At 34.3% G+C, this 111,243-nt stretch carries 88 protein-coding genes, 1 tRNA gene, 1 other RNA gene and 5 pseudogenes; 47 read left to right on the top strand and 48 right to left on the bottom strand.

Annotated elements, in window-relative coordinates:
* Positions 1-285: 285 nt before the first annotated feature.
* From J3U19_RS00465 to J3U19_RS00440, 6 genes are all read left to right on the top strand, one after another.
* On the top strand, positions 286-657 hold the full coding sequence (locus J3U19_RS00465) for a hypothetical protein (RefSeq protein WP_267345162.1): 372 nt from the start codon (positions 286-288) through the stop codon (positions 655-657).
* 133 nt (positions 658-790) lie between these two features.
* Positions 791-2,344 carry a multicopper oxidase family protein gene (locus tag J3U19_RS00460; RefSeq protein ID WP_267345161.1) on the top strand — a complete coding sequence of 518 codons (1,554 nt, stop codon included), beginning with the start codon at positions 791-793 and terminating at the stop codon, positions 2,342-2,344.
* A 314-nt stretch (positions 2,345-2,658) separates the two neighbouring features.
* Positions 2,659-3,003, top strand: coding sequence for a hypothetical protein (locus J3U19_RS00455; protein ID WP_267339601.1), 345 nt, complete (start codon positions 2,659-2,661; stop codon positions 3,001-3,003).
* 82 nt (positions 3,004-3,085) lie between these two features.
* A complete protein-coding gene (secA, locus tag J3U19_RS00450) occupies positions 3,086-5,818 on the top strand; it encodes a preprotein translocase subunit SecA (protein WP_267345160.1) in 2,733 nt (910 codons plus the stop codon).
* A gap of 117 nt (positions 5,819-5,935) precedes the next feature.
* On the top strand, positions 5,936-6,340 hold the full coding sequence (mutT, locus tag J3U19_RS00445) for an 8-oxo-dGTP diphosphatase MutT (RefSeq protein WP_267339603.1): 405 nt from the start codon (positions 5,936-5,938) through the stop codon (positions 6,338-6,340).
* Between the two features lie 436 nt (positions 6,341-6,776).
* Complete coding sequence (locus J3U19_RS00440; protein WP_416380281.1) at positions 6,777-6,929, top strand: DUF4177 domain-containing protein; 153 nt, start codon at positions 6,777-6,779, stop codon at positions 6,927-6,929.
* 155 nt (positions 6,930-7,084) lie between these two features.
* Here J3U19_RS00440 and J3U19_RS00435 read toward each other — a convergent pair whose 3' ends face one another.
* Genes J3U19_RS00435 through J3U19_RS00415 form a run of 5 tightly spaced genes read right to left on the bottom strand, consistent with a single transcriptional unit; the run spans position 7,085 to position 9,001 of the window.
* Positions 7,085-7,468, bottom strand: coding sequence for a DMT family transporter (locus tag J3U19_RS00435; protein WP_267339604.1), 384 nt, complete (start codon positions 7,466-7,468; stop codon positions 7,085-7,087).
* The gene (locus tag J3U19_RS00430; protein ID WP_267339605.1) at positions 7,468-7,824 is read right to left on the bottom strand and encodes an EamA family transporter; all 357 of its coding nucleotides are present in this window, start codon (positions 7,822-7,824) and stop codon (positions 7,468-7,470) included. The genes J3U19_RS00435 and J3U19_RS00430 overlap by 1 nt, the downstream gene beginning before the upstream one ends.
* The gene (gene zur / locus J3U19_RS00425; RefSeq protein ID WP_267339606.1) at positions 7,812-8,246 is read right to left on the bottom strand and encodes a zinc uptake transcriptional repressor Zur; all 435 of its coding nucleotides are present in this window, start codon (positions 8,244-8,246) and stop codon (positions 7,812-7,814) included. The genes J3U19_RS00430 and zur overlap by 13 nt, the downstream gene beginning before the upstream one ends.
* A gap of 22 nt (positions 8,247-8,268) precedes the next feature.
* On the bottom strand, positions 8,269-8,538 hold the full coding sequence (locus tag J3U19_RS00420; protein WP_267345159.1) for an RnfH family protein: 270 nt from the start codon (positions 8,536-8,538) through the stop codon (positions 8,269-8,271).
* A 1-nt stretch (position 8,539) separates the two neighbouring features.
* Positions 8,540-9,001 (bottom strand): type II toxin-antitoxin system RatA family toxin, encoded by a 462-nt coding sequence (locus J3U19_RS00415; protein WP_267339609.1) that lies wholly within the window; start codon positions 8,999-9,001, stop codon positions 8,540-8,542.
* A gap of 33 nt (positions 9,002-9,034) precedes the next feature.
* Between J3U19_RS00415 and smpB the strand changes: the two genes are divergently transcribed.
* Positions 9,035-9,517 (top strand): SsrA-binding protein SmpB, encoded by a 483-nt coding sequence (gene smpB, locus J3U19_RS00410; RefSeq protein ID WP_267345157.1) that lies wholly within the window; start codon positions 9,035-9,037, stop codon positions 9,515-9,517.
* Between the two features lie 31 nt (positions 9,518-9,548).
* Here smpB and J3U19_RS00405 read toward each other — a convergent pair whose 3' ends face one another.
* The 8 genes from J3U19_RS00405 to J3U19_RS00370 all read right to left on the bottom strand — a co-directional run bounded on the left by J3U19_RS00405 (position 9,549) and on the right by J3U19_RS00370 (position 20,780).
* Complete coding sequence (locus J3U19_RS00405; protein WP_267339613.1) at positions 9,549-10,547, bottom strand: substrate-binding domain-containing protein; 999 nt, start codon at positions 10,545-10,547, stop codon at positions 9,549-9,551.
* Positions 10,548-10,562: 15 nt separating this feature from the next.
* On the bottom strand, positions 10,563-11,681 hold the full coding sequence (locus J3U19_RS00400) for a glycoside hydrolase family 172 protein (RefSeq protein WP_267339614.1): 1,119 nt from the start codon (positions 11,679-11,681) through the stop codon (positions 10,563-10,565).
* A gap of 58 nt (positions 11,682-11,739) precedes the next feature.
* Complete coding sequence (locus J3U19_RS00395; RefSeq protein ID WP_267339615.1) at positions 11,740-12,990, bottom strand: oligosaccharide MFS transporter; 1,251 nt, start codon at positions 12,988-12,990, stop codon at positions 11,740-11,742.
* A gap of 618 nt (positions 12,991-13,608) precedes the next feature.
* Positions 13,609-14,925: a glycoside hydrolase family 28 protein gene (locus J3U19_RS00390; RefSeq protein ID WP_416380282.1), complete on the bottom strand. Its 1,317-nt coding sequence runs from the start codon at positions 14,923-14,925 to the stop codon at positions 13,609-13,611.
* 110 nt (positions 14,926-15,035) lie between these two features.
* Positions 15,036-16,535, bottom strand: coding sequence for a UxaA family hydrolase (locus tag J3U19_RS00385; protein WP_267345284.1), 1,500 nt, complete (start codon positions 16,533-16,535; stop codon positions 15,036-15,038).
* 13 nt (positions 16,536-16,548) lie between these two features.
* Positions 16,549-18,012, bottom strand: coding sequence for a tagaturonate reductase (locus J3U19_RS00380; protein ID WP_267345155.1), 1,464 nt, complete (start codon positions 18,010-18,012; stop codon positions 16,549-16,551).
* Positions 18,013-18,030: 18 nt separating this feature from the next.
* Positions 18,031-19,443: a glucuronate isomerase gene (uxaC, locus tag J3U19_RS00375; protein ID WP_267345154.1), complete on the bottom strand. Its 1,413-nt coding sequence runs from the start codon at positions 19,441-19,443 to the stop codon at positions 18,031-18,033.
* A gap of 68 nt (positions 19,444-19,511) precedes the next feature.
* Positions 19,512-20,780, bottom strand: a complete 1,269-nt coding sequence (locus tag J3U19_RS00370) for an MFS transporter (protein WP_267339619.1) — start codon at positions 20,778-20,780, stop codon at positions 19,512-19,514.
* Positions 20,781-21,022: 242 nt separating this feature from the next.
* On the opposite strand from J3U19_RS00370, the gene exuR reads away from it, so the two are divergent.
* Positions 21,023-21,805: a transcriptional regulator ExuR gene (exuR, locus tag J3U19_RS00365; RefSeq protein ID WP_416380283.1), complete on the top strand. Its 783-nt coding sequence runs from the start codon at positions 21,023-21,025 to the stop codon at positions 21,803-21,805.
* A 556-nt stretch (positions 21,806-22,361) separates the two neighbouring features.
* Here the strand turns inward: exuR and lolA are convergent.
* Positions 22,362-22,955 (bottom strand): outer membrane lipoprotein chaperone LolA, encoded by a 594-nt coding sequence (lolA, locus tag J3U19_RS00360; protein ID WP_267339622.1) that lies wholly within the window; start codon positions 22,953-22,955, stop codon positions 22,362-22,364.
* 175 nt (positions 22,956-23,130) lie between these two features.
* On the opposite strand from lolA, the gene J3U19_RS00355 reads away from it, so the two are divergent.
* From J3U19_RS00355 to J3U19_RS00325, 7 genes are all read left to right on the top strand, one after another.
* Positions 23,131-24,471: a replication-associated recombination protein A gene (locus J3U19_RS00355; RefSeq protein ID WP_267339623.1), complete on the top strand. Its 1,341-nt coding sequence runs from the start codon at positions 23,131-23,133 to the stop codon at positions 24,469-24,471.
* 706 nt (positions 24,472-25,177) lie between these two features.
* The gene (locus tag J3U19_RS00350) at positions 25,178-26,566 is read left to right on the top strand and encodes a hypothetical protein (RefSeq protein WP_267339624.1); all 1,389 of its coding nucleotides are present in this window, start codon (positions 25,178-25,180) and stop codon (positions 26,564-26,566) included.
* Positions 26,567-27,272: 706 nt separating this feature from the next.
* On the top strand, positions 27,273-28,670 hold the full coding sequence (locus J3U19_RS00345) for a hypothetical protein (RefSeq protein ID WP_267339625.1): 1,398 nt from the start codon (positions 27,273-27,275) through the stop codon (positions 28,668-28,670).
* 321 nt (positions 28,671-28,991) lie between these two features.
* Positions 28,992-31,277, top strand: a complete 2,286-nt coding sequence (nrdA, locus tag J3U19_RS00340; protein ID WP_267339626.1) for a class 1a ribonucleoside-diphosphate reductase subunit alpha — start codon at positions 28,992-28,994, stop codon at positions 31,275-31,277.
* 142 nt (positions 31,278-31,419) lie between these two features.
* Complete coding sequence (gene nrdB / locus J3U19_RS00335) at positions 31,420-32,550, top strand: class Ia ribonucleoside-diphosphate reductase subunit beta (RefSeq protein WP_416380284.1); 1,131 nt, start codon at positions 31,420-31,422, stop codon at positions 32,548-32,550.
* Between the two features lie 322 nt (positions 32,551-32,872).
* On the top strand, positions 32,873-35,527 hold the full coding sequence (gene glnD, locus J3U19_RS00330; RefSeq protein ID WP_267345153.1) for a bifunctional uridylyltransferase/uridylyl-removing protein GlnD: 2,655 nt from the start codon (positions 32,873-32,875) through the stop codon (positions 35,525-35,527).
* Between the two features lie 24 nt (positions 35,528-35,551).
* Positions 35,552-36,475, top strand: a complete 924-nt coding sequence (locus J3U19_RS00325; RefSeq protein ID WP_267345151.1) for an AEC family transporter — start codon at positions 35,552-35,554, stop codon at positions 36,473-36,475.
* A 141-nt stretch (positions 36,476-36,616) separates the two neighbouring features.
* On the opposite strand, the gene J3U19_RS00320 is transcribed toward J3U19_RS00325, so the two are convergent.
* Entirely contained in the window at positions 36,617-37,297 is a 681-nt protein-coding gene (locus J3U19_RS00320) for an HD domain-containing protein (RefSeq protein WP_267339631.1), read from the bottom strand.
* A 373-nt stretch (positions 37,298-37,670) separates the two neighbouring features.
* Here J3U19_RS00320 and mprF point away from each other — a divergent pair, with 373 nt between their 5' ends.
* The gene (mprF, locus tag J3U19_RS00315; protein WP_267345149.1) at positions 37,671-40,271 is read left to right on the top strand and encodes a bifunctional lysylphosphatidylglycerol flippase/synthetase MprF; all 2,601 of its coding nucleotides are present in this window, start codon (positions 37,671-37,673) and stop codon (positions 40,269-40,271) included.
* Positions 40,272-40,275: 4 nt separating this feature from the next.
* The gene (locus J3U19_RS00310) at positions 40,276-41,556 is read left to right on the top strand and encodes a virulence factor family protein (protein WP_267345148.1); all 1,281 of its coding nucleotides are present in this window, start codon (positions 40,276-40,278) and stop codon (positions 41,554-41,556) included.
* 58 nt (positions 41,557-41,614) lie between these two features.
* Here J3U19_RS00310 and J3U19_RS00305 read toward each other — a convergent pair whose 3' ends face one another.
* Positions 41,615-42,511 (bottom strand): DMT family transporter, encoded by an 897-nt coding sequence (locus J3U19_RS00305; protein WP_267339635.1) that lies wholly within the window; start codon positions 42,509-42,511, stop codon positions 41,615-41,617.
* Positions 42,512-43,736: 1,225 nt separating this feature from the next.
* Here J3U19_RS00305 and ssrA point away from each other — a divergent pair.
* The 4 genes from ssrA (at position 43,737) to J3U19_RS00285 (ending at position 47,358) form a co-directional block, all read left to right on the top strand.
* Positions 43,737-44,101, top strand: a transfer-messenger RNA (tmRNA) gene (gene ssrA / locus J3U19_RS00300).
* Positions 44,102-44,560: 459 nt separating this feature from the next.
* Positions 44,561-44,707, top strand: coding sequence for a hypothetical protein (locus J3U19_RS00295; RefSeq protein WP_267345146.1), 147 nt, complete (start codon positions 44,561-44,563; stop codon positions 44,705-44,707).
* A 447-nt stretch (positions 44,708-45,154) separates the two neighbouring features.
* Positions 45,155-46,576, top strand: coding sequence for a HEPN domain-containing protein (locus J3U19_RS00290; RefSeq protein ID WP_267345145.1), 1,422 nt, complete (start codon positions 45,155-45,157; stop codon positions 46,574-46,576).
* A 395-nt stretch (positions 46,577-46,971) separates the two neighbouring features.
* A complete protein-coding gene (locus J3U19_RS00285) occupies positions 46,972-47,358 on the top strand; it encodes a hypothetical protein (protein WP_267339638.1) in 387 nt (128 codons plus the stop codon).
* 145 nt (positions 47,359-47,503) lie between these two features.
* Here J3U19_RS00285 and J3U19_RS00280 read toward each other — a convergent pair.
* From J3U19_RS00280 to J3U19_RS00270, 3 genes and pseudogenes are all read right to left on the bottom strand, one after another.
* Positions 47,504-47,685 (bottom strand): annotated as a pseudogene (locus J3U19_RS00280) (IS256 family transposase); the annotation flags it as partial.
* A gap of 297 nt (positions 47,686-47,982) precedes the next feature.
* A complete protein-coding gene (locus J3U19_RS00275; RefSeq protein ID WP_267345143.1) occupies positions 47,983-48,216 on the bottom strand; it encodes a hypothetical protein in 234 nt (77 codons plus the stop codon).
* Positions 48,217-48,368: 152 nt separating this feature from the next.
* Positions 48,369-48,656, bottom strand: a complete 288-nt coding sequence (locus J3U19_RS00270) for a helix-turn-helix domain-containing protein (RefSeq protein ID WP_065563680.1) — start codon at positions 48,654-48,656, stop codon at positions 48,369-48,371.
* Between the two features lie 174 nt (positions 48,657-48,830).
* Between J3U19_RS00270 and J3U19_RS00265 the strand changes: the two genes are divergently transcribed.
* The 3 genes from J3U19_RS00265 to J3U19_RS00255 all read left to right on the top strand — a co-directional run bounded on the left by J3U19_RS00265 (position 48,831) and on the right by J3U19_RS00255 (position 53,928).
* Positions 48,831-49,076 carry a helix-turn-helix domain-containing protein gene (locus tag J3U19_RS00265; RefSeq protein ID WP_267345141.1) on the top strand — a complete coding sequence of 82 codons (246 nt, stop codon included), beginning with the start codon at positions 48,831-48,833 and terminating at the stop codon, positions 49,074-49,076.
* A 357-nt stretch (positions 49,077-49,433) separates the two neighbouring features.
* The gene (locus J3U19_RS00260) at positions 49,434-50,090 is read left to right on the top strand and encodes a hypothetical protein (RefSeq protein WP_267339644.1); all 657 of its coding nucleotides are present in this window, start codon (positions 49,434-49,436) and stop codon (positions 50,088-50,090) included.
* A 91-nt stretch (positions 50,091-50,181) separates the two neighbouring features.
* On the top strand, positions 50,182-53,928 hold the full coding sequence (locus J3U19_RS00255) for a hypothetical protein (RefSeq protein WP_267345139.1): 3,747 nt from the start codon (positions 50,182-50,184) through the stop codon (positions 53,926-53,928).
* A 263-nt stretch (positions 53,929-54,191) separates the two neighbouring features.
* Here J3U19_RS00255 and J3U19_RS00250 read toward each other — a convergent pair whose 3' ends face one another.
* The 3 genes from J3U19_RS00250 to J3U19_RS00240 form a co-directional block, all read right to left on the bottom strand.
* A complete protein-coding gene (locus J3U19_RS00250) occupies positions 54,192-54,929 on the bottom strand; it encodes a carbonic anhydrase (RefSeq protein WP_267339646.1) in 738 nt (245 codons plus the stop codon).
* Between the two features lie 374 nt (positions 54,930-55,303).
* Positions 55,304-56,032, bottom strand: coding sequence for an outer membrane protein (locus J3U19_RS00245; RefSeq protein WP_267339647.1), 729 nt, complete (start codon positions 56,030-56,032; stop codon positions 55,304-55,306).
* Between the two features lie 182 nt (positions 56,033-56,214).
* Positions 56,215-56,290 (bottom strand) — tRNA-Asn (locus J3U19_RS00240).
* A 145-nt stretch (positions 56,291-56,435) separates the two neighbouring features.
* On the opposite strand from J3U19_RS00240, the gene J3U19_RS00235 reads away from it, so the two are divergent.
* Positions 56,436-57,011, top strand: a complete 576-nt coding sequence (locus J3U19_RS00235) for a TIGR00730 family Rossman fold protein (RefSeq protein ID WP_267345137.1) — start codon at positions 56,436-56,438, stop codon at positions 57,009-57,011.
* Positions 57,012-57,065: 54 nt separating this feature from the next.
* On the opposite strand, the gene fruA is transcribed toward J3U19_RS00235, so the two are convergent.
* From fruA to glnA, 11 genes are all read right to left on the bottom strand, one after another.
* Positions 57,066-58,763, bottom strand: coding sequence for a PTS fructose transporter subunit IIBC (gene fruA, locus J3U19_RS00230; protein ID WP_267345136.1), 1,698 nt, complete (start codon positions 58,761-58,763; stop codon positions 57,066-57,068).
* An 8-nt stretch (positions 58,764-58,771) separates the two neighbouring features.
* Complete coding sequence (gene fruK / locus J3U19_RS00225; protein ID WP_267345134.1) at positions 58,772-59,707, bottom strand: 1-phosphofructokinase; 936 nt, start codon at positions 59,705-59,707, stop codon at positions 58,772-58,774.
* Between the two features lie 2 nt (positions 59,708-59,709).
* Positions 59,710-60,906, bottom strand: coding sequence for a fused PTS fructose transporter subunit IIA/HPr protein (gene fruB / locus J3U19_RS00220; RefSeq protein ID WP_267345132.1), 1,197 nt, complete (start codon positions 60,904-60,906; stop codon positions 59,710-59,712).
* A 173-nt stretch (positions 60,907-61,079) separates the two neighbouring features.
* The gene (gene cra / locus J3U19_RS00215) at positions 61,080-62,144 is read right to left on the bottom strand and encodes a catabolite repressor/activator (RefSeq protein ID WP_267345130.1); all 1,065 of its coding nucleotides are present in this window, start codon (positions 62,142-62,144) and stop codon (positions 61,080-61,082) included.
* A 121-nt stretch (positions 62,145-62,265) separates the two neighbouring features.
* Positions 62,266-63,021 carry an ABC transporter ATP-binding protein gene (locus J3U19_RS00210; RefSeq protein WP_267339656.1) on the bottom strand — a complete coding sequence of 252 codons (756 nt, stop codon included), beginning with the start codon at positions 63,019-63,021 and terminating at the stop codon, positions 62,266-62,268.
* A complete protein-coding gene (locus J3U19_RS00205) occupies positions 63,018-63,989 on the bottom strand; it encodes an iron chelate uptake ABC transporter family permease subunit (protein WP_267339658.1) in 972 nt (323 codons plus the stop codon). Before J3U19_RS00205 ends, J3U19_RS00210 begins: the two co-directional genes overlap by 4 nt.
* Positions 63,979-64,938, bottom strand: a complete 960-nt coding sequence (locus J3U19_RS00200) for an ABC transporter permease (protein WP_267339660.1) — start codon at positions 64,936-64,938, stop codon at positions 63,979-63,981. Before J3U19_RS00200 ends, J3U19_RS00205 begins: the two co-directional genes overlap by 11 nt.
* A gap of 7 nt (positions 64,939-64,945) precedes the next feature.
* Positions 64,946-65,902 (bottom strand): siderophore ABC transporter substrate-binding protein, encoded by a 957-nt coding sequence (locus J3U19_RS00195; RefSeq protein ID WP_267345129.1) that lies wholly within the window; start codon positions 65,900-65,902, stop codon positions 64,946-64,948.
* A 167-nt stretch (positions 65,903-66,069) separates the two neighbouring features.
* On the bottom strand, positions 66,070-67,509 hold the full coding sequence (gene glnG, locus J3U19_RS00190; RefSeq protein ID WP_267339662.1) for a nitrogen regulation protein NR(I): 1,440 nt from the start codon (positions 67,507-67,509) through the stop codon (positions 66,070-66,072).
* Between the two features lie 14 nt (positions 67,510-67,523).
* Positions 67,524-68,570 (bottom strand): nitrogen regulation protein NR(II), encoded by a 1,047-nt coding sequence (glnL, locus tag J3U19_RS00185; protein ID WP_267339663.1) that lies wholly within the window; start codon positions 68,568-68,570, stop codon positions 67,524-67,526.
* Between the two features lie 67 nt (positions 68,571-68,637).
* Positions 68,638-70,047 carry a glutamate--ammonia ligase gene (gene glnA, locus J3U19_RS00180; RefSeq protein WP_267339664.1) on the bottom strand — a complete coding sequence of 470 codons (1,410 nt, stop codon included), beginning with the start codon at positions 70,045-70,047 and terminating at the stop codon, positions 68,638-68,640.
* A gap of 555 nt (positions 70,048-70,602) precedes the next feature.
* Here glnA and J3U19_RS00175 point away from each other — a divergent pair.
* The 3 genes from J3U19_RS00175 to gpsA are packed head-to-tail and all read left to right on the top strand — an operon-like array spanning position 70,603 to position 72,595.
* Positions 70,603-71,043, top strand: coding sequence for a rhodanese-like domain-containing protein (locus J3U19_RS00175; protein WP_267339666.1), 441 nt, complete (start codon positions 70,603-70,605; stop codon positions 71,041-71,043).
* Positions 71,044-71,068: 25 nt separating this feature from the next.
* On the top strand, positions 71,069-71,542 hold the full coding sequence (gene secB / locus J3U19_RS00170) for a protein-export chaperone SecB (RefSeq protein WP_267339668.1): 474 nt from the start codon (positions 71,069-71,071) through the stop codon (positions 71,540-71,542).
* A 39-nt stretch (positions 71,543-71,581) separates the two neighbouring features.
* A complete protein-coding gene (gene gpsA, locus J3U19_RS00165) occupies positions 71,582-72,595 on the top strand; it encodes an NAD(P)H-dependent glycerol-3-phosphate dehydrogenase (protein ID WP_267345128.1) in 1,014 nt (337 codons plus the stop codon).
* 56 nt (positions 72,596-72,651) lie between these two features.
* Here gpsA and J3U19_RS00160 read toward each other — a convergent pair whose 3' ends face one another.
* Positions 72,652-73,626 carry a hypothetical protein gene (locus tag J3U19_RS00160; protein WP_267339671.1) on the bottom strand — a complete coding sequence of 325 codons (975 nt, stop codon included), beginning with the start codon at positions 73,624-73,626 and terminating at the stop codon, positions 72,652-72,654.
* Positions 73,627-73,824: 198 nt separating this feature from the next.
* Between J3U19_RS00160 and aas the strand changes: the two genes are divergently transcribed.
* The 14 genes and pseudogenes from aas to J3U19_RS00095 all read left to right on the top strand — a co-directional run bounded on the left by aas (position 73,825) and on the right by J3U19_RS00095 (position 86,720).
* Entirely contained in the window at positions 73,825-75,966 is a 2,142-nt protein-coding gene (gene aas, locus J3U19_RS00155) for a bifunctional acyl-ACP--phospholipid O-acyltransferase/long-chain-fatty-acid--ACP ligase (RefSeq protein WP_267345126.1), read from the top strand.
* A gap of 14 nt (positions 75,967-75,980) precedes the next feature.
* The gene (lplT, locus tag J3U19_RS00150; RefSeq protein WP_267345125.1) at positions 75,981-77,168 is read left to right on the top strand and encodes a lysophospholipid transporter LplT; all 1,188 of its coding nucleotides are present in this window, start codon (positions 75,981-75,983) and stop codon (positions 77,166-77,168) included.
* Positions 77,155-78,066, top strand: coding sequence for an N-acetylmuramic acid 6-phosphate etherase (gene murQ, locus J3U19_RS00145; protein ID WP_267345124.1), 912 nt, complete (start codon positions 77,155-77,157; stop codon positions 78,064-78,066). The genes lplT and murQ overlap by 14 nt, the downstream gene beginning before the upstream one ends.
* Positions 78,067-78,266: 200 nt before the next feature.
* Entirely contained in the window at positions 78,267-80,018 is a 1,752-nt protein-coding gene (locus tag J3U19_RS00140; RefSeq protein WP_267339676.1) for a carboxylesterase family protein, read from the top strand.
* Positions 80,019-80,517: 499 nt separating this feature from the next.
* Positions 80,518-80,898, top strand: a pseudogene (locus J3U19_RS11490) (PTS sugar transporter subunit IIA); the annotation flags it as partial.
* 51 nt (positions 80,899-80,949) lie between these two features.
* Positions 80,950-81,492 (top strand): annotated as a pseudogene (locus J3U19_RS11485) (PTS system mannose/fructose/N-acetylgalactosamine-transporter subunit IIB); the annotation flags it as partial.
* 23 nt (positions 81,493-81,515) lie between these two features.
* Positions 81,516-82,316, top strand: a complete 801-nt coding sequence (locus J3U19_RS00130; RefSeq protein WP_267339680.1) for a PTS mannose/fructose/sorbose transporter subunit IIC — start codon at positions 81,516-81,518, stop codon at positions 82,314-82,316.
* 16 nt (positions 82,317-82,332) lie between these two features.
* A complete protein-coding gene (locus tag J3U19_RS00125) occupies positions 82,333-83,244 on the top strand; it encodes a PTS system mannose/fructose/sorbose family transporter subunit IID (protein ID WP_267339682.1) in 912 nt (303 codons plus the stop codon).
* Between the two features lie 167 nt (positions 83,245-83,411).
* A complete protein-coding gene (locus J3U19_RS00120) occupies positions 83,412-83,786 on the top strand; it encodes a DUF956 family protein (protein WP_267339683.1) in 375 nt (124 codons plus the stop codon).
* 221 nt (positions 83,787-84,007) lie between these two features.
* Positions 84,008-84,256 (top strand): 30S ribosomal protein S16, encoded by a 249-nt coding sequence (rpsP, locus tag J3U19_RS00115; protein ID WP_034900786.1) that lies wholly within the window; start codon positions 84,008-84,010, stop codon positions 84,254-84,256.
* Between the two features lie 23 nt (positions 84,257-84,279).
* Positions 84,280-84,810 carry a ribosome maturation factor RimM gene (rimM, locus tag J3U19_RS00110; protein WP_267339692.1) on the top strand — a complete coding sequence of 177 codons (531 nt, stop codon included), beginning with the start codon at positions 84,280-84,282 and terminating at the stop codon, positions 84,808-84,810.
* Positions 84,811-84,826: 16 nt separating this feature from the next.
* Entirely contained in the window at positions 84,827-85,579 is a 753-nt protein-coding gene (gene trmD, locus J3U19_RS00105) for a tRNA (guanosine(37)-N1)-methyltransferase TrmD (RefSeq protein WP_267339693.1), read from the top strand.
* A 31-nt stretch (positions 85,580-85,610) separates the two neighbouring features.
* Positions 85,611-85,961: a 50S ribosomal protein L19 gene (gene rplS / locus J3U19_RS00100; protein WP_025314641.1), complete on the top strand. Its 351-nt coding sequence runs from the start codon at positions 85,611-85,613 to the stop codon at positions 85,959-85,961.
* A 156-nt stretch (positions 85,962-86,117) separates the two neighbouring features.
* Positions 86,118-86,720, top strand: coding sequence for a MarC family protein (locus J3U19_RS00095; protein WP_267345121.1), 603 nt, complete (start codon positions 86,118-86,120; stop codon positions 86,718-86,720).
* A gap of 125 nt (positions 86,721-86,845) precedes the next feature.
* Here J3U19_RS00095 and J3U19_RS00090 read toward each other — a convergent pair whose 3' ends face one another.
* From J3U19_RS00090 to lysA, 4 genes are read right to left on the bottom strand one after another with little or no spacing between them, the layout of a single operon-like run.
* Entirely contained in the window at positions 86,846-88,231 is a 1,386-nt protein-coding gene (locus J3U19_RS00090; RefSeq protein WP_267345120.1) for an amino acid permease, read from the bottom strand.
* 56 nt (positions 88,232-88,287) lie between these two features.
* Positions 88,288-89,394: an alanine/ornithine racemase family PLP-dependent enzyme gene (locus J3U19_RS00085; RefSeq protein ID WP_267345118.1), complete on the bottom strand. Its 1,107-nt coding sequence runs from the start codon at positions 89,392-89,394 to the stop codon at positions 88,288-88,290.
* A gap of 19 nt (positions 89,395-89,413) precedes the next feature.
* Positions 89,414-90,826, bottom strand: coding sequence for an APC family permease (locus tag J3U19_RS00080; protein ID WP_267339699.1), 1,413 nt, complete (start codon positions 90,824-90,826; stop codon positions 89,414-89,416).
* A gap of 53 nt (positions 90,827-90,879) precedes the next feature.
* A complete protein-coding gene (lysA, locus tag J3U19_RS00075; RefSeq protein WP_267339701.1) occupies positions 90,880-92,277 on the bottom strand; it encodes a diaminopimelate decarboxylase in 1,398 nt (465 codons plus the stop codon).
* A gap of 262 nt (positions 92,278-92,539) precedes the next feature.
* On the opposite strand from lysA, the gene J3U19_RS00070 reads away from it, so the two are divergent.
* The gene (locus J3U19_RS00070; protein ID WP_416380278.1) at positions 92,540-93,979 is read left to right on the top strand and encodes a sigma-54 interaction domain-containing protein; all 1,440 of its coding nucleotides are present in this window, start codon (positions 92,540-92,542) and stop codon (positions 93,977-93,979) included.
* A gap of 6 nt (positions 93,980-93,985) precedes the next feature.
* Here J3U19_RS00070 and J3U19_RS00065 read toward each other — a convergent pair whose 3' ends face one another.
* On the bottom strand, positions 93,986-95,167 hold the full coding sequence (locus J3U19_RS00065) for an NAD(P)/FAD-dependent oxidoreductase (RefSeq protein ID WP_267339703.1): 1,182 nt from the start codon (positions 95,165-95,167) through the stop codon (positions 93,986-93,988).
* A gap of 670 nt (positions 95,168-95,837) precedes the next feature.
* Here J3U19_RS00065 and gltB point away from each other — a divergent pair.
* Together gltB and J3U19_RS00055 are read left to right on the top strand one after the other, a co-directional pair.
* Positions 95,838-100,295: a glutamate synthase large subunit gene (gene gltB / locus J3U19_RS00060; protein ID WP_267345116.1), complete on the top strand. Its 4,458-nt coding sequence runs from the start codon at positions 95,838-95,840 to the stop codon at positions 100,293-100,295.
* Positions 100,296-100,308: 13 nt separating this feature from the next.
* Entirely contained in the window at positions 100,309-101,721 is a 1,413-nt protein-coding gene (locus J3U19_RS00055; protein WP_267345114.1) for an FAD-dependent oxidoreductase, read from the top strand.
* A gap of 80 nt (positions 101,722-101,801) precedes the next feature.
* On the opposite strand, the gene J3U19_RS00050 is transcribed toward J3U19_RS00055, so the two are convergent.
* The 3 genes from J3U19_RS00050 to mazG form a co-directional block, all read right to left on the bottom strand.
* The gene (locus J3U19_RS00050) at positions 101,802-102,428 is read right to left on the bottom strand and encodes a glutathione S-transferase N-terminal domain-containing protein (protein ID WP_416380276.1); all 627 of its coding nucleotides are present in this window, start codon (positions 102,426-102,428) and stop codon (positions 101,802-101,804) included.
* Between the two features lie 162 nt (positions 102,429-102,590).
* Positions 102,591-103,031, bottom strand: a complete 441-nt coding sequence (locus tag J3U19_RS00045) for a hypothetical protein (protein WP_267345112.1) — start codon at positions 103,029-103,031, stop codon at positions 102,591-102,593.
* A gap of 6 nt (positions 103,032-103,037) precedes the next feature.
* On the bottom strand, positions 103,038-103,826 hold the full coding sequence (gene mazG, locus J3U19_RS00040; RefSeq protein WP_267339712.1) for a nucleoside triphosphate pyrophosphohydrolase: 789 nt from the start codon (positions 103,824-103,826) through the stop codon (positions 103,038-103,040).
* Between the two features lie 231 nt (positions 103,827-104,057).
* On the opposite strand from mazG, the gene J3U19_RS00035 reads away from it, so the two are divergent.
* Entirely contained in the window at positions 104,058-106,061 is a 2,004-nt protein-coding gene (locus tag J3U19_RS00035; RefSeq protein WP_267339714.1) for an OPT family oligopeptide transporter, read from the top strand.
* A 48-nt stretch (positions 106,062-106,109) separates the two neighbouring features.
* Here J3U19_RS00035 and J3U19_RS00030 read toward each other — a convergent pair whose 3' ends face one another.
* The 3 genes and pseudogenes from J3U19_RS00030 to J3U19_RS11475 all read right to left on the bottom strand — a co-directional run bounded on the left by J3U19_RS00030 (position 106,110) and on the right by J3U19_RS11475 (position 107,813).
* Positions 106,110-107,258: a glycerate kinase gene (locus J3U19_RS00030; protein ID WP_267345111.1), complete on the bottom strand. Its 1,149-nt coding sequence runs from the start codon at positions 107,256-107,258 to the stop codon at positions 106,110-106,112.
* A 63-nt stretch (positions 107,259-107,321) separates the two neighbouring features.
* Positions 107,322-107,635 (bottom strand): annotated as a pseudogene (locus tag J3U19_RS11480) (NAD-binding protein); the annotation flags it as partial.
* Positions 107,625-107,813, bottom strand: a complete 189-nt coding sequence (locus J3U19_RS11475) for a sugar diacid recognition domain-containing protein (RefSeq protein WP_416380277.1) — start codon at positions 107,811-107,813, stop codon at positions 107,625-107,627. The pseudogene J3U19_RS11480 and the gene J3U19_RS11475, both read right to left, overlap by 11 nt.
* Before the next feature lie 201 nt (positions 107,814-108,014).
* On the opposite strand from J3U19_RS11475, the gene J3U19_RS00020 reads away from it, so the two are divergent.
* Complete coding sequence (locus tag J3U19_RS00020) at positions 108,015-109,958, top strand: ABC transporter ATP-binding protein (protein ID WP_267339717.1); 1,944 nt, start codon at positions 108,015-108,017, stop codon at positions 109,956-109,958.
* A 118-nt stretch (positions 109,959-110,076) separates the two neighbouring features.
* Here the strand turns inward: J3U19_RS00020 and nusG are convergent, their stop codons facing one another.
* From nusG to J3U19_RS00005, 3 genes and pseudogenes are all read right to left on the bottom strand, one after another.
* Positions 110,077-110,622 (bottom strand): transcription termination/antitermination protein NusG, encoded by a 546-nt coding sequence (gene nusG, locus J3U19_RS00015; protein WP_065602493.1) that lies wholly within the window; start codon positions 110,620-110,622, stop codon positions 110,077-110,079.
* Position 110,623: 1 nt separating this feature from the next.
* Complete coding sequence (secE, locus tag J3U19_RS00010; RefSeq protein WP_267339719.1) at positions 110,624-111,025, bottom strand: preprotein translocase subunit SecE; 402 nt, start codon at positions 111,023-111,025, stop codon at positions 110,624-110,626.
* A gap of 134 nt (positions 111,026-111,159) precedes the next feature.
* Positions 111,160-111,243, bottom strand: a pseudogene (locus J3U19_RS00005) (elongation factor Tu); the annotation flags it as partial.

The raw sequence follows: 111,243 nt of genomic DNA, 5'->3' as shown, positions 1-111,243 counted from the left end.
CGAAGATCAGCTGATGGTCATTTGGCGTGACATTACCGATAGTATCAGGATCAGAGAGAGTGCTTTTGACGATGAATAAAAAATACTCTAAAATATCAATTTAGATGAATAGGTTAATGAAAAAATAAGTGGCTATTTAGGTCGTTAACTTAAACTGTTGAAATACTATTTATTTTTGGTTGAGTAATAACCATTGTTAATATCTGTAAAAATAGTATAACTTTGATACTTTTTTAAGTAAAATAAGTCTAAATAGCCTTTGTTAGATGAATAGTGAGATTTTACATGTCATTAAGAATCATCAAAAAACAAAATTGTCTTATTGCCATATTAACAATAATTTTTTTATTAGGTTATTTTGTTAACTATTTGTTTGTTAACTTTAATTTATCTTCGCCTGTGATTCAGGCTTCACAGCACAACGCATTTATGCCAGCAGTAAGCAAGAAACCTAGCAATTATCATCTTTTAGCCAAAAAATCCAAATTTTTCTCAAATTGCATACATTTTAATCACTACTCATCTTGCAAGATACTCATTCCTGATATTAGATTTGATCTGGTGTTATTGCCCCATCGTGAACCGTATTTTTCCTATAACTTTGCGCCACAATACAAAGAATGTATTCCTGAATTAAAACCACCTAGAATCGCTTAATTACATATTTAATTTGTATTTATTTTAAAAGTTAGTTCAAGTAGTTATCAGTCAAGTGACCGTTTTGCGATCAGTTTTATCGTTACTAACAAAAGAGTCATTATTTTATTTGAATGAAGATGAAAGGTATATTATGAAACGTCGACATTTTTTATTAAATATTACCACTGCAATCAGTGGATTAGCGGTTACCAAAGCCTTTGCCAAAATGGACCACTCAACTATGAGTCATGCCATGTGCACAACAAATTCTGATGAATGTCAAAAGGGGGACAGTATGCACCACGAACATATGAGTATGAATATGAATATGAGCCATAACAACTCTCCACAAAAACTTTTACCAACTTCAGCATTACCACAAGGTCGAAATTTACCAGAATTAGTACACTTAAAAAATACTAGTGATAAACAAGGTACTTTCGAAGCAGATATTGAAGCTAAACCCGTTAAAATTAAATTAACACCAGAATTAACAACAGAATTCTGGGCATATAACAATAGTATTCCTGGCCCAGCAATTGAAGCGTTTGAAGGTGATAAAGTCAAAATAACCGTTAAAAATAGTTTACCGCAAGCAACCACTGTACATTGGCATGGTTTACTGATTCCATCCAATCAGGATGGCAATCCGCAAGACGCAATCCCAGCTGGTCATAGTCGAACTTATGAGTTTACGATTCCTGAAGGTAATTCAGGTACCTTCTGGTATCATCCTCATGGACATGAAACTGTTGCTGAACAAATTGCCCGTGGCTTAGCCGGAATATTTATTGTACGCAGTAAAAACGACCCTCTCGCCTCTTTACCTGAACAAAACTGGTTCTTTTCCGATTTAAAATTGACCGATAAAGGTGAAATTGCCGATAACTCAATGGTTGATTGGATGAATGGTCGTGAAGGACAATTTGTATTAATTAACGGTGCTTATCGTCCTAAAATCACGGTGAATACTGCAACCCGAGTACGTATTTGGAATGCGTGTTCTGGACGTTATCTAAATTTATCCATACCGAACTGTGATGTTTATTTAGTCGGAACGGATGGAGGATTGATGCCTGAATCCATTAAACTAACTTCACCATTATTATTGTCACCAGCTGAACGTGCTGAATTAGTTATTGTACCAAAGAAATCTGGAGTCGTTTATTTACAATCAATTGGTTACGATCGTGGTAAAATGGGCAATGTCCCCCCAGAACAAGATATCATACTCGGAGAATTAGTCTTAACACAATCATCCTCAATTACTTTACCGTCAATCTTACGTGAATTACCAAAAGTAGGACAAGCAACTGCCCATAAATCACTAGAATATACAGAAGTGATGGATATGAAAGAACCGCGTGGTGGTATGCTATTTTTAATTAATGGCAAACGTCATGATATGCAACGTATTGATTTAGAGAGTAAAATTCATGAAATTGAAGAGTGGACAATTTTTAATAACTCTCATATGGATCATAATTTTCATATACATGGTGCACAGTTTACCGCTGTTTCACATGAATTCGACGGTAAAACGACACGACCTGAATATGTGGCATTAAAAGATACCATTAATCTACGCCCACGTGAAAAAATCACTCTAAAAATTCAACAAAATATGCCGGGATTACGTATGTACCACTGCCATATAGTTGAACATGAAACATTGGGCATGATGGGACAATTAATGGTGAAATAGTTTGACTATCCCCTCCCTATTTTTAATCGCTGTTTATTAAAATTAGAAGGGGGGGAAGATTTTGTTAATAAAGAAAGTTCTCAGACAGAGTTTAAAGATTAGAATATTAGCTAATCGCTTTTTAAACTAATTTTAATCACAACTTTCAAGGTACAACTTATTACCATGCAAGTTTTGATCAATTTAAATTACTTTTTATTGATAATAGGTCTTATTAGGTTTATCCGCTTATCACTTCAGTACTTCAAATAATCGCTTAACTTGTTGTAATAATTATTTTTGATTTTGACAAAAAATGCTAATATACTGCCAAAATGATCATGATCAATTATTGGCAAAAAATCAGCAAACGCTTGATTATCAATACTGCTTTATCGCACTTATTATTAGGTGTGATTGCTGCTGGGTTTGGATTATGTCAAGAAAATGCTTTACCGGTACAATTGTCAACATCCCAAGTTGGCATTATTACTATTACCCTAATCGTACAAGATCATCAAGCGCCGATAACAACAAAAACACAAACATTAGCCTTATCACAAAAACCACAATTTTATAAGTCATTTACGCCATTAAATTACACTGAGATTAGTCCAAATACCATTATTCGATTATCACCAAATAATGGCATAAGGGCTGGACCCGATGCTACTGCTTGATGAGCCTACCGCTCAATGTATTTAAATTGTTGTATAAGGTATCAGCCTTACTATATCTATTAAAAAGAACAAGAGAAAAGTTATGTTATTAAAATTATTAACTAAAGTATTTGGTAGCCGCAATGAACGCGTATTAAAAATGATGCGTAAACGTGTTGAAAGAATTAATGCCCTTGAACCGCAAATGGAAGCATTAACTGATGAGGAACTTAAAGCTAAAACCACAGAATTTAAACAAAGAATTGGAGATGGTACTAAGTTAGATGACATTTTAGAAGAAGCTTTCGCCGTTGTACGCGAAGCAAGTAAGCGCGTTTTTGGTATGCGTCATTTTGATGTACAACTTATTGGTGGCATGGTTTTAAATGAACGTTGTATTGCTGAAATGCGTACTGGTGAAGGTAAAACGTTAACAGCAACCTTACCCGCTTATTTGAATGCCTTAACAGGTAAAGGGGTGCATGTTGTTACCGTCAATGACTACCTAGCACAACGCGATGCTGAAAATAATCGCCCACTATTTGAATTTTTAGGATTATCCGTTGGCATCAACTTACCTAATATGCCACCACACATTAAACGTGAAGCTTACAATGCCGATATTACTTATGGTACGAATAATGAATATGGCTTTGATTACTTACGTGACAATATGGTATTTACTAAAGATTCGCGCGTACAACGTCCATTACACTATGCATTAGTCGATGAGGTTGACTCAATTCTAATTGATGAAGCCAGAACACCACTTATCATTTCAGGACAAGCTGAAGATAGTTCAGACCGATATATTAGTGTCGATAAAATTATTCCATTTTTAGTGCAACAAGAAAAAGAAGATTCCGAACAATTCCAAGGTGATGGTGATTTTTCTATTGATGAAAAATCTCGTCAGGTAAACTTAACTGAACGGGGATTAGTGAAAGTTGAAGAGTTGCTTATTAAAAACGGTATTATGAGAGGTGACGAATCACTTTATGCACCCGGTAATATTGTATTAATGCATCATGTTAATGCCGCATTACGCGCTCATCACCTATTCCATAAAGATGTTGATTACATTGTTAGAGATAACGAAATCATTATCGTTGATGAACATACTGGTAGGACTATGGATGGTCGACGTTGGTCGGATGGTTTGCATCAAGCCGTTGAAGCCAAAGAACATGTTAAAATTCAAAATGAAAACCAAACATTAGCATCAATCACATTCCAAAACTATTTCCGTTTATATGAAAAACTAGCAGGGATGACAGGAACAGCTGATACTGAAGCCTTTGAATTCAATCAAATTTATGGTTTAGATACCATTGTTATTCCAACCAATCGCCCGATGGTACGCAAAGATCAACCTGATCTTGTCTATATGACTGAGAAAGAAAAAATCAATGCTATTGTAACTGATGTGAAAGCTTGTGTAGAGCGCGGACAACCTGTCTTAGTTGGGACAGCCTCAATTGAAAAATCTGAATTAGTTTCATCTGCTTTTAAAAAAGCAGGGATTAAGCATAACGTACTTAATGCTAAATTTCATGCTCAGGAAGCGGAAATCATCGCTCAAGCTGGTCGTAAAGGTGCCGTAACAATTGCCACCAATATGGCGGGTCGTGGTACTGATATTATGCTTGGCGGTAACTGGCAAAGCGAGATAGCGAAACTTGAAGAACCAACCCCTGAAGATATCGAAACAGCCAAACAAGCATGGCAAGCAAGACATGAAGAAGTCATTGCGCTTGGCGGACTTTATATTTTGGGTACTGAACGTCACGAATCCCGTCGTATAGATAACCAGTTACGCGGTCGTGCAGGTCGTCAAGGTGATCCGGGAGCATCACGTTTTTACTTATCACTGGAAGATCCGTTAATGCGTATTTTTGCTTCTGATCGTGTAGGCAATATGATGCGTAAACTTGGTATGAAAGAAGGTGAAGCCATTGAGCATCCTTGGGTAACTAAAGCCATTGCTAACGCTCAAAAGAAAGTTGAAAGTCGTAACTTTGATATTCGTAAACAGTTACTTGAATATGATGATGTTGCCAACGATCAACGTAAAGCAATTTATCGACAACGTAATGAATTACTCGATAATTCAGATATTAAAGAAACGATCAATTCAATCCGTGGTGATGTCTTTAACGCATTAATTGATCAATATATTCCACCGCAATCCATTGAAGAAATGTGGGATGTTGCAGGACTCGAAACAGCACTTAAAAACGATTTTGATTTAGATTTACCTATTGCTAAATGGTTAGATGAGGAACAAAATCTGCACGAGGAAACATTACGTGAACGTATTTTACAAATAGCACAAGATACCTATATCGAAAAAGAAAATATTGCTGGTTCTGAAGCATTTAGACAATTCGAAAAAAGTGTTATGTTACAAACACTCGATACTTTATGGAAAGAACATCTTGCGGCAATGGATTATTTACGTCAAGGGATTCATTTACGTGGTTATGCTCAAAAAGATCCAAAACAAGAATATAAACGCGAATCATTTAACATGTTTGCCAGCATGTTAGAATCGTTAAAATATGATGTAATTGGTATTTTAAGTCGTGTACAAATTCGTTCACAAGAAGAAGTCGATGAAGCTGAACGACAACGCCTAGCAGAAATGGAAAAATTAATGGCAAAGCAACAAACCAACCATGAAGAGGTAACTAGTATGGGTAGTGAAAGTAAAGACCAATCAGCTGGATCGTCATCACAACCAATCGTAAGGAACCAAACCAAAGTTGGACGTAATGATCCATGTCCTTGTGGCTCAGGTAAAAAATATAAACATTGTCATGGTGCTGTTCACTAAGGCAAAAATTTAGTATCATCAAATAATATTGATATTAAATAACCGATTAAACTCGGTACTTACATTATCAGGGAAAGTAGCCACTTTCCCTGATGTTGATAACAAATAGACAGGATTATGAAAAAACATACTGAAATTGCTGTAGGTATAATTCGTTCACAAGATTGTCAGATCTTTATAACTCAACGCGGTGAAGACTCACATCTTGCTGGTTTTTGGGAATTTCCAGGTGGCAAGATTGAAGTAGGTGAAACCCCATTTCAAACCTTACAACGTGAAATAGCTGAAGAAGTTGATATCCAAATTCATCAAGCCCAATTTTTAAATATTTTTAAACACAGTTATGATGATCGTCATATCACTATTCATGCTTACCTCGTTGAAGAATGGGACGGCGTACCATTTGCTAAAGAAGGCCAACCTAGCCGTTGGATTGATCAACAAGATCTCAATGCTGACGAATTTCCAGATGCCAATAGACCGATCATTGAAATGCTTAAGAATCTAGATAAACAAATTTGATTTATTTGTCTGTTGGCTTTAAATAGCTTTGAATGTTTTTGAAGCTAGGGTGCTTTTTGTTTTTTTATCATATTAAAACTCTCTAATTTACTTATTCACTTTTGCAAAACGATGTCATCATCATGATTCTATATCATAATATTCACCAAAATTCTCTTTTTTATACTGAAACGTTTGCATTACCTGAAACGTTTTAACAAAATCAGAATTAAACAATTTAGATTGATTAATCCTAAAAATCATAAGGTTCAATATTTGTTTAATTGGCTAAAAAAGGTCTAATTTCTGTCTGTTTTTTAATATCACAATCAAAAAAATGACTATATTGGTAAATGGATTTAAGGTTTAACCATATGAAAGAATATTAAGTAGTACTCTATCGAGAAGGTACGTTATCTTCATTGCTTTAGGTATAGCTAACGCTAATCCAGTAAAATTGTCTGATTTTTTAAATAAATATGCAGTTCAAGGTTGGCAAGTTGTTACTATGGAAACAGACATACGTCGTTTGTTTCTATTTTGGCGTAGAGAAGCTTACTTAGTTATCATGGAACGTGAAGGCAACGAAATTAAACAAAACTTTTTCTAACCGGACAATTATGAAAGGAATCAATATCCCTAATAACTTTATTGATTCCTGATAATAAATAGATCCAATCAATAATCAATCTTAAAAGTTAGCAAGTCAAAAAAATAACTTTTGTCAAAAAGTTTCAGGTAATGCAAACGTTTCAGTATAAAAATTTACTTTTTGCATTGTAATTTTTGCTCAGCTAACGCTAAAAATACAATACCAATAATAATACATAGTCCACCAAGCAAACGAGTTAACGTTATATGTTCATTAAACACAATTATTGAAACTAGCATAACCGTCACCACTTGTAGATGAGAAGCAGCAAAAGCTGGTCCTACCGGCGCATTTTTTAATAAAACCATCCAAGTCATAAATGCACCAGTGTAGCCTAAAATTACCAAATAGACCCATCCATGACTAAAAATACGAATTAACCAATCGAAACTTATTTCAAATGGTAAAGCTGATAATGCGGTTAATTTGAAAGTAGTTTGACCAAACGTATCAAAAAACAATAATAAGATAAAACCAATGATATAAAATTTTTTCATTAAGTCAGTCCCACTAATATCACGCCGATAGTGATAAACAATATACCGATAAGACGAAATGCTGTTAGATGTTCTTTGAATAAGATGCGTCCAGCAACCATAACCGTGATGATATTAAACGATCCTAATAAAATACCTTGCGATAATGGAACTTCACTTAAAAAAGCCAGCCAAAAAATAAAACCAACAAAATAAGTACCAAAACCTAACCAAAGCCAGAAATTACCAAACAATTTTTGCCAATAATATAAACCTTGTTGATGTTTTGAAGTTATCGCGGCATATTTAAATGCAATTTGTCCGACAGTATCACAAAATAAATTAACAAACCAAAGAATAATAATTAAGGCTGACATGACTGACAAATTCCATGGATTTCAAGCACACTATGTTTTATTAAAAACTCATTTTGTTGCGCTAACTGCTTAAGTTGTGTTTCTATATCTTGAGAATGTTTTTCAATAATCTGTTGACACTTATCACAAATAAACAGTATGGAAATATGTTCTGGATCATGAAAATTTGGACAAATAATAAAACTATTAGACGATTCTACTTTATGGATAAAACCTTGTTCAAGCAAAAATTCCAATGCACGATAAATTGTTGGCGGTTTTGCTTTTGGTTCACTGACTTTAAGCAAATCTAAAAGATCATATGCACTCATTGCCTTATTTGCTTTGAGCATAATGCCTAACACAGTTCGACGCTGTGTTGTTAATTTAATCCCACGCTTCTTGCATAAATTTTCTATTTTTTCAATTAGCAGATTAAGCATTGTGTTTCCTTTGCTTCATAAACTATTTTTTTGCTGCTCTTCTTCGTCTGATTTCTTTAGGATCATTAATTAATGGGCGATAAATTTCAATACGATCACCATTTTTCACCAAATCATTAAGATCACAACGTTTGCCATAAATACCAATCAAAAGCCCATCCAATTTTATCTGACATATTGATAAGATATTGGATTTTGTAATTGCTTGCAAGACATTCGTTTGCTCATCAACATCGCAAGTAATGATGGTTGGATTATTTGGTAGCGCATAAACAACTTGAATACTGTTCATCTTAATAAATCTGCCTTGCTCTTTGTGAAAATGCATTAACCATGTTAGACATCACCTCTTTAAAAACTGGAGTGAACGCTATATCAAGTAATTTATTTTTGAATTCAAAATCCAAATCGAAACTAATTTTACTTTTGTGTTCACCTAATGCAGTAAATTGCCATTTTCCCGATAAGTATTTAAATGGGCCGTCTAACAAACTCATTTCGATAGAATGAGGCTGATTAATTTTGTTTAATGTTGTAAAAGATTTCTTAAACCCTAATTTTTCAACTTCAATAAATGCGGCCATTAAATTATCTTGTTTTCTAATAATGCCAGTTGCGATACAATCAGGTACAAATTCTGGATAGTGAGTAATATCATTGACCAAAGTAAACATTTGCTCAATTGAATAAGGCTCGATAACCTCGTGAAAAACATGTGCCATAATAATAAAATGAAAAGTTAAAATTAATGGCATATAGTACCACGTAACTTTATAATATCGCACATTATGACTAAGAAAAAATCACACAAGCCGGGTTCGGCAACTATAGCACTAAATAAACGCGCACGCCATGAGTACTTTATTGAACAAGAAATCGAGGCAGGACTATCCCTGCAAGGCTGGGAAGTAAAATCATTACGTGCAGGTAAAGCCAACATAAGTGATAGCTATGTTTTACTTAAAGATGATGAAGCATGGTTATTTGGCGCAACAATTACACCATTAAATGTTGCATCAACACATGTAATATGTGAGCCTATGCGCAATCGAAAATTGTTATTAAATGAACGTGAGCTCAACTCATTATTTGGTCAAATCAATCGCCAAGGTTATACTGTTGTCGCCCTTTCTTTATATTGGAAAAATGCTTGGGCGAAAGTAAAAATTGGTGTGGCGAAAGGTAAAAAAGAGTACGATAAACGCTCCGATATTAAAGAGCGTCAATGGCAGGTTGATAAAGCCCGTATTATGAAAAACGCCAATCGTTAATCATTGCGTGATTCATCGCGCTATGCTCAACTTAATGATGGCGTATTATTTGTGGTTTGATAAAAATTGCAGGGTTTTTTAACTCATTAAAGTTAAGTAAATTATCGATAACATCAACACAAACATGCGCCATACTTTGAAAATCCTGCGCAATTGCATCAATCGGGTAATAAGAGTAATCTAAATAAATATTGTAGTCATAAGAACATAAGCAAATTTTTTTTGGATCGAGCTTGATTTCCACCAAATAACTAAGCACTTCTTGTAACAAATTTCCTGATGGTGTAAAAATCGCTTTTGGTAATCGCCCTAATTTGTGATGTAAATTTTTTAGTAATTCGTATCCTTTATTGGGACAATAATCATCACTGACTAGCCAATGTGGATTAACGGTTAAACCAGCTTTATTCAGACCTTGCTTAAATCCTTCAAGCCTTGCATCAATCGATGTCAATTGTGTATCACAGCCAATAAAATAAAACTCATCTAATTGTTCGGCATAAGGTCGAATTAATTCAGCAACTGAATGCAATGATTCACTTGTAATAAAAGGTAATGAGGTGTCTTTAAGATAGCGGTCAAAAAACAGAACCGGAGTGTGTTGGTTAATACTCACATAAAATTCATCACTGTCTAAAGATGTCACCACAATCATCGCATCCACTTTGCGTTCAACTAAATTTTGGGCGACATTCACTTCGACATCTTTATTATAATGACTGCACGTAATTAATAATTGAATGTTTTTTTGCCGAAATGATGCTTCTAAATGATGCAAAAACATTGAAAAAAAAGAATTCGACATATCAGGAACAATCACACCCACCGTATTGGTACTGTTAGCTTTTATCAAACATTGACGAATATGAGATTGATCACTATATTGCTGAGCAATGGCTAATACCCGTTGTCGTGTGTGCGGTGAAATACGATATTTTTTGTCTCGTTTATTAAAAATATGACTGACGGTCGTTGCCGACACGCCAGCCAAACGAGCAATATCATTAATTTTTATTTTATTACTCGCCATTTACTCATCTCTCAATTATCGTGGTGTACGTTGTTGTTTATTCGGAAATACCGGATTATGGTTTTCCGATGGACTTTGATACCAATAAGCAACACTGGCAATATCATCACAACGTTCATATAATCTTATATCATCATTACCAATTTGTTGGAATGCAAGTTTGATATTTTTATGGAATGCGATTGGATCGGGTAAATGCCAACGATATAAGCCATGCATAGGTAGGCTATCATCACCAAAACCGTGTACGGGGTTAGAATCTCCTGTTTGAAAAAAATCACGCGTTGCATCACGATTGGTTTGATATGGATACCCCATAAATAACGTTTGGAAACATTTAGCCTTTGGCCGACCTTGAGTATCTCGGTTATGAAATGCCCATGCACCACCAAAATAGTCTTCTGAACCGGTTGAATGCTGAGTTGGGTAATTGCTATCATCATCTAGATAAAACTTAAACTCACCTTCTCCCCACCAATAGCGCTCAAGGGCAGTCAGTGCTAAGTAAGTACCAACATAATAACCATGACCTTCAACATTGTCTAATATTACATAGTCTTGCGCATAGTTGGTGACGCGTTGTCTACGCCATTGTGCATGGAAATAAAGCGGTGCCTCAAACGGTTTGGGCATAATGGCATAATTAATAGTGAAGAAGAAATGTTGTAAATCCGCTTCGTGCTCATTTTGAATTTCAATGCGCGCTTTTTTATTAAATGGCATTCTAAAATAGCTATTAAACCCACCTGTTGGATTAACAACAATTGGCACAGAATTAATATCGCATCTTGCCCCAAAACCATTACAGAAAAAATCCCCAATAGGGCTTTCAACGGAAGGAATTTTTTCATCGTCCCAATAGATGCGAATCACTACATCACGAAGCACAAAACTACCGCGATGCGTTCTATCAGTTAAGGTAAACCACATATGGCGAATCTCGGCCGGACCTGTGATTTGGGCAATGGTTACCGTTTCGCCTGAAGCAATTGAAATGCAACCTTGTCCCTTACGACTAGGACCTAATGCGCTGCTTTTCATGCACGATTGTCCTTTTTCACCAGTCATGTTTTCCGGTGAAATGGTGCGAGTTTGTTCAAAGTGAAATTGTGTTACAGAATTATATATGTTCATTGTGAATCCTTACTAACGTGATTAAATTCGATTAATGAAAATTAAAAACAGTGTTAACTTAATTAACTTCCTGCTCAGTTTCGATATTGATACTTTTCCTGTCACGACTTAGGAAGATGATGGCGAAAATCATAAAGCCTAGCACAACTAAACCAAGATTATTAAATGTAGTTGCCGCCCCTGCGGTATCATAAAAATCACCAACTAACGTTGAAAATAAAATGACCCCCACTGATCCTGCAACCTGATAACCAATTAAAAAAACAGTCGCAGATAAGCGAGCATTAAAGTTATTATCAATATATTTAAATACTGAAACCAAAATGGTTGAAATCTCTAAGCAGTGCATAAGCTTAATCACTGAGATAATTGCAATACTGCTAACGTGACCCGTTAGAAAGATACGAGAAGCCGAAATAAATGCTGCAAAAATCAATGCATTTTTTGCACCAACACGATTCACTACAAATGGTACACAAAACATAATGGCGGCTTCTAAAAAAACTTGGAAAGAATTTAAAATACCATATAAGCGATAACCATCATTGATATCGTCAAACTGTTGTGTGAAATAAACCGGAAATAACTGCTGATCATAAATATTATAAAGACTATAGGTTCCGAGTACATAAATAACAAATATCCAGAATTTTTTCAGGGTAAAAACGGAAAGGATCTCACTAAAACTGAGTTTATCCTTTTTCTGAAACACCGCTTCTGATGATTTACTCAAATCAGGTTTGAAGTTGAAATTAAGAATCATGAAACAAACACCAACTGCCGATGCCGCCCAAAAATTAAGGTGAGGGTTAAGACTAATTAAAATACCTGCAATAAAAGTACCAACAGCATAAGCAATACATCCCCATGTTCGACATTGACCAAACTCAAAACCAAACGCTCGGCTGATTTTTTCGCAATAGGAATCAATTAGCCCCATGCCAGCAATCCAACCAAAGCCTAAAAAGAAACTACCAAAAATCACTCCTACGTAGAAATTATGGCGTAATAGTGGCTCATAGACGTAAATTAATGCTGGAGCGGCGCAGGTAATAATAATACTTTGAAACCAGACAAGGTGTTTTTTTAGCACTAGTTTATCTTGGTAAACTCCATACATAATCATAATGATTAATGAAATAAAGTAGTTAAACGAATAAATAATGCCGGTCTGTTTTGCGCTTAAGCCTATCTCTTTACTTAGCCATATAGCATAAAAGGAAAAAACAAAACTTCCTGCTGCGTAATACATAAAACTGTAACAGGAAGCGAACCAATATGTTGGTTTATTATAAAATGCAGTTGTCATAATTTATCCTATATAGAGTGAACCACTGCAATTGAGTATGCAGAGCTAAAAATTTAGCTTTAAAAGGTTTATTAGATAAATGTGATCAACATCAAAGTTATTTTACTTAAGAAAAGTAAACAAAAATTCTAAGCTACCTAACGATCAGTCGTTGCTAAGTTTAGAGCTGGTCATGTAGACCGTAAAATAACGCACAAATTCTGTAGGTTGGTGTCATTAGCTATAAAATTAACAGCGCTGTTATCCGTTGGTCTCACCTTTCTCATTTCAATAAAGATTCATTACATTTTTTATGTGCAGCAGGATTTACCCCCAGCGAAGATAACTTCCACTCAAATGATAATGTGGTGTAAATTTGCAATGCATATTGGATAGATTTTAATGTGGATTAATTAAGTAAAAGGAATAACAGTAGATAAATCATTAAAACGTTTTTTGAATGTCAGAGTACCTCTGTTAAATGGTAAAAAATTATCGACAAGTTTATGCCAACCTATTTTTAAAAGGAGAATGCTTAAGTTATGCTTTTTAATGATAAAAATAACCGCTATTCAAGCGGTTATTTACTAACAATCACTGATTTTTTTAATAGAATTTAAAAGATCAGTGATAATGCTTTTAAACTTCCAGTTTAATTAATTTGCCATCCTGCTTCACAAATGTTTGATTAACATGAACATCAAGACTGTTTTTAACACAAAGTGGCTCACTCACAACATTATCGACAATAACGTTATTAAACAAAATACTTTGTGCATTTTCGATAAAAAATCCTTTACCTGCCTCTGATTTAACATCCTTAAACATATCAACTTCGCCGGCTTCGGCATTCATTTGCATTGATACTCGTACATTATCAAAAGAAATATTGGTAATGGGCGATTCAGGAATACCATATAAAAATCCAGCATAAGCACGCACATTTTTAGCAATAATATTTGAAAAACTAATATTATGGCAGGCTGGTGTTGCTTCATTTATTGGCATCGGATCTTTATTCCAAACAATTGGATCGTTCCCTTTTGGTCCACAGTAATAATAATAGTTCATCACAAAAGCTGATAGCACTTCATCCATAACAATATTACTAAAAGTAATATCTGAAATGGTGCCACCGCGACCACGACGTGTTTTAAATCTCACACCACGATCTGTTTTTTGAAATACACAGTTAGTAATCGTCACATTACGAATACTACCACTCATTTCACTACCCAATACTACCGCACCATGACCATGAATCATATTACAATTAGTTATTAAAATATTTTCACAAGGACTTTTGTCCGCTGTTTCCTCAGTACCAGCTTTGATTGCGATGCAATCATCACCCACATCAATATAACAATTTGAAATTCTAACATTACGGCAAGATTCAGGATTGATACCATCAGTATTAGGTGAATCAGCAGGATTTAAAATCGATATATTATCAACCACCACATTATTTGACTCCATTGGATGTACCGTCCAACTTGGAGACTGAGTTAAAAAGACTTTTTCAATCGTTATACGTTGGCAAAAATCAAAACCAATTAAGTAAGGTCTTGGATACCTTAGGCTATCACGATTATGACGGAAAGTATGCCACCATTTAGCACCATTGCCGTCAATTTTACCTCCCCCTGTGATAATGACATTTTCAAGATATTGACCATAAATACAGGGCATATACACATCTTGCTTTACCCCTTCCCAACGTGAATGAACGATTGGATAATCTTGCTCATTATCGGAAAACAATAAAGTCGAATTTTGTTCAATCACTAAAGTTAAATTACTGCAAAGCTTTATTGCGCCAGTCAAATATGTCCCAACGGGAACGATAAGGATTCCACCGCCTTGTTGTTCAATATGGTCTATTGCTTTGGCAAATGCAGCTGTGTTGAGCGATTTGCCATTACCTATAGCGCCAAAATCTTTAACAGATACCATTGTCATTGTTGCTTCCTTTTGTATTTTAGTGTGAACGGTAGACTTTAATCGTCTACCGTTCGCATTTTTTTGATAAGAAGGCCAGCTGGTTTAGCCTTGATTGTAAAGTGTTATAGCGTTACACCACTTTTTAATATCGCTAGATTTCTGAAATTATTTATTTCATTGCAAGTCTGCTGACCATTAGCAACCAGTACGATATAGTCAATAAATTCAATTAATAATTCTTGCATAGAGACACCTTCAATCAGTTTGCCAGCATTAAAATCAATCCAATTGACTTTTTTGTCAGCTAATTGCGAATTAGTAGCAATTTTCACCGTTGGTACGATTCCACCATAGGGAGTACCACGACCAGTAGTGAACAACACCATATGACATCCTGCTGCTGATAAAGCCCCGGTGGCGACCGCATCATTACCAGGTGCACTGAGTAAATTAAGACCAAGCTTTGTTAGTCTTTCACCATAGTTCAAAACATCAATCACTTCACTTCCACCAGCTTTTTGCGTACAACCAAGAGATTTTTCTTCTAAAGTTGTTATCCCTCCTGCTTTATTACCCGGAGAAGGATTTTCATAAATAGGTTGATTGTTTGAGATGAAATACTGTTTGAAATCGTTGATCATATGCACGGTTTTATCGAAAGTTGGCTCATCAACACAGTGCGACATTAAAATATTTTCAGCACCAAACATTTCCGGTACTTCAGTTAAAACACTGGTTCCACCATGAGCAATGACATAATCGGAAAACAGTCCCAACATCGGATTGGCGGTTATGCCTGAAAAACCATCTGATCCACCACATTCTAAACCAAATTTTAACTCACTCAAACGCCCTGCTTCGCGTTTATCTTGCTTCATAATGGCATACAATTCTCTTAGCTGCACCAAGGCACAAGCGACTTCATCGGCTTCTTGTTGAGCAATAAGAAATCTAACACGCGACTCATCATAATCACCAAGATCGGCTTTAAATTCAGAGATTTGATTATTTTCACATCCAAGTCCAATAACTAATACAGCCCCCGCATTAGGGTGTTTAACAAGATCTTGTAATATTAATTTAGTGTTTTTATGATCTTGCCCAAGTTGCGAACAACCATAAGGATGTTCAAGTACGGTAATTGCATCAATTTCTAATTGATTATTGAGCTCATCACAAAACTGTTTAACAATTTGCTGAGCAATACCATTAATACATGTTACCGTTGGTATGATCCAAAGTTCATTGCGGATCCCCACTTCGCCATTTTTTCGACGGTAAATGTTTACTGGTTTATCCGCTATTTCATGCAGTGCCTGATTTTTGGATAAATTAGGCAGATATTTATAATCATTAATATCACTTAAATTGGTTTTTAAATTATGTGAATGAATATGTTCACCAGTTTTAATTAAACAAGTGGCATGTCCTATTGGTAAACCATATTTAATGATATTTTCATTAGGCTCTATATCTTTAAGCGCAAATTTATGTCCTTGTTTGATCGCTTGTGGTAAATCGATGGCGTTTTCATCGATTATAATATTACTTTCATGTGCTTCAATATCAGATAATGCCACAGCAACATTATCTTTATTATTAATTTTTATATATTTTACCATTGCACCACTCATGTTATTTGCTACCAGTAACACATTTTTTAATAGCACTGCGCATTCCTTCTTGAGTAATGACAGTTAAATATTGTGTTAATGTTTGTGATAATTGCGGAATGCTGAGTAAATCACAATCCCAATGAGCACGATCACTCAGTACTGTTTGAACTAATTGTGCAAGTGTTTCATTGCCACTATTAACCTTCGCCCAGCCTGTACTGAAACGCTCTAACCAAATTGCTTCATCCTGTAATGGATAATTTTGATTACTTCTCACACCACGATAAAAAGCAATTAAGGCAGCGAAAGAGAAGACTAAATGCTTAGGTAATGCGCTTTTTGCTTTTTGATAAGCGAGCAACTGCGGAAGTATACGCGTTTTAAATTTGGTCATACTATTTAGAGCGATTGACAATAATTGGTGCTCAATAAATGGGTTTTTAAAACGATTGATAACTGACTGTGCAAAATCAACTAATTCTTGGTGTGGTAAATCTAAAACAGGAATAATCTCATCAAAAATGGTCTCTTTAATGTACTCGAAGATTTGTGAATCATTCATTGATTCACCTACCGTATCAATTCCTGCCAGATAAGCAACAGGAACCAACGCGGTGTGTGCACCATTTAAAATCGCGACTTTACGCTCTTTATATGGCTTAATATCATCGACAATTTTGATATTCATGTTGCATTTATCTAAGCGCAATTTCTGTGCTAACCATTGTGGACCTTGGATAACAAAAAGATAGAAGTATTCTGCTGAATCAATAAAGTTATCTTTATAACCTAATTCCGATTCTAATTCAGCCATTTGAGCTTTAGGGTAACCAGGTACAATCCTATCAACCAATGTTGAACAAAATACATTATCATTTTCTAACCAGTTAATAAATTTGTCTGACAAATTCCATTGTTTGGCATAGTTTAAAACTAAGTTTTTCAGTGCGTCACCATTATAATCAATTAACTCACATGGAATAATGATTAGACCACTTTCTTTGCTACCAGAAAAATGGCTAAATCTTTCATATAAGAAAGCGGTTAATTTAGCTGGATAGCTAGTAGCTGGCTGGTCAGTGAGTTTGTCACTTTCAACATAACTGATGCCCGCTTCAGTGGTATTAGAAAAAATAAATTGGATATTAGGATCTTTGGCAAGTTCAAGATATTGGTCATATTGTGTATAGACATTTATCTCAGTGTTAACCGAACGAATCATCCTAAATTCTTTTACCGTTTCATTGCTTTCATTTAATCCACGGATTAACGTGGTATATAAACCATCTTGCGTATTTAATGATGGTGGAAAGTCTGTATTAAGTGGACGAATAATAGCGACACCAGCATCAAGATCGGTTTTTTCATTCAAGATATCCAATTGCCAATCTAAAAAAGCACGCAAAAAATTGCCTTCGCCGAATTGTACAACACGCGTAGTATATTTAGCACCAGGAAAATCAACTCTGTTTAATGTTTTCATTACTATCACTCTAATCTATTAATTTAATTCAATACCAAAATAGTTTTTTGCATTATCAAAACTGATATTTTTGACCATCTGTCCTAATAATTCGATATCACCTGGTGCTTCACCATCTTCAACCCAACGACCAATCATACGGCATAAAATGCGTCTAAAATATTCATGACGAGTATAAGAAAGGAAACTGCGGCTATCGGTTAGCATTCCAACAAAACGACTTAATAAACCAAGTTGAGCAAGTTGGGTCATTTGGCGAATCATGCCATCTTTTTGATCGTTAAACCACCAACCTGAACCAAATTGCATTTTGCCTTGTATTGATTCCCCTTGGAAATTACCTATCATCGTACCCAAGATTTCATTATCAGATGGATTTAAACAATAAAGAATGGTTTTAGGGAGAGCATTTTGTTTAGCTTGTGCATCTAAGAGTCGAGACAATGGTTGAGCAATTGGCGAATCATTAATAGAATCAAAACCAACATCAGGTCCCATCAGTTTAAACATTTTTGAATTGTTATTACGTAAAGCGCCAATATGGTATTGCTGAACCCATCCACGTTTGTTGTATTCACTGCCTAAGTAGATGATAACCGCAGTCTTGAATTGAGCGATCTCTTTCGAAGTTAAATTTGCACCCGTTAACCGTTTAGTTAAAATTACATCTAATTCTTTTTCTGTTGCTTCTTCATAAACTACTGTATCTAAAGCGTGATCAGAAACTTTACAACCATGTGCAGCAAAATGATCCATACGTTTTGCTAAAGCCTGACAAAGTTGATGAAAGCTTGAGATGCTGATATCTGCTACTGTCGATAATTTTTCTATATAAGAAACAAAAAATTCAGAATCAATATTAAAAGCTTTATCAGGACGCCAACTTGGTAAAACTTTAATATCAAATGAAGTATCTTGAGCAATGGTTTTATGGTGAATTAAATCATCAATTGGATCATCGGTTGTGCCTACCATTTTCACATTCATTTTTTTCATAATACTACGCGCAGTAAAATCTTTAGTTTCAAGCATTGCATTACAGGTATTCCAAATGGTTTCAGCCGTTGCAGGTGAAAGCGTAATGTTATCGATGCCAAAGGGTCTACGTAATTCTAAATGGGTCCAATGATAAAGTGGATTACCTATCGTATGAGGTACTGTTTCAGCCCATGCATTAAATTTATCAAAATCATTAACGTCGTTGCCCGTACAAAATTTTTCTGGTACACCATTAGTGCGCATGGCACGCCATTTATAATGATCGCCTTTTAACCATATATCGTATAAATTTTTAAATTGATAATCTTGCGCGATTTGTTCTGGCGGTAAATGACAGTGATAATCAAAAATTGGCTGTTGTGCCGCATAATTGTGATAAAGTTGACGAGAAAATTCTGTATCAAGTAAAAAATCTTCAGTTAAAAAACGCATGTTATTCTCCATAAACCGTATTTATCTATTGGATTGCACATGCCAATGGCATGTACAACTTGATTAATTTATTGTTGTTCAGTTGTAGATGGTGCTTTTAATATTGTCCATACCGCTAATGCAGCTAAAAGATCAAGACAACTTAATATTACAAATAATGGACTAAAACCAACTGATTCCGCAACCGCTCCCACAATTAAAGCAAAGATAGTACTTGCAAGCCATGCCGCCATACCTGTAAAGCCATTTGCAGTTGCAACTTCATTTCGACCAAATACATCGGAAGATAATGTAATTAATGCACCAGATAATGCTTGGTGAGCAAATCCTCCAATACAAAATAAAAAGATAGCAACATAGGGATTTGCAAACAGCCCAATTAACCCAGGAGCAATCATTAATATGCCACCAACAGTCACAACTAATTTGCGTGAGTTAATCAAACTGACATTAAAATATTTTTGGAAAAATGGCGCCATATAGCCGCCAAGTACACAACCAAAATCAGCAAACAGCATTGGCATCCAAGCAAAAATTGCAATCTGTTTTAAGTCAAAACCATAAGTTGTAAACATAAATAATGGGATCCAAGCGTTAAAGGTTCCCCATGCCGGTTCAGCTAAAAATCTAGGAATGGCAATACCCCAAAAGCGACGAGTACTCACAATTTTATATGCAGGTAATTTTTCAGTATTTGAAGTTTGGTGACTTACTTCTTGCCCAGATAGAATGTATTTTCTTTCTTCTTCTGATAATCGTTTTTGGTTAGTTGGATGACGATAAAGAGCAAACCAAAATACCCCCCAAACAAAACTTAATAAACCACAAATAATAAATGCTAACTGCCAGCTATGTAACCATATTGCTCCGGCGACTAATGGCGGTGCTATCATTGCCCCAACCGATGATCCTAAATTAAACCAACCAACGGCAATTGATCTTTCTTTCGCTGGAAACCATTCACTTGTTGCTTTTAAACCAGCAGGAATCATAGCCGCTTCAGCAGCACCCACTGCTCCACGAGTGAATGCAAGACCAACCCAACTGCCTGAAAATGCAGTACTAATACAAAAGATTGACCATAATAGAGCGAATACCGCATAACCTACGCGTGTACCCAATAAGTCAAGTACATAGCCAGCTACAGGTTGCATTACGGTATAACAGGCTGAATAAGCAGCAACAACATATGAATATTGTTGAGTTGTCATACCCATGACTTCATTAAGCACTGGGGCAGCAACAGCAATTGAATTTCGAGTTAAATACCCAAGAATGGTGCCAATGGTTACTAACGCTATCATATACCAGCGAAGATTTTTTATTGCTTTGTACATTTTATGCTCCCTATACATTATAAATTTTGGCGCATATTAACATGTCAGTCAACTTAAAAAGTTGACATACATCACAGAACATAACAATTAACCACCATAAAAATCCGGTTGTTCATTTGTCAGTCTTATTGAAAAAATATCAGATAAGGTTACAAAAATTTAATCAAAGCTTGTTTAACTCTAAGCAATTAGATGGTATTTTAAGAACCAAACTAGAATTATGGAATTATTCAAACATTATTATGATCCAAGAGCAAAATGAACATCAGCGTCTTTATCAAGTTATCGCTACAGAATTAAAAAACCGTATTATTAATGGTATTTATTCTGTTGGAAGTAAATTACCGTCAGAAAGACTTATTTGTGAAGAATTAAAAGTCAGTCGTTCGGTGGTAAGAGAAGCGATTATTATGCTAGAAGTTGAAGGTTTTGTTGATGCTAGAAAAGGGTCTGGTATACATGTTATTGCAAATAAGCAACAGACCATCAATATAATTAGTGACTCACACGGACTTAATTTTGCAACAACAGGGCCATTTGAATTATTACAAGCCCGTCAATTAATTGAAAGCAATATTGCTGAGTTTGCTGCAACTCAGATCACAAAAGATGATATTGTAAATCTATTAGAAATTCAGCACAATGCCAAAAAAGAAGATCACTATCGTGACTCTGATTGGGATCTGAAATTTCACACCCAAATAGCCATGATTACGCGTAATACAGCTTTAATAACCATTGTTGAAGAAACATGGCGACAGCGAACTTTAAATCCTTTATGGAAAAAACTTCATGAACATGTACAGCAACAAGATATCGAAAGCTGGTGGGAAGAACATGATAAAATTCTTGAGGCATTAATCAATCGAGATCCCAAAGCAGCCAAATTAGCGATGTGGCAACATCTAGAAAATACGAAAAAAATGTTATTTGATGCAGCGAGTGAAGATTTTGAAACTAAACGCGATCATTACCTGTTTTCAGATAATCCAGTTGTCAGTATTAATGAAAATGAATTTGAATAAATATTCAATTTATGCCTTGTTCATCCATATTCTTGATATCAAACTAACCTCATATTTTATATAGAACAAGTGAATGATCGGGGCTTTTACTCGTGTTATTTTGAACATGACAAGTTAATATCAAAAAGAACTTTTTATACATAACAATAGGACTCAATCAAACCGATATGGCATAATAATACTAAAAAAGATTCAATAAATTTAAAATATAAGTTATGTTATCGCTTGTTTAGTCAATGACAAATCAGTACGATTTTTTTAACCTAACTGATTCTAGATTGATACTCAATAAACTGATCTTAGAAATAAATATTTATAATATTTTTCATATAAACACTGAATGATCATATTGGCAATATTGAATGGCATAATTAAGTTCAGATAAAAGACATTCACTGATATTTTACAGAGTTCTCATCTTTTATCTGATAGCTTGTTAAAAGTCTTTAAAATTGATAAAGTTCATTACTCATTTTATTAATAACGGTTTAAAATAAAAAAATAAATAAGAGACATAAATAAATTTTCACATCACTTAAATCATCTCTACAGAGAACTAACGTTGATCATCAATTGTTATACCTGCTGGTGGAGTAAATTTAAATTTGTCTGAGTCAACTTTGCCAAGTTTTTGGCTAAATAATTCATAGTCGCTACGTTGCCCATCTTCTTCAATAATGGAAAAGTTAGAAATCATGCCCGTTGGTAACACCGAAATAACAAAAACCTGATTAGATCCATCTGTTGGTTTTAATGTAAATGAATCTTGTTTACGAGTCACATTATAAACATTCCAAATGGCATTGTGGCTATCAGTAATCAGTAGCATCAATCGATTATCCACTGCTTTTTTTAAATCCATTACACTCACCTGCTCAACCGCTGGTATATAGACCCACATATCTGTTCCATCGGAAATAATTGAGGTTTCATCGGGTTCGTGCATTGTCCAATTAAAATAATAAGGTCTTGTAACCCAAAGCTCTCCTTTACCTTCTTGAACCATTTGGTTATCAGCAGTTTTTACCTCTTGAGAAAAATGTGCATAAAAACCATCTATTTTATCAAGGCGGCGTTGTAACAACTCTTTATCGCCAGCCCATACTGAAGCGCTAGCCAACAATCCCATTAACAATAAAAACTTTTTCATAACTCATCCTTATGTACTTTATTTGGCAGTATTGAAATCAACTTCGATAATTGAAATTACTTAAAATATTACTGTTTTTTAGTTAGAGGGAAAAGATATTTTCTTTTCTTTTTCACTAATTTCATTCAATAAGTATATAATACCTATAACTTTGTAAAACTGGACTCAATGTGTTATGCCTAGTATGTCTTTTGAATTTACGACAGAAGAATTTAAGCCGTTAGCGGCAAGAATGCGTCCTCGTACGTTATCAGAATATATTGGTCAAACACAACTTTTGGGTGCTAACAAACCTTTACCAAAAGCGATTACTGCCGGTAATTTGCATTCGATGATTTTATGGGGGCCTCCTGGGACGGGTAAAACGACACTTGCTGAAATCATTGCCCATCATGCCAATGCTAAAGTTGAAAGAGTTTCGGCAGTGACGTCAGGAATCAAAGATATTCGTGAAGCCATTGAAAGGGCGAAAATTAATCAGCAAGCGGGTATCCGTACCATTTTATTTGTTGATGAGGTTCACCGTTTTAATAAAAGTCAACAAGATGCATTTTTACCCTATGTTGAAAATGGTACCGTAACATTTATAGGGGCTACCACTGAAAATCCTTCATTTGAATTGAATTCTGCATTATTATCACGTGCTCGTGTGTATCTGCTTAAATCATTAACCACACATGATATTGAGCTAATCTTACAACAAGCGATAGATGACCCAGAACGCGGATACGGTAAATATAAAATTACCCTACCAGATGAAACCAAAAAACAAATCGCGGAATTTGTGGGTGGGGATGCGAGACGTGCCTTAAATACTCTTGAACTTTTAGTCGATATGTCTGATGGACAACCACTTACGCCTGCATTACTCAAAGAGATAATTGGAGAACGTAGCGCTCGATTTGATAATCAAGGTGATCGTTATTACGATTTAATCTCTGCTGTTCATAAATCGATTCGAGGTTCAGCACCCGACGCAGCACTCTATTGGTATGCTAGAATTATTTCGGCGGGCGGTGATCCACTTTATGTTGCTCGCCGATTGTTAGCTATAGCTTCGGAAGATGTGGGTAATGCTGATCCAAGAGCAATGCAAGTTGCACTAGCGGCATGGGATTGCTTTACACGTGTTGGTCCAGCTGAAGGTGAGCGCGCTATCGCACAAGCAATTGTGTATCTTGCTTGTGCACCAAAAAGTAATGCGGTATATTTAGCTTTTAAACAAGCTATGCTTGATGCGCAATCAAAGCCCGATTATGATGTTCCACAACATTTACGTAATGCACCAACAAATTTAATGAAAAAGTTAGGTTATGGTGCTCAGTATCGTTATGCTCATGATGAACCTAATGCATTTGCAGCAGGAGAAAATTATTTTCCGCCTGAATTAGCCGATAGCAAGTATTATTATCCAACCATGCGTGGTGCCGAAAAAAATTATCGTGATAAACTCGCTTGGTTAGAATCGCAAAATCAAGCCAGCCCTATTCAACGTTATAAACCATCCAAAGATTAAATCAATCTGTAAAATGGTCATATTATGACAAAATGATGACTTCCAATTATATAGAAATATATTGCTATTCATCATTGGGAAATACTTATAGTGCATTAAATTTAGTAACGCTTTCAATTCAACATTTGTTTACTAATATCAACTCTAAAGTCATGATATTGACAATTTATTGATTACCCTCAATCGTCAAAACCTATTGTTTTCCCTATATTTTCATCTTTAATTCAGCAAAAAGGCTATAACATTTTCTAAGTTACGATCCTAAAAGGCATTAACATTTTCAAGTATATTTTTAAAACTCCTGTGACTCGATACCGTTAATAATGGGTATCATTTACATTACGAAATATTACTCGGGTATGGACAATAACTTCTATTATTTTAAGCAAACAAAAAATTAAAAAACTTATTGTTTATTATGAATATATTTCATCAGATGTAAGACAGTGAATTATACCTATCATGTTCATTTTTACCTGTTAAAAAGGGTTATATCGCTAATATTTACTTTTTAAATACACAATAATTGACAAAAATTAAAAAAAAACGGTAGTTTTAGATATAATTGATCGACTAGCTATATTATTTTTATTATAATCAGCTCATTAATGATTCAGGTTATCGAATCATTAATTAAAATAAACTAATATATAAAACAAATAATTACATAATAAAATTAACAATTTTAAACATGAAAGTGAATACAATGATCAGATCCTTAAAAACAACTAGGTATGCTTTACTGCTATTACCTTTTTTTCAGTTAAGTTATGCTAACTTGACCATCGAAACAGCTAAAACAATACAAGGAACACAACCAAGATTATCAGAAGACTTAGAAAACGAATTACTAAATAATGGCGAATTAAAACAGTTATTTGGATTACGTATTGATCATAAAGATTATTATGGTGAAGAAGGGATAGCTAGCATGCCAGTTCCAATTAATCATCCATTTAAAAATCGATTTATTCCTGCACAAATTAAACAACCTAATGAAAATGAATATTTTGATAGGGACGGTGATAAATTATCGTACATTTTACCTGCAGATCCGTCAAAAGATATTAAAATGCAATGGTACTATACAGATTCAAGAAATAACGACATTGCCTTTACACCCAAAGACACTGATACATTTTGTTCATTGTCAGCAGAAGGAAAATTTGCGCCCTATAAAGTTAAATTATCTACAGATTTAGTTTTATTTTCTGAATCTGGTGATCCTGATCATACTACTTATCCTAATGACGTTATTAAAAATCAACCATCGGCAACATTTACTGTTATAGATGATATTGGCATTTGTTTTGCAAAACCATCATTAAGACCTAATCTTCCTTCAAGCGATAAAGATCAGTGGATTGCCCAAAAAGGGTTCAAAACTCAGTCAAATACAGACCCAACAAAAAACTTTCCAAATACCGGTTTTGTTGGTGCTAAATTTGAACTAATCCTATCTCAAACAAACCTTTATGCCAATTATGAATGGAATGTAAAACAGGGTAATGATCTTGTCACAGTTACCAAAGATGCTAGAACGAATATACCAACAGTAATCTTCAATGGACCTGATGCAAAAGATACAGAAAAAGCTTGGGAGCATGTTATGGGTGGCTCAGGAGATGGATATCCAGTTGTTATAGAAGGAAAAAACACTAAAACCGGTAAAATAATCCAATATGCCTTTACCATTACCAAATGGTTTGATACTTGGGAGCAAACTGTTATCAACAACATTTATTATGCAAAAATAGATACCGTTGCGAAAGTTGTTGCAGCATGTAAGAAAAAACCGGGTCATTACCGTTTAAGTCAAACTTCCGATGTAACGAATGCTATTGAACCAGATACCGCTAAGACTATTTATATTACGCGTGAAATAGGGACTTTATTTAGCGAATGGGGTGATGTGGATCAATTGAATTACCCAGGATCTTTTGCGCCGAATGTAGCAGGTACTTACAAATTCTTTTATGTAGAACAACCAAGTAATAACAAAGTTTGTGACATACATATTGATACAGGTATATATCATTGTCGTCCTGTTGACACAGAACTAAAAAATGCTGTCTGTGCATCCTATAGACCTTAATATCTAAATGCGGTAAATTCTATTTAAATCAAATGACCATCGAAAAAAGATGGTCATTGTCACTCAACTTATTATTCTATTCTTCGATACCTATCGTATTGTTTACTTCATCATCAAATCAATAAATTAATTTCTAATAACAATGCATTTTTATTAAAAAATTCTGTAATTTAATGATTGATAGAATTTTATTCATTTTAATGATCTATTTTTCAGTTTGATCTTTTTTGAATGAATTTAACAATACATATTGCGATAAAATTTACAGCATGTTAAATATCCTTGCCAATATGAAGATACTGAAGATAAATTGGTGATGGTAAATTGATATAAAACTTGTAACTCAGTTATGTTTCTGTAAATAACACCTAGCATCTATGAAAAGATGGTCATTATCAATTAAATTGTCGTTTTTTTCTTTTATCTCTTTCTTTAATTCATTTCTTACTAAAAATTATCAAAGTACTGATCAGTGACCATTAACTTCATTATCATTTTAGAAAGCTTTTCATTCGATTGTTAACACAATATATCCGTTAATCATATGAATAAATGAATGATTATTTAAATAGTAAATTCTCATATTTAATTTTATTTTCTTTTCGACTAAACTTAATAATTAAGTTATACTATTTGTAAATATAGAAAAGTTTATGTAAATAAACCTTCTTTTTTCCAATAAATATTTAATGAAAGAAATAAAATAATGAAATTAATAACTTTTAGCCGTCATATAAAAAGCATTACATGTACATTACTTTTGTTGCAATTCTCTACCAGCAGTTATGGATATTTTACATCTCAAACAGCGCAAACAATTCAAGGTAGTCGTCCATCTTTAACACAAGAAATGGAACTGAATATTGAGAATTTGGAGTTATTTGGTTTGAGTATTGATGAGCATAATTATTACGGTAATGAATTAGCGAATATGCCTGTTCCAATTAGCTATCCATTTAAAGATAAGATAAAACCAGCAAAAATTAAACAGCCAGACGATAAACAATTTTTTGATAGGGATGGTGATAAATTAGATTATCTCGGAGTTGATGGCGATATTAGTATGGTGTGGTACTATACGGATGCTAGCAACAGAGAGATTGAATTTAAACCAAAAAACAATGATACATTTTGTTCATTGGTCGCTGAAAAAAAATATGCACCTTTTAAAGTGAAGCTTTCTGCCAATTTAGTTTTATTTTCTAAATACGGTGATCCAGATAATAATACTTATCCTAACAGTGTTATCAAAACTCAGCCATCAGTAACATATACACTCATTGAAGATGTAGGCATCTGTTATGCAAAACCAGAATTAAAACCAACTGCCGTCTTAACTAGTGATAAAAAACACTGGGATTCAACCAATGGTTTTTTAACTCAATCCATTGTTGACCCAACAAAAAACTTTCCAACTACTGGCTTTTATGGTGCTAAATTTGATCTAATCTTATCTAAAAATGGCCTTGTCAATAATTATAATTGGCGTGTAAAACAAGGTAGTGAACTTGTTACTATTGACTATAGTAATGCCAATGTCGTAACCGTATTGTTCAAAGGACCAGATGCTCAAGATGTAAAAAAAGCTTGGGAACATGTTATGGGTGGATCTGGCAAAGGATATTCAGTTGTTATTGAAGGAGTAAATAAAAAAACCAATGTAGCAATTCACTATGCCTTTACTATAACCAAATGGTATGATGCTTGGCAACAAAATATTACCAATAACAATTATATTTCATTGACAGCTCCCGTTGCGAAAGTTATTGAACAGTGCAGTAAAAAACCTGGTCATTATCAGTTAACTTATGCTGAAGAAATAAGTAATGCTGTTGTGGGAGCGAAAAATGACGTGAAATTTACACGAGAAATCGGTAGATTAATCAGTGAATGGGGTGATGCAAGTCAAAAAACTTATCCTGGTTCTTTTGCGCCTCATGCAGGCGGAGCTTACAAATACTTTTATGTATGGGAACGAACAGAACAAGGGGGGAAAAAAGTGTGTGACATACATATAGATACAGGTGTATATCATTGTCGTCCCGTCGACACAGAAGCAAAAAATGGTGTATGTGTTTCAGTACCTGCACAAACACAAGAGTAATTTTTTTAAGCTCTATTTATTAATAGAGCTTTTTTTTAACTTTTAAATAATAACTTTAAACAATCATTCATAGATAAAGTCTTATATCCTCATATTTTTGTTATTTTAGTTATCATCTCGTTATCCTTATTGTATCATCTGAAAAGATTCATCATTTAAAATGGCTTTATCAATTTTAGCTGTTAAAATCAATAATATAAACTAAGTAACAAACATACTACATATAGTAATTAATTCATTAATAGGTACTATATATTGTATATTTTGACAAATATCAATTATTATAGCCTTCCACAGGACACATACGAAACCGGATGAAAAATGAACAAATCAATGCTTGTCACTAAACGAAATGGCAAAAAAGAACCGATTAATCTTGATAAGATCCATAAAGTAATTACTTGGGCAGCAGAAGGATTAGAGAATGTTTCCGTTTCGCAAGTTGAGTTACGCTCACATATCCAATTTTATGATGGCATTCATACTTCTGATATTCATGAAACAATTATTCGAGCTGCAGCTGATCTGATTTCACAAGAAACACCAGATTATCAATATTTGGCTGCACGTTTATCAATTTTTCATTTACGTAAAAAAGCTTTTAATCAATTTACTCCTCCCCCTCTTTTTGAACATGTTAAAAAATTAGTCGATTGTAAACGCTATGATAAACATTTACTTGAAGATTATACTCAAGAAGAATTTACACAAATGGATAAGATGATTGATCACTGGCGTGATATGTCTTTTTCCTATGCAGCAGTAAAACAGTTAGAGGGTAAATATTTAGTACAAAACCGTGTTACAGGTGAAATTTATGAAAGCGCACAATTTTTGTATATTTTAGTTGCCGCTTGCCTTTTTGCTCATTACCCAAAAGAAACCCGACTTGATTTTATCAAACGTTTTTATGATGCAGTGTCAACATTTAAAATTTCACTACCAACACCCATTATGGCAGGCGTTAGAACCCCTACTCGTCAATTTAGCTCATGTGTTCTTATTGAATGCGATGATAGTTTAGATTCAATCAATGCCACAGCTAGTGCAATTGTCAAATATGTCTCACAACGTGCAGGAATTGGTATCAATGCGGGACGTATTCGCGCTTTAGGTAGTTCAATTCGTGGGGGAGAAGCGTTTCATACCGGATGCATTCCATTTTACAAATACTTTCAAACTGCAGTTAAATCATGTTCGCAAGGCGGTGTACGAGGTGGTGCAGCTACCGTATTTTATCCAATATGGCATTTAGAAGTTGAAAGTTTACTTGTTTTACGAAATAACCGTGGTGTTGAAGAAAATCGAGTTCGTCATTTAGATTATGGTGTTCAAATTAATAAGTTGATGTATCAGCGACTGATTAAAAACGAAAATATAACACTGTTTAGCCCTTCTGATGTCCCTGGACTTTATGATGCATTTTTTGCGGATCAAAATACCTTTGAAACACTCTATCATCAATATGAACAAGATGTAACTATCCGCAAACGTGTGGTAAAAGCAATTGAACTCTTTTCATTGCTAATGCAAGAACGTGCATCTACTGGTCGAATCTATGTGCAAAATGTTGATCATTGTAATACTCATAGTCCATTCAATGCACAATTAGCACCAGTGCACCAATCGAATTTATGTATGGAAATTGCGCTACCAACTAAGCCCCTTAATAATGTTAATGATGAAAAAGGAGAAATTGCGCTTTGTACCTTGTCCGCTTTCAATCTAGGTAAAATTGATTCTCTTGATGATTTTGACGAATTAGCTGATCTTACCGTACGAGCACTTGATTCACTGCTCGACTATCAAGATTATCCCGTACCCGCTGCCCGTAACTCATCTATCAATCGACGAACGTTAGGTATTGGCGTAATTAACTATGCCTATTATTTAGCTAAACATGGAGTCAAATATTCCGACGGCAGTGCCAATCATTTAACCCACCGCACGTTTGAAGCAATGCAATATTATTTGTTAAAAGCGTCTAATAATTTAGCAAAAGAAAAAGGTGCTTGCTCACTTTTTAATGAAACAACCTACTCGCAAGGTATTTTACCGATTGATACTTATAAAAGAGATTTAGACACTATTTGCAAAGAACCATTACATTATGATTGGGAATCATTACGTGAATCAATAAAAACTTATGGTTTACGTAACTCGACCTTATCAGCATTAATGCCGTCAGAAACATCATCACAAATTTCGAATGCGACTAATGGTATTGAACCTCCTCGTGGTTATATCAGTGTTAAAGCATCTAAAGATGGTATTTTAAGACAAGTCGTGCCGGATTATGAGAATCTAAAAAATGCATATGAACTGCTATGGCAAATACCAAATAACACAGGTTATTTGCATTTAGTTGGTATTATGCAGAAATTTATAGATCAATCCATTTCTGCTAATACCAATTATGATCCAACTAAATTCCAAAATGATAAAGTACCCATGAAACAATTATTAGCTGATTTACTGACAGCTTATAAATTTGGTGTAAAAACACTCTATTATCATAATACACGTGATGGCGCTGAAGACATTCAAGGTGATATCCCATTAACTGAAAGTGATGATGGCTGTGAAGGTGGAGCTTGTAAAATTTAGTTAACTTTTATTATTGAAAGATTGATACTTGATATCGTATTTAGGGGGGAAGCTAATAACCCCTAATGATTTCCCCCCTCTTTTCTAATGACGAAAGGTGGCGGTAAAAGCAACCAACTCAATGAGGAATAATTTTATGAGTATGAATTACAGTACCTTTTCGCATGTACATAATGATCAACTTAAAGAACCCATGTTTCTTGGTCAACCCGTAAATGTTGCACGATATGATCAACAAAAATATGAAATGTTCGAGAAATTAATCGAGAAGCAACTTTCTTTCTTCTGGCGACCGGAAGAAGTGGATATCTCTCAAGACCGTATTGATTATGCCGCTTTACCAGAACATGAAAAACACATATTCATTAGTAATTTAAAATATCAAACCTTGCTTGATTCAATTCAAGGACGTAGTCCAAATGTAGCACTGCTTCCACTCATTTCGATTCCTGAGCTCGAAACATGGGTTGAAACTTGGTCATTTTCTGAAACTATTCACTCCCGTTCATACACACATATCATTCGAAACATTGTTAATGATCCTTCTGTTGTTTTTGACGATATTGTTACAAATGAAGAAATTCAAAAACGTGCTGGTGATATTGCGGGCTATTATGATGATCTTATCAGTTATGCAAGTTACTATAATTTATTAGGTGAAGGCAAACATACTGTTAACAACAGTACCATAACTATTGATTTGCGTGAACTTAAAAAAAAGCTTTATCTATGCTTAATGAGTGTTAATGCGCTTGAAGCCATTCGTTTTTATGTCAGTTTTGCTTGTTCTTTTGCCTTCGCTGAACGTGAATTAATGGAAGGTAATGCTAAAATTATTAAGCTTATTGCTCGTGATGAAGCTCTGCATTTAACAGGAACTCAATTTATGATCAACACCCTACGCAGTGGTGAAGATGATCCTGAAATGGCTGAAATCGCCAAAGAGTGTGAGCAAGATTGCTACGATTTGTTTTTGCAAGCTGCCAATCAAGAAAAAGAATGGGCTGGATACTTATTCGAAAGTGGCTCAATGATTGGTCTAAATAAAGATATTTTATGCCAATATGTCGAATATATTACCAACATCCGTATGCAAGCAGTTGGACTAAAATTACCCTTCCAAGTCAAATCTAACCCAATCCCATGGATAAACAACTGGCTCGTTTCAGACAATGTCCAAGTTGCTCCACAAGAAGCCGAAATGAGTTCTTATTTAGTTGGGCAAATTGACTCTGAAATGAATGAAGACGATTTAAGTGATTTTGAATTATAGTTTTTTACTTAAACGTATAGTTAACCTGAAACTTTTTTACAAAAAGAATCGTTTCTTTCATTAAAAATGCTGTATAAAAATACTAATAATCTTTTTTGTCATTCAAAACGATTATTAGTATTTCTTATTTAAATTGACGCGCTTATCGCATACTAATAATCAATTATCCATTAACAAGCTAATTTGCACATAATTTTTTTATCGATTAAATAATAAAATTATTATTAAAACTTATAAACAATTCAAATAACTGTAACTTGACAGTCATCTAAAATCAGGTGACGATATGACAATTGACTCATCCTAATTTAATATGATGACTATGACTCAAACGCATATGTTATACCCTATTTCTCCGCTTAATTTTAGCGATGAACAGATAAATATTAACTATCTCAAACAACAGCTCAATGACTTTCAACAATGGTCTGTTATACAATTTGAACAAAATGTCGATATTGATATTTTAGTGCATTTACGCAGTCATTTTATCGATCAACTGTTGCAACGTTTATGGTGCTATTTTCAAATTCCTGAACAAGTTTCTTCTCTTTTTAAACAAAATCGTATAGCTTTAATTGCCGTTGGCGGATATGGTCGGATTGAACTTCATCCATTATCAGATATCGATATATTGATCTTAAGTGATCATCCATTTGCTAAAGATATTGAAAAAAAAGTCAGTGATCTGGTTCGTTTGCTTTGGGATCTTCATTTAGATATAGGCCATAGTGTTAGAACGTTAAAGACTTGTCTACAAGAAGCAAAAAATGACATCACCATCATGACGAACTTGATCGAATCAAGGATAATAGCTGGCAGTCAATCATTATTAGATGAACTTCGTGAACACATTTTTAGTGATAAGATCTGGCCTTCTGCTGCTTTTTTCCGAGCGAAAGTGCAAGAACAACAAGACAGACATAAACAATATCATAGTACCAGTTATAATCTCGAACCCGATTTAAAAAATAGCCCAGGTGGGCTTCGCGATATGCAAATCATACAGTGGATTGCAATTCGCCACTTTGGAGAAGAATATTTACAAAAAATAGCTCACTTTGATTATTTAACCCCCGAAGATATTGAAGACTTTAAGACATGTCGAAATTTCTTATGGCGTATGCGCTTTGCTCTACACAGTGTCATAACGCGCTATGATAATCGCTTACTGTTTGATCGTCAGTTAAGCATAGCGAATATGCTCGGTTACCATGGTGAAGGCAATACACCAGTCGAAAAAATGATGCACGATTATTATCGTGTTGCCCATAATATCACTGAGCTTAATCAAATGTTACTACAACTGTTTGATGAATCTATACTGGAACTTAATCCACAAAATAAAAGCTATGATATAGATGAACATTTCAAAATTAGGGAAAAACTCATTGATGTAAAAGATGACAATTTGTTCAAAAAAGACCCAGTCATGATTATGCAACTTTTTTATACTATATTGCTGAATCCACAAATTATAGGGCTTTATTCAAATACGATAAGACAACTACGTTCAGCACGAAGACAATTAACGACACTGCTGAGTGAAGATGCCAAAGCAAGATCACTGTTTATGAAAATAATTAAACACCCAGATGCAATAAAAAAAGCAATCTTACCAATGCATCAATATGGTATCCTCACTGTTTATATACCCGGTTGGAAACATATTGCAGGGATGATGCAATTTGATCTGTTCCATGCTTACACCGTAGATGAACATACTATTCGCCTACTGCTTGAGCTTGATAGTTATAAATCCGAATCCGGCAAACAAAGACACCCTAATAGTTCTAAAGTTTTTGCTAAACTATCTAAACCTGAGCTACTTGTGATTACTGGTTTATTTCATGATATTGGTAAGGGTCATCATGGTGATCATTCCGAAATCGGTGCCAAATTAGTAGAAAATTTTTGTCAATTACACGAATTAGAGCCTAGAGATACAGATTTAATCATTTGGTTAGTACGTTATCACTTACTTATGTCAGTAACCGCCCAAAGCCGAGATTTACAAGATCCAGCGGTTATCAGCGAATTTATTCAAATTGTAAAAAGTGAGCGACGTTTACAATATTTACTGTGTCTGACTGTTGCAGATGTCTGTGCAACAAATGAGACCCTTTGGAACAGTTGGAAGCAAAGCTTAATGCGTCAACTGTATGAAACAGCAAAACGATCATTTGATTCCGGTATTCATCAAATACCTGAGCAACGAAGTATTGCTCGTCAACATAAGCAAGAAGCATTAGCTATCTTACTTAAACAAAATTACGATGAACAAAAAATAAAAAATCTTTGGTTAGATTATCGTATTGACTACTTTTTACGCTATACCACAGAACAAATTGTCTGGCATGTACAAAATTTATTATCACATGATTTGAACCAAATTCTAGTATCGATCAATCCAAATCCTTATCACGGTGGTACTGAAATAATTATTTATTCACCTGATAGACCTTATCTGTTTGCTACTGTATGCAATACACTTAACAATCATAACTTAAGCATTCATGATGCACTCATTATTACAAATAAAAAAGGATTTGCACTTGATACTTTTATTGTATTAGAGCCAAATGGACAAACATTACAAAACGATAGGTATCAAAGCATTATACAAGCGCTAACTAAAGCCCTTAAACAGCCTGTTTACAAAGGTGTGACTATTAAACCACCTAAACAAAGGTTACGATCGTTTTCGGTACGAACACAGGTCAATTTTTTATCTGCTTTCAATGAAAGGCAAACATACATGGAACTCATAGCTTTAGATAGACCCGGATTGCTTGCATGTGTCGGTGAAGTATTTGCTAACTTAGATGTATCATTGAGTAGTGCTAAAATTGCAACTATTGGTGAACACATTGAAGATTTATTTATCTTAACCGATAAAAATAACAATGCGCTAGATGATAATACCTGTTATCAATTACGAGAATCGATTATTAAAGCTGTTGAATTATTGAATTAATTATTCAAATGCAGGATGTAATTTATGCAATTTTTTATTATTTTGTTTCCTATTTTTTGTATTTTTATTGTCGGATTTATTTCTCAGAAAATAGTAAAATTTGACGTTGCTAATCTTTCAAAAATGTCACTGTATGTGCTTTCTCCTTTTTTAGCTTTTAAAACCTTTTATGTCCATACTTTGACCATTGATTACCTATATTATATTTCTTATATTTTAGGACTCTGCTTATCATTAGTATGTATCATCTCTATTTGGTCAATCATCATGAAATATTCGACTAAAGAACGTTGTGCAATGATTTTAAGCTCTTGTTTTATGAATAACGGTAATTACGGTACCCCAGTACTATTAGTATTTTTTGGTAGTATAGGTTTTGAGCTTGGTGTAATTATGATGGTGTTACAGCAATTTGTGATGAGTACCGTTGGCATTTATTATGCGGTAAAAGGGAGTTCTCATAGTGACATTGTTAGCCAAAAAGATGTCATTAATAAAGTAATTCGTATGCCTGTTGCTTATGGTGCACTTTTAGGTATTATTTTCCAGTTATGCCACATCCCTTTGTCGAAATCCATTATGACATCCATTGGCATGATTGGGGATGCATCTGTTGTAGTAATTATGATTATTTTAGGGATGCAGTTGGCTAAAATAAAGATCACACAACTCGATTATCCTAAACTTACATTTTCGTTAATAACCCGTATGATAATTTCACCGTTGGTGGCAACGTGTATGGTCTACTTTATGCCAATTTTACCTGTTTATAAACAAGTATTGATCGTGTTATCGGCAATGCCAAGCGCAGCTAATACCACTTTAATGTCTGTACAATTTGATACCAACCCTGAACTGGTTTCTAGTGCAACGTTAATAAGCACATTACTCAGTTTGATAACATTACCCACTGTACTATGGCTTGTTAACGCCCCCATCCCTTTTTGATACAAAGTCGCGTTCTTTTCAGCAAAGAACGCTAAATCAAACGATAAAAAAGGTCATCATCTATCCTAGACATACCATTTAAAAATGTTAATCCGTCATGACGTTAAGACCATAGCTTTCTATAAATTGTTCTAAGAAAGATTAATCTTCACCTTGCCACTCTTTTTCAAATTGTTGAACAAATGCAACTAATAAATTATGTCTGGATAAAGCCAATTTTTTTGCCTTTTCTGTATTCATCCTATCTTTCAATGAAAACAGTTTTTCATAGAAATGATTAATAACGGTATTGGGGCGTCTATAACTTTCTTCATCAATAACCGTTCTTGGTAAAAGAGTAGGATCGTGCATAATATTATGCTTATTACCTCCATAATAAAATGTTCGTCCTATACCTATTGCTCCAATGGCATCTAAGCGATCGGCATCTTGTACAATTTGCCCTTCAAGTGATAATGTTTTTTTACCTGATAAATTTTTTCGAAAAGACATATTTTCAATAATATCAATTATCATTTTTATATTATGATCTAATATGTTTAGTGAATTCAGATAATAATATAATTGTTCTGTCGCTTGATGGACATCATTGACAACTTTTTCATCAATAACATCATGTAAATAAGCACTTAAAATTACGATAAAGGCATCCGCTTTTGGTTCATAAGGTAAGATTTTTTTTGCTAATCTAACTACGCGCTCAATATGCGCCATATCATGACCTGAAAAATCATTAGCAAGTTTTTGCTTAACATAAGCTTGTATTTTTTCAACAATCTGATGTTGTTCTTTTGTTAATTCAATTGATTCGTTTATGCTCATTTAATTTATGATTATCCATTTAATTAAAAGAAAATTAGAAATTTAAAAGTTTTAGTAAAGATTATGCTAACCATAACTTAAATAGGTTACCACAATTGATTCGCTATTAATTTAATTAAACTTGAAAATATTAAGTTATTAGATGATTCAACGTTCTTAGATTTGTGTTTAACAATAAACATCAATTCGTTTCCATTCATTGATGTCATTCGTTTATTAAATACTCAATAAATAGACAAATATTGTAAAAAAATTCTAATGATTAATGGTTTTTTTAAATTTCCTTTAGTTTCTCACGATTGTTTTCATTAGTTTGCAACGGTAGAATGCGCCAATCTAAAACACCATTAAAGCAAGTATCGGAGTTGCTCACGTGAAAATATTAGCGCGTAAAGTTCTGCCTTGGCAATTGATAGAATACTTCACTCGCTATCGTCAAATCATAACGTTATTGTTTGGATTATCCATCTTTTTTATTGCACTTATTTTATGCTGGCATTTACTTAAAGATATTAATCTATGCGATTTAAAAAATGCTGTTGACAACCTTTCAACTATAGCCATTTTGCTTGCTTGTTTATCTGCTATTGGCAGCTATTTGATGCTTATTGGCTGCGAATGGTGTGCAACACGATATGCAGGTGTAAAATTGAAACCATCAGTGATAATGCTTGGTGGTATCTGTGCTTCGGCTATTGGTAATGCGATTGGTTTATCCGCTTTATCAGGCGGTGCGATTCGTTGCCGATTATATTTCAAACAAGGATTAACGACTATCGACGTAGCCAGAATGTCGATATTTGTTACATTGTCATTAGGGCTTACTCTGCCCCTACTGGCTACGATAGCTGCTTTAATAAATATTCAAAATACTATGTTAGCACTGCATTTATCCCAAAAAAATGTAGTGTTAATCTCATGTGGCATAATTTGCTTTTATGCTGGCATGTTGATCTTTTTATATTGCAATCGATTAGAAACAAAACCGAATAAAGATACCCAATTATTCCAATTATTTCATTGGTCAATACGTTTACCTAATTTGCGCCTTGCATCTCACCAATTTGTCATTACATTAATCGATACAGTTTTAGCTGGGACTATTCTCTACTTTTTAGTACCAGTTCAACCTCATTTTATTACCTTTATTATGATCTATATTCTGGCTTTAGTTGCTGGGGTATTGAGCCACATTCCTGGCGGTGTAGGTATTTTTGAAGCAGTGATGTTGGCTGCATTTTCATCCGAAATTGGCCCTGCTTCATTAACTGTTGCGTTAATTATTTATCGTATCATTTATATTTTAATACCACTTGTTATAGCTAGTTTTTTACTTTTAATAAATGAAAGTAAACATTTTTTTGCAATGCCAGAAGTTAAAGAAACTGAAACAGGTATTGCGGCTATTATTATGGCGGCAGCTGTTTTTTTTGCTGGTATGGTAATGATGTTTTCAAGCGTTCTTCCCGGATTTAATCACCACTTAGTCAGTACCTTTATTCCCAATAAAATCATTAATACGGCTCATTTAGTCGCCAGTTTAATCGGAGTTTTATGTGTATTACTGGCAGTGGGCGTACGCCGAAGACTTTATTCTGCTTGGGCGGCTTCGATCATTTTATTGTTTTTAGGTAGTATTTGCTCACTTTTACGGGGCTTGCATTGGATAGAAGCTAGCACGTTATTCACAATCGCGATGTTATTAATCCATTTCAGACATGCTTTTTATCGCAAAAGTCGATTAAATGTATTGCCTTTTCCTTTTAAATCCTTCGCTGTCTGCTTTTGTCTAATCGCTGTTCTTGTATGGTTAATATTATTTATCTATCAAGATGTACCTTATAGTCATTCATTATGGTGGCAATTTGAACTCGACACTCGTGTACCACGAGTATTAAGAGCAACTTTAGGCAGTTTTATTTTATTAATTTGTATTATGCTCTATTGGTTATTTCATCCAGCTTTGCCAATATTAAACAGTCCAAAACGCGAAGAGTTAACCAAGGCTCATCAAATTATTTTAAATTCAGCTCAGCCAGAAGGTGGACTTGCCATGACTGGCGATAAATCACTGTTATTTAATGAATCACACACTGCTTTTATTATGTATGCCAAACGTGGCAGAAGCATGGTCGCACTGTATGATCCAATTGGTGATAACACGGATCGAGCGGATTTAATTTGGGATTTCAGAGATTTATGCGATGCCCACCATCTTCGTCCTGTATTTTATCAAGTTAAAGCCACTAATTTACCTTTTTATATGGATATTGGTTTGCGAACAATAAAATTAGGTGAAGAAGCTTTGGTGAATTTAGAAAAGTTTGATCTTTCATCTAAAGGATATAAAGATCTTCGTTATACATGGAACAGATGCCAACGAGATGGGCTTGGTCTTGAATTTTATGCACCAGGTTCGGCTCCACTTGATGAGTTAAAAGTTGTATCCGATTCATGGTTAAAAAGCAAACATTCTAAAGAGAAACAATTTTCACTGGGATCTTTTTCAAAGTCATATTTAGATAATTTCACTATTGCTGCTATCAAATTTGAAGGTCGTATTATTGCTTTTGTAAATTTACTTGAAACAAATCAACATTACTCAGCTAGCATCGATCTAATGCGATTTGCTGAAAATATTCCTAAACTCACCATGGAATTTTTAATGATTGGTTTAATTCTGCACTATAAAGAAAAAGGATTTGAATATTTTAGTTTAGGTATGGTACCTCTATCAGGCATGCAAAGAAGACGCGGAGCCCCATTAATTCAAAGGTTTGGTGCATTAGTATTCAGGCGTGGGGGTCGATTTTATAATTTTCAGGGATTACGTCGTTTTAAAGACAAATTTGCAACTCATTGGGAGCCGCGTTATATGGCAGTTCCTGCTGGACTTGATCCATTTGTTGCTTTAATCGATACCACTATGCTGATCTCAGGTGGATTAACTGGCTTAAAAAAGAAAAAGAGCTGATTTTATGAAAAAATTTATTCGCTATTTTTTGTTATTCATTGTCATATTACTAATTATTTTGTTTGTATTTACTAGCTGGCATTATATAAAAAATCGCGGCAATGCAACTGTGAAAACCGTGGCTGTAAACAATAATTTTTCAGTAGTATTAGCTAACCCAAAAAATTCAGTAGAAGCAGCCGCGATGATTGTTGCCACTCAAAAAGATCATTTTACTGAAAAACAATTATTGGATTTATCTCAAAAAATGGGTGCTCGGTTGGTTCAATTTGAATTGAAACCTCAGGCAAGTTGTGCAGAACAACAAAATCGTTTTAATCAAGCATTAAAAATTTTAAACGAGCCTAAATTTGTGGTTGCGGGTATGGAAGAAGGCGCGGCTTTTGCTTACCGTTGGCTGGCTAAACAACAAAATGATGATGCTAAAGCGTTATCAATAGAGTTCACTTTGGATAATCAAGATTGTGAAGCACCCTTACCTGCTCAAGCAACACGAGGAGCATGGCAAGTAATTTGGAACAACCCGCCTGATGAACAAGTGGCAATTTTTCCTCGCCAACAAAAACAAATTAAAGTAACGACTGAAATTGGCGAATATCAAGCATCACCAACCGAACTTTTAAGTTCACATTTATCATCCATTTTATTTGGTGAATATAAACCACTGCCAGTTATAGAATTACCGGCTAAAAACAAACAACAACATCCTAATACCGTTACATTTTATTATTCAGGTGATGGTGGATGGCGAGATTTAGATAAAGTTTCAGCAGAATATATGGCTTCACATGGTTATTCCGTTGTTGGCGTTGATGCACTAAAGCTATTTTGGCAACATCGTTCAGTTGAACGTAGTGCTAAAGATTTAACTTATTTAATGCAACAATATCGAGAAAAGTGGGGAACGACTAAGTTTATACTAGCCGGCTATTCATTCGGTGGTGATATCTTACCTGCACTATACAATCGTTTATCTAAGGAAGATCAACATAGTATTCAAGCTTTAATCATGATAGCTTTTTCAAAAGACGCTAATTTCGAAATAGAAGTTAGTGGTTGGCTTGGTCAATCTGGTGATGAAATGAAAACTGCTCCTGAAGTGAATCAGATTCCAGCAAATAAATTATTTTGCATCTATGGAGAAGAAGAAAAAGAGGATACTGGTTGCTTACAACCAGAGATGAAAGGTGAAGTTTACCAATTACCTGGTGGTCATCATTTCGATGAAAATTATGAACATTTAGGGCAAATTATTATGCAAGCAATTGACAAACGAATTCTATAAGTAAATAAAGTTAGATGAGTTCATTAAAATTAACCAATTAATAATAAATTTCAAAACATCAATGCTTTTTGAGTTTTATTTTACCTTCTGACAAGAATACACCGAAAAGTGTTAGTACTGTGCCGAATGCTGCAATCCAAGTAAAAGGTTCATTTAAAATAAGAATGGCAGCAATTACAGTAAGTATGGGAACTAAATATAAATAAACGCTAATTTTTACAGCCCCCACTAATTTCACTGCATAATTCCATGAGGCAAAACATATAGCTGAAGCTCCTACCCCTAAAAATAGAATATTGAATAAATTAACTGGGTTAGTGAAACGCATTAAATCCCATTGAAAATCAGAAAAAGACAGTGCAGGAAACATCATTATCAAACCATAAAAGAAGAAGCGCCGAGTCAATAAAATCGTATTGTAACCGTAATTACTGCATTTCTTGGTTAAAATTGAATAACATGCCCAAAACAGACAAGCTAACATCGCAAGAATATCGCCGATTGGATTAAGAGAAAGCACAAATTTACCATTAAAGCTAATTAACCCTACTCCAATAATGGCAAACAAGCAACCTATATAAAAACGCTTAGGGGGTGTTTCGATTTTTAAAAAAAATAGAGATAATATAGCAGTAAAAATGGGGGATAAAGTGGTTATGATTCCCACATTAGATGCCGTGGTATAAGTTAGTGCGATATTTTCACACAAAAAATAGCAAGTCACCCCACATAATCCCGCACATAAAAACATAACTTCTCGCTTAAAACCTTGCCAAATAAAAAAGTGAGGTTGTAAGATCCATAAAGTAATGTAACCAAGCCCAAAGCGAAAAAATGAAATTTCAATTGGTTTAAAATCGACTAATAATACTTTAGTTGCAATAAATGTGCTTCCCCAAAAAAATACGGTCATTAATGCAACTAAATTTCCTTGTACCCTTTTTGACAATAACATAATAACTTTATCTGCTTACTAAAATGAAATGCGACTAATATAAATTATAATATATTATTCATACATCATTTTAATTAAAATGATTAGTAAGACTTGATAACGAAAAAAAAGGCTACTATTTTAACTAATTGCAGTACTTGCTTTCTATTGATCAAAATACAATTTGTTTTTAGTTTATAAAATAATTTATGATAAGGTGTGGTTGATAATCACTGTATCTAAAACTGAATCATTTATCTAAGCAAGATAATTTAGGATAAAAAAAATCCACTCGAATATTCGAGTGGAGGGCAAAAAATGAAAAAACGTAATCTGCTTATATAGACATGCTAAATCATAAAAAGTTCAATTTAAATTCATATATTTTTCCTATTTTCGCAAAATAAAATATAACATAATAATTAATAACAATTTATTATTTTAATTTTTTTAATAAAGTTAACGTTTGATTATTCATCCTTGCATTTTTTACTTATTTTCAATTTGCTACTGAATACTTAACGACTCATGTTATTGAGCTAAATATTCAAATTAATTGAACTGCCTTTAATTATGATCAATTTACCTTTAATCATCTAATGACAAAATAGTATGTTTCTTTTAATAAAAACTTTTTATAGCGAGGTATTTTCGTTTTTACTTCGATACAAAGTTATCGGTGAATGAGTGATGCTTTGATAAGATTAATTGTCAATCATGGCATACTATATATAAACTGTTTTATGTGCAATTTACGCAATTAATCGGTTTGAAATTAAAAACAGCATATGTTGTAAAAGTGATTTTGCACGATTTAACCCAACGATTTCCAATCGGTGTTTCATTAAAATCTTCTTAGTAATATATATCACTTGGTTTTGACCATCTGTTGATTGTTAGTATCCTAGTACTCATCAATGGTAAGGGTGTTTATTATAAAAAATATCTATTAGCCACTAATCAATTAATCACTTTAATCAATAGAGCTTTTGCTTTACCGTTCTTTGTTGTATTAATATGTTCAATATTTTAAAAAATCATGAGCCGATTAACATTTCTCTTTGTCGGTATCGCAACAATTATTAGGCAACATCATCATGACGGTTATATTGCACATTGATAATGTTGTGGCTTTGAAAGGCGCAAAACAACAGAAACTGGATTAATCACAAGGTAAGTTAACTTGTATTACAACTTGAATTCACCTATAATGCCCCGATATTGTTTACATTAACAATTCACAATTGGGGCTGATTCTGGATTCGACGGGATTTGCGAAACCCAAGGTGCATGCCGAGGTGCGGTAGGCCTCGTAAATAAACCGCAAAAAAATAGTCGCAAACGACGAAAACTACGCACTAGCAGCTTAATAACCTGCATAGAGCCTTCTCTCCCTAGCCTCCGCTCGTAGGACGGGGATAAAGAGGAGTCAAACCCAAACGAGATCGTGTGGAAGCCTTGCTTGGGGCGGAAGCATTAAACTTAATCAAGCTAGTCTATCGGTAGCGTGTTTGTCCGCAGCAGGTAGGCGAAATTTAAAGACAAACTACGCATGTAGTACCAAGGATGTAGAGATTTCGGACGCGGGTTCAACTCCCGCCAGCTCCACCACAACTTAAATCAATAGATGTAAACCGAAATATACTTTTATCATAAAATAATAAGGGGCTCTTTTTGTATATAATAATTTTATCCCTCTTATTATAAGGTGAATAGATTATGTCGAAATCTGTAAAACCTTTAACTTTTGTATAGATATAAAATGCTAAACCAAAAGAAAAAGATATTAAATTAATGGATGGTAATGAATTATTCCTTTTTATTAGTCGTAATGGTAATAAAATCGATAATTTCTTTATAAATCATCTTATTGGAATAAAGAAGCCGATATTACCATTGGACGTAATTCACAAATTAGTTTAACCGACACAATGGCTAATATTGAACACTACCTCAAACAGCTTGCTCAAAATATAGATCCTAAAACCTACCTTGAAGAACAAACGAACCAAAAGCGAAAAGAGTTGTTTAACACATCTGAAAAAGTAGCAGAACAATAGTTTAAATATTGTGAACAACGAGCTAATTTTTATAGACAAAACCGCAAAAGAAACACGGCGATTAATCGAATGTAATTTATTTCCTGCTATTGCAAAACTTCCTATTTCATCTATTACCGCTTATAAGGCTATTGAAACACTTAAACCACTTCAATAAAAAGGAACATTGAAAACACTTAAATATTCTATTCAAAACCCAAATGACATAATGTTTTTTGCAATTTACCGCATATCGTTAAATATCTCATATATAAAATCTGAAAAGTTAACTGAGTAGAAAAGATACTTTGAAATAACATGAAGTAATCTGTTTGATTCACAATTTTTTCAATTACTCATTAAATGACGTAAATAGATGCTCAAAAAATCTCATAAAATACCGCTGTGTTTTAATTAAAATTATTGATAATTTAAAAAATCTCTTTTAAGTCATGAAAAACTTTTTTAGAAATGAGAGATAAATAATTATCTGATATAATTAAATAAATAATGGAACAAATCTAATTGGTTGCAAAGTCCAATGGACGTCTATTGATCAGTATTGGTGATCAAAAATAACGATATATTTAGACTGTATAACCATTAAATTTGAAAGGAACATTTTATGAGACTCGAAGAGAAATATATAAAATTTGGTTATTTTTGGTTACCTGAAAATCAACAGAATTCAATAGCTGGTGTTCTCTCCATTTATGATGGTGGACGGGCAGAATTAGAAATCATAGGTAATTTTGATGAAGATAAAGGAATTGGATTTATTTGTGAACATGAAGATTTTCGTCTAAAAAGAATAATTGGATGTGTCGAAGACGATAAATTAGTAACACTGGATAATTGCATTTATCTTAAGAAAAGTTTTGGATTTGGAAACATAACTAAATCGAAAATTTTAGCTAATAAAGTTTTGACTGGCGCTAAATGGGCAGCTGATGAGGTTATTACTTTAAATACATTTTCTTTTTCTGTTGATTGCTTGGATGAATGGGTTGGAATAAGCGGTATTCATGTAGAGTATGATTCGGAAAATAGAACAGCAAATATTTCTTATAATAAACCTGAAGAAATAAAATTTGTACTTGATAATGGGATGGAAGTTGAAATTAATTTTAACTACACATTTTCTATTCTCACCCATTTAACAGAGGCAAAGATCACTCAAAAAGCTCATTTTACATTAAAATCTGAAGCGTTACGTAATTTAAATGATTTCATAACTATTGCCTTTAAGATAACCAACCTTATGTGCTTTGCTATGGACGAAGTTGTGACTATAAAAAATGTTTCAGCAACATCATCTGAAAAACTAAATGATTTAGGTAAAGACAAATACCCAACTAAAATCAAATTATTTTATCAAGCCATACCATTTACAGAAACTGTACCTAAAAAAGATGGTTTTAAGGATATGGTATTTAATTTCGAAATTATTAGAAATAATGTTCAAGAAGTCTTCAACAATTGGATAAATGCTTATGAATTTCTGTCACCGGCATTCAGTTTATACTTTTCAACTCAAAGGGGAGATCAAAAATATCTCAATGGTAAGTTTTTAGCTCTAGTACAGGGATTAGAAACATATCACCGAAGAACTAGTGATGAAAAATTAATGGAGAACGAAGTTTTTGAATCATTAGTATCTAAAATTCTTGGTACATGTCCCGAAGAACATCTAGAATGGCTCAAAGGCAGACTCATGCATGGAAATGAAATTACCCTGAGTAAAAGATTGAAATTGCTTATTGAACCATTTAAATGTTTTCTGGGAACAAATAGAGAAAGAAATAAACTTTTGAGACAAATTGTAGATACTAGAAATTATTTAACTCATTATGATGAAAATTTAAAAGATAAATTAGTTACTGGACGAGATCTTTGGATTCTATGTTTAAAAATGGAAGTTATATTCCAGTTTCACTTTTTACATGTTATTGGCTTCACTACTGAAGATATTAAAAAGACAGTTGAAAATTGCACTAAATTACAAAATAAAATTGAAGAAATCAAAAAAAAGGATAAGGCCCAATAAAATATTCGATTTTTTATGTTCAAACCAAATCATCATATTTGATATAAATTATATTTTTGTATAACAATTGTTAGGTATGCCATAAAGAGATATTCAAGGAGAACAGCAACGCTGTTGCCTGATAGTTAATTAAGAAAATTAAGCTATTAATAAAATAATGCCCTGTAAATATGTTTTTTGATTGGTTATCAATATAGAAAAACTGTGATTATCAATTACCTTTAATAGATAAAATGATTGTTAACCTATTTTTGTATACAGGCGAAGCAAGTTCTTTAACTCAACCTACTTATACCACAAATGTTATTATTATGATCAAATTATTATTTACATTTTACTGTTTTCAATTTTATGTGGTCTAATATTTTTTCATGATAAGTAAGGAAGAATTTTTTATGGCTAATTTTTTAAAAAAAACATTTGGTGGATTAGAAAAAAGTTATTTGTTGCGACAATATTTATTCGGTTTTGTTTTTGTTATACTTATATTAATGCCTATATCTCAGTTGAAATTATCTGATACTATAGTTCCAACTACAATTGCTTTAATCCTGTGGGGATTTTATCCATATTCTAGGTTTGTTTATGAAAGCATTATAGAGTTTATAATAGGTGATAATATAATTATCTCAAATATCTTTTTATTTTTATTCTTAAAAATAATGACTATGGGAATATGCTTTTTTTTCTCTGTTTTTATAGCTCCTTTTGGATTACTGTATTTATATTTTTATCACTCTAAATTGGAAAAACAATCCAAAGCTAATGTTATCGATAACTAGTTAAAAATATATCTCAACAGAAATGAGGAAAGAAGAATAAAGCCTTTATTTCCTCTTAGATGACATAAAAATTATTTATCAATAAAAATAAGATCCTTTATTGACTTTTCATTAGACCCTATCCTGAATTTTGTGTATTTGCCAGTTAGAGGTAGCGAGTCATTCTGTCACCAAATTCTATAATAAATCGATTCATCGCACTTTTCGAGTTTTGAATAGACATAGTCCATTTTTTAGATGCTTGTTGTATCGCTAAATAGATAACCTTTTTAACTAAGTTGTCGGTCGGAAAAAACTACGTTTCTTGATAGCATGACGAATAACACTAGTTGATCCTCGGTCAGCTCTCGGCGGCTAGTTTTATTGGGTGCCAATTACCTTACCCACTTATCAAAGGTTGATTTACCAACACCGAGGTGGCCTGTGACCTCTCTGATAGAAAGATATGCATTTTATAATACATAAACAACCTATTATTATTCAAATTCAGGACTAAATTTGTTGACCATGATCGGTTCTTTTTTGGTTAATTATAATCTTTCAAAAACAGAATAAAGATTGAGTACACGCTTTTATAACTTTAAGCGTTATAAATAGAAAATGAGATACAAAGTGTGTTATATGTTAATAAACAGGCTTATATACTGAATAAGTATCTAGATCGACCACATAATCTACCTGAATACTTTCATCATATGGATAAATATCATAGATATAACGAGCACAAAAAACAGACATAAAATCTTGTATATCGCAATCGGCTACTACTGTCATCACTCGATATTTCAATTGCCCAATAGAAGACACTTTACCAGAAAGCAGTGAATCACCATAAAAACTTTCTATTTTAATTAACATATCAGCATTTTGTCTTATTTGGCTAAACTACCGATTATAGATGGTTGTTGATTAAAACTCAATTTCCTTTAATTCGTGATAAGACCCATAGACAATTCTATGTCATTTAGTGGTGGCGACTATTTGTTCTAAATAAATGGATGTCATCACAATTATGAAGCCGTTAAACTCACAAATGCATTAGGCTTTTGTTTTTTTAGCTTGTTATATTGAATAATAAAATCGGCTAATTCATCATCTTCAGCATAAAAATAAGCGCTAGGTACATCAAGAACTTTTGCGAGACGTTTTACAAGAGTAAAATCAGGAGAATGAACTTCATTTTCATAAGAACTAATGCGGGAACTTGCTGATTCTTCGTCTAATCCTGCTTTTACTCCAAGTTCAGTTTGTGTCAGATCTGCATTAATTCTAGCTATTTTTAATCGCTTACCAATCATGATTATTGCTGCTCATCTTATATAGTTTTGATTAATAATTATCCTCTTCTTCGATTTAAATTTCGTAATAGAATACTTTAATAAATCATGTATAACTTGAATTTTGTTTTTAATTTAATCATAATTAAAGTTTTACATTAATAATTCATGTAATTTATGATTTTAGGAGGTATTATGAATAGCAAAAAGGACTGGCATTCTGCCGATATTATTGCTGCATTGAAAAAGAAAGGAACAACGCTATCTGCGTTAACTAGACAATCTGGCTATGCACCTTCAACGCTCTCTAACGCACTTGTTCGCCCATGGACAAAAGGCGAACTGATTATTGCCAATGCATTAGGTATAGAGGCTAAACGGATTTGGCCCTCTCGTTATAAAAAGAAAATTCAGTCATTGCGAATTAAAAAATGTGAATAGAAACAATTTGATATCTATTACGGACAATACTAAAAAGTCGGGTCAATAAAATGCATGGCTTAAGGCACGCTTATACTTTACACGATAAAAAACGTTTACTGGTTGGAAATCACCAAGAACAGGAAATTGACTAGTAAAGAGCTAATTCCTAGCAGTAAAACAAGATCAATAGTCGCGGTAAATAATTAGCAGAGAATTGAGACATTAGCAGGTTTGTTTGGTTATGGTTTATTTAGGGAAGATAAAAATATATTTCACATTTAATATAAGATAAAATAGCTCACATATATTATTGATGTATTTGATTATTTCAGGTGTCTTTTTAGTTATTTTATTTAACATTATAGGTAATAAGATATGAGTGTACAGTTTAATTTTAACCAGCTTCATACTATTTATTCTAAAGCATGGCTAGATAAAAAACCAACAATAGCCTTTGAATTAGTCATTGGAAGAGGCCATTTTGTTTTTATGATCTTTTTTTCACCAGAAGACACTAAAGCATTAGGTGAAAACCTTTTTATATATCTTCGTAATGCAAACTCTTTATTAAAAATAAAATTATACGGAAGTCGTAGAAATGGTAACTTTAAAGTTTTTGTAAATGAAAGGCAGCAACAGCTAATGACTGACGAACTTCAATTAGTCGCAGGACAAGGAAATTTTAATTTCGAACAATTTCTCTCAGAACTAAATAATCAAATTCCCCAAGAACTACCAGAACAAAAAAATATTGATACATTAAGGAATATTTGGCGAAATGTTAAGCATCAATTAAAAGACACTGTTGATCAAGCAGATAGAACAATTCTGATTGGTGTAACAAAACTTCCTGATAATAAAAAACCGCAAGATAAGACCTTAAGAAAGTTATACGTTTTCACTGATAGTACAGCTGATGATATTAATGACTTCATTAAAGCATTAAAAGAGAATAACTATACATTGAAATGGACTGATGACGCGACAAAAATTCCTAAATCATTTGCTGATTTGATTATAAAAATCAAATAATAATTAAGAGTAAACTATAGTAATTTTAAGCAACTCATTATTTAAATATGTTACATATGCTTAAAAATAATTTATTTAATGGATTATTAAAATGACTAAAAAAATAAACAAGAAAAAAGTATTAAAAAATAGAATTAAAAAAATAGAGAAAAAAAGAAGGAAGAAAGATACTAAAAGTAATTTCAATGCTAATGTTACGCCTAATTTATCCAAAGATAAATTAAGCCATTTTTCCCCAATACACACAGCCGCAGCTTTTTCTTCATTACTTTTGGAACCAAGACATCAGGCTAATCAAGATTTGATTGAAACCATTATTTCAGAATGTCTCACTCTATGTAAAGGCACAAAGAGACCTTCATTGAAAATCATTAACTCAATTTTGGAGAGTTTTTCTTTTAAAGAACAAGTATTATCGGAAGACTCTGTTGAAGATGTCTTTATTTCAAAGATTTGGTTTGAAGATATTCCTTATAAGGTTTGTACAGGATTACATGAAGGTGGAATATATCAATTACAAATTTTTTGTGATTTAGTGGCAAATATGCCTTTTGCTGAAGATATAAATAATCTGAAAAACTCTATCAAAGCAGTTCTTATCGCATCAGACCAAATTATCACTCGTAACAATCTTCTTGTATATACTGTTGGTGGTATGGAAGAAAATAACAAAAGTATTTTCTCAGATTCTAAATTAGATAGTTATATCAATAAAATAAAAGTGAATGAATTTATAAACATAGAACTTCTTCCTTGTTTAAATTTAAATGAGATATCCCCACAAACTTCACTTATAGACGGTATAGATAAAACTCCTTTTATAAAGTGTCAAGAAGGCATTCTGCTATTGCTATCCTCTTCAATCATCATTTGTATAAAAAAATTAATCATTGAATTTTTTTATACAAATAGAAGTATTATTGAATTAGATAAACTTTATTTTAAAGAGCAATGTAAAAAAATATCAAATATAAAAATCCTCGGTAAGTTATCTGATACTGTTATTATACCTCGATATATTTCAAATAATACCGGATGGAAAGTTGCTGATACAGTTGCAGAATTTGATCAAGGGTATTTATATCATTTTATTTTTATTTTTGATTCAATGCGAAATATTTTACCTAACTGGTTTCATTCATACGAAAAAAACACCTCAGAAATAGAAATATTCGTTGGTAATTTAATTAATAAAACAAAAGAGTCTGCGATAAAAAATAAAAACGCTAAAAAAGGATGTTCTATCATTGTATTATGCGGATATGGACGCCCAATGATGTATTCTTCAGAAATAAAAAATGAAGACTCATGGATGATTGAATCTACTAACAGTCATGATCTTGATACTTTAAGTAAGTATTCTGCTTGCTCCCCTCATAAAGTATGGAGAGTTATTGAATCTGTAGAAAAGCTAGAGAAAATAGGATTTAAAATTTTTAATTCAAATGGTTTTCTAAATTTATTTGCTTATGCTAAGAATAATAACTACTGCATAATTTCATATAAAAATTTTCAAGGTACATCTAACAGTTCAAGTAATGTAGTTGTTCACCTTCCTTCAAATTGCCAAGCTAAATTAAGGGAAGAAGTTTTATATAATAATAATGAAATGCTAGTTAACCATCCCACATTGGGATTAACAAAGGTTACTCGTCGTTTTGTTGGGGGAGAGTTTACTAAAAACCCTAAATTTCATATTTATTGTCCTAGCTATATAGATAACATTATGAGAAGTATATATATAAAAGGCTCATTATCTTTATGGATAGAAACTGAACTAGTTGAAAATATTCCAGTTCCCTTTCAATGTGTATTATATGAGTCTGTCTTATCATGGTTTGGTATACTCACTCAATATATTCAAGATAATAATATTTTTATACCTAAAAATATTATTTGTTGGAAAATAGTATTTAAATACCCAGATGATTATTTTGAATCACTTGAAAAAAAAATAGATTTAAATCTAGTTGACTTTTGTTATCAATACGAATTTGATGAGGATACAAAAACATTATTTACCTACTTCAATCAAAACTTAATTTATGGATTACGTCTGCCTACAAATAATTCCGAAAAAGCTATTACCAGATCCTTTCTTAGTTTCCTTAGTGAATATAATCTAGACATTGATATTGAAAAAACGCTTAATAAAATTATTAAAAATAATGATGCTAGATTTATTCATGGATTTAAATCAGAAAAATATAGAGCTCATTTTAATCTTGAACAAGAAGAGCCTATTTATATTGAAGATGCAGATCAGGAAAATATTAAGATTGGGTTAGGTTGGAATATCAGACAAAAAGAACAAGGAAATAAAATAGTCGGTAAAGATGCGTGTAAGGAATATTTAAGAGAGCTTGTAGCATTTATCTGGAGTAGGTTAAGAACATCGTTAAGAGATCTGGATCGCAATGACCTTATTTCAAAACTAATTTTTAATATTGAATGCTTGGAACAACAAAAAGAAAGATGGTTAAAAACAAGTAAAGCGAATGTAGCCTTACATGATTATGATGAAACAATCACTGTTTTACATAAAATGTTACCATTATTGAATGGAGCATTACTGTCTTCAAGACTCATTATTGAAATGGCAATTTGTGAGTCTCCAATTATAAATGGGAAAAAAGCTGGCAAATTAGATATACAAGAACTTATGTGTTTGGCTATGTCAATGCATCAATATGGTGGTTTATCAGAGGCAATTAATTATGAGGCCATTCTACCAGAAATAGTTATTTCATCTTTTGGAGATATTTTATTCGATAGTTCTTTTATTGATAAATTGATGCCCTCCTATTTTTCCAGAATAAATAAAAGTCAAGTCAATAATTCTATCTCTGATTATGAAAATAATTTTTCCACGAAAGAATATGATGGAAATAACATTACTGAATTATTTGATAATAGATTTAATGAAGCTTGGTTAGAGGAGTTTGGTTTTACTTTAGATGATGCAAAAAGTGTTATCCATTTATTAGCAAAGCATGGACTTAGTCTTAATCAGGTTTTTTATTCCATAACTTCCAAAGAGTTATTATCACTTTTCTCTAAAGAACAGCAAAATATTTGTGAGAAAGTGATTGATGCGTTAACTATATATTCCAGAGATTCATGGCAAACAATACCAAAACCATATAAAAAAGAAGATTGGCAACCTTGGAAGTTTAGGCGTAGATTTTCGCTCGCAATGAAACCAATAATAAAAAGTTCTGATGACAAATTTATAATTTCACCACAATTAATAATCAACTGTTTTTTATACCTTCTATATAGTTGCTATGAAGCAAGTATTGATGAAAATCATTTTGTTAGTAAAAAAATGAAGCAATGGATTGGTAGTATACGTAGTGAAAATGGGCTTCAGTTTAACACTGAAATAGCAAATAAATTGAGTGAAAAAGGATGGATTGTTAGATCAGAAATAAAAATCACCGAGATCTTAAATAAAAAACTAGATAAAGATTATGGTGATGTAGATGTTTTTGCTTGGAATAAAGAAACTGGTCGGGTATTAGTCATTGAGTGTAAAGATCTTGAGTTTGCCAAGACACAAGGAGAGATTGCAAGACAGTTACATGAGTTTAAAGGACAATTAAATCATAAAGGAAAACAGGATCGATTACTAAAACATATATCCAGAATTGATATTATTAATGAAAATTTAAGCAATTTAGCTAAGTTTACTGGAATTAATTCAACAATAAATATTGAGGGCTATGTAATTACATCTCGTATTGTACCAATGCTTTTTGCTAAGAGTTTTTTACATCAAGATAAAATTAAATTTCTAGCTCTAGAAGATATTATTGATAATGCTATGTATATTTAACTATCACATTTGAATTATCAGGTAACACATGGTCTAAAGCGTTTTCAACTAAGCAAAATGATAGCGGCGTAAAAAATGCAAATAGGACTGATGTGGTAGAATGTGATTCGACTTTAGATGTTGCGTGATAAGTTGCAAAGCATTTATAAGTAATTTCTTATTTCAAATTTCAATTATAAAAAAATTAAAAATTTTTTTATAATTGAAACAGAATTTGTTAGAATAGGCTCTATCTAAATACATTCGATATAGCCATTTGGACATTAATCAACAATTACCCTTCCATTCAATGGTTGAACTGGTCGGTTGTTGTCATGATGCATGATTGAATGGAATTTTTGAATTTGTTCATCTGAAGCAGTAACTGATTTTTCAAATACAATCCATCTTACACCTTCTGTACAAGGTGGAGTGGTAAGTGATCCACTAAAGCGATAATAATCCAATTTTTTAGGAAATAATTTTTTAATATCAATTGTTCTATCTAAAATAGTTTTATTGCCTGATTCTGTTGGCATTTGTTGCCATGCTTTTGCTATTTCTTGATTCTCCTTACCATAATCAAACATTAATGCCACTACGGTAAGCTCTCCATCTTTATTTTTGTAAACAAAGTGGGCTTCCATTGGATAATGTTTACCTTTAATGGTATTTTCACTTATTGTATGAAAATGGAATTGCTGTAATTTAAAAATTTGATCGTCCAACGTTAATTGATTATCTCCAGAAACACTAATCTCAATAGTATGTCCATTATTAATAATTTCTTGTTTACCAGCCTCAAAAGAAAACTTTAAATTTTCATGATGAGTTTTTAAAACATGGTCAATGTTAATAGGTGACTGATTTTTTCCGTTTTCACATGTAGAATATTCAATGGATAATTTACCCCAGTTTTCTGGTTTTTCTTGACCTTCATATCCCCAATGTGAAGTATCCTCTGCTGCCGTACAAGATAGACTAATTAACATTAGTGCTACAATTATTATGTTTTGTTTCATTTTAGATTTACATTAATAAATTAAAGGAAAACAAATTATACGTCACAAAAAATAACCTTACTACACGAGATTAACATTATTTTTTCTTTTTTTTATTATTTTTTTAATTGTAAGACGAAATAATTTTAATCAAAAAATTATCAATCTAGTCAGTCTGTTTTATAGTTTATGCTATAGATAACCTATCAATAATTAGGGGGTCTATAATGATGAAGATAGGATTATAAATCGAAAATTAAGAAGTAAAACTCTTCTAGGTTTGTTTGAAATAACACCCTATGATTAAAGATATAAATATTGAGTTGTTGTAGTCTAATTTGCATTTAGTGAGAAAATAAAAAAGGGCAAATGCCCTTTACCGTTAAAATATAATATTAGAAGGTGTAACGAATACCTGCTAAGAAATCCATCGAACTTAATTTAGCGCTCGCTTTTACATTAACACCCTCAATATTGGTTTTTATAGAAGTTTTACCAGCATTAACATAACGTGCGGTAAAATCAATATCGACATTTTCGTCAATGTTATATGTTACGCCAGCAGCTACATTCCAAGCAAATTTTGTTTTAGTATCTGATATGCCAACTGAAGCTGATTCTTCAGTAAATTCACTTTTATAATATCCTGAGTATTTCTGATCCAACTTAGTGAAAGCAATACCTAGTCCAGCTCCAACAAAAGGAGTAATGGAATAATTAGTTTCAATATCATAGTATGCATTTACCATCAAAGTATTCATGCGAACTTTGTGTTTATCGCTAGTTTGAAGATAATCGTCTTCCAAATCTACATCACTATAAGCGTGACGGTATTTTTTATCTGAATTACCGCGTATTGTAAAAGATAGCTCAGTACGAAGGGGAAGTTCATAATCATATTTGAAGTTATAACCAATATTTAACGCCCCTGCGATTTTACCGTTTTTGAAAGATCCAATTTTAACCGTTTCGGACTCATCGAAATAAGACAATGTATCTTTAATGCTGTTAGCCTTCAAAATACTCGCACCTAATTGACCCCCTAGATATATTCCTATCGTTTCAGTTTGAGCAAACGCTGGGAAACAGGCGATAGTTGCCAGAGTAATAAGTGTTTTTTTCATATTTTATTTTCCTTTCCTTTTAAATTACTTTTTTGTCATTTAATTAACGTGGCAAGTTTAAACGAGCTAATAAGATAAAGCAATAAAAAATAAGAAATTTATAAAAGCTGAAGGTAACAACTAATTATTTATATAAGATATACGATAGAGGAATGATAAAAATAAAGGGAGTGGGTTAAAATTGGCTCCTCCAACAGGACTTGAACCTGTGACATACGGATTAACAGTCCGCCGTTCTACCGACTGAACTATGGAGGAACACTCGGGATAAGATAGTAACGATCTATAATGATTATGTCAATGTGAAAAACAATATTTAAATTTAATTGCTCAGCTTGTAATCAAATCTCTTAATGGCATGCTAAAATAGATAAAATTATATGGTCAAGGTAAATAAATAGTTATGAAAAAAAATATTTGTGTGTTTTGTGGTGCAAGTGAAGGTAATCGCGCAGAATATCGTGTAGCGGCAGAACAATTAGGGGTATTAATTGCAAACCAAAATAGACGATTAATTTATGGTGGTGGAAATAAAGGTTTAATGGCTGTTATCGCCAATTCAGTTTTAGCTCATGGAGGCGAAGTTATTGGAATTATTCCAGAGCGACTAGTCAAAGCAGAAACAGCACACCATAACATTACTCGTTTAGAAGTTGTTGAAAATATGCATCAACGTAAAGCACGTCTTTGTGAATTAGCCGATGGATTTATCGCTATGCCAGGAGGAACTGGTACTTTAGAAGAGGTTTTTGAAGTTTGGACTGGTATGCAAATTGGTTATCATGAAAAACCAGTTTCATTGTATAATCCAGCCAAATTTTGGGAGCCTATGATGAATTTTTTACAGCATGCTGTCGATGAAGGTTTTATTAGAGAAAGTTTTTATAAAACTTTAATTGTGTCTAATGATCCACAATCTATTCTACAAAAAATGGACGATTTTACTGCTAAAGATTTACAACGTTGGGTAAAAAAATAATTCAAAAAATAAAAAATGCCATCAATTGATGGCATTTTAGTATAAATAAATAATTTAAGCAGAAGCCGTTTCTGTGCTTGATTCAGGTTGTTTAAATACCGCATAGGCAACACCAGAAACAAGAGAACCAATTAAAATTGATAGTAAATAACCGCCAACAGGCTTCACTACTCCAGGGATAGCTAAAGCGAATAATCCACCATGTGGTGTCATAAGCTGTGAACCAAATGCTAACGCTAAACCGCCTGTAATTGCCCCACCAATAATACAGCAAGGAATCACTCGTAATGGATCACGTGCCGCAAATGGAATCGCTCCTTCAGAAATAAAGCATAAACCAAGTACTAATGAAGCTTTACCACTTTCTTGTTCAGCTTTAGCAAATTTTTTACGAGCAATTAATGTAGCAATACCCATAGCCAAAGGAGGAACCATGCCACCTGCCATAACCGCCGCCATTGGTGCGTATACTTGAGCTGAAATTAAACCTGTACCAAACGCATAAGCAACTTTATTAATTGGTCCACCCATATCAGTACACATCATACCGCCTAAAAGTGCACCTAACAAAACAGCATTGGCGGTTCCCATTGATTTCAACCACCCAGTTAAGGCTTCCATTAACCATGCGATCGGCGTACCAACTATAAACTGCATGACTAAACCTGTAGCTAATGTAGCAAGTAAAGGTACAATAAGAATTGGTTTTAATGCTTCAAGTGTTTTCGGTAATGGTAAATACTTTGAGATTAACATTGCTAAGTAACCAGCAAAATAACCTATGATAATACCACCTAAGAATCCAGCACCCGTAGAGACAGCCAGCAAACCACCTACAAGTCCAGGAGCTAAGCCAGGTCTATCAGCAATAGAATAAGCAATATAACCAGCAAGTAAAGGTACCATAAGTGAGAATGCAAGCCCACCAATTTGTGCTAAATGAGATTCACCAACCAGTTTTTGTACACCATCAACCATTTCAAATGAACCAAAAGCAAACGATAAAGCGATGATTAATCCACCCGCAACAACCATTGGTAACATATAAGAGACGCCTGTTAATAGATGCTGATAGATACCTTTCTTCTCATTACTCGATTTTGTTGTTGAAGCAGAACGTGTTGGTTGATAGATTGTCGCTTCTTCAAATGCTCTATCTAATTCTTGTGCAGTTTTTTTCAGTGCAGGACCGGTTTTAGTTCGATACATCTTTTTACCTGCAAACTTGCTTAAATCGACTTCTATATCACATGCTACAATCACAACATCAGCTGAAGCCACCTCTTCTGGTGTTAATTCATTGCCAACACCAACTGAGCCACGTGTTTCAACTTTACACCACCAACCACGTTTTTTTGCTTCTTCTTCAATCGCTTCGGCTGCCATGAAAGTATGCGCAACACCTGTTGGACAAGCAGTTACCGCAACAATACGTTTTACACCACTTCCCGATACTGAACTTGTGTCACTATGTTTAGATTGTGCGAAAATAGCAGCTTTACTTTGTGCATCTTTGAGTATTTGTTTAGGATTGGCAAAAATATCATTGAGATCACTAACTACATAAACTTTTTTTCCGATCACGGTTTTATCACTGACATCACCTGATCCGATAGCAACAGTTACCTCTGCTGATGCCACACTATCGACGATATTAAAATTTAATGAATTAGCAGCTAAAACCAATTCAGCTTTAGCTAAACGTCCATTAACAGGGCCTGCATTATTCCCCTCTATTATGTAAATATTCATGAATACTCCTATCCAGCAATTATTTCAATTTTATCCAACATATTGGTTACAGCCTGACGATCAGCAATACCAACTCCGGCTTGTCCAACAGATAACGCAGCAACACTTGAGGCGAAAACTAAGGTGTCTTTAATTGATTGACTGGTCATAAGTCCATACATTAATCCACCAACCATTGAATCACCAGCACCAACGGTACTTACTACCTGACATTTTGGTGGTTTTGCTAACCATGCTTCATGTTTAGTTACCCACAAAGCACCTCTGCTACCAAGTGAAATGACAACGTTTTCTATGCCATCATTGATAAGTTCCATAGCAGCAGCTTTTATTTCAGCTAACGTCGACAACTTGCGTCCTACAAACATTTCAAGCTCTTTGTCATTAGGTTTTATTAACCACGGTTTAGCTTTCAATCCTGCAACTAACGCATCACGGCTACTATCAAAGACCACTTTAGGACAAATTGCTTTCACTTGTTTCATCCATTCTGTGAACTTTTCCAGAGACACTCCGGCAGGCAAGCTACCACTAATTGCAATCATATCAAAATTTTTTAACCATTCGAGAGAATCGGTAACAAAACTTTGCCAATCTTGCTCTGTTATAGTAAAACCAGAAAAGTTTAAATCAGTAACTTCACTATTTTCCTCAGTCAATTTAACATTAATGCGGGTACGACCCGCTATAGATTGAAATTTATCCTCAACATTAAGTGAATTAAATAGTAAATTAAAACCATCACGATTTTCTTTACCTAAAAATCCACCCAAAGTTAATTTAATACCAAGATCAGATAATACTTTAGCAACATTGATGCCTTTGCCAGCAGCAAGTAATGCATTAGTTTGAACTAAATTAACATCGCCAAGTTCTACTTTTGGACAAAAACCTAATAGATCATAAGCAGGATTTAAAGTGATAGTTGCAACACGATAAGTCATGATTAAATACCCTCACCTAAACCACTCTCAATAGCTTTTCCAATCGCATCTAGTGCTTGAACAGCATCATCACCTACTGCTGTGAATAGCAATCGACTGCCTTTTTTAGCGCCAAGAGCAACAATTTTCATTAAGCTTGTCGCACTAACGGGTTCAGCTTTACCATCAAGATTTGCAACAGTAACTTTACTTTTAAATTCTTTCACTAATTTAACTAATACCGATGATGGGCGAGTGTGCAAGCCATTTTCATTTGGAACAATAAATTCACGAGTTAATATTGGATTATTTGTATCTGAAGTTTGTTTTGCATTGGACGATTGAGTCTCAAGTTGATTTGATACCGCAGATTGATCATTAGATACAAGCAAATCAATAATTTTATCAATATCAGCTGACAGTAAAAGATCCAATTTTTGATTAAAGGCTAAAGAAGCTAAATTATTTACTACGTTATCAATAGCATCATTCATCATCGACATGGTAATCAACAATTTAACTGGTTTACCGTCTTCATTTAGATCGCTTATTGTACGACTAATTGCAATCGCATTTTTTAGGTTACCTTCTTTGCTATCATTGAACCAAACGCCGCTACCCAAATAGTTAGGTTTATTATCCAGTACATTAGTAATAAAATTAGCATTTACTGCACTTTGTTGTTTTAAACGTGAAGCGTTTAATGCTTGTAAAGTTCCTAAACTATCCGCAGGAATATCCAATAATAAAGAAGATTCAGTTATACTAAATTGGCTATCTCCTATGCTCGATTTTCCCGTTAAAATCGCAATTGCCTCATCTGCTGATTGAATATTTTTAATGCGCTCTTCAACACCATCAGCGCTAAGTACATGTGTTAATTGACGAAGTAATTCTAAATGCTCATCAGAACTTGCTGCAATACCAATGGCTAGATAAGCTTTTTCACCATCATCACCCCATTCAACTCCGTTAGGAAAGCAAAAAACTTGCACACCGGTTTTTTTTACTAAATGACGAGTTTTAGTTGTACCATGTGGAATAGCAAGACCAATACCCAGATAAGTTGCTGCTTGAGCTTCGCGTTCGAGCATTCCATCTACGTATCCTTCCTCAACAAATCCTGCACTTGTTAAAGCAGCAGCTACTTTTTTTATCGCCTCAGTTTTGTTAGGGGCTTGTTCATTTAAATGGATATTTTCTTTAACTAAATGAAACATATAATAAATACCTCTGGGTTGCTATGTTAAATCATCTAACATAATTCATATTATTTACTTAAATAACTTAATTGAATCGTTTCAGCAATAATGACGAGAATTATATTAATTATCAAATAAATTATCTCTATTAATAGAAAATATGTGATCTGGATCTTCTTTTTGTATAAAATTTAACAAAAAATTTTGTTAAAATGATCCTTTTTCATTAAAGTTCGATCCCGACTTAAACTGCCACGGTAAATTAGTCGTCTAGGAATAACTGTGGTTCCTGGCTGATAATTCTCATTTTTCAAACAGTTTAATAACATTTTTATCGTCATTTTAGCAACTTCTTTATGATCTTGACAAAGTGATATAACTTTACAAGGTAAGAAATCCAATAATTCATTATCACCAAAAGTAGCAATAGTTAATGTTTCAGGTAAATGACCGAACTTTCTTAAGATTGCGTCAATAGTCCCTTGAAGCAAGGAAAAAGAGGTCGTAAAAATGCCATCAGGCAAATCATGATCTTCTAACCATTGACTAAAAGCGATATCAGCGTCGTGACGACTATAATTAGTTGCATATAAGAAATCAATTTTATTCTCATTATCATGATTACAATGATTAAGTCTAATATCATTAAATCCATCTAAACGAAGTTGACTAACCGATAGATTAGGTAAGGCTCCTAGATAAACCATAGAACCCTGAACAACATCATTAAACGCTTGTGCTAAGGTTTTGGAGTCTTGTTTATCCGCACCAACTATATTTCTAAATTTAGTACTGGATAGAATTCTATCAAGAGCAAATAATGGAATTTTTGTATTTTGCCAATCGTCATAAAAAACATAATCTTTGGCGGAAACAAATGATGAGGAAATTACTAACGCATCAACTTGTCGTTGTTGAAGATGCTTAACGCACTCTTTTTCAATTTTGGGATCATCTTCTGAACATGAAAGTAATACTTGATAACCTTCTTTTCTTATTAACTGTTCTAAGTAATTAGCAATACGAGTATAACTGATGTTTTCTAAATCGGGAATAATAATGCCAATAGTATGAGTTTTACCCGCTCTAAGTCCGGCTGCAACCGCATTTGGCTGATAATCATGCTCTTTTACAACTGACATTACTTTTTCTATTGTCTGATCACTAACGCGATATTTCTTTGCTTTTCCATTAATAACGTAACTAGCCGTTGTTTTTGAAACGCCAGCTATTAGTGCAATTTCCTCTAATTTCATTATTATTATCTCGGCAAAAATATTGTCATTTATTTAACATGAATCAGAGAGAATAGTAAACAATCGTTTCTTTATTTACTTATACATATGTAATGTCTTTATTATTAGAATTAATTATCTATCAATAATAGATTGCGATATTTTGATTATGTATTTTTTCTATTTTAACGGGAGTATCAAAAATATCCTCTAAAATAGTTGAATCCATTACCTGATTTGGATTTCCCTGATAAATTAATTCTCCATTTTTCATTGCAAGAATATAGTTAGAATAGACCGAAGCAAAATTAATATCGTGAATGACAATAACAATAGTTTTCCCCAACTCATCTGCTGCACGACGTAACTGTTTCATCATTGCAACCGCATGCTTCATATCAAGATTATTTAGAGGTTCATCAAGTAATACATATTCTGTGTCTTGACAAAGAACCATTGCAACATAAGCACGTTGTCGTTGTCCTCCTGAAAGTTCATCTAAAAATCGATCTTTATATTCTGTTAAATTTAAAAATTCAAGAGCGCGATTAATATGTGCTAAATCATCTTTAGTTAATCGCCCTTTGCTATAAGGATATCGACCAAAACCTACTAACTCAGAAACAGTAAGTCTACTAGTAAAACGATTTTCTTGTCTTAATACTGAAAGATAGGTTGCAAGTTTATCACTTGGCGTATTAACCACATCCATGTTTTGAATCTTTACTAGGCCCTCATCAGCTAGTAATAATCGACTAATAATTGATAATAATGTCGATTTACCTGCACCATTTGGACCAATAATCGCTGTAATACCACCTTGTGATATTGTTGCACTCACATTTTTTAATACCGGTAAAGTTTGATATTTTTTACTAATATTATCAATTTCTATCACATTGGAACCTTTTTCAATAATAAGAAGATAAACAATGAACCACCAATAAATTCAATTACAATAGATAATGCACCTACCATATTTAAAACATGTTCTAAAAACATCTGTCCACCAACAAGAAAAATCACACCTAATAAAAAAGCTGTTGGTAATAAAAAGCGATGTTGACCGGAACCACTGATGCTATACGCTAAATTGGCAATAAGCAGACCAAGAAAAGTAAAAGGACCAACAAGTGCTGTTGATATTGAAACTAAAACCGAAACGAGTAATAAAATAATGGTGACACTTCTTTGATAATCGACACCTAGATTAATCGCATTATCACGTCCTAGAGCCAGTACATCAAACTTGAATCGCATTCGCCATAAAAAAAGACCAATTATGCTGGAAATAACTAACGAAAAGACAATTAATACGGGTTCAGCTCGAGTAAATGTTGCAAAAATTCGGCTTTGCAATACTGCAAATTCACTCGGAGCCATTAAACGTTGTAGTAAATTGGAAAAGCTACGAAACAGTGTCCCTAAAATAATCCCAATTAATAAAACTAAATGCAGATTTTGTTTAAGTTTGGTAAATAAACCTCGATACAAAAATAGAGAAAATAAAATTAACAGTAATGATTCAAAGACAAATTTACCAACAATGCCAATATAAGGAATACCTTGCGCATCAATAAAAAAGATTATCATCGTTTGAATTAACACAAACAAAGATTCAAATCCCATTATAGAAGGGGTCAAAATTCGATTATTCGTAACAGTTTGGAAAAGCAGAGTCGAAGTTGCAGCAGAAAAAGCCACTAAAATCATTGTTAAGACAATCCAAGCCCGATGGCGTAGAATGTAACTAATATTACCTTTTAAATTAAATGCCATAAATAAAACAACACAAAAAACGGCAATAATTAGTAAAAATACTATGGTTTTTCGAGTTGAAATGAGGCGTTTTTGATTAACTAGCATGACGTTTAGTACTCAACAACACTAAAAAAATAATTGCCCCTACCACACCAAGAATTACACTAACAGGTATTTCAAACGGATAGCGGATAACTCGTCCAATAATATCACAAAGTAACACTAACCCACTTCCGAACAAACATATCCAAGGGATGGTTTTACGAACGTTATCACCAAACATTAAACTGACTATGTTAGGAACAATCAAACCTAAAAATGGCAATACACCAACAACGACAACGACAATCCCACCAATAAGAGCTACCACAATAAGTCCGGTTAACATCACTTGATTATAATTAAGCCCAACATTAACAGAAAAGTCACGTCCCAGTCCCGCAACCGTAAAACGATCTGCACTCCAGCAAGCAAACAAGGTGATACCCCCTACTAACCACAATAATTCATAACGACCTTGTAAAATACCTGAAAAATCACCGGATTCCCAACCTACAAGAGATTGCAATAAATCAAAATACATAGCAAAAAAAGTACAAATGGCACTAATTACTGCACCAAGCATCATTCCAATAAGTGGTACCATAAGGGCTGTTTTAAAAATAATTTTGCGAGAAATAAACATAAATAACACGGTACCAGCCATAGCAAACAAACTCGCTACCAACATTTTCATCATAACACTTGCGCCTGGAGCGAGTACCATCATCACTAATAAACCCAAACTAGCTGATTGAGTAGTTCCGACTAGAGATGGTTCGACAAATCGATTTTGGGTAAGGAGTTGCATTATTAAACCGGCAATGCTCATGGCACTACCCGCTAAAAGTAAAGCCACCGTTCTGGAAACGCGACTAACAAAAAAAATTTGTTGCATATTACTGTCAGACCAAAGATCGACTAACTTTACATGCCCTGCACCAATAAATAAGCTCAATGCAGTCATTGTTAATAAAAAAACAATGCCTGCAATAAAATAAACTCTTTTAGTCATGGTTTATTCAGTTAGCTGATGTTTTGTTTAAAACATCACTTATTTGGTCCATTAAACGACTATAAGTTTGAGTACCACCTGAAATATACATTGATGTTGAATCTAAATAAACAATGTGATTTTGTTGCCATGCATCCGTTTTAGAAATTAATTCATTATTTAAAACTTGCTGTGCTGATTGAGCTTCTTTATTACCAATTGCATTGTCTCTATCTAGAACAAATAACCATTGAGGATTAACGCTTAGTACAAACTCAGAAGTAATCGCATTACCATGGAGCCCTGCTTCCTGAAATATGGTTGCAGGTTTAAAACCAAGTACATCAAAAATGAAGCCAAAACGTGATTTTGGTCCATAAGCAGACATTTTGCCACCATTAATCATAATAACTAAGGCTGTTCCTGCTGTGCTTGCTTTTGGACTTAACTGTTCAATTTTTTGATTAAAATCAGCAAGTAATTTTTTAGCTTCTTGTTGTTTACCAAAAATATGACCTAACTGTTCTGTACGCTGCGTTAAGCTAGCTAAGAAATTATTTGGATCGAGATCAAGCGAGATTGTCGGTGCAATGTCACTTAATTTTTTATACGCATCATTTGCACGTCCACCAGCAATAATCACATCGGGTTGGAGTGTACTTAGTACTTCGTAATTTGGTTCAAATAAAGTACCGACATTAGTATAAGCTTTGTCTGCATATTTTGATAAAAACTCTGGAAAATGTACATCTGATTGAGGAACCGCTGTAACAGGAATATTTAATGCATCGATAATATCTAATGTTGCAGTATTAAATACCACTACTTTTTTCGGATTTTCAGGAACGTCTGTTTTACCTTGGGCGTGTTCAATAACGATTGATGTTTTATTATCGGTAGGTGTATCTTTTTTATTGTCACAACCAACCAACGCAAATAAAGCGGCCAGTAATACTAAAAATTTAATTTTGATAGATGAATACATTGTAACTCCTAATTATTAGCTTAGTTCAAAAGCGCATAAATGATAAATATAATAATTATCATTTACGCCAAATTGTAACTAAAAATAAATAAGTGTTCAATGAACTTTAAACAAACAGCAAAATAATACTAAAGAATTTGATAAAAACAGCATTAGAGCATGATAAATTATTTATCATCAGATAACTCTTTAAGCTTTCTAGTCAATGTATTACGCCCCCAACCTAATAGATGGGCGGCATCTTGTTTATGCCCACGAGTAAAATTCAAGGCACAATTTAATAAAATACGCTCAACATCAGCAACGACCTTGGTTAAAATGCCAACTTTCCCTGCAAGTAATGCTTCTTTAGCCCACTGTTCGAGCTGATATTGCCATTCAATATTTATTTGTTCTTGATTACTCTGTTTAATGCTAACATCCCGACTTAAAATGTTTTTAGGCACATTTAATTGCAATAACTCTGGTGGTAAATCTTGCACAAGTATTTCTTTACTAGAAGACATAACTGTGACCCAACGGCAAGCATTCTCAAGCTGACGAACATTACCTGACCAATTAAACTTACATAAAACATCTAAGGCTTCAAGACTCAATACTTTACTTTCTACCCCCAACTCTTTTGCCGTAGTGTGTAAAAAATGTGCTGCCAGTTTTGGAATATCTTGAGCTCGCTCACGTAGTGGAGGTAATAAAATACGAATAACATTTAAACGATGAAACAGATCATCTCTAAATTTTCCTTCTCTCACTCTCGCTTCTAAATCTTGGTGAGTTGCCGCAATAATACGTACATCGACTTTGACTGGCGAATAACCACCAATACGATAAAACTGTCCATCAGCCAACACTCTTAATAATCTTGTTTGTACATCAAGTGGCATATCCCCAATTTCATCTAAAAATAATGTACCGCCATTAGCTTGTTCAAATCGTCCATGACGAATTTGAGCTGCTCCTGTAAAGGCACCTTTTTCATGCCCAAACAGTTCAGATTCAATAAGGTCTCTAGGAATTGCAGCCATATTAAGCGCGATAAATGGTGATTGCGAGCGAGGACTATGAGTATGCAGTGCTTTAGCAACAAGTTCTTTACCCGTTCCAGACTCTCCATTAATTAAAACACTTATTGAAGATTTAGATAAACGCCCAATAATACGAAACACTTCTTGCATTGCAGGTGCTTCACCAATAATACCAGTTGACGCTTTAGAGGTTGTATTATTACTATTTTTACTACTTTGAGTTTGAATTATTGCTCGCTCTACGAGTTGAATTACTTCATCAACATCAAATGGCTTAGGAATATAATCATAAGCTCCTCTTTGATATGCATTCACTGCAGCATCAAGATCTGAATGGGCTGTCATAATAATAACAGGTAAATCAGGATATTGTTCTTTAACATAATGAAGTAATGTAAAACCATCCAGCCCAGGCATTTTTATATCTGAGATTAACACTGCGGGCTTTTGTGGATTATTAACTAGAGCATCTATTGCTTCTTGACCACTTGAAAAACTAATACAGTTAAAATGAGCATTGGTTAACGCCTTTTCTAATACCCAACGAATAGAGCTATCATCATCAACAATCCAAACATTCATTTTAATTTACCTCACTACTTAATTGGCAGATAAACAGAAAACTCTGTATGCCCAGGCCAACTATTAAATTCAATTTTACCGTGATGTTGATCGACAATATTATGTGCAATTGAAAGCCCAATACCCGTACCGCCTTCATAACCACTTACCATTGGATAAAACAGTGTATCTTGTATCTGAACAGGAACACCTGGTCCATTGTCTTCAATATCTATGCGCGCACATAGACGATAACGCTGGCCATGTAAAGTAACTTGAAACGCTGTTCTTGTTCTAATTGTTATAGTTCCACTTTTAGAACCAATAGCTTGTAAAGCGTTACGAACAATATTTAAAATCACCTGCTCAATCTGCTCTGAATCATGAATGAATTCAGGCAAACTGGGATCATAATCACGTAAAATAACAACATTGAAAGGTTTTTCTAAACAAAGCAGTGCATATATTCGCTCAATTGCTTTGTGAATATTCTGTTCCTTTTGCTGCAATCGCTGTTGGGGACCAAGTAACCTATCTACAAGATTCCTTAATCTATCTGCTTGTTCAATAATTATTTGTGTATAATCTTGCAATTCATTTTTAGGTAGTTCACGTGATAATAATTGAGCGGCACCTCTAAGACCACCAAGTGGATTTTTTATTTCATGAGCAAGCCCTCTAACTAATTCTCGTGCTGCACTTTGTTGGGCTTGTTGCAATTGTTCCTGGCTCAAGCGCTTATGATTATTTAATGGAGCCATTTCTATCAATACATGACCATTTGTTAATAATTGTGCCGTTAACGATAAGATATGCAATTCATTGTTAACAACTAAATTAACTTCATTATCCGTAAAACCTTGATTTTTTTCTAATGCATTAAGCATTAATTCAATATCTAAGGAAAAATAACTCAATAAATCTGGAAAATAACTTTCTAATAATTTTTTGGAACTTTGCGCTAGTAATTGTTGTGCGGCAGTATTAGCATAAAAAATATTGAGTTTCTTATCTAATAACAAAATACTTGTGATCATCGAATCGAGAACAAGATTAGCATCAGATTCATTATCAAATGTCATCGTTGGATTTCCGTCCTCTTAAAGAAGCCACCACTAAATAGTGGTGGTTAAGATATAAAGTTTTTACTTATAGACTATAATACAATTCAAATTCAACTGGATGTGGTGTCATACGAACACGATCCACATCTTGACGTTTTAAATCGATATAAGCATCTATAGTGTCATTAGTAAATACGTTACCACGAGTTAAAAATTCACGATCTAAATTTAATGCTTCTAGTGCCTCTTCCAATGAGCCAGCCACTTGCGGAATTAATTTAGATTCTTCTGGTGGTAAATCATATAAGTTTTTATCCATCGCATCACCTGGATGAATTTTATTGATAATGCCATCTAAACCAGCCATTAACTGTGCTGCAAACGCTAAATATGGATTCGCTGATGGATCGGGAAAACGAACTTCAATACGGCGAGCTTTAGGGCTTGTAACAACAGGAATACGAATAGATGCAGAACGGTTACGAGCTGAATAAGCAAGCATAACTGGTGCTTCATAACCTGGTACTAAACGTTTATAAGAGTTAGTGGCTGGGTTAGTAAATGCATTGATTGCTTTAGCATGTTTAATAATTCCACCAATATAAAATAATGCCATTTCAGATAGACCGGCATATTTATCACCCGCAAAAAGGTTTACTCCATCTTTAGCAAGTGATTGGTGGCAATGCATACCTGAACCGTTATCACCAAATATTGGTTTTGGCATAAACGTTGCAGTTTTACCATAGGCGTGAGCAACATTTTGAACAACATATTTATAAATTTGAACTTCATCAGCTTTTTTAGTTAATGTGTTAAAACGACAAGCAATCTCGTTTTGACCTGCTGTAGCAACTTCATGGTGATGAGCTTCAACGATTAAACCAAGTTGTTCCATAATCAAGCACATTTCAGAGCGAATATCTTGTGATGAATCAACCGGTGGAAGTGGAAAATACCCCCCTTTTACACCAGGACGATGCCCTTTGTTACCTTCTTCATATTTAGTGCCTGAATTCCAAGCCGCTTCGATATCATCAATATGAACAAAACTGCCTGACATCGGCGAACCAAAACGTACATCATCAAATAAAAAGAACTCAGGTTCTGGTCCAAAAATAACAGTGTCAGCAATACCTGATGATTTTAAGAAGTCTTCTGCACGTTTAGCTATCGAACGAGGATCACGATCATAACCTTGCAATGTAGCTGGTTCTAAAACATCACAACGTATATTTAATGTCACACTTTCAAAAAATGGGTCAATAACCGCGCTTGATGAATCTGGCATTAATACCATATCTGATTCGTTAATACCTTTCCAACCTGCAATTGATGAGCCATCAAACATTTTACCATCTTCAAAAAAATCAGTATCAATTTGGCTAACCGGAATAGTAACATGTTGCTCTTTACCCTTAGTATCAGTAAAACGTAAATCAACAAATTTCACATCATTTTCTTTAATTAGCGTTAAAACTCTTTGTATAGACATGTATCTTCTCCATTGAGGACAAATAATTGTTCAGTTTAAAAGGCATTCTTGCCGAATTGTTTATAATTATGCAAATATGATGCCATTCTTTAATCATATTGTTTTAGTGGATTTATCTTTGATGATAGTAACATAAATGCACAAATTGCACCAAATTAAAGCAATAAGCACCAAATCAACGCACCAAAATTACTCATCATTCAAAAAATTATCGTTTTAATGCCCTAAAATAGAGAAATTTTACCATATAAGTCATTATGCAAGATCCATTTCGTTTTTTAAATTGACATTTTTCTTAAGCGAATCATCTAATCACCAAACAAAAAACATGAATAATAAAGAATAATGCATAATTGGATTTTAAATAACAGCACATAACTAAAATAGGCTTATAAAAAACATAAAATTAAGATAACTTATTAAAGTTATCTAAAATCCAACCTTAAATTAATACGGTTCCATGTAAATTAAGTTTTCTCCTTTAGCTCTGTATTTCAATGCATAATACCGTTATAATCTTGCCTTATTATTAAAAAATTAGGTAATTATATAAGTATGGACTTTATAACACTCGAAATTCTACCTTTTGTAAAAAATCATCTTTTGCTTTCATTAGGTTGGATTGCACTATTTATCACAATTATTGTACTAACTATTAAAAGTAAACTATCAAAAGTTAGAGTTGTTGATAATGCTCAAGCAATCCATATGATTAACAAAGAAAATGCAGTTATTATTGATATTCGATCGGCTGATAGCTTTAAAAAAGGTCATATCACCGACGCTCATAATGTTTTGCCTATCGATATTAAAAATTCCAGTTCAAAATTAATTGAAAAATTTAAAGAAAACACCATAATTTTGATTGACGAAAATGGTTTATCATCAGCGAGTATTGGTGAAACACTTGTCAAACAAGGCTTTTTAAATGTGTCTGTATTGAAAGATGGCATTGCAGGCTGGAATGGCGAAAATTTACCACTAGTTAAAAAATAATATTATTCAAAAATAAGGTTTTATCATGACAGAACAAAATAATACACAACAACCTGAAACACAATTTGCAATTCAGCGTATTTATACTAAAGATGTTTCATTTGAAACTAATAATGTACCTGAAATTTTTACTAAACAATGGCAACCCGATATGAATTTAGAGTTAAATTCATCCTCGCAAATCTTAAATGAAGGGGTTTATGAAGTTGCATTACGTGTGACGGTCACGGTAAAACAGCAAGATGAGATTGTGTATATTTGTGAAGTGACCCAAGCCGGTATTTTTTCACTTATTGGATTTGATGAAAACCAAGTTCAACATTGTGTTGGTTCTTATTGCCCAAATATTTTGTTCCCTTACGTACGTGAAGTGATTTCTAACTTAGTAAATAAAGGATCATTCCCACAAGTAAATTTAGAACCAGTAAATTTTGAAGCACTATATATGAACTATATTCAGCAACAAGCTGAAGCTGAGTCAACCGAAACATTGCAATAGTTGTAGTGTTTAAATCAATAGAAAGTTTTTTGGATTATTATGAAAAAAAATGCTGCCGTGACAGTTATTGGAGCGGGTTCTTATGGAACGTCTTTAGCTATCTTGCTAGCTCGAAATGGCCACCCTACATTATTGTGGGGACATAACCCTGATAAAATGACTGTTTTGCAGCATGACAGGCAAAATAGGCAGTTTTTACCGGATATTCCTTTTCCTGACCAGCTTCAAATTGAAGCCGATCTAAAAACCGCAGTTGCGGCTTCACCTATTTTATTAATTGTTGTACCAAGCCACGCTTTTGGTAGTATTTTGAAAAAAATTAAGCCGTTTTTAAGAAAAGACAACAAAATTGTTTGGGCAACAAAAGGGCTTGAAGTTGATACAGGCAGATTGTTACAAGATGTAGCTCGAGAAATTTTGGGTGATCACATTCCATTAGCGGTTATCTCTGGACCAACATTTGCCAAAGAAGTGGCTTCAGGTTCTCCAACAGCAGTAACCGTCGCATCAACTAATGAGCAATTTTTATCTGAATTGCAAAGTCTATTTCACTGTAGTAAAAGTTTTCGTGTTTATAGTAGCAAAGACTTTATAGGAGTACAGCTCGGTGGCGCAATAAAAAATGTTATTGCTATCGGCGCAGGTCTTTCAGACGGTTTAGGGTTTGGTGCTAATGCTAGAACGGCGTTAATCACCCGAGGACTCGCCGAAATGATGCGTTTAGGTGAAGTATTGGGAGCTGATCCTGCAACTTTTATGGGAATGGCAGGACTTGGCGATCTAGTTTTAACATGCACAGACAATCAATCCCGTAACCGTCGCTTTGGAATATTACTTGGTCAGAATAAATCTATTCAAGAGGCCCAAAATATCATTGCTCAAGTTGTCGAAGGTTGTAAAAACACAAAAGAGGTTTGGTCACTCGCTCAAAAGTACCATGTTGATATGCCTATTACTGAACAAATATATCAAATTTTATATGAGCATAAAGATCCCAAACAAGCTGCCATGGCATTACTTGGACGTTCTAAAAAAGAAGAGTTAAAAAGCTAATCTTTTACTTAAATGTATAGTTAACCTGAAACTTTTTTACAAATTTCAGGTTTTTTTTAGATGTTTAAGCCAATACCATTTTCTTTTGCTTTAAGGTAAATGTCATAACCAACATAGACATCAAGTACTGCTGTTCCAACCGATTTAAATAAAGTAATTTGCTGCTCATTTTGACGACAAAGTTGCGGATTTAAAATTAAATCACCTAATTCTAAAAAATCATCTTTTGATACTATTTTTTGGTGAAGCGGATCAATAATATCCCCCGCTTCAGCAAACACACCTCCTTTCGTATCAAGTACTCGAATTTCGGCTTTTTCTACAATATTACTTGGGATCTCATGCATGTCTGGCATGTATGCCCCTACACCATTGATATGAGTGCCTGGCTTAACTAAATCTCCATTAAAAGTTACCTCTTTTGACGTGGTGACAGAGGTAATGATATCCGCTTGATGAATATCTTCATCAATATTGTAAGAAAAATAAAGATTAACAGAAAAATGTTCAAATCGTTTCTTCATTGCTTCGGTAAATTGTTGCCCTTTATTAGCATCAAGTCCAAAGATTGCCACATCTGTTAATGGACGAACGGTTAACATTGCTTCCAATTGTGAAGCAGCTTGTCCACCTGTACCTATCAACACTGCCCGCTTAGAATCTTTACGGGCTAAAAGATCGGTTGCAGCACCTTGCACAGCGCCCGTTCTAAGTTGGGTCACAAAAGTACCATCTAACATGGCACAGACTTCACCAGTTTGTGGATCGATCATCATGACTTGAGCCGGTACAGAGGGTTTACCTAATTTGGGATTATCTGGAAATACCGAAACTATTTTAATACCGACAATATCTTGACCTTTTATATAGGCCGGCATAAACAAGCATTGTCCTTTTTGCATATCGAAATTGATACGTAATGGTACATCACTTTTTCCTTGAGTATAAATTTTTAAAGCTTGTTTATCAGCGGCTATTGCTTCTGACATAGTGTAGAATTTTTCAATATCTTTAGCTGTTAAAATGAGCATTTTGATCCCTTATTGTTCTTTACTATTTATTTACGTATTTTATGTATTTATCATCTATTTTTAGATTGAACATCACCATTTTAATACATAACAATATGTTTTATATTGTTTATTTAAAAATATTTACATTTCTTGTATATTTTAATTATTTTCACTATTATTACATGGTGCAATTTTACACGATAATTGAGAATTCAGATGTTATTTAAAACATTAAAAATCTTATTAAAGATGCTATTCCATGTCAAAGTTCATGGTAATCTTAAAAATTTAGAACAAGACAGATTGCTTATCACACCCAATCACGTTTCTTTCCTTGATGGTATTCTAATCGGCGTTTTTTTACCAGTAAGACCTGTATTTGCTATCTACGCAGGTTATATCAATCATTGGTTAGTACGCTTAGCTAAACATTATGTAGACTTTGTGCCAATGGATCCCGTTAACCCAATGGCTATTAAACGCTTAGTTCGTGAAATTGAAAAAGGCCGACCTATTGTAATTTTTCCTGAAGGAAGAATTACAGTTACAGGCTCACTAATGAAAGTTTATGATGGTGCTGCTTTTGTTGCTGCCCGATCTCAAGCAACCATTGTACCTGTCTGGATTGAAGGTGCTGAATTTACCATCACCAGCCGCTTAAAAGGATTATTTAAACGCCACTTATTCCCCAAAATAGTGATTCATGTGCTTGAACCAACATCCATTCCTATGCCTAATGCACCTAAAGCTAGCGAAAGACGCTATATTGCCGGTGAAAGACTTCATCAAATAATGATGAATGCTCGAATGGGAAGTCGTCCAAAATTAACCCTTTTTGAAGCATTGCTTGAAGCTCAAGTGCGCTATGGCGTGAAATCACGAATGGTACAAGATCCTACAACTAATGAAGCATCTTATCGCAATCTCATCAAACAAATTATTGGCATTAGTTGCATCGTTTCTAAATTCACTAATAAAAAAGAACGTGTTGGAGTTCTATTACCCAATTCAACTATTACCGTTGCTACCATTTTTGGTTTATCGGTAAAAAACCGCATTCCAGCAATGCTCAATTATACTGCAGGAACAAAAGGTTTAACCTGCGCTATCACTGCAACTGAAATCAAAACTATTATCACTTCACGTAAATTCATCCAAAAAGGAAAACTCGACTATTTACTTGAAGAAATCAAAAATGTTAAATGGTATTTTTTAGAAGATTTACGTAACAGTTTAACATTTACCGATAAGCTTTATGTTACCGTTCACCAATTTATTCCGCGTTTGGTTAAACAAGATCAATCCTGTGATGACGAAGCTTTAGTACTATTTACATCAGGCTCTGAAGGTAATCCCAAAGGTGTTGTGCATAGTCATGGTAGTTTACTTGCCAATGTTGAGCAAATTCGAACCGTGATTGACCCAACGCCTGCCGACCGATTTATGTCTGCATTACCTTTATTCCATGCTTTTGGTATCACCGCTGGACTATTTTTACCAATATTTTCTGGTAGCCGTACTTTCTTATATCCCAATCCTTTACATTATCGTATGGTGCCTGAAATAATTTATGACCAAGATTGTACTGTTCTATTTGGTACACCTACTTTCTTGGCTAACTATGCCCGTTATGCGCACCCGTATGATTTTATGCGACTACGTTATGTGATCGCTGGTGCGGAAAAACTATCTGACGCAGTTCGTGAACAATGGAAAGATAAATATGGCATTCGTATTCTAGAAGGTTATGGTGTTACTGAATGCGGACCGGTTGTATCACTGAATGTTCCAATGGCATTTAAAACTGGTACTGTAGGCCGTTTATTACCGGGTATGACAGCTAAATTAATCTCAATTCCAGGTATTTCTGATGGCGGAGAATTGCTCGTTAAGGGGCCTAATGTTATGAAAGGGTACTTACGAGTAGAAAACCCAGGTAAACTGGAAAAACCAATTGTGACCAATGAACAAGGACAATCGGAAAAAGATTGGTATGATACCGGTGACATTGTTTATATTGATAATCAAGGTTTTATGACAATCAAAGGACGAGTGAAACGATTTGCTAAAATTGCAGGTGAAATGATCTCATTAGAAAGTGTTGAAGCTCTTGCTAAAAAAGTCGATCCTCAAGCGATGCACGGTGCAACAGTAAAAAGTGATGCTGCTAAAGGAGAAGCGATTGTATTATTTACCACATCATCTGAGTTAAATCGAGAACAACTCAATCTAAAAGCTCAAGAACTGGGTATTCCTGCATTAGCTATACCGCGTGATATTCGTATTATTAAAGAGTTACCGCTTCTTGGTACAGGTAAAGTTGATTTTATGACCTTACGAAAAATGGCTGACCAATAATTTAAGGATATCTTATGAACCAACGCCCATTATTAAATAAAGGCATGGTTGCAACCATGCTAGCGCAATTTTTTTCAGCCTTTTCCGATAATGCGATCTTTTTTGCCATATTGGCGTTCATTAAAAATTTACATTATCCCGAATGGAGTCAGTCAGCATTACAGATAGGTTTTGTTGTGCCTTTCATTTTACTTTCCCCTTTTGTTGGTCAATTTGCTGATAGTATGCCCAAAGGAAAAGTGATGATGATTTCAAACGGTATAAAATTATTGGGTGCCGGTTGCGTCTGTTTAAACTTAAGTCCATTTGTAGGCTATTTCTTAGTTGGTATGGGTGCAGCCGCATACTCTCCTGCAAAATATGGAATTTTAGGAGAACTTACCAGCGGCGATAATTTAGTAAAAGCCAACGGGTTAATTGAAGCATCAACAATTGCTGCTATTTTGCTTGGGTCATTAGCTGGTGGACATATTGCCGATCTCAATGTAAGCGTGGCATTGTTTGCTTGTGTATTGATGTATGGACTTGCTGTTATCGCTAACTTTTTTATTCCTAAATTACCCGCTGCAAGAGAAAAAATTCAATGGCATTTTTTAAGTATGGTCAAAGATTTTGCTAACACGACTAACATAATATTTACTAATAAGCAAGTACTGTTTACATTATTAGGCACAAGTCTATTTTGGGGCGCGGGTATTACTTTACGCTTTTTATTGATTAGTTGGGTTCCTGTCGTTTTAGATATTTATGATAATGCAACACCGACTAATCTTAATGCTGTTGTTGCCATTGGCATTGTAATTGGTGCAGGACTGGCCAGTACATTTATTTCTATAAATAACATATTGCGATGTATTCCAGCAGGAATTATGATGGGGATTATGGTTATTACTTTTACTTTGCAAGGCAATATCATTTCATCTTATATTTTATTAGTTATCATTGGGGCTTTAGGTGGCTTCTTTTTAGTACCCCTAAATGCTTTTATCCAAAAAATAGGTAAAGAACTTGTTGGCGCAGGAAGTGTGATTTCGGTACAAAACTTAAGTGAGTATACTGCCATGATGGTAATGTTAGGGCTTTACACTTTGGCTGTTGCTCTGGATTTACCCATTATAGCAATTGGTGTTGGTTTTGGTGGTTTATTTGCCATAATAATTTTATTATTATGGTTAGGATTAAAAAAACATGCAAAAAATTAATCTTTCAGAGATGATAACCGAAAGTCGCAATCCTAATAGCGAACACATAGATAACTGTTCAACAGTAGAGATACTCAAAATTATCAATAATGAAGATAAACAAGTCGCGATAGCTGTTGAAAAAGAACTTTATAATATAGCCCAAGCTGTTGACGTTATCAGCCAAACTTTTTTAAAACAAGGTCGATTAATTTATCTTGGTGCTGGCACTTCAGGGCGATTGGGTATTTTAGATGCCAGTGAGTGTCCTCCTACTTATGGTTCGCCACCACAGCAGGTCATAGGCTTAATTGCTGGCGGCTCATCAGCTATTTTTAAAGCAGTTGAAAACGCGGAAGATGATCCTACTCAAGCTATCAGCGATTTAGCCAATATTAATTTTAGCGTTAACGATGTTTTAGTAGGTATTGCTGCAAGTGGGCGTACGCCTTATGTAATAGGAGGTATGCAATATGCAAAATCAGTGGGGGCAACCGTTATTAGTTTATGTTGTAATCCTCAAGCACCAATAATTAAACTGGCGGATATCTCTATTACCCCAATTGTTGGAGCCGAAGTGATCACCGGTTCATCAAGAATGAAAGCCGGTACTGCACAAAAGTTAGTACTCAATATGCTCACTACCGCAAGCATGATCAAAATCGGCAAAGTTTATGGTAATTTAATGGTTGATGTTGAAGCAACTAATGCCAAACTCATGGAACGACAAATATCGATCGTTATGCAATCCACCGATTGTACTCGTGAAATAGCAATGGCTGCATTAAATAAATGCGATAAACATTGTAAAACAGCAATATTAATGATTCTTGCTAATATTGATGAGTTACAAGCAAAAAAAATATTGTTACAAAATAATGATTCTATTCGCAAAGCAATAAACAATCACACCGCATAAATGACTACAAAACACAAATTGGTTCACCCAATTTGTGACTCAAGTCTAATTTTTCATTCTTAATGTTTGAAATAAATATTCATAAAAATAATAATTTTGCTCTAATTTCAAAGGTTACTATGTTCATTAATTAATGGATTTTTTTGAAAAAAACTAATTAAACTTTGATTGTAAGTTTAATCTTATAAAAAGGAAAATCTATGAAAAAGTCATTATTACAACTTAATATAGCCACAATTTTGCTTGGTATATTAGCACTATCCCTCCCAACTTTTGCGAGTAATGAAAAAAATTTACCTATTGTTGATAATCATCAATCCAATATCAACCAAATTGCTGATGCCTCTTTAGTTCAAACTCAATATGGTATGATAAAAGGTCAATTCGATAAAATAAATAACGTTATTGTTTGGACTGGTATACCTTATGCAAAATCACCAGTAGGTCAACTTAGATGGAAAAAACCTGTTGATCCTGAATCTTGGAAAGGAGTATTAGATGCAACCCAAGCAAGCAAAATTGCATTCCAACTGAAAGATAATAAAGTTATCGGATCAGATGATAGTTTAAATCTCAATATATACCGACCAAATAATAAATCGAATAATTTACCAGTACTGGTTTATATTCACGGGGGAAATAATCAAAATGGCAAAGCGGAGGAAATGACAGGAAATACTCTGGTAAATGACATTGAAGGAATTTTTGTCTCAATTAATTACCGTTTAGGACCGTTGGGATTTAATCCGCTTCCAGCCTTACAAACTGGCGATAAACTCGAAGATTCTGGAAATTATGCACTACTTGACATTGCAAAATCCTTAGATTGGATAAAAGAAAATATAACCCATTTTGGTGGAGACGCTAATAATATAACTGTATCTGGATTTTCTGCTGGCGGGCGAGATGTAATGGCAATGTTAATCTCACCTATTTTTAAAGGTAAATTTCAAAAGGCTATATCTTTTAGTGGTGGCATGACTATCGCAGATAAACAAGATAGCGTAAAAGTATTTGCTAAAGCTATCGCTCCCCTTGTTGTTGAAGATAAAATTAAACCAACCCAAGATGAAGCTTATCATTGGTTATTAACCAATAATTCTAATGTAAGAACTTATCTTTATAGTGTATCTTCACAACGACTGGTATCACTTATGGGAAATGCTGGAATAAGAATGAGTGTATTTCCACATTTATACAATGATGGATATGTCATTCCTAAAGATGGTTTCAACACTCATGAATATAATTCTGTACCACTGATTATGCTCACAGGTACCGGCGAATTTTCATTGTTTGCCCAAACATCACCCTATTTTAGTGATACTTTCAATAATGATTTGCCAACAGGAAAAAAGCTTAAAGAATTTAATTTTGCCAATAAATATGGGGGACGTTTATATGACCTATTTAATGTAGCAGATTCTGCGCAAAAAATGGCACCCTTTTATAAGGCCAAAATTTATGGACTAGAAATAGAATTTGGTCAAGACAGCAATAGTGTTGGTTCACACATGGCATTATTTGGAGCTTTTCATGGAGTGTTCCTACCACTATTGGATGCTGATTCTCAAAATTATGATCGGTTAATTGGTAATGCATATAAAACTCAAGGCGCCAAACAATTAAGCATGACATTAAAAAAATACCTTAATAATTTTATTCATTCAGGTGATCCTAATGGAACTGATTTAGTTTATTGGAATAACTGGACTACTGAACATAATAAAGCTAATAATGCTTATTTATATATGAATGCAGATAAAGTAAAAGCCATTGCTTATATGGGAGGCAAAAAATTGACTTACAGCGATGTACTTAATGAAATGGATGATGATCAATCAATTAATCAAAAAACGAAAAAAGTCATCATATCTGAAGTTTTAAACGGTCGATGGTTTAGTAGTGAGCTTGATCAACGGTATAACAATAAATCATTATGGATTAAATAAGTTAAGTAATGCTATGCACAATATGTTCTGTATTATCATTTGATGATCATATATTGTGCTTAATAATGATCATCAAAAGTTTACAAATGGATAAAATAAAGTTGAGTGACCAACCAATCTGAATGTCCTATGAAAAGCTTTAAGAAATTATCCTAACGTCTAGAAATGCATAATTCTAGGGAATAAAAAATAAAATTTTTTATTTTTGACTATTCTATTTTTTTATTTTAACAATATGTTTTTTAGAAATATTATCCATTATCCCTGTCACAGATTTTAACAAATGCTATCATTTAATAATAAAATTTATAATATAATAACTATATTCGTTGATGAGATAAATAGGTAATCAGATTGACACTAAAAACTTTTTGCTTTGTTTGCGTAATAAAAAGTAACATTTTTTAGTGTAGAAAATAACTGAGTTAGTCATAATTTTTAAAAATATTTTATAACACATTTATATTATTCAATAATATAAAAATCCGGAGGAAATTATATGGTAGGAATTATCCTAGCTACTCATGGGGAGTTTGCTGAAGGTATTCTACAATCAGGATCGATGATCTTTGGAGAGCAGGAAAATGTGAAAGCCATTACCTTGCATCCTAGTGATAGTCCAGAAAGTTTAAAAGAACGAATGCAGGAAGCAATCGCAACATTTGACAATCAAGATGAAGTATTATTCCTGGTAGATTTATGGGGAGGTACACCTTTTAATCAGGCTAATAATTTATGTGGTGAACACAGTAATTGGGCGATCGTCGCAGGTTTAAATCTTCCAATGCTTATCGAAGCTTATTCTTCACGTTTTTCAATGGAGAGCGCCAAAGAAATTGCTGCAGCAATTATTGATCCTGCAAGAGAAGGTGTCAAAGCAACTGTTGAGGCACCAAATCAAAGCAAATCAGCAACGCAAGTATCTAACACAATACCTGAAGGAACGGTACTTGGTGATGGTAAAATGAAAATTGTCTTAGCGAGAGTTGATTCACGATTATTACATGGACAAGTTGCCACTGCTTGGACTAAATCAACCAATCCTAATCGTATAATTGTGGTTTCAGATTCCGTAGCGAAAGATGAACTAAGAAAAAAACTTATTCAAGAAGCTGCACCTCCTGGCGTTAAAGCCAATGTTGTGCCAATTAAAAAAATTATTGAAGTATCGCACGATCCTCGATTTGGCAATACTAAAGCCTTACTCTTATTTGAAAATCCTCAAGATGTTTTACGTGCGATAGAAGGTGGCGTCGATATTGATGTTGTTAATATTGGTTCAATGGCACATTCTGTAGGTAAAGTCATGGTTAATAAAGTACTTTCTATGAATGCTGATGATGTTGATGCTTTTGAAAAATTGAAAGCTAAAAACGTTAAATTTGATGTTCGCAAAGTACCAAATGATTCCAATAGTAATATGGATGATTTATTGAAAAAAGCAAAAGAAGAGTTGGCTGAACAAAAAGATTAGTTTTATTTACGAGGTTATACATTATGACATTATCAATCATTGCTATCATATTAGTGATAGCTGTTGCCTTTCTAGCCGGTATAGAAGGTATTTTAGATCAATTCCAATTCCACCAGCCGCTTGTTGCATGTTCTTTAATTGGACTTGTGACCGGAAATTTAGAAGCGGGCGTAGTATTAGGTGGATCACTACAAATGATTGCGTTAGGTTGGGCAAATATTGGGGCAGCAGTAGCGCCTGATGCCGCACTAGCCGCCGTTGCATCATCGATTATTTTAGTTTTAGGTGGACAAGGTATTGCTGGTGTATCAACAGCAATTGCGGTAGCGATTCCACTTGCGGTTGCTGGATTATTTTTAACCATGATTGTACGAACTATCGCTGTTCCATTAGTTCATATGATGGATGCGGCAGCAGAAGAAGGCAATATTCGTAAAATCGAATGGTTGCAAGTTTTAGGCATCTGCTTACAAGGTCTACGAATTGCCATTCCAGCAGCAGCGTTACTATTCATTCCAGCAGAAACGGTAAAAGAAGCGTTAAATGCAATGCCTGAATGGTTAACAACTGGTATGGCTATTGGTGGTGGTATGGTTGTTGCAGTAGGTTATGCAATGGTAATAAACATGATGGCAAACCGTGAAGTATGGCCGTTTTTCATTATTGGCTTTGTGGTTGCCGCTCTATCCCAATTAACATTAATTGCCCTTGGTGCGTTAGGAATCGCATTAGCACTGATATATCTCAGTCTTTCAGAACGTGGCAATTCATCGAATGGCGGTAGTAAAGGTGATCCGCTTGATGATATTTTGAATGATTACTAGAAACTTGGAGAAGAAAATGACAGATAGAATTCAATTAAGTAAAAAAGATCGTTTAGCAGTCGCTTGGCGTTCAACTTTCCTTCAAGGTTCTTGGAACTATGAACGTATGCAAAATGGTGGTTGGGTTTATTCTATGATTCCTGCCATCAAAAAATTATATACCACAAAAGAAGACCGTTCAGCAGCGTTAAAACGTCATTTAGAGTTTTTCAATACACATCCATATTTAGCATCACCCGTTTTAGGTGTAACACTTGCTTTAGAAGAAGAGCGCGCTAACGGTGCCGCAGTTGATGATGTTGCAATTCAAGGGGTAAAAGTTGGGATGATGGGTCCTTTAGCGGGGGTGGGTGATCCAGTGTTTTGGTTTACCGTACGACCAATGCTAGGTGCTCTTGGTGCTTCATTAGCGCTTAGTGGTAATATTATGGGCCCTATTTTATTCTTTTTACTATGGAATATTATACGTTGGGGTTTTATGTGGTATACGCAAGAATTTGGTTATCGTACTGGATCGAAAATCACAGATAACCTATCAGGTGGTTTACTACAAAAAATTACTAAAGGTGCATCTATACTAGGAATGTTTGTGCTTGCTGCTTTGGTACAAAGGTGGGTATCAATAAAATTTCAACCCGTTGTATCAACAGTTAAACTAGACAATGGGGCATTCATTGACTGGGATTCGCTTCCAGCTGGCGCTCAAGGTATCCAACAAGCATTACAACAAATGCAAAGTGGATTATCACTAACCCAAGAAAAAGTCACCACATTACAAAATAACTTAGATCAATTAATACCAGGGCTTGTTCCGCTACTTTTAACGTTTTTCTGTATGTGGTTATTACGTAAAAAAGTATCGCCAATCATTATCATTGTTGGATTATTTTTAGTAGGTATTGCTGGTCATTTAGTTGGTCTTTTATAAACCAGTATTTTTGTAAAGAGGTTTTAGGAAAGCATAATGTTACAGTATGAAATTTTGCTTTCTGTCAAACAATAATTATCCTTTTCATTACACAATGTGACAAACAACACGATGTGTATGAAAAGGATAGCATTATCAATTCAACCTTAACTATGGATAGGTAATAGATGGTTCAATCTTTGAATACAAAAATTGATTTGACTGTAAAAGCAACCGCTTTTACTGGTTTATCTGAATATGGCAATATTATGATTGGTGATAAAGCATTTGAATTTTATCATCGGCATGACCCTCGCAAATATATCCAAATTCCTTGGGATGAAGTGGACTATGTCATTGCATCAGTATTATTTGGTGGCAGATGGATTCCACGTTATTCAATTCAAACAAAAAAAAATGGTACTTTCACTTTTGCCTCTGAAAATCCTAAAAAAACATTAAAAGCGATTCGCGTTTATATAGATGGTCAAAAAATGGTGAGATCTTTAGGCTTTTTTGATGTTTTAAAACGAGCTTTTATTTGTAAAAAAAATAAAAAATAGCAGCGATATCTAAATATAAGAACGTAATAGATTCTAAAAAATAAAATATCGTCAGTATTATTTTTATTCATTCATGACTAAATAAGTTTAAAGCAAGCAATATCACGCCAAGCATCAACAAACAGCCATTGCACTTTTTTCCAGAAAGAGTATAATTTCGGGGCTTTGATTTTGTCCATGTTGGGCAAAAGAAAGATTATTTTTTAATTTAAGAGGATGTTATGGTAACTATTCGTTTAGCTCGTGGTGGCTCTAAAAAGCGCCCTTTTTATCAAGTAGTTGTCACTGATAGCCGTAACCCACGTGATGGTCGTTTTATTGAACGCGTTGGCTTTTTTAATCCAATTGCACAAGGTAAAGCAGAAGAATTACGTTTAGATCTTGATCGCGTAAATCATTGGGTTGGTTTAGGTGCAACAGTTTCTGATCGTGTGAATGCATTGATCAAACAAGCACAAAAAGCTGCTTAATTAAGTAATAAATAGTAACTGTAATGATGAATACTGAGAATCTGATCGTTGTAGGTAAACTTGGTTCTAGCTACGGCATTCGTGGTTGGCTCAGAATTTTTTCGTTTACAGAATTTCCAGATAGTATTTTCGATTACACACCTTGGTATATCCAGCGTGCTGGTAAATGGCAAGAGGTAATCGTAGAAAGCTTCAAACCCCATAATCAGGATATGATTGTAAAACTCAAAGGCGTTGACGATCGTGATCAAGCCAATGCATTAACTAATTTTGAAGTATTTGTTGATGCTGAAAAATTTCCAGAGCTTAACAATGGTGATTTTTATTGGAAGGATTTGATTGGCTGTCGAGTAAAAACAGTTAACGGTTATGATTTGGGTCAGGTGACTGACTTAATGGAAACTGGTTCGAATGATGTGTTGGTTGTTAAAGCAAATCTAAAAGATGCATTTGGAGCAACAGAACGTTTAATTCCATTTGTGGATGATCAATTTATAAAACAAGTTGATTTAACAGCAAAAGTGATTGTGGTCGATTGGGATCCTGCTTTTTAATTGGTAAGGTAAGAATATGTGGATTGGCGTTATTAGCCTTTTTCCTGAAATGTTCCAAGCAATTACCTGTTATGGTGTGACTGGTCGAGCCGTAAAAAACGGACTGTTAACAGTAGAATATTGGAACCCGCGCGATTTTGCGTATGATAAGCATAAGACTGTCGATGATAGACCTTATGGCGGTGGTCCCGGCATGTTAATGATGGTACAACCACTTCGCGATGCAATTCATGCTGCAAAAACAGTAGCTGGTAACGATACAAAAGTAATCTATCTCTCCCCACAAGGGCGCAAATTAAACCAACAAGGTGTTGGCGAGTTATCGCAATATCAAAAAATGATTTTGATTTGTGGTCGATATGAAGGTATAGATGAACGCGTTATCCAAACCGAAATTGATGAAGAATGGTCAATTGGAGATTACGTGTTAAGTGGCGGTGAATTACCAGCGATGACGATGATTGATGCATTAGCAAGATTTATTCCTGGTGTATTAAATCACGAATCATCAGCAGAAGAAGACTCTTTTGCTAACGGGTTACTCGATTGTCCACACTATACCAGGCCTGAGGTGTTAGATGGAATGGCGGTGCCCGACGTGTTAATGTCTGGTCACCATGAAGCGATTCGTCGCTGGCGATTAAAACAATCACTGGGACGAACTTGGTTGAGAAGAGAAGATCTTCTTAAAAATCTAGCTCTGACTGATGAAGAGCAACGTTTACTCACTGAATTCCAACGTGAATATCGTGATGAACCGAGCCGTTGATATTTCAGTATAACTAGTAAGAGACAAAATTATGAAAAATGCAATTATTCAGCAATTAGAACAAGAACAAATGAAAAAAGACATCCCGTCTTTTCGTCCGGGTGATACGGTTGAAGTAAAAGTATGGGTTGTTGAAGGTAACAAAAAACGTCTTCAAGCTTATGAAGGTGTTGTTGTAGCAATTCGTAATCGTGGTTTACATTCTGCATTTACAGTACGTAAAATTTCGAATGGCGAAGGTGTTGAACGAGTATTCCAAACTCACTCACCAATTGTTGATTCAATTACTGTGAAACGTCGTGGTCAAGTACGTCAAGCTAAACTTTACTACTTACGCGAACTTCGTGGTAAAGCAGCGCGTATCAAAGAACGCCTTAACTAATTCAAATTGGTTAATATTTGATAAACTAATTAAATATATCCAATTAAATATGGTCACCTTTATGGTGACCGTTTTTATGTATATAGTAAAAGTTCATTCCCGCCAACAATCGTTGACAAAATTCAAGCAATATCTAGATTAAATAAAGGTAACATTATGGATAACTATCTTGTTGCGATTCTTGCTACCACAACCAAGTTATTCGCATTAATGACACCACCAGCAGTGCTAAGTGCATTCTTAAGTGGTACTAAACAATATGATGAACCACAACGCCGAAAAACTGCACTTAAAACATCTTGTGCTGTATTTATAATTGGTATTGTATTGTTCTTTTTTGGAAATACTATGTTTAGTGTTTTCGGTTTTACTCTCGATGCATTTCGTATCGGTTCTGGCGTGTTACTGTTTATTACTGCTGTGACACTAATGAATGACTCTCCAGATAAAAATAAAATTAACAGTAATGAAGATATTAGTGTTGTACCGCTTGCAATTCCTCTTTGCATGGGCCCTGCTTCTATCGGTACAATTATTGTTATGGGAACAAGCTCAGTGGGTTTTGCCGCCAATATGATAGGTGCGGTTTCATTGTTTATTGCTTCCTCGGGCATTTATGCCATGCTTTTATGTGCAAAAAGTATTGCAAAAGTATTAAAAAATACAGGTATTGCCATTTTATCAAAATTAACCGGACTACTAATATCAGCAATTGCTGCACAAGTAGTTTTTTCTGGCATAACGGCTTTTATAAAATAGCTAACCTATATTGATAAATTTGTTACGTTATTACGTAAAATAACGTAACAATTAAATTCACTATTTCATCTAAGATTAAATTATGAGCATTTCTATACTAATTGAGTATAAATAATCTTAATGATTCATGATGAGATTGCGTTTTTATTATAGTAATACGAAGCTAAAATAATGATAATTAAAACAACTTCTGATAATAAAATAAAATGCCCCGACTCACCAAACCACACACCAACAATGATCACAATATTAACAATGATTGAAATTGCTGCTAACCATGGAAATAATGGTGATTTAAATTTAATCATCTCTTTAGGGTATTTACCACTATTCACCCCTTTACGAAATTGATACTGACACCAAGCGATAATAATCCACGCAAAACAACCTACTTGTCCAGTACCTGCAACCAAATAGAGATAAAGCTTTTCCGCGGCAATATATTTAGAAAATAATGAAACTAGAGCAATAATTGCAATAAATAAGATGCCTTTAGTAGGAACGCCCCGTTTATTGACTTCTGAAAAATATTTAGGCGCTAAATTATCCTGTGCCATAGACCATAACATACGCGAACTGGCATAAATAGCTGAGTTAGCCGCAGATATCGCAGCACAAAAAATAACGAACAACATCATATAAGAAGCAAAAGTGATACCGACTTTGTTAAATACCCACACAAAGGGACTAATTTCATCATGCACAGTTCCATAAGGGTAAACTAATGCTAAAATTGCAATAGCTAATACATAAAACAGAATAATTCTAAATGCTACACCTGTAATAATCTTGGGTAATACTGACTGAGGTGACTCAGCTTCACCAGCGGCACTACCAATTAGCTCAACACCTTGAAATGAATAAGTCACAATGGTCATGCATACAAAAATCGATAAAAAACCATTTGGAAACCAGCCTTGTTCTGTTTTAAAAGTAGGTAATATGTGAGTTTGAGTATATTGCTGATAAAGAAGATAAATACCAACACCGATAAAAGCAATAATTGCCAACACTTTAATGGTTGAAAACCAATATTCACTTTCACCAAAAGCACGGACAGAAGTTAAATGAACTGAGGTAATAACAATTAAAATCAATAAGCTAAAAAGATAAATAGGAACAGCAGGAAAAAATTGGTGAGCAATCATAGAAGCGGCAGTTAAATCTGCTGCCATAGACAGAACCCAACTAAGCCAGTATAACCAACCAATAGTATAACTCCAAATCGGATTTGGAATAAACATTAGTGCATAATGCTGAAAAGAACCCGCATGCGGGAATGCACAAGAAAGCTCACCTAAACATAACATTGTTGCTAACATTATGCTACCAGCCATTAAATAAGCAATAATAGTTCCTAATGGCCCTACCGTAGTTAATGGCGCAGCGATACCAATAAATAAACCGGTACCAATCGATCCCCCTAATGAAATCATTAGCAGATGACGATTTTTAAGATTCTTTTTTAAATTACTGAAATTTTGGCTTTGTTGTGATACTGATGTTGCCATGTATAAACCGCCTAATCATTGATAAAAACTGCTGGTTAACCAGCAGTTAACACAAATTAATAGATAAACCGTTTTTCTACACCACTAGTTTGACAAGCCATTAGCAAGGCAGTGTAATCAAGCTCAAATCCAATCATATCACCGACTTTAAGATTTTGTGACACATCTTCGATATCGACTAACGTATGATCACTGGTTTGACCAAGTACAGTAATATTATCATCGATTGGTACACAGCTTTCAGCCGGAACATCTTGACGTCCAAACGCAAGCAGCGCTCGTTTACGTATACCATGATCGACAAAAGTTTTACTGTTTAAAAAAGCATCAACACCTAGCTCGCCGACTGGAACGGTTGGTTTACTGTTAAGCTCGATGATTTGTGCATATAATTTATACATATCACTACAAGCTCTTTCGACAGGTTTATTGGAATGATGAAATTCATCAAGATATTTCATATCCACATACTCAATACCAAACTCATGTAAACCACCAATCCGGATATGATTAAGACCTTCTGGCCAGATACCCTTGTCTAATAAGTGATAACTAGTACAATTACCGGCCGATAAATATTGTATTTTAATATTGCAAGATTTTTCAACTTTACGCGCAATTTCTAAAAAGTCTACTCCATTTTTAACTGTTGGTAACACAGTACCATAACAGTTAAAATTAGTACCTAGCCCATAAAGCTCAACACCCGGTAAAGATAAAATAAGTTTGACCGTATCAATAATTTCATCCAAATGTTCAAACCAAATACCTTCACGTAAATCACCCATATCAATCATTAATAAAACTTGGTGAATTTTTTGTTGCTTAACGGCTTCGTCTGAAAGTGCTTGAATCACCACTTTTTCACTATTTAAGCTAATATCTGCATATTTAACTATTTCACTAATTTCACTTAAACAAGGACTACGCAATAAGCAGGTTTTACACCCTAAAGCATCTTTAAGTTTCTTCAAATTGTAGGTTCTTGACTCAGCAATAACATCAATACCTCCATCTAGAACTGCTTTTGCTGTTTCAACACAACCATCAAACACTTTATTAACTGCCATTACTTCAATGCCGTGTTTAGCAAGCAGCTCTTTTTCAACACGTGCATTGTCTTTTAATTTTCCTAAATCAATTTCCAATACAGGTTTGTACATAAATTTACTCCTCTATCTCTTATTGTTGTTGCATGCGATTACGCTTTTGTGCTCTATGGTATATCCACTCCGCTAACACGATAGCAAGCACTGCACCACCAACAATTTTCGCGATATACTCAACATATCCCCCCATATCAATCTGTGCTGGTGGAATAAACACTAAGATCACCGCAAATAGTGTAGATAAGAATCCTAAACCTGGTAAAACAATCGGTAATACTTTACCTGGGATCTTAAAGCTACGTGGTACATCTGGTTGAGTAATACGTAAACGATAGTATGCAATAAACATCACTAAATAAGGAATAAAGTAACAAATGGTTGTTAATGCAGTTAACATCCAATATGCAGCAGCAATACTTGGCGATACAAACGTTGAGAAACAAAGTACTGTGACAATGATTGCTTGAATAACTAAAGCAAATGCTGGAGTTTGATAGACAGGATGTAAATGTCCAACACGTTCACCAAGTAAATTATCTTCTTTTGACGCCTCTTGTAACATATAGATAGGGCCAACTAACCATGAGTTAATTTGACCTAATGCACCAAAGAATAAACAAATTGCCATTACAGGTAATAACCAAGGCATATGTAACTCTTTAGCCGCTGCTTCCATTGCTTGCATTACACCGGCAACAATATCAGTATCAACAGCAGGTAATAAGGTATTAATGGCCCAAGTACCAATCATATAGATACCAACGATAACAATTGCAGATACCGCCATCGCTTTAGGGAAGTCACGTTGTGGATCACGAGTACGACCAGCAATCATAGGGGCAACTTCAAGTCCAGCAAAAGCAAACATCATACTTGATAGAAAAACAATGGTATCCCAGCTACTTAAATCCGGAATCCAATCACTAATATGACTATAATCAGTGGCCATTGGGTGACCAGTCATTAGCCACACAATGGCTAATAACACGATAATACCAGCAGGAATAAAGACCCCTAACCATGCACTAACACTGTTAATGATTTTAGTCCATTTCAAACCTTTGATATTCATTAATGTTAAGATCCAAAATACTACCATGGAACCAACACCAATAAACACCTGATTTTGAGCTAGTTCAGGACTAAACATGTAGCCAATTGCAGTAAAACCAAATTGCAACATCAGTGGGAAGAAAAGCACGCATGAGAATAAGAAACAAACAACTACTATCCAACCAACTCGTTTACCAAACGCTTCTTTTACCCAAACAAAAATCCCACCATCTTTTGGCCAACCAGTAGAAAGTTCACCACAAACCATTGCTAAAGGAAAAAACAAACAAAATGCAGCAAGGAGCCAAAGCACCATTGCTGACGCTCCATAAGGAGCAACATTAGGAATCTGACGTAAACTTAGTATTGCAATGACATTCATAAATACAATGTCTTTAATACCAAGTAAACTTGAATTTTTAGAATCACTCATAATAACCTCACATTATAATATCTGGGACGATAAGTGCCCCAGATAACTCATGATTAATACACGTCGTATCCAACCATATCCTCGTAAGTGTCCTCACGGCGAATCAATCGATCTTTACCTTTTTTATCAATCATAACAACAGCAGTACGTGGACGGTTGTTATAAACTGTTTGGCTCTCAATGGTATAAGCTCCAGCATCAAGGAATGCAATAATATCTCCAACCTGAGTATCTTTTGGTAGCAAGAACTCTTCCCCTTTTACACCAACATGGTAATAGTCACCACCATCGCATAAAGGTCCAGCAAGTTTAATGTATTGATCATGCTCTTCGGTAATTTTTGATGCATCATAAACATAGAAAAACCAATCAAAATGCTGACTGTCAGATAACACGCTATAGCCTGCGTCAACAAATTTCCACTCAACATGTTCTTCAATGTTTCCGTCTAAATCGTAATTAGTTTTACGTTTTTCACAAGCTACTTCTGTTAATAATACGGCAGCTGATCCTGTTACTTTACGACCTGGTTCAATACAAATCTCAACATCGGTACGCCATTTATGTACTTCTTTAATTACTGCATCAGCAAAATGTTGTGCGGTAATACCTGCGTACATATTATCCTGTAATGGATTGCCATTTTCTTCGTCATATTTATATGGAACAGGAATACCACCACCAACATTAATTAAATCCAATTTAATACCAAGAACTTCTTCTAAACGGCGTGATTCATCAACTAATACTTTCGTTGCTTTAGCAAAAGGTTCTGCTTCTGGTACTTGATCTCCTACGTGCATATGTAAACCACGTAAATGTACATAAGGCATTTCAAGAATACGACGACAAGTTTCTTCCGCTTGTTCTAAATCGATACCCGATTTAGCATGATAAGCTGTCACGAGTTCCGCATGCGTCGCTGAAGGTACATTGGGTTCAACACGTACACAAACATTTGCCACTTTCTTCAAACGTCTTGAAATTTCATCAATTATATCAAGTTCAAATAAGCTATCTACGTTAATAATATAAAGCTCATTTTGGATAGCAAATTCTAAATCAACTGGTTTTTTAACCACACCATTGAAAACAATTTGACTGCCTGGAAAACCAATCTCTAAACATTTGCGCACTTCAAACATTGAGTTCGCTTCAGCATAAATACCCGCATCTTTAATTGCTTTTAGCACACCCATTACAGAACATGTTTTTGACGCATAAAAAATCTTAGTGTTTGGATGAGCTTTAAACGAATCTTTGATTTCCTGAATATTACGATCAATTTCTTTTTCAGAAAATACGTAAAAAGGTGTTGGGTATTTCTTTGCTAATTCTTCTAAATTTATGCCGTCAAAACATAATTTACCGTTTTGAGCACTGAAACGACGATCTTTAGTTATTAGATCAGTACGTAATTTGTTATAATTTGACATAATTTTGTCGGACATAAGACCTCCAGTTAATTAGTACATAAAAAGTACATAAGAAAACAAGTAAAATGGCTTCTCACTTGCAATGCAATCAGCATGCCAACTTATAAATCATAAAAAATCAATTTATTATGAAAATTATTGCAAAAACAATTTTGGTCATTTTGTTTAAAACCTGTTTTTATGACAAAAATTTGTCACAAAATCATTAATGGTTGAAAGGTATTAAAATTAACGTAAGCTAAACTTAGCTAATAAGCTAAATTAAAAAGGTACTAATATCATGACAATCGATCCTGAATTATTACAATCATTAGAAATATTCAAACATTTTTTTGATTTAATCCATCAGCCAATGGCTATTATCGATAAAGAAGGTAAATATATTTATTATAATCGGGAAAGTGCAGAACTTGATGGTTACCCTATGGAGCAAGCTATTGGTAAACCCATGCTTAAAGTTTATCCTAATTTAAGAAAAGAAGATAGTACCATGTTACAAGCTTTACAACAAGGTAAGGAATATCAGGATAATTACCAAAGCTACTATAATCATGTAGGTAAACTGGTTGATTATATGCATACAACCGTACCACTTTATAACAAGCATAAAGATATTATTGGTGCGATCGAAATAGGACGAAATTTATCAACTGTTAGGCAGCTACACGATCAAGTATTCAAACTCAATAGTAAATTATACCAAAATAAAGATCAGCCATTGCCTGAAATAGTTTTTGTATCACAAAAAATGCAAAAGGTTATTGATCAAACAAATATTTTAGGAGCAAATGATGTCCCAGTATTAATTGTCGGTGAAACTGGAACTGGTAAAGAGCTTTTTGCTCATTTGATTCATCAAACAAGTCATCGCCGTAATAAAGCGTTTATTTCGTTAAACTGTAGTGCTTTACCTACCACATTGATAGAAAGTACCTTATTTGGAACGATGAAAGGAGCCTTTACTGGAGCCGAAAACCATCCAGGTTATTTAGAACTGGCTAATGGCGGCACACTATTTCTTGATGAACTTAATGCTATGCCACTGGATATGCAAAGCAAATTACTGAGATTTTTACAAGAAAAGACTTACTGGCCATTAGGGGGCAATAAAGAGCTACACGCCGATGTTAGAATTGTTGCCGCCATGAATGAATCACCAGCAGAGTTGTTAAAAACAGGGAAAATGCGAAGTGACCTATTTTATCGATTAAATGTCGGATTAATTAAACTTCCAGCCCTTCGTGAAAGAAAAGAAGATATTCCTGTATTGGCGCGATACTTTATTGATAAACATAAAGCGGATGTAAATGTTGTGATAACAGGCATTAGTGAGCACGCATTACAACAACTCATGTCGGCACCTTGGCCGGGAAATGTGAGGATGCTGGAAAATGCAATCGTACGAAGTATAGTCTTACAAAATGAACCGGGAGAATTGCAACAAATTATCCTTGATGATGAACTGTTTGACATTCATAGCCCTTACCCACAAGATCAATTCGAAACGAAATTTGAAAAACAAAGTACGAGCATGACCGCTGGCAACATTAACTTAACTGTACAAGTTGAAAATTATGAAAAACAACTTATTATTGATGCTTTAAATCAAACCAACGGCAAAATTATTGCTGCCGCAAAATTATTAAATATTTCACGGACGACATTACAATATAAAGTAAAAAAATATCATATTCAAATGGGGGTAATAGGTAACTAATCCCTCTTAACAAAAGGCTTGTGCGCAGGCAAATGCACTGCTCCAGGCCCATTGAAAATTATAACCACCGAGCCAACCAGCTACATCCACAACTTCACCAATAAAATAGAGATTTGGATGCGATTTAACTGCCATCGTTTTTGAAGATAAAGCATCGGTACTTACTCCGCCTAACGTCACCTCAGCCGTTCGGTATCCTTCAGTACCATTTGGTGTTATATGCCAGTGTGTCAATGTATTATATAGATCTTGTTGCTGCTTAGGATTAAGTTGTTTAACAGTTGTGTCGATTATCAAATTCAATTGTATCAGTACTTCAATCAACCTTTTCGGTAAAATCTGTGCTAAGCAATTTTTTATAGTTTGATTACGATTTTGTTCAAGTAACGGTTTAAAAGTTGATTCGAATAACCTATCTGGTAATAAGTTAATCATGATTGACTCTCCTGCTTGCCAATAACTCGAAATTTGTAAAATCGCTGGTCCTGACAATCCACGATGGGTGAATAATAAATTCTCTTTAAAACAGATTCGTTCATTAGATACTTCAACTGGAACAGCCATTCCTGATAAAGTAGATAAAACTTCTAACAAAGGTCTATGTAACGTAAATGGCACTAGCCCCGCTTTTACTGGTACAACAGGAATCGAAAATTTTTCAGCTATTTTATATCCGATCGAGGTCATGCCTAGTGCTGGCATCGACTGTCCACCGGTTGCCACAATTAACTTCTCTGTTTCAATACAACCTTGTGAAGTATATAACTTAAATCCTTTATCTACAGACTCAACCTCTTCCAGTTGTGTTTGAAGCATGAATTTAACTTGTCCTTTTTGGCACTCTTGTGCAAGCATATCGACAATATCTTGAGCTGAATTATCACAAAATAACTGACCATGTTCTTTTTCATGATAGGCAATATTATAGTGATTAACTAATTGAATAAAATCCCATTGGGAAAATCGTTTTAAAGCAGATTTACAAAAATGTGGATTTTGAGAAAGATAATTACTTGCTTCAACAGTGAGATTAGTAAAATTGCATTTACCGCCACCGGACATTAAAATTTTACGGCCAATTTTTTTGCCATTATCAATTATAGTAACATCATAGCCTCTTTGTCCTAGTAATCCCGCACAAAACAGCCCTGCTGCTCCAGCACCTACAATTGTAATTTTAGTTTGCATAATCGTAATATCAAAAATAAAAGATAATAAATTATAACAGTATACAATTGTTACTTATAGTCGTGATTTGTTTATTATGCTTTATAACTTTGTGTTATTTAGGAACGCTATATTCACTTGTCAACTTTCTATCGAGCATATTTTAAGAATAAAATCGCCTGCCCATTGATAACCGATTAGCAATTATTGCTTTGGTGATTGCATCCAATATGTTAACTACTCCATAGGGAAGTTTTATAGCTACAATAATTCATTACAGTAAATAAAATACCAACATGAGGTTTATAAACTCCTATCACTTAATAATTCTATTTCAAACATAATTAGTTTTTTTAACTTGCAAAGTCTATATATTAAAAATATTGATTGATATTGATATTTTTTTACTGAAATATTTACATCCACCTAAAACTTTTTAACAAAAAAGAAGCAAAATTTATAATTATTAAATTACAGATAGAAATAAAAAATTTCATTTTTCTTATAAAAATAATAATGATACATATCATTATTAGCTTCTTTAATAACTCTGATATACCTTATTAAAAGATTGACTTATAAGTAATATTTATTTGACCAAAATACTATTTTTCTTTAATTTCTTAGCCATTATGGGATTGAAGCCTATTTTTTTCTTAAATTATAAAAGCGATGAATTAGAGGCAATGATATGTTATATAACCAGCATCATGAAAAAGATAACTGCGGATTTGGTTTAATTGCTCATATTGAAGGGCAACCAAGTCATAAAGTGGTGCGTACTGCAATACACGGGCTTGCCAGAATGCAACACCGAGGAGCCATACTATCAGATGGTAAAACAGGTGATGGCTGTGGTCTTTTATTACAAAAACCTGATCGTTTTTTCAGACTCGTTGCACAAGAAGCTGGCTGGCGTTTAGCCACCAATTATGCTGTTGGTATGCTATTTCTAAGTCAGGATAAAAAAGAAGCACAAGCTAGCCGTGATATTGTTGAAGAAGAACTTGCTAATGAAACCTTATCTATTTTAGGTTGGCGTGAAGTTCCTATTGATAAAAGTGTTTTAGGTGAAATCGCTTTATCATCATTACCACAAATTGAACAAGTTTTTGTTAATGCTCCTGCTGGATGGAGTAAAATTGACTTAGAACGACGTTTATATATGGTGCGCCGACGTATTGAAAAACGGGTACAAGATGATACTTTTTATGTCTGTAGTTTTTCAAATCAGGTTAATATCTATAAAGGTCTGTGCATGCCTAAAGATTTACCTAGATTTTATTTAGATCTAGCGGATTTACGTATGGAAACAGCAATCTGCCTATTCCATCAGCGATTTTCAACCAATACTGTTCCTCGTTGGCCACTTGCCCAACCATTTAGACATTTAGCCCATAATGGTGAAATTAATACTATTGAAGGTAATAGACAATGGGCGAAAGCACGTTCTTATAAATTTAAAACGCCATTGATTCCAGATCTACAAGATGCTGCGCCTTTTGTAAATGTTACCGGTTCAGATTCAAGTTCATTAGATAATATGCTTGAACTATTTTTAGTGGGTGGTATGGATATAGTACGAGCTATGCGCTTGCTTGTACCACCTGCATGGCAAAATAATCCTGATATGAATGAAGATTTACGTGCCTTTTTTGATTTTAATTCAATGCATATGGAACCATGGGATGGGCCAGCAGGCATTGTTATGTCTGACGGTCGTTATGCAGCCTGTAATTTAGACCGTAATGGTTTGCGCCCAGCACGCTATGTCATTACCACGGATAAACTTATTACCTGTGCATCAGAAATTGGTATTTGGGATTATCAACCTGACGAAGTCGTCGCTAAAGGACGTGTTGGTCCTGGAGAACTGATGGTTATTGATACGGAAGAGGGACGTATTTTACAATCATCCGAAACTGATAACGATCTACAAAAACGTCATCCTTATAAAGAATGGATGAGTAAAAACGTAAAGCGACTCATTCCTCTTGAAGATTTACCCGATGACAATATTGGTTCAGGTATCTACGACGATGTCTTACTGGCAACGTATCAAAAACAATTTGGTTATAGTAGTGAAGAAATTGATCAATGTATTCGTGTTTTAGGTGAAAATGGTCAGGAAGCCACGGGATCTATGGGAGATGATACTCCTTTTGCGGTATTATCAGGCAGACCACGCCTTATCTATGATTACTTTAGACAGAAATTCGCTCAAGTCACCAACCCACCAATTGATCCATTGCGGGAAGCGCACGTAATGTCACTTTCTACCAGTATTGGTCGTGAAATGAATGTTTTTGCCGAAGCAGAAGGACAAGCACATCGTGTAGCATTTAAATATCCGGTTTTAGTTTATTCTGATCTTGAGCAGTTAGTCTCTTTAGAGTCTCGCTATTATAAATCTGAAAAACTTGATATGACTTATGATATTGATGGTAGTTTGCGCGATGCTATTGAGCAGTTATGTGGTGATGCTGAAGCAAAAGTACGTAATGGTACAGTATTACTGATCCTATCAGATAAAAATATCGCAGCAGATCGCTTACCTATTCCAGCACCTATGGCATTAGGTGCTGTGCAGCAACGATTAGTTGAAAAGAATTTACGCTGCGATGCAAACATTATTGTCGAAACAGGTAGTTGTCGCGACCCTCATCAATTTGCCGTACTTATCGGTTTTGGTGCCACAGCCGTTTACCCTTATTTAGCATACGAAACTTTGGCAAAAATGGTCGATAATGGGACCATCAAAAAATCCTACCGCGAAGCTATTTTAAATTATCGTAATGGGATCAATAAAGGTCTATATAAAATCATGTCTAAAATGGGGATCTCAACTGTTGCCTCTTATCGATGTTCAAAACTTTTTGAAGCTGTAGGGTTACATAAAGATGTGGTTGACCTCTGTTTCCAAGGGGTTACTAGTCGTATCAGTGGTGCGAATTTTGATGATTTTGCTCAAGATCAATTTAACTTATCAAAAAGTGCTTGGTTACGTCGTAAACCTTTAGATCAAGGCGGATTACTTAAATTTGTTTATGGCGGCGAATATCATGCTTATAATCCTGATGTTGTGCAATCTTTACAACTCGCTGTCAATAATGGCAACTATGAAGATTATAAACGTTATGCCGATATCGTTAATAATCGCCCTGTCGCTACATTGCGCGATTTATTAAAACTTAATCCACCCGAAAATGAGGCTATTGCACTTGATGAAGTCGAACCGGAAGAATCTTTATTTAAACGTTTTGACTCAGCAGCAATGTCAATTGGTGCACTTAGCCCAGAAGCGCACGAATCACTTGCCATAGCAATGAATACTTTAGGGGGGTATTCAAATTCTGGTGAAGGTGGAGAAGATCCTGCGCGCTATAACTCCATCAAAGTTTCTCGCATTAAGCAAGTGGCATCTGGTCGCTTTGGGGTAACTCCTGGTTACTTAATGAGTGCAGATGTAATTCAAATTAAAGTGGCACAAGGTGCTAAACCAGGTGAAGGTGGTCAACTACCAGGCGATAAAGTCACACCTTATATTGCTAAATTACGGTTTTCTGTTCCTGGCGTAACCCTAATTTCACCACCACCTCATCACGACATTTACTCTATTGAGGATTTAGCACAGCTAATCTTCGATTTAAAACAAATTAACCCTAATGCAATGATTTCAGTTAAATTGGTTTCTGAACCGGGTGTGGGTACCATTGCAACTGGCGTGGCTAAAGCTTATGCCGATTTAATCACTATTTCGGGTTACGATGGTGGAACAGGCGCCAGTCCATTAACATCAGTTAAATATGCTGGCTCACCTTGGGAGCTAGGACTTGTTGAAACTCAACAATCCTTAGTTGCTAACGGATTACGTCACAAAATACGTTTACAAGTTGATGGTGGTTTAAAAACTGGTACAGATATTGTAAAAGCTGCTATTTTAGGGGCAGAAAGCTTTGGATTTGGTACAGGACCAATGGTTGCATTAGGCTGTAAATATCTGCGTATTTGTCATCTTAATAATTGTGCAACCGGTGTTGCAACTCAAGATGAAAAATTACGGAATGAGCATTATCATGGTTTACCAGAAAAAGCCATGAACTATTTCCGATTTATTGCTCGTAATACAAGAGAGGTCATGGCTGAACTTGGAGTAAGTCGTATTGTTGATTTAATCGGACGAACCGATCTCCTTCTAGAACTAGACGGCATTACCGCCAAACAACAAAAATTGGATTTATCCAGTTTGCTCGAAACAGCGACGCCTCATGAAGGTAAACCGGTTTACTGCATTGAAGAGAATAAACCATTTGATAAAGGTGTACTTAATAAAGAGATCCTTACGCAAACCCAACAGTTTGTTGATGCACGTAAAAGTAAAAGTTTCTATTTTGATATTCAAAACACAGACCGTTCTGTGGGAAGTAGTCTATCAGGTTATATTGCCCAAAAATATGGTGATCAAGGTTTAATATCAGAACCAATTTCATTAAATTTCAACGGCACGGCCGGTCAAAGCTTTGGAGTATGGAATGCCGGTGGTGTGGATTTAACTCTGACAGGTGATGCTAATGACTATGTTGGTAAAGGCATGGCAGGAGGTCGCATTGTAATTCGACCTCCTCAAGGTTCGGCGTTTTTAAGCCATGAAGCAACCATCGCCGGTAATACCTGTTTATATGGTGCAACTGGCGGTAAATTATTTGCCGCAGGTCGTGCCGGTGAACGTTTTGCCGTACGTAATTCAGGTGCCATCAGTGTGGTTGAAGGCATTGGTGATAATGGCTGTGAATATATGACAGGCGGGATTGTTTGTGTATTGGGTAAAACTGGGGTTAACTTTGGTGCCGGTATGACTGGTGGATTTGCCTATATTTTAGATGCTGATGGTGATTTTCATAAACGTATCAATAAAGAGTTAGTCGAAATGCTAAATGTTGCTGATTATTCAATACATGAAGAGCACTTACGAGGCTTAATCATGGAGCATGCTCAACTTACTCACTCATCACGCGCTGAAGAAATTCTAGCAAATTGGCAAGATTTTGCTAAACAATTTGTTTTAGTTAAACCTAAATCGAGCGATGTAAAAGCGCTGCTTGGTCATCGTAGTCGTTCATCAGCAGAACTACGCGTTCAAGCACAGTAAGGAGAGCACGAAAATGAGTCAAAATGTTTATCAGTTTATCGATTTACAACGTGTCGATCCGCCAAAAAAACCGTTGAATATTCGTAAAATAGAATTTGTTGAAATTTACGAAGGATTTTCCCCTGCGCAATCTCAAGCCCAAGCCGATCGCTGTTTGGCTTGTGGTAACCCATATTGTGAATGGCGTTGCCCTGTGCATAACTATATTCCGAATTGGCTAAAATTAGTTAACGAAGGTAAAATTTTAGAGGCAGTTGAACTCTCTCACCAAACTAATAGTTTACCGGAAGTTTGTGGCCGTGTTTGCCCTCAGGATCGACTTTGTGAAGGATCATGCACCTTAAACGCAGAGTTTGGCGCTGTTACTATCGGTAATATAGAACGCTATATTACCGATGAAGCCTTTAAAATGGGCTGGAAACCTAACTTAACTAATGTTGAAAAAACGGGATTAAAAGTCGCCATTATTGGTGCGGGTCCTGCAGGACTTGCTTGCGCTGATGTTTTAGTACGTAATGGTGTAACACCGGTAGTTTTTGATCGTCATCCTGAAATTGGTGGGCTATTAACCTTTGGTATTCCTGCATTTAAATTGGATAAGGAAGTATTAATTAACCGTCGTAAAATTTTTACCGAGATGGGAGTTGAGTTTCGTCTAAATACCGAAGTAGGAAAAACAGTTCAATTATCTGAGTTACTTAATGAGTTTGATGCTGTTTTTATTGGAACAGGTACCTATCAATCAATGCGCGCAGGACTTGAAAATGAAGATGCTAACGGCGTTTATGATGCGTTACCATTTTTGATCGCCAATACTAAGCACATAATGCATCATGAACAAACCAAAGATACCCCATACATCGACATGAAAAATAAGCGTGTAGTTGTATTAGGTGGGGGGGATACCGCGATGGATTGTGTACGAACTTCAATTCGTCAAGGCGCAAGCGAAGTAACATGTGCTTATCGTCGTGATGAAGCCAATATGCCAGGCTCTAAACGCGAAGTCAAAAATGCCAAAGAGGAAGGGGTACAATTTCAATTTAATGTACAGCCATTAAGTATAGAAATTAGCAATACCGGACACGTTACCGGCGTGGAAATGGTCAGGACTGAATTAGGTGAGCCAGATGCTAAAGGCCGCCGCTCACCGGTAATTATTGAAGGTTCAAAATTTGTCCTTCCTGCTGATGCTATAATTATGGCATTTGGCTTTAAACCCCATGCTATGCCATGGCTAGCCGAACATGGTGTTGATTTTGATGATAAAGGACGGATTATCGCTCCAGAAATGAAAGGTTATCAAACAACCAATGCCAAAATCTTTGCCGGCGGCGATGCAGTGCGAGGCTCGGACTTAGTCGTCACTGCCATTAGCGAAGGACGCAAAGCAGCAGAAGGAATTTTAGATTATTTAGAAGTGTGATTGCGTTTTTAGATTAAATCCAAAGATTAACCCCTACTTACGCAAGGTTAAGTGGGGTTATTTTTTATCAAAATCTTTAATTATCGGTGTAATCGATAAGGTTCATCCATCGTGACAAAACTGTGTTCTTTTAACGCCTCATTTATCCAATCTTGAATACCTTTAGTATGACAAATCGTTTCAATGTAATTAGCTAAAGTTGAACTTGTTTGAATATGATAATTTTTTAATCTTAAGCATAAAGGTGCATAAAATCCATCTGCTATACTAAAGTCACCAAATAAGAAGCGATCATTTGATTTGTTAGAAGATAAAAAAGACGTTAATAAATCATCTAAAAACAAAAGCTCTTTTTTTACTTCGGGGTGATCACGTAAAATTATTTGCCCGACTTCTGGCAATTCAGCCTCGATATTCATGGGTAAATAATTTCGAATCGCTTGAAATCCCGAATGCATTTTTGCAACTAAGCTACGAGCCATTGCTCTACGTTTTATATCCGTTGGCCATAGTGCTAAATTTCGATGCTGTTCAGCTAAGTATTCACAAATCGCTAAAGAATCGTTAATGATAAGATCGTTATCAATAAGTATCGGAACAGTTCCAAATTTTGAAATGGATGATATCGTAGTTTTAAATAGTGAATCTTCATCAAAACTATCAAATTTAACCAATTTTTCAGCAAAGGGAATATCAAAGTATTTCATCACGACCCAAGGCCGCATAGATCACGTAGAGTAGTTTTTATTGCCGATATAAAGTGTGTAATTCATTTTCAACCATCCTTGCAATAAAGATTAAGTTTAGCTTTAGGCGCTAATCTTACTTAACCTTTTCATTAAGAATTTTAAATATTTCACTTTATGAAGTTATAAATAAACCACATGTGTGCCTTTTTCTGATTGAAAGGTCGCTTTACCAAATTCATCAAGGAAATAAGCAATATGATCAGTTTTATCACCCAATAAACGTCCTTTAACTTTATTCCACGTTAATAACGCTATAGTCGAGTCAGGCTCACAGCAGATTAACATAGGTTGTTCAAATTCTTGATTCCAATAAAACTGACCACCATATAATTTATATGCAGTTAATAACAAATAACAGCCATATTCTTGCGATATCATATTAAGTTGTTCTTCTGGAAGACCAAAGCTTTTATCAGCCATTTCGCCAATGATCATCTCAACAACTGTAATACTTTTTTCGGAATAGTCGAGTTGATTAATACTCCAAGTTGGACTATGTAAAATGGCATTTTGTGCCCATGCTTCGATTTCTTGATACAATTCATTTTTTTGTTCAGTCATTTTTATTCACTTTAAACGTTTATTATCTTGTTCTAGTTGTTTAACACTTTGCCATGCCTCTTCCATTTCTTCAAGTGTTGCATCCAGTAAAGCACGATCTTTTTGTTTGAGTATCGATTCTACCAGCTTAAAACGCCGTTCGAATTTTTTATTAGCTTGTTGTAAACAAAGTTCTGACCTTATTTTTAAATGTCTAGCTAAATTTACAGTAGCAAAAAACAGATCACCAAGCTCCTCTTCGATTTTTTGATGATCACGTTCATTTTGATTGAGCTCATGCTCTACTTCACCAATTTCTTCTTTTACTTTATCTAACACTGGTTGTAATTGATTCCAATCAAATCCGACCGAAGCACATCGTTTTTGGATTTTTTCGGCTTTCATTAAAGCTGGAATAGAATTGGGTATATCATCTAATATTGAATATTGCGCACGTTTATCACGTTCTTGTTGTTTTAGTTGTTCCCAATTGGGCTTTTCTTTTGTTTTATTGGTAAAAATATGGGGATGACGACTGACTAACTTATCGGCAACAGCATTACAAACATCATCAAAATTGAATTCTCCTTGATCACTAGCTAAATCAGCATAAAAAATGATTTGGAATAATAAATCGCCCAATTCATTTTTCAGTTCTTGCATATCTTGATGATCAATTGCATCTAAAACTTCGTAGGTTTCTTCTAAAGTATAAAGTTTCAATGATGTGAAAGTTTGTACTTTATCCCATTCACAACCATCAATAGGATTACGAAGCCGCTTAGTAATAGCTTGTAAGCGTTTTAATCCGGTCACGTTAACAATACCTCCATGAATCTACCAATGATCACTTATTGTAAAGCTTTTAAGTTAAAATCGGTTATTATTTTACATTATAATTAACATGAATTTTTAGTATAACGGGTAAAAATTCTACTGAAAAGAATGTTAAAAAGCTTAAATATTCTGTTATTTACAGAACCTCTAGTCGATAAAAGCGAATTAAGTATATAATACCCCCTTATCAAATTAACTTAATGACATAATATGAATAATTTACGAGAACTTACATTAAGAGGCACAATTTTAGGTGCTTTTATCACTGTCATTTTTACTGCATCAAATGTCTATCTTGGCTTAAAAGTCGGATTAACATTTTCATCGGCTATACCTGCAGCAGTAATTTCAATGGCAATATTAAGAATGTTTTCAGGATCGACTATCTTAGAAAACAATATGGTGCAAACCCAAGCTTCCGCTGCGGGCACATTATCTTCAATTATCTTTGTTTTACCGGGCTTATTGATGATTGGATATTGGCAAAGTTTTCCTGTTTGGTTAACACTTGCAATTTGTGCTGCGGGTGGAATGTTAGGGGTGCTATTTTCAATCCCATTGCGTCATGTTATGGTGGTCAAAAGTAATTTACCCTATCCAGAGGGGGTTGCTGCCGCTGAAATATTAAAAGCCGGCTCCAAAACAGAAGGTAACGAAGCGAATAACGGACTAAAAGATATTTTATTTGGTGGTGTGTTAGCTTCCATTGTGAGTTTATTAACGAATGGTTTTAGAGTGCTATCGGACAGCACGGCTTATTGGTTTACCGCTGGTAAATCCATTTTTCAACTGCCAATGGGGTTTTCGTTAGCTCTTTTGAGTGCTGGTTACTTGATAGGCATTATGTCAGGTATCGCAGTATTAGTTGGGACAATTATTGCTTGGCTATTTGGCATTCCAATTTTAAGTCTAATGAGTGATTATGATACAAGTCAACCTTTATCACAAATTGCTATGGGGTTTTGGGCTAAAGATATTCGCTTTATTGGTGCCGGTACTATTGCTATCGCGGCTATTTGGACATTACTTACTTTAATTAAACCCGTAATTGAAGGCTTAAAAATTTCATTTAAAACCATGCGTGCTGACGTGTCAGCAAGTGATATTGCGCCAACAGATCAAGATTTATCACCTAAAACGATATTCTTAGTTATGGCAGGGATATTGATGGTTTTACTCGTTACCTTTTATGCATTTATTGCTGATAGTGGATTACCATTAGGCATAGCATGGTCTTTAGTCATATGTGCAGTGTTATTTGCATTTATTATGGGCTTTTTAGTAGCGGCTGCTTGTGGTTATATGGCAGGATTGGTTGGATCATCCGCTAGTCCAATATCAGGCATTGCGATTGTTGCTGCTATTGTTATTTCACTTATTTTACTTGGTTTAGGCGAAGTAAATGGTATGTTGAACTCTATAGAAGGTACTAATTTTGCAACCGCTCTCGCGCTATTTACCACCAGTGCTGTTTTAGCTGTGGCCTGTATTTCTAATGATAACCTGCAAGATTTAAAAACCGGTTATTTAGTCCAAGCCACACCATGGAAACAGCAAGTTGCATTATTAATCGGTTGTATTGTTGGCGCTATTGTCATTGCACCCATCTTAGAAATCTTATACAACGCTTATGGCTTCACAGGTGCGGTTCCTCGTCCTGATATGGATCAATCACAAGTATTAGCAGCACCACAAGCAACCCTTATGACAACCATTGCTAAAGGTATTTTTTCACATAATCTTGACTGGACTATGATCATAATAGGCTTAGCTGTTGGTGCTGTTATTATCGCTATTGATTTAGTTTTAGCTGCCAATAACTCCAAATTTAGATTGCCTGCCCTTGCTGTTGGTTTAGGTATTTACCTGCCACCTAGCATTACTATGCCTATTTTCGTCGGAACAGTATTATCGTGGATTATAAAACGTAATACTTATGTAAAAGCAAAAATGCATAAGTTGGATCCAGAAGAAGAATATAAAAAGGTCGATCGAAAAGCAGCATTAATTGCTTCAGGCCTGATTGTTGGTGAGAGCTTAGTCGGGGTAATTTTAGCGGTTGTGATTGTAATTAGCATTGCTAGTGGCGGCAGTAATACTCCACTTGCCATATCAGCTGATTTAGGGATATTACCTCAATATCTAGGATTATTTGTTTTTGCAGCTGTTTGTGTGTTATTTATTCGCCGAGCGTTATCCGTTCTTAAACGATAACTCCATTATAATACCCTTTATCTTATTTTGATAAAGGGTACTTATAACCTATTTGAGAGTATTTCCTAATTTAAGTGTCAAAGCTACATTCGTTGATGTCTGAAGAAGATTAGCACTTGCTGCTGTTGGATCTAGAGCTTCGGATAAAGTAGTAACTTTACTTAAAATGCTAAACATAGCATTAATCCCGTAAGGATAAATAGCTTCTGCCTGATCACCTAAACTTCCAACAATTGCGATAACAGGTTTTTGATATTTTTGAGCAATACGAGCAACACCTACAGGAACCTTACCATTGATACTTTGATAATCTAATTGCCCTTCACCAGTAATCACTAAATCAGCATTCGAAATAAATTTATCTAAATTTAAAGTTTCAGTAATAAGTTCGATTCCAGGCCTTAATTTAGCATTCATAAATGCTAATAATGCCGCTCCCATTCCACCAGCTGCACCAGTTCCTGGGATGAATTCAATATCGAGATTAAAACTTTTTTTTATTACTTGGGCATAATGTTTAAGATTTTTATCAAGCAAATGAACATCGGCTTGTGACGCTCCTTTTTGTGGTCCAAATATGAATGAAGCACCATTTTCACCAGTTAAAGGATTAGTCACATCACAAGCAACTTCAAAATCACAATCTTTAATTCGGTGATCAATTTCATTAATGTCAATTGTATCAAGATCACTTAATGAAATACCACCATAACCGATTTGATGACCATATTCATCTAAAAGCTTAACACCTAATGCTTGCAACATTCCAGCACCGCCGTCATTTGTGGCACTACCGCCTATACCAATAATAAATTTTTTACAACCTTTATCCAAAGCATCTTTAATTAATTCTCCAGTACCATATGAGGTCGTGATTTTAGCATCTCGTTTATTAATGGGTACACGCTCAAGACCACTTGCTGAAGCCATCTCTATCACAGCTGTTTGTCCATCTCCTGAAATGCCATAAAAAGCCAAACCTTTTTCACCTAATGGATCAGTAATCGTCACTGTGATTTTATTACCATTTAATGCATCAACCATTGCATCAACAGTTCCTTCTCCTCCATCAGCAACTGGAATTAAATAATATTCAGCCTGTGGATAAACGTTTAAAAATCCCTTTTTAATTATATTAGCAACTTCAATAGCACTTAGACTTTCTTTAAAAGAATCAGGAGCAATGACAATTTTCATATCTATCCTTATCAAATGACTCAAAGTTATTGAGTATGTCACCATACTCAATTTTAACCTTAATTATTTCATTTCTATTTTTGCTAAACGCTTATAGTAACGCGTTAATGCACTATGATTACATTCTCCCTTATCATCAGTTTTTAGGCTTACATCATTTCCATTAAAGCTACCGTTAATGGCAATGACGTACCAATACCATGAGAAGTATCTAACGCATTTTGTAAATCCTTAAAATGTAAATCAATTCTAAAACCTGTTTGAAATTACGATTCAAAACCATTGGAGCTTTAGCATCTAATACAGTACATCCAGCTAATCCCCCCGCGAATTGCTTGATAAACTAATTCAGGGTTTACACCAGCTTTAGTTGCTAAAACTTCTTGTAATAATTGGGTTTGCCCCATCATCATTTTTTGCCGTCCTACAGACCAACTTATTAAATTGCCTAATATCTGATGGTTCACCGGTTAAACCAATGACACCCACTATGCGATCGTTGAGCGTTAATGATAAATTGATGCCAGACTTAATCCCTTTCAGACATTTAACCATTGTACCATCAATAGAAACAATTCTTTTTTGAGATATAGATAGTATTGCCCCTTAATGTAATTCCCCAATACGTTCTAAATCACCACTCTACCAATGATACAACCATCGGCAGTTTACCATAATAATTCCTATTCTAATTTTGCATATGCATTATTTTTGTTAGAATAACCCATTTTACATTGAATCATAGGTGACTTAATCATGATAGTATTTGATTCCATCCAAGTTCGCCGCGGAGTTAATGTACTCTTAGATAAAGCTTCTGCCACAATAAACCCTAAACAAAAGGTCGGATTAGTTGGTAAAAATGGTTGTGGCAAATCTACTTTATTTTCACTCATTAAAGGTGAAATTGAAGCGGATGCAGGTACGTTAACCTTTCCTAGCCTATGGCAACTGGCATGGGTAAATCAAGAAACCCCTGCATTAGATATACCAGCAATTGAGTATGTTATTGATGGTGATCGGGAATATCGCCAATTAGAAAAAAAGTTAGACCTAGCCAATCAACATAATGATGGTCATCAAATTGCTCTTATTCATGAAAAATTGGATAATATTGATGCATGGACAATTCATCCAAGAGCAGCCACACTATTGCATGGTTTGGGATTTTCTAATGAGCAATTATTACTACCAGTAAAATCCTACTCTGGTGGTTGGCGCATGCGTTTAAACTTAGCGCAAGCCTTAATGTGCCGTTCGGATTTATTATTACTTGATGAACCTACCAACCATCTTGATTTAGATGCCGTTATATGGCTTGAAAAGTGGTTAAGTAATTATCAAGGAACCTTAATATTAATATCTCATGACCGTGATTTTTTAGATCCTCTGGTCAATAAAATCATTCATATTGAGCAACAAAGTTTATTTGAATATACTGGTAATTATTCTTCATTTGAAACTCAACGCTCAGCTAAACTGGCGCAACAACAAGCCCTCTATGAAAATCAACAAGCTAAAGTGGCACATTTGCAAAGTTACATTGATAGGTTTAGAGCTAAAGCAACCAAAGCTAAACAGGCTCAAAGCCGTATTAAAATGCTAGAAAGAATGGAACTCATTGCCCCTGCTCATGTTGATAATCCATTCCATTTCAATTTTAAAAAACCGGAATTTTTACCAAATCCATTATTAATGATGGAAAAAGTTGTTGCTGGTTATGATGACAAAATTGTGCTGGAACAAATTAAATTAAACTTAGTCCCGGGTTCTCGAATAGGTCTATTGGGCCGTAATGGTGCTGGAAAATCAACCTTAATTAAATTACTGGCTGGCGAGCTTGCACCTAAAGAGGGACATATAAACCTTGCTCAAGGTATTCAACTCGGATATTTTGCTCAACATCAATTAGAATATCTAAGGCCTGATGAATCTGCACTTTGGCATCTCTCTCGAATTGCTGATTCAAATAAAACTGAACAATTATTACGTAATTATTTAGGGGGATTTGATTTTCATGGGGATAAAGTTAAAGATCCAGTAAAAACCTTCTCGGGTGGTGAAAAGGCTCGCCTTGTTTTGGCATTAATTGTATGGGAAAAACCTAATCTGCTTTTATTAGACGAACCAACAAACCATTTAGATTTGGATATGCGTCAAGCACTCACTGAAGCGCTTATTGGGTTTGAAGGAGCATTAGTGGTCGTGTCGCATGATCGTCATTTATTACGATCAACAACGGATGAATTTTACTTAGTTCATGATCATAAAGTGGAACCTTTTGATGGTGATCTAGAAGATTATCAAAAATGGTTATCTAACGAACAAAAAGCTGAAAATCAAACGATAGATCAAGAGAATAAAATTGAAAAGGAGATTATCAAAAAAACAGCTATTCAAAATGTTTCGGCTTTAGATCGTAAGGAACAAAAACGTAAAGATGCACAACGACGTGCGCAAATGCAGCCGCTGAAGAAACAGCTTGAAAAAGAAGAACACATGCTTACACGATTAACGAGCCAATTACACACACTCGAACAACAATTAGCCGATCCAACTGTGTATGAAGCCGATAAAAAAACAGAATTAACTGCGTTACTTTTGAAACAGAGCCAATTGAAAAATGAATTAGAAGATACTGAATTAAAATGGTTAGATATTCAGCAACAACTTGAAGAGTTTGAAGTAAGAAATAATTAGTATTAATGTCTAAAATAAGATGTTTAAATTATTTCTCAGTTAATAAGCAAAAAAAATCACAGAATTAATTCTGTGATTTTTTTAACTTGTAACAGAATGAATAAATTCTAATAAAATTTTAGCTTTTTTCTACCTGGCTAAAATCAAGTTCAACAGGTGTAGAACGACCAAAAATTGAAACCGATACTTTTAAGCGACTTTTTTCATAATCAACTTCTTCAACAACACCATTAAAGTCTGCAAACGGTCCTTCATTAACACGAACAAGTTCACCTGGTTCAAATAATGTTTTAGGACGTGGTTTGTCACCAACTTGTTGTAAACGATTCATAATAGCATCAACTTCACGCTGACTGATAGGTGCTGGTCTATCTGAGGTACCACCGATGAAACCCATAGTTCTTGGTACGCTTTTGACTAAATGCCAAGTTGCATCATTCATCATCATTTCAACTAAAACATAACCAGGGAAGAATTTACGTTCACTTTTACGACGTTGACCACTTTTCATTTCAACGACTTCTTCGGTTGGTACAAGTACTTCACCGAATGAATCTTCCATATTATGTAACTTGATATATTCACGTAATGATTGTGCAACACGCGCTTCGTAACCAGAATAAGCTTGAATAACATACCATCGTTTTTGTTGTGTTTCACTCATATCAACGCCCTATTGATGTTAAATAAAAGACTACTGAACGGAATAAAGAATCCATTCCCCAAAGCGCTAAACCAACAACCACTGTGATGGCGGCAACTAATAAGGTGGTTTGTACCGTTTCTTTACGACTTGGCCATACAACCTTTCTTAATTCTTTTCTTGATTCTTGTAAAAATAATATAAATGATTTGCCTTTACCTGTTGTAAATGCAATAAATAAAGTTAATGCTGAAATCACCACAACGGCAATAATCCGAACGATCGTATTAGGTTGATATATATCATTAGGTTCAGAAAAATAAAAATTGCCCCAAACAATAAACGCAATCAATACTAAAACTAAACCCCATTTAAATTTGTCTAGAATAGCATTTGTATCTTGACTCTCGTTACTTACTAGCATATAAAACCTACGATTATGTTATTTATAATATTATCTATTTTCCAAAATGCTCTTTTCTTAAAAACATTTTGCTAAACAGACCAGATAAGAAAGGGCATCAAAAGACACCCTTTCTATGGTAGCGAATAACTTAATTATTTAATAACCTTAGCAACAACACCAGCACCAACAGTACGACCACCTTCACGGATAGCAAAGCGTAAGCCTTCTGCCATTGC

Source organism: Gilliamella sp. B2828 (assembly GCF_026537125.1).
Classification (GTDB): Bacteria; Pseudomonadota; Gammaproteobacteria; order Enterobacterales; family Orbaceae; genus Gilliamella.
Note: the sequence above shows the minus strand (reverse complement) of the source record. Positions and strands in the feature narration are given on the sequence as shown.

What these genes read in the sequence shown, in the direction of transcription:
- J3U19_RS00195 (WP_267345129.1), bottom strand. Translation starts at nt 65,902, where the DNA reads ATGTATTCATCTATCAAAATTAAATTTTTAGTATTACTGGCCGCTTTA.
- cra (WP_267345130.1), bottom strand. Translation starts at nt 62,144, where the DNA reads ATGAAATTAGAGGAAATTGCACTAATAGCTGGCGTTTCAAAAACAACG.
- J3U19_RS00390 (WP_416380282.1), bottom strand. Translation starts at nt 14,925, where the DNA reads ATGGTATCTGTTAAAGATTTTGGCGCTATAGGTAATGGCAAATCGCTC.
- lolA (WP_267339622.1), bottom strand. Translation starts at nt 22,955, where the DNA reads ATGAAAAAGTTTTTATTGTTAATGGGATTGTTGGCTAGCGCTTCAGTA.
- J3U19_RS00350 (WP_267339624.1), top strand. Translation starts at nt 25,178, where the DNA reads ATGATCAGATCCTTAAAAACAACTAGGTATGCTTTACTGCTATTACCT.
- mutT (WP_267339603.1), top strand. Translation starts at nt 5,936, where the DNA reads ATGAAAAAACATACTGAAATTGCTGTAGGTATAATTCGTTCACAAGAT.
- secE (WP_267339719.1), bottom strand. Translation starts at nt 111,025, where the DNA reads ATGCTAGTAAGTAACGAGAGTCAAGATACAAATGCTATTCTAGACAAA.
- fruB (WP_267345132.1), bottom strand. Translation starts at nt 60,906, where the DNA reads ATGTTTCATTTAGTTAAAGAAAATATCCATTTAAATGAACAAGCCCCT.
- J3U19_RS00285 (WP_267339638.1), top strand. Translation starts at nt 46,972, where the DNA reads ATGGCTAATTTTTTAAAAAAAACATTTGGTGGATTAGAAAAAAGTTAT.
- rpsP (WP_034900786.1), top strand. Translation starts at nt 84,008, where the DNA reads ATGGTAACTATTCGTTTAGCTCGTGGTGGCTCTAAAAAGCGCCCTTTT.
- J3U19_RS00090 (WP_267345120.1), bottom strand. Translation starts at nt 88,231, where the DNA reads ATGGCAACATCAGTATCACAACAAAGCCAAAATTTCAGTAATTTAAAA.
- J3U19_RS00235 (WP_267345137.1), top strand. Translation starts at nt 56,436, where the DNA reads ATGAAAAAAAATATTTGTGTGTTTTGTGGTGCAAGTGAAGGTAATCGC.
- nrdB (WP_416380284.1), top strand. Translation starts at nt 31,420, where the DNA reads ATGAATTACAGTACCTTTTCGCATGTACATAATGATCAACTTAAAGAA.
- J3U19_RS00380 (WP_267345155.1), bottom strand. Translation starts at nt 18,012, where the DNA reads ATGAAAACATTAAACAGAGTTGATTTTCCTGGTGCTAAATATACTACG.
- gpsA (WP_267345128.1), top strand. Translation starts at nt 71,582, where the DNA reads ATGAAAAAAAATGCTGCCGTGACAGTTATTGGAGCGGGTTCTTATGGA.
- J3U19_RS00290 (WP_267345145.1), top strand. Translation starts at nt 45,155, where the DNA reads ATGAGACTCGAAGAGAAATATATAAAATTTGGTTATTTTTGGTTACCT.
- J3U19_RS00055 (WP_267345114.1), top strand. Translation starts at nt 100,309, where the DNA reads ATGAGTCAAAATGTTTATCAGTTTATCGATTTACAACGTGTCGATCCG.
- uxaC (WP_267345154.1), bottom strand. Translation starts at nt 19,443, where the DNA reads ATGCGTTTTTTAACTGAAGATTTTTTACTTGATACAGAATTTTCTCGT.
- J3U19_RS00175 (WP_267339666.1), top strand. Translation starts at nt 70,603, where the DNA reads ATGGACTTTATAACACTCGAAATTCTACCTTTTGTAAAAAATCATCTT.
- secA (WP_267345160.1), top strand. Translation starts at nt 3,086, where the DNA reads ATGTTATTAAAATTATTAACTAAAGTATTTGGTAGCCGCAATGAACGC.
- glnD (WP_267345153.1), top strand. Translation starts at nt 32,873, where the DNA reads ATGACTCAAACGCATATGTTATACCCTATTTCTCCGCTTAATTTTAGC.
- glnG (WP_267339662.1), bottom strand. Translation starts at nt 67,509, where the DNA reads ATGAATGTTTGGATTGTTGATGATGATAGCTCTATTCGTTGGGTATTA.
- J3U19_RS00355 (WP_267339623.1), top strand. Translation starts at nt 23,131, where the DNA reads ATGCCTAGTATGTCTTTTGAATTTACGACAGAAGAATTTAAGCCGTTA.
- fruK (WP_267345134.1), bottom strand. Translation starts at nt 59,707, where the DNA reads ATGACTTATCGTGTTGCAACTATCACTTTAAATCCTGCTTATGATCTA.
- J3U19_RS00395 (WP_267339615.1), bottom strand. Translation starts at nt 12,990, where the DNA reads ATGACAACTGCATTTTATAATAAACCAACATATTGGTTCGCTTCCTGT.
- J3U19_RS00030 (WP_267345111.1), bottom strand. Translation starts at nt 107,258, where the DNA reads ATGAAAATTGTCATTGCTCCTGATTCTTTTAAAGAAAGTCTAAGTGCT.
- J3U19_RS00405 (WP_267339613.1), bottom strand. Translation starts at nt 10,547, where the DNA reads ATGGCGAGTAATAAAATAAAAATTAATGATATTGCTCGTTTGGCTGGC.
- J3U19_RS00320 (WP_267339631.1), bottom strand. Translation starts at nt 37,297, where the DNA reads ATGAGCATAAACGAATCAATTGAATTAACAAAAGAACAACATCAGATT.
- lysA (WP_267339701.1), bottom strand. Translation starts at nt 92,277, where the DNA reads ATGTCCGACAAAATTATGTCAAATTATAACAAATTACGTACTGATCTA.
- J3U19_RS00020 (WP_267339717.1), top strand. Translation starts at nt 108,015, where the DNA reads ATGATAGTATTTGATTCCATCCAAGTTCGCCGCGGAGTTAATGTACTC.
- J3U19_RS00200 (WP_267339660.1), bottom strand. Translation starts at nt 64,938, where the DNA reads ATGACTAAAAGAGTTTATTTTATTGCAGGCATTGTTTTTTTATTAACA.
- nrdA (WP_267339626.1), top strand. Translation starts at nt 28,992, where the DNA reads ATGAACAAATCAATGCTTGTCACTAAACGAAATGGCAAAAAAGAACCG.
- J3U19_RS00125 (WP_267339682.1), top strand. Translation starts at nt 82,333, where the DNA reads ATGACAGATAGAATTCAATTAAGTAAAAAAGATCGTTTAGCAGTCGCT.
- J3U19_RS00035 (WP_267339714.1), top strand. Translation starts at nt 104,058, where the DNA reads ATGAATAATTTACGAGAACTTACATTAAGAGGCACAATTTTAGGTGCT.
- gltB (WP_267345116.1), top strand. Translation starts at nt 95,838, where the DNA reads ATGTTATATAACCAGCATCATGAAAAAGATAACTGCGGATTTGGTTTA.
- lplT (WP_267345125.1), top strand. Translation starts at nt 75,981, where the DNA reads ATGAACCAACGCCCATTATTAAATAAAGGCATGGTTGCAACCATGCTA.
- J3U19_RS00050 (WP_416380276.1), bottom strand. Translation starts at nt 102,428, where the DNA reads ATGAAATACTTTGATATTCCCTTTGCTGAAAAATTGGTTAAATTTGAT.
- J3U19_RS00400 (WP_267339614.1), bottom strand. Translation starts at nt 11,681, where the DNA reads ATGAACATATATAATTCTGTAACACAATTTCACTTTGAACAAACTCGC.
- J3U19_RS00345 (WP_267339625.1), top strand. Translation starts at nt 27,273, where the DNA reads ATGAAATTAATAACTTTTAGCCGTCATATAAAAAGCATTACATGTACA.
- J3U19_RS00065 (WP_267339703.1), bottom strand. Translation starts at nt 95,167, where the DNA reads ATGCAAACTAAAATTACAATTGTAGGTGCTGGAGCAGCAGGGCTGTTT.
- J3U19_RS00370 (WP_267339619.1), bottom strand. Translation starts at nt 20,780, where the DNA reads ATGTACAAAGCAATAAAAAATCTTCGCTGGTATATGATAGCGTTAGTA.
- J3U19_RS00465 (WP_267345162.1), top strand. Translation starts at nt 286, where the DNA reads ATGTCATTAAGAATCATCAAAAAACAAAATTGTCTTATTGCCATATTA.
- aas (WP_267345126.1), top strand. Translation starts at nt 73,825, where the DNA reads ATGTTATTTAAAACATTAAAAATCTTATTAAAGATGCTATTCCATGTC.
- J3U19_RS00260 (WP_267339644.1), top strand. Translation starts at nt 49,434, where the DNA reads ATGAGTGTACAGTTTAATTTTAACCAGCTTCATACTATTTATTCTAAA.
- J3U19_RS00130 (WP_267339680.1), top strand. Translation starts at nt 81,516, where the DNA reads ATGACATTATCAATCATTGCTATCATATTAGTGATAGCTGTTGCCTTT.
- J3U19_RS11475 (WP_416380277.1), bottom strand. Translation starts at nt 107,813, where the DNA reads ATGGTTAAATGTCTGAAAGGGATTAAGTCTGGCATCAATTTATCATTA.
- zur (WP_267339606.1), bottom strand. Translation starts at nt 8,246, where the DNA reads ATGCTTAATCTGCTAATTGAAAAAATAGAAAATTTATGCAAGAAGCGT.
- J3U19_RS00420 (WP_267345159.1), bottom strand. Translation starts at nt 8,538, where the DNA reads ATGAACAGTATTCAAGTTGTTTATGCGCTACCAAATAATCCAACCATC.
- secB (WP_267339668.1), top strand. Translation starts at nt 71,069, where the DNA reads ATGACAGAACAAAATAATACACAACAACCTGAAACACAATTTGCAATT.
- J3U19_RS00325 (WP_267345151.1), top strand. Translation starts at nt 35,552, where the DNA reads ATGCAATTTTTTATTATTTTGTTTCCTATTTTTTGTATTTTTATTGTC.
- J3U19_RS00430 (WP_267339605.1), bottom strand. Translation starts at nt 7,824, where the DNA reads ATGTCAGCCTTAATTATTATTCTTTGGTTTGTTAATTTATTTTGTGAT.
- J3U19_RS00275 (WP_267345143.1), bottom strand. Translation starts at nt 48,216, where the DNA reads ATGTTAATTAAAATAGAAAGTTTTTATGGTGATTCACTGCTTTCTGGT.
- J3U19_RS00080 (WP_267339699.1), bottom strand. Translation starts at nt 90,826, where the DNA reads ATGAGTGATTCTAAAAATTCAAGTTTACTTGGTATTAAAGACATTGTA.
- J3U19_RS00245 (WP_267339647.1), bottom strand. Translation starts at nt 56,032, where the DNA reads ATGAAAAAAACACTTATTACTCTGGCAACTATCGCCTGTTTCCCAGCG.
- J3U19_RS00310 (WP_267345148.1), top strand. Translation starts at nt 40,276, where the DNA reads ATGAAAAAATTTATTCGCTATTTTTTGTTATTCATTGTCATATTACTA.
- J3U19_RS00205 (WP_267339658.1), bottom strand. Translation starts at nt 63,989, where the DNA reads ATGCTAGTTAATCAAAAACGCCTCATTTCAACTCGAAAAACCATAGTA.
- J3U19_RS00270 (WP_065563680.1), bottom strand. Translation starts at nt 48,656, where the DNA reads ATGATTGGTAAGCGATTAAAAATAGCTAGAATTAATGCAGATCTGACA.
- murQ (WP_267345124.1), top strand. Translation starts at nt 77,155, where the DNA reads ATGCAAAAAATTAATCTTTCAGAGATGATAACCGAAAGTCGCAATCCT.
- J3U19_RS00160 (WP_267339671.1), bottom strand. Translation starts at nt 73,626, where the DNA reads ATGCTCATTTTAACAGCTAAAGATATTGAAAAATTCTACACTATGTCA.
- J3U19_RS00120 (WP_267339683.1), top strand. Translation starts at nt 83,412, where the DNA reads ATGGTTCAATCTTTGAATACAAAAATTGATTTGACTGTAAAAGCAACC.
- nusG (WP_065602493.1), bottom strand. Translation starts at nt 110,622, where the DNA reads ATGAGTGAAACACAACAAAAACGATGGTATGTTATTCAAGCTTATTCT.
- J3U19_RS00095 (WP_267345121.1), top strand. Translation starts at nt 86,118, where the DNA reads ATGGATAACTATCTTGTTGCGATTCTTGCTACCACAACCAAGTTATTC.
- J3U19_RS00305 (WP_267339635.1), bottom strand. Translation starts at nt 42,511, where the DNA reads ATGTTATTGTCAAAAAGGGTACAAGGAAATTTAGTTGCATTAATGACC.
- J3U19_RS00265 (WP_267345141.1), top strand. Translation starts at nt 48,831, where the DNA reads ATGAATAGCAAAAAGGACTGGCATTCTGCCGATATTATTGCTGCATTG.
- J3U19_RS00415 (WP_267339609.1), bottom strand. Translation starts at nt 9,001, where the DNA reads ATGCCATTAATTTTAACTTTTCATTTTATTATTATGGCACATGTTTTT.
- J3U19_RS00085 (WP_267345118.1), bottom strand. Translation starts at nt 89,394, where the DNA reads ATGTACAAACCTGTATTGGAAATTGATTTAGGAAAATTAAAAGACAAT.
- glnA (WP_267339664.1), bottom strand. Translation starts at nt 70,047, where the DNA reads ATGTCTATACAAAGAGTTTTAACGCTAATTAAAGAAAATGATGTGAAA.
- smpB (WP_267345157.1), top strand. Translation starts at nt 9,035, where the DNA reads ATGACTAAGAAAAAATCACACAAGCCGGGTTCGGCAACTATAGCACTA.
- J3U19_RS00460 (WP_267345161.1), top strand. Translation starts at nt 791, where the DNA reads ATGAAACGTCGACATTTTTTATTAAATATTACCACTGCAATCAGTGGA.
- J3U19_RS00140 (WP_267339676.1), top strand. Translation starts at nt 78,267, where the DNA reads ATGAAAAAGTCATTATTACAACTTAATATAGCCACAATTTTGCTTGGT.
- exuR (WP_416380283.1), top strand. Translation starts at nt 21,023, where the DNA reads ATGATCCAAGAGCAAAATGAACATCAGCGTCTTTATCAAGTTATCGCT.
- J3U19_RS00385 (WP_267345284.1), bottom strand. Translation starts at nt 16,535, where the DNA reads ATGGTAAAATATATAAAAATTAATAATAAAGATAATGTTGCTGTGGCA.
- trmD (WP_267339693.1), top strand. Translation starts at nt 84,827, where the DNA reads ATGTGGATTGGCGTTATTAGCCTTTTTCCTGAAATGTTCCAAGCAATT.
- fruA (WP_267345136.1), bottom strand. Translation starts at nt 58,763, where the DNA reads ATGAATATTTACATAATAGAGGGGAATAATGCAGGCCCTGTTAATGGA.
- rimM (WP_267339692.1), top strand. Translation starts at nt 84,280, where the DNA reads ATGATGAATACTGAGAATCTGATCGTTGTAGGTAAACTTGGTTCTAGC.
- J3U19_RS00435 (WP_267339604.1), bottom strand. Translation starts at nt 7,468, where the DNA reads ATGAAAAAATTTTATATCATTGGTTTTATCTTATTATTGTTTTTTGAT.
- J3U19_RS00250 (WP_267339646.1), bottom strand. Translation starts at nt 54,929, where the DNA reads ATGAAACAAAACATAATAATTGTAGCACTAATGTTAATTAGTCTATCT.
- J3U19_RS00045 (WP_267345112.1), bottom strand. Translation starts at nt 103,031, where the DNA reads ATGACTGAACAAAAAAATGAATTGTATCAAGAAATCGAAGCATGGGCA.
- rplS (WP_025314641.1), top strand. Translation starts at nt 85,611, where the DNA reads ATGAAAAATGCAATTATTCAGCAATTAGAACAAGAACAAATGAAAAAA.
- J3U19_RS00255 (WP_267345139.1), top strand. Translation starts at nt 50,182, where the DNA reads ATGACTAAAAAAATAAACAAGAAAAAAGTATTAAAAAATAGAATTAAA.
- glnL (WP_267339663.1), bottom strand. Translation starts at nt 68,570, where the DNA reads ATGACATTTGATAATGAATCTGATGCTAATCTTGTTCTCGATTCGATG.
- J3U19_RS00455 (WP_267339601.1), top strand. Translation starts at nt 2,659, where the DNA reads ATGATCATGATCAATTATTGGCAAAAAATCAGCAAACGCTTGATTATC.